Origin of the sequence: Alistipes ihumii AP11, from assembly GCF_025144665.1 — a bacterium.
Classification (GTDB): Bacteria; Bacteroidota; Bacteroidia; order Bacteroidales; family Rikenellaceae; genus Alistipes_A; species Alistipes_A ihumii.
This window is the reverse complement of record NZ_CP102294.1, coordinates 692,059-807,401: the sequence shown is the minus strand read 5'-3', so window position 1 is coordinate 807,401 and position 115,343 is coordinate 692,059. Positions and strand designations below refer to the sequence as shown.

The 115,343-nt window shown below is 59.4% G+C and carries 88 protein-coding genes, 1 tRNA gene and 2 pseudogenes (1 of these 91 running past the window's edge); 45 read left to right on the top strand and 46 right to left on the bottom strand.

Going from position 1 to position 115,343, the window contains the following annotated elements; all coding sequences use genetic code 11:
• Positions 1–97 precede the first annotated feature (97 nt).
• Positions 98–757 (top strand): recombinase family protein, encoded by a 660-nt coding sequence (locus NQ491_RS03245; RefSeq protein WP_019244758.1) that lies wholly within the window; start codon positions 98–100, stop codon positions 755–757.
• Between the two features lie 269 nt (positions 758–1,026).
• Here NQ491_RS03245 and NQ491_RS03240 read toward each other — a convergent pair whose 3' ends face one another.
• The 8 genes from NQ491_RS03240 to NQ491_RS03205 all read right to left on the bottom strand — a co-directional run bounded on the left by NQ491_RS03240 (position 1,027) and on the right by NQ491_RS03205 (position 9,212).
• Positions 1,027–1,860, bottom strand: coding sequence for a site-specific integrase (locus NQ491_RS03240; RefSeq protein WP_074431099.1), 834 nt, complete (start codon positions 1,858–1,860; stop codon positions 1,027–1,029).
• A 113-nt stretch (positions 1,861–1,973) separates the two neighbouring features.
• Positions 1,974–2,047 (bottom strand) — tRNA-Arg (locus NQ491_RS03235).
• A 696-nt stretch (positions 2,048–2,743) separates the two neighbouring features.
• Entirely contained in the window at positions 2,744–3,337 is a 594-nt protein-coding gene (gene ruvC, locus NQ491_RS03230; RefSeq protein WP_019244759.1) for a crossover junction endodeoxyribonuclease RuvC, read from the bottom strand.
• Between the two features lie 27 nt (positions 3,338–3,364).
• Positions 3,365–4,417 carry a UDP-3-O-(3-hydroxymyristoyl)glucosamine N-acyltransferase gene (gene lpxD, locus NQ491_RS03225; RefSeq protein WP_019244760.1) on the bottom strand — a complete coding sequence of 351 codons (1,053 nt, stop codon included), beginning with the start codon at positions 4,415–4,417 and terminating at the stop codon, positions 3,365–3,367.
• Between the two features lie 31 nt (positions 4,418–4,448).
• Complete coding sequence (gene coaD, locus NQ491_RS03220; RefSeq protein WP_019244761.1) at positions 4,449–4,919, bottom strand: pantetheine-phosphate adenylyltransferase; 471 nt, start codon at positions 4,917–4,919, stop codon at positions 4,449–4,451.
• A gap of 489 nt (positions 4,920–5,408) precedes the next feature.
• On the bottom strand, positions 5,409–6,290 hold the full coding sequence (locus NQ491_RS03215; protein WP_020424319.1) for a hypothetical protein: 882 nt from the start codon (positions 6,288–6,290) through the stop codon (positions 5,409–5,411).
• A 355-nt stretch (positions 6,291–6,645) separates the two neighbouring features.
• Positions 6,646–8,187, bottom strand: coding sequence for a glycine--tRNA ligase (locus tag NQ491_RS03210; protein ID WP_019244763.1), 1,542 nt, complete (start codon positions 8,185–8,187; stop codon positions 6,646–6,648).
• 32 nt (positions 8,188–8,219) lie between these two features.
• Complete coding sequence (locus tag NQ491_RS03205) at positions 8,220–9,212, bottom strand: glycoside hydrolase family 43 protein (protein ID WP_019244764.1); 993 nt, start codon at positions 9,210–9,212, stop codon at positions 8,220–8,222.
• A 149-nt stretch (positions 9,213–9,361) separates the two neighbouring features.
• Here NQ491_RS03205 and ruvX point away from each other — a divergent pair, with 149 nt between their 5' ends.
• Together ruvX and def are read left to right on the top strand one after the other, a co-directional pair.
• A complete protein-coding gene (ruvX, locus tag NQ491_RS03200) occupies positions 9,362–9,814 on the top strand; it encodes a Holliday junction resolvase RuvX (RefSeq protein ID WP_051012963.1) in 453 nt (150 codons plus the stop codon).
• A gap of 17 nt (positions 9,815–9,831) precedes the next feature.
• Complete coding sequence (gene def / locus NQ491_RS03195; protein ID WP_019244766.1) at positions 9,832–10,389, top strand: peptide deformylase; 558 nt, start codon at positions 9,832–9,834, stop codon at positions 10,387–10,389.
• 961 nt (positions 10,390–11,350) lie between these two features.
• Here def and NQ491_RS03190 read toward each other — a convergent pair.
• The 5 genes from NQ491_RS03190 to NQ491_RS03170 all read right to left on the bottom strand — a co-directional run bounded on the left by NQ491_RS03190 (position 11,351) and on the right by NQ491_RS03170 (position 18,468).
• Positions 11,351–13,189: a glycoside hydrolase family 2 protein gene (locus tag NQ491_RS03190; RefSeq protein WP_019244767.1), complete on the bottom strand. Its 1,839-nt coding sequence runs from the start codon at positions 13,187–13,189 to the stop codon at positions 11,351–11,353.
• A 94-nt stretch (positions 13,190–13,283) separates the two neighbouring features.
• Positions 13,284–13,901 carry a hypothetical protein gene (locus NQ491_RS03185; RefSeq protein ID WP_034282499.1) on the bottom strand — a complete coding sequence of 206 codons (618 nt, stop codon included), beginning with the start codon at positions 13,899–13,901 and terminating at the stop codon, positions 13,284–13,286.
• Positions 13,902–14,295: 394 nt separating this feature from the next.
• Positions 14,296–15,720, bottom strand: a complete 1,425-nt coding sequence (gene rpoN, locus NQ491_RS03180; RefSeq protein WP_019244769.1) for an RNA polymerase factor sigma-54 — start codon at positions 15,718–15,720, stop codon at positions 14,296–14,298.
• Between the two features lie 160 nt (positions 15,721–15,880).
• Positions 15,881–17,275: an asparagine--tRNA ligase gene (gene asnS / locus NQ491_RS03175; RefSeq protein WP_019244770.1), complete on the bottom strand. Its 1,395-nt coding sequence runs from the start codon at positions 17,273–17,275 to the stop codon at positions 15,881–15,883.
• Positions 17,276–17,538: 263 nt separating this feature from the next.
• The gene (locus NQ491_RS03170) at positions 17,539–18,468 is read right to left on the bottom strand and encodes a hypothetical protein (protein WP_147524904.1); all 930 of its coding nucleotides are present in this window, start codon (positions 18,466–18,468) and stop codon (positions 17,539–17,541) included.
• A gap of 346 nt (positions 18,469–18,814) precedes the next feature.
• Between NQ491_RS03170 and NQ491_RS03165 the strand changes: the two genes are divergently transcribed.
• From NQ491_RS03165 to rlmH, 5 genes and pseudogenes are all read left to right on the top strand, one after another.
• The gene (locus tag NQ491_RS03165) at positions 18,815–20,662 is read left to right on the top strand and encodes a DUF4954 family protein (RefSeq protein ID WP_019244773.1); all 1,848 of its coding nucleotides are present in this window, start codon (positions 18,815–18,817) and stop codon (positions 20,660–20,662) included.
• Between the two features lie 117 nt (positions 20,663–20,779).
• A pseudogene (locus NQ491_RS11280) lies at positions 20,780–20,881 on the top strand (GTPase); the annotation flags it as partial.
• A gap of 160 nt (positions 20,882–21,041) precedes the next feature.
• On the top strand, positions 21,042–22,346 hold the full coding sequence (gene der / locus NQ491_RS03160; RefSeq protein ID WP_019244774.1) for a ribosome biogenesis GTPase Der: 1,305 nt from the start codon (positions 21,042–21,044) through the stop codon (positions 22,344–22,346).
• Between the two features lie 116 nt (positions 22,347–22,462).
• Positions 22,463–24,064, top strand: coding sequence for a glycoside hydrolase family 2 (locus NQ491_RS03155; protein WP_019244775.1), 1,602 nt, complete (start codon positions 22,463–22,465; stop codon positions 24,062–24,064).
• The gene (gene rlmH, locus NQ491_RS03150; protein WP_019244776.1) at positions 24,061–24,534 is read left to right on the top strand and encodes a 23S rRNA (pseudouridine(1915)-N(3))-methyltransferase RlmH; all 474 of its coding nucleotides are present in this window, start codon (positions 24,061–24,063) and stop codon (positions 24,532–24,534) included. The genes NQ491_RS03155 and rlmH overlap by 4 nt, the downstream gene beginning before the upstream one ends.
• Before the next feature lie 498 nt (positions 24,535–25,032).
• Here rlmH and gltX read toward each other — a convergent pair whose 3' ends face one another.
• From gltX to ychF, 5 genes are all read right to left on the bottom strand, one after another.
• Positions 25,033–26,571, bottom strand: coding sequence for a glutamate--tRNA ligase (gltX, locus tag NQ491_RS03145; protein WP_026089483.1), 1,539 nt, complete (start codon positions 26,569–26,571; stop codon positions 25,033–25,035).
• A gap of 16 nt (positions 26,572–26,587) precedes the next feature.
• Entirely contained in the window at positions 26,588–27,319 is a 732-nt protein-coding gene (locus NQ491_RS03140) for an SIMPL domain-containing protein (protein ID WP_019244778.1), read from the bottom strand.
• 218 nt (positions 27,320–27,537) lie between these two features.
• On the bottom strand, positions 27,538–28,431 hold the full coding sequence (locus NQ491_RS03135) for a carbohydrate kinase family protein (RefSeq protein ID WP_019244779.1): 894 nt from the start codon (positions 28,429–28,431) through the stop codon (positions 27,538–27,540).
• 6 nt (positions 28,432–28,437) lie between these two features.
• A complete protein-coding gene (locus tag NQ491_RS03130; RefSeq protein WP_019244780.1) occupies positions 28,438–29,625 on the bottom strand; it encodes an MFS transporter in 1,188 nt (395 codons plus the stop codon).
• A gap of 38 nt (positions 29,626–29,663) precedes the next feature.
• Positions 29,664–30,761 carry a redox-regulated ATPase YchF gene (gene ychF / locus NQ491_RS03125; protein ID WP_019244781.1) on the bottom strand — a complete coding sequence of 366 codons (1,098 nt, stop codon included), beginning with the start codon at positions 30,759–30,761 and terminating at the stop codon, positions 29,664–29,666.
• 176 nt (positions 30,762–30,937) lie between these two features.
• On the opposite strand from ychF, the gene NQ491_RS03120 reads away from it, so the two are divergent.
• Together NQ491_RS03120 and NQ491_RS03115 are read left to right on the top strand one after the other, a co-directional pair.
• Entirely contained in the window at positions 30,938–31,564 is a 627-nt protein-coding gene (locus NQ491_RS03120) for a glycosyltransferase family 32 protein (protein WP_019244782.1), read from the top strand.
• Positions 31,565–31,644: 80 nt separating this feature from the next.
• On the top strand, positions 31,645–32,511 hold the full coding sequence (locus NQ491_RS03115; protein WP_081587376.1) for a glycosyltransferase: 867 nt from the start codon (positions 31,645–31,647) through the stop codon (positions 32,509–32,511).
• Positions 32,512–33,149: 638 nt separating this feature from the next.
• On the opposite strand, the gene NQ491_RS03110 is transcribed toward NQ491_RS03115, so the two are convergent.
• Both NQ491_RS03110 and NQ491_RS03105 read right to left on the bottom strand, forming a co-directional pair.
• Positions 33,150–35,489 (bottom strand): alpha-L-rhamnosidase-related protein, encoded by a 2,340-nt coding sequence (locus NQ491_RS03110; RefSeq protein ID WP_019244785.1) that lies wholly within the window; start codon positions 35,487–35,489, stop codon positions 33,150–33,152.
• Positions 35,490–35,570: 81 nt separating this feature from the next.
• Entirely contained in the window at positions 35,571–36,491 is a 921-nt protein-coding gene (locus NQ491_RS03105) for an NYN domain-containing protein (RefSeq protein WP_019244786.1), read from the bottom strand.
• Positions 36,492–36,856: 365 nt separating this feature from the next.
• Here NQ491_RS03105 and NQ491_RS03100 point away from each other — a divergent pair, with 365 nt between their 5' ends.
• The 6 genes from NQ491_RS03100 to NQ491_RS03075 are packed head-to-tail and all read left to right on the top strand — an operon-like array spanning position 36,857 to position 42,676.
• On the top strand, positions 36,857–37,852 hold the full coding sequence (locus NQ491_RS03100; RefSeq protein ID WP_019244787.1) for a hypothetical protein: 996 nt from the start codon (positions 36,857–36,859) through the stop codon (positions 37,850–37,852).
• A gap of 8 nt (positions 37,853–37,860) precedes the next feature.
• Positions 37,861–38,604: a 16S rRNA (cytidine(1402)-2'-O)-methyltransferase gene (gene rsmI / locus NQ491_RS03095; protein WP_019244788.1), complete on the top strand. Its 744-nt coding sequence runs from the start codon at positions 37,861–37,863 to the stop codon at positions 38,602–38,604.
• Positions 38,601–39,944 carry a TIGR00341 family protein gene (locus NQ491_RS03090; RefSeq protein WP_019244789.1) on the top strand — a complete coding sequence of 448 codons (1,344 nt, stop codon included), beginning with the start codon at positions 38,601–38,603 and terminating at the stop codon, positions 39,942–39,944. Before rsmI ends, NQ491_RS03090 begins: the two co-directional genes overlap by 4 nt.
• A 4-nt stretch (positions 39,945–39,948) precedes the next feature.
• Positions 39,949–40,734, top strand: coding sequence for an inositol monophosphatase family protein (locus NQ491_RS03085; RefSeq protein ID WP_019244790.1), 786 nt, complete (start codon positions 39,949–39,951; stop codon positions 40,732–40,734).
• Entirely contained in the window at positions 40,731–41,672 is a 942-nt protein-coding gene (locus NQ491_RS03080) for a lysophospholipid acyltransferase family protein (RefSeq protein ID WP_019244791.1), read from the top strand. The genes NQ491_RS03085 and NQ491_RS03080 overlap by 4 nt, the downstream gene beginning before the upstream one ends.
• Positions 41,669–42,676, top strand: a complete 1,008-nt coding sequence (locus NQ491_RS03075) for a glycosyltransferase family 2 protein (protein ID WP_019244792.1) — start codon at positions 41,669–41,671, stop codon at positions 42,674–42,676. Before NQ491_RS03080 ends, NQ491_RS03075 begins: the two co-directional genes overlap by 4 nt.
• Positions 42,677–43,125: 449 nt before the next feature.
• On the opposite strand, the gene NQ491_RS03070 is transcribed toward NQ491_RS03075, so the two are convergent.
• The 5 genes from NQ491_RS03070 to prmC form a co-directional block, all read right to left on the bottom strand.
• Entirely contained in the window at positions 43,126–43,518 is a 393-nt protein-coding gene (locus tag NQ491_RS03070) for a putative signal transducing protein (protein WP_019244793.1), read from the bottom strand.
• Between the two features lie 223 nt (positions 43,519–43,741).
• Positions 43,742–44,431, bottom strand: coding sequence for an HAD family hydrolase (locus NQ491_RS03065; protein WP_019244794.1), 690 nt, complete (start codon positions 44,429–44,431; stop codon positions 43,742–43,744).
• A gap of 370 nt (positions 44,432–44,801) precedes the next feature.
• Positions 44,802–46,712 carry a M23 family metallopeptidase gene (locus tag NQ491_RS03060; protein ID WP_157365648.1) on the bottom strand — a complete coding sequence of 637 codons (1,911 nt, stop codon included), beginning with the start codon at positions 46,710–46,712 and terminating at the stop codon, positions 44,802–44,804.
• 23 nt (positions 46,713–46,735) lie between these two features.
• Positions 46,736–47,221, bottom strand: a complete 486-nt coding sequence (locus NQ491_RS03055) for a regulatory protein RecX (RefSeq protein WP_019244796.1) — start codon at positions 47,219–47,221, stop codon at positions 46,736–46,738.
• A complete protein-coding gene (gene prmC / locus NQ491_RS03050; protein ID WP_019244797.1) occupies positions 47,212–48,051 on the bottom strand; it encodes a peptide chain release factor N(5)-glutamine methyltransferase in 840 nt (279 codons plus the stop codon). Before prmC ends, NQ491_RS03055 begins: the two co-directional genes overlap by 10 nt.
• A 413-nt stretch (positions 48,052–48,464) precedes the next feature.
• Here prmC and NQ491_RS03045 point away from each other — a divergent pair, with 413 nt between their 5' ends.
• A complete protein-coding gene (locus NQ491_RS03045; protein ID WP_259800695.1) occupies positions 48,465–51,245 on the top strand; it encodes a M16 family metallopeptidase in 2,781 nt (926 codons plus the stop codon).
• Between the two features lie 580 nt (positions 51,246–51,825).
• Here the strand turns inward: NQ491_RS03045 and NQ491_RS03040 are convergent.
• Entirely contained in the window at positions 51,826–53,985 is a 2,160-nt protein-coding gene (locus NQ491_RS03040) for a M3 family metallopeptidase (protein ID WP_232423175.1), read from the bottom strand.
• A 153-nt stretch (positions 53,986–54,138) separates the two neighbouring features.
• On the opposite strand from NQ491_RS03040, the gene NQ491_RS03035 reads away from it, so the two are divergent.
• The 3 genes from NQ491_RS03035 to NQ491_RS03025 all read left to right on the top strand — a co-directional run bounded on the left by NQ491_RS03035 (position 54,139) and on the right by NQ491_RS03025 (position 56,224).
• Positions 54,139–54,852 (top strand): 16S rRNA (uracil(1498)-N(3))-methyltransferase, encoded by a 714-nt coding sequence (locus tag NQ491_RS03035; RefSeq protein WP_019244800.1) that lies wholly within the window; start codon positions 54,139–54,141, stop codon positions 54,850–54,852.
• 305 nt (positions 54,853–55,157) lie between these two features.
• Positions 55,158–55,703, top strand: a complete 546-nt coding sequence (locus NQ491_RS03030) for a chromate transporter (protein WP_019244801.1) — start codon at positions 55,158–55,160, stop codon at positions 55,701–55,703.
• On the top strand, positions 55,700–56,224 hold the full coding sequence (locus tag NQ491_RS03025; protein WP_019244802.1) for a chromate transporter: 525 nt from the start codon (positions 55,700–55,702) through the stop codon (positions 56,222–56,224). Before NQ491_RS03030 ends, NQ491_RS03025 begins: the two co-directional genes overlap by 4 nt.
• Before the next feature lie 545 nt (positions 56,225–56,769).
• Here NQ491_RS03025 and NQ491_RS03020 read toward each other — a convergent pair.
• Positions 56,770–58,446: a S41 family peptidase gene (locus tag NQ491_RS03020; RefSeq protein ID WP_019244803.1), complete on the bottom strand. Its 1,677-nt coding sequence runs from the start codon at positions 58,444–58,446 to the stop codon at positions 56,770–56,772.
• A 55-nt stretch (positions 58,447–58,501) separates the two neighbouring features.
• Positions 58,502–59,491 (bottom strand): DUF3078 domain-containing protein, encoded by a 990-nt coding sequence (locus NQ491_RS03015; RefSeq protein ID WP_019244804.1) that lies wholly within the window; start codon positions 59,489–59,491, stop codon positions 58,502–58,504.
• A gap of 153 nt (positions 59,492–59,644) precedes the next feature.
• Between NQ491_RS03015 and nfo the strand changes: the two genes are divergently transcribed.
• The 4 genes from nfo (at position 59,645) to NQ491_RS02995 (ending at position 63,506) form a co-directional block, all read left to right on the top strand.
• Positions 59,645–60,493 (top strand): deoxyribonuclease IV, encoded by an 849-nt coding sequence (gene nfo, locus NQ491_RS03010; RefSeq protein WP_019244805.1) that lies wholly within the window; start codon positions 59,645–59,647, stop codon positions 60,491–60,493.
• Positions 60,494–60,879: 386 nt separating this feature from the next.
• The gene (locus NQ491_RS03005; RefSeq protein WP_034282515.1) at positions 60,880–62,565 is read left to right on the top strand and encodes an ArnT family glycosyltransferase; all 1,686 of its coding nucleotides are present in this window, start codon (positions 60,880–60,882) and stop codon (positions 62,563–62,565) included.
• A 6-nt stretch (positions 62,566–62,571) separates the two neighbouring features.
• The gene (locus NQ491_RS03000) at positions 62,572–62,946 is read left to right on the top strand and encodes a GtrA family protein (protein WP_019244807.1); all 375 of its coding nucleotides are present in this window, start codon (positions 62,572–62,574) and stop codon (positions 62,944–62,946) included.
• An 8-nt stretch (positions 62,947–62,954) separates the two neighbouring features.
• Positions 62,955–63,506: a sugar O-acetyltransferase gene (locus tag NQ491_RS02995; RefSeq protein ID WP_019244808.1), complete on the top strand. Its 552-nt coding sequence runs from the start codon at positions 62,955–62,957 to the stop codon at positions 63,504–63,506.
• A 200-nt stretch (positions 63,507–63,706) separates the two neighbouring features.
• On the opposite strand, the gene NQ491_RS02990 is transcribed toward NQ491_RS02995, so the two are convergent.
• Positions 63,707–64,960, bottom strand: coding sequence for an aminotransferase class I/II-fold pyridoxal phosphate-dependent enzyme (locus NQ491_RS02990; protein ID WP_026089486.1), 1,254 nt, complete (start codon positions 64,958–64,960; stop codon positions 63,707–63,709).
• A gap of 361 nt (positions 64,961–65,321) precedes the next feature.
• Between NQ491_RS02990 and NQ491_RS02985 the strand changes: the two genes are divergently transcribed.
• The 8 genes from NQ491_RS02985 (at position 65,322) to NQ491_RS02950 (ending at position 75,137) form a co-directional block, all read left to right on the top strand.
• Positions 65,322–66,200 (top strand): outer membrane protein assembly factor BamD, encoded by an 879-nt coding sequence (locus NQ491_RS02985; RefSeq protein ID WP_034282517.1) that lies wholly within the window; start codon positions 65,322–65,324, stop codon positions 66,198–66,200.
• On the top strand, positions 66,181–66,525 hold the full coding sequence (locus tag NQ491_RS02980; RefSeq protein WP_019244812.1) for a DNA-directed RNA polymerase subunit omega: 345 nt from the start codon (positions 66,181–66,183) through the stop codon (positions 66,523–66,525). The genes NQ491_RS02985 and NQ491_RS02980 overlap by 20 nt, the downstream gene beginning before the upstream one ends.
• Positions 66,526–66,543: 18 nt before the next feature.
• Positions 66,544–67,746: a bifunctional phosphopantothenoylcysteine decarboxylase/phosphopantothenate--cysteine ligase CoaBC gene (coaBC, locus tag NQ491_RS02975; RefSeq protein WP_019244813.1), complete on the top strand. Its 1,203-nt coding sequence runs from the start codon at positions 66,544–66,546 to the stop codon at positions 67,744–67,746.
• A 74-nt stretch (positions 67,747–67,820) separates the two neighbouring features.
• Positions 67,821–69,485 carry a DNA repair protein RecN gene (gene recN / locus NQ491_RS02970; RefSeq protein WP_019244814.1) on the top strand — a complete coding sequence of 555 codons (1,665 nt, stop codon included), beginning with the start codon at positions 67,821–67,823 and terminating at the stop codon, positions 69,483–69,485.
• A gap of 312 nt (positions 69,486–69,797) precedes the next feature.
• Positions 69,798–71,312 carry a 2-isopropylmalate synthase gene (locus NQ491_RS02965; RefSeq protein WP_019244816.1) on the top strand — a complete coding sequence of 505 codons (1,515 nt, stop codon included), beginning with the start codon at positions 69,798–69,800 and terminating at the stop codon, positions 71,310–71,312.
• A gap of 21 nt (positions 71,313–71,333) precedes the next feature.
• The gene (gene leuC, locus NQ491_RS02960; protein ID WP_019244817.1) at positions 71,334–72,737 is read left to right on the top strand and encodes a 3-isopropylmalate dehydratase large subunit; all 1,404 of its coding nucleotides are present in this window, start codon (positions 71,334–71,336) and stop codon (positions 72,735–72,737) included.
• Positions 72,738–72,768: 31 nt separating this feature from the next.
• Positions 72,769–73,362 carry a 3-isopropylmalate dehydratase small subunit gene (gene leuD, locus NQ491_RS02955; RefSeq protein WP_019244818.1) on the top strand — a complete coding sequence of 198 codons (594 nt, stop codon included), beginning with the start codon at positions 72,769–72,771 and terminating at the stop codon, positions 73,360–73,362.
• Positions 73,363–73,607: 245 nt separating this feature from the next.
• On the top strand, positions 73,608–75,137 hold the full coding sequence (locus NQ491_RS02950; RefSeq protein WP_019244819.1) for an alpha-isopropylmalate synthase regulatory domain-containing protein: 1,530 nt from the start codon (positions 73,608–73,610) through the stop codon (positions 75,135–75,137).
• A gap of 409 nt (positions 75,138–75,546) precedes the next feature.
• Here NQ491_RS02950 and NQ491_RS02945 read toward each other — a convergent pair whose 3' ends face one another.
• Both NQ491_RS02945 and thiL read right to left on the bottom strand, forming a co-directional pair.
• Positions 75,547–76,479 carry a hypothetical protein gene (locus NQ491_RS02945; protein WP_019244820.1) on the bottom strand — a complete coding sequence of 311 codons (933 nt, stop codon included), beginning with the start codon at positions 76,477–76,479 and terminating at the stop codon, positions 75,547–75,549.
• 34 nt (positions 76,480–76,513) lie between these two features.
• Positions 76,514–77,536, bottom strand: coding sequence for a thiamine-phosphate kinase (gene thiL, locus NQ491_RS02940; RefSeq protein WP_019244821.1), 1,023 nt, complete (start codon positions 77,534–77,536; stop codon positions 76,514–76,516).
• 114 nt (positions 77,537–77,650) lie between these two features.
• Between thiL and NQ491_RS02935 the strand changes: the two genes are divergently transcribed.
• Positions 77,651–78,259 (top strand): adenylate kinase, encoded by a 609-nt coding sequence (locus tag NQ491_RS02935; protein WP_019244822.1) that lies wholly within the window; start codon positions 77,651–77,653, stop codon positions 78,257–78,259.
• A gap of 240 nt (positions 78,260–78,499) precedes the next feature.
• Positions 78,500–80,314, top strand: a complete 1,815-nt coding sequence (locus NQ491_RS02930; RefSeq protein WP_019244823.1) for a BACON domain-containing protein — start codon at positions 78,500–78,502, stop codon at positions 80,312–80,314.
• A gap of 473 nt (positions 80,315–80,787) precedes the next feature.
• Here the strand turns inward: NQ491_RS02930 and fabG are convergent, their stop codons facing one another.
• Positions 80,788–81,534, bottom strand: coding sequence for a 3-oxoacyl-[acyl-carrier-protein] reductase (gene fabG, locus NQ491_RS02925; protein WP_019244824.1), 747 nt, complete (start codon positions 81,532–81,534; stop codon positions 80,788–80,790).
• A 256-nt stretch (positions 81,535–81,790) separates the two neighbouring features.
• Between fabG and glyA the strand changes: the two genes are divergently transcribed.
• Positions 81,791–83,071, top strand: coding sequence for a serine hydroxymethyltransferase (glyA, locus tag NQ491_RS02920; protein WP_019244825.1), 1,281 nt, complete (start codon positions 81,791–81,793; stop codon positions 83,069–83,071).
• A 112-nt stretch (positions 83,072–83,183) separates the two neighbouring features.
• Here glyA and NQ491_RS02915 read toward each other — a convergent pair.
• Positions 83,184–83,474 (bottom strand): annotated as a pseudogene (locus NQ491_RS02915) (flavin reductase); the annotation flags it as partial.
• Positions 83,475–83,777: 303 nt separating this feature from the next.
• Between NQ491_RS02915 and NQ491_RS02910 the strand changes: the two are divergent.
• A complete protein-coding gene (locus tag NQ491_RS02910; protein ID WP_026089487.1) occupies positions 83,778–84,806 on the top strand; it encodes a YeiH family protein in 1,029 nt (342 codons plus the stop codon).
• A 634-nt stretch (positions 84,807–85,440) separates the two neighbouring features.
• Here the strand turns inward: NQ491_RS02910 and NQ491_RS02905 are convergent.
• Both NQ491_RS02905 and NQ491_RS02900 read right to left on the bottom strand, forming a co-directional pair.
• The gene (locus NQ491_RS02905) at positions 85,441–87,831 is read right to left on the bottom strand and encodes an alpha-L-rhamnosidase-related protein (protein ID WP_019244827.1); all 2,391 of its coding nucleotides are present in this window, start codon (positions 87,829–87,831) and stop codon (positions 85,441–85,443) included.
• A complete protein-coding gene (locus NQ491_RS02900; protein ID WP_019244828.1) occupies positions 87,828–88,235 on the bottom strand; it encodes an MmcQ/YjbR family DNA-binding protein in 408 nt (135 codons plus the stop codon). Before NQ491_RS02900 ends, NQ491_RS02905 begins: the two co-directional genes overlap by 4 nt.
• 325 nt (positions 88,236–88,560) lie before the next feature.
• Here NQ491_RS02900 and NQ491_RS02895 point away from each other — a divergent pair, with 325 nt between their 5' ends.
• The gene (locus NQ491_RS02895; RefSeq protein ID WP_147524906.1) at positions 88,561–89,157 is read left to right on the top strand and encodes a hypothetical protein; all 597 of its coding nucleotides are present in this window, start codon (positions 88,561–88,563) and stop codon (positions 89,155–89,157) included.
• Between the two features lie 411 nt (positions 89,158–89,568).
• On the opposite strand, the gene NQ491_RS02890 is transcribed toward NQ491_RS02895, so the two are convergent.
• Complete coding sequence (locus NQ491_RS02890) at positions 89,569–89,883, bottom strand: hypothetical protein (protein ID WP_019244832.1); 315 nt, start codon at positions 89,881–89,883, stop codon at positions 89,569–89,571.
• Between the two features lie 529 nt (positions 89,884–90,412).
• Here NQ491_RS02890 and NQ491_RS02885 point away from each other — a divergent pair.
• A complete protein-coding gene (locus tag NQ491_RS02885; RefSeq protein WP_019244833.1) occupies positions 90,413–91,504 on the top strand; it encodes a mechanosensitive ion channel family protein in 1,092 nt (363 codons plus the stop codon).
• A gap of 580 nt (positions 91,505–92,084) precedes the next feature.
• On the opposite strand, the gene NQ491_RS02880 is transcribed toward NQ491_RS02885, so the two are convergent.
• From NQ491_RS02880 to NQ491_RS02835, 10 genes are all read right to left on the bottom strand, one after another.
• Complete coding sequence (locus tag NQ491_RS02880) at positions 92,085–93,374, bottom strand: metal-dependent hydrolase family protein (RefSeq protein ID WP_019244834.1); 1,290 nt, start codon at positions 93,372–93,374, stop codon at positions 92,085–92,087.
• A gap of 202 nt (positions 93,375–93,576) precedes the next feature.
• A complete protein-coding gene (locus NQ491_RS02875; protein ID WP_019244835.1) occupies positions 93,577–93,777 on the bottom strand; it encodes a cold-shock protein in 201 nt (66 codons plus the stop codon).
• Between the two features lie 226 nt (positions 93,778–94,003).
• Positions 94,004–94,744, bottom strand: a complete 741-nt coding sequence (locus NQ491_RS02870) for a lipoate--protein ligase family protein (RefSeq protein WP_147524908.1) — start codon at positions 94,742–94,744, stop codon at positions 94,004–94,006.
• Positions 94,745–94,749: 5 nt separating this feature from the next.
• Entirely contained in the window at positions 94,750–96,051 is a 1,302-nt protein-coding gene (locus tag NQ491_RS02865; RefSeq protein WP_019244838.1) for a class II aldolase/adducin family protein, read from the bottom strand.
• Positions 96,052–96,182: 131 nt separating this feature from the next.
• The gene (locus tag NQ491_RS02860) at positions 96,183–97,457 is read right to left on the bottom strand and encodes a zinc-binding dehydrogenase (RefSeq protein ID WP_019244839.1); all 1,275 of its coding nucleotides are present in this window, start codon (positions 97,455–97,457) and stop codon (positions 96,183–96,185) included.
• Positions 97,458–97,643: 186 nt separating this feature from the next.
• Positions 97,644–99,602, bottom strand: coding sequence for an SDR family NAD(P)-dependent oxidoreductase (locus tag NQ491_RS02855; protein ID WP_019244840.1), 1,959 nt, complete (start codon positions 99,600–99,602; stop codon positions 97,644–97,646).
• A 78-nt stretch (positions 99,603–99,680) separates the two neighbouring features.
• Positions 99,681–100,868: a hypothetical protein gene (locus tag NQ491_RS02850; protein ID WP_019244841.1), complete on the bottom strand. Its 1,188-nt coding sequence runs from the start codon at positions 100,866–100,868 to the stop codon at positions 99,681–99,683.
• A 105-nt stretch (positions 100,869–100,973) separates the two neighbouring features.
• Positions 100,974–103,454, bottom strand: coding sequence for an alpha-ketoacid dehydrogenase subunit alpha/beta (locus NQ491_RS02845; protein WP_019244842.1), 2,481 nt, complete (start codon positions 103,452–103,454; stop codon positions 100,974–100,976).
• 31 nt (positions 103,455–103,485) lie between these two features.
• Positions 103,486–104,850 carry a dihydrolipoyl dehydrogenase gene (lpdA, locus tag NQ491_RS02840; RefSeq protein ID WP_019244843.1) on the bottom strand — a complete coding sequence of 455 codons (1,365 nt, stop codon included), beginning with the start codon at positions 104,848–104,850 and terminating at the stop codon, positions 103,486–103,488.
• A gap of 121 nt (positions 104,851–104,971) precedes the next feature.
• A complete protein-coding gene (locus tag NQ491_RS02835) occupies positions 104,972–106,312 on the bottom strand; it encodes a dihydrolipoamide acetyltransferase family protein (RefSeq protein ID WP_026089489.1) in 1,341 nt (446 codons plus the stop codon).
• 301 nt (positions 106,313–106,613) lie between these two features.
• Between NQ491_RS02835 and NQ491_RS02830 the strand changes: the two genes are divergently transcribed.
• From NQ491_RS02830 to NQ491_RS02800, 7 genes are all read left to right on the top strand, one after another.
• The gene (locus tag NQ491_RS02830; RefSeq protein WP_019244845.1) at positions 106,614–107,321 is read left to right on the top strand and encodes a GntR family transcriptional regulator; all 708 of its coding nucleotides are present in this window, start codon (positions 106,614–106,616) and stop codon (positions 107,319–107,321) included.
• Between the two features lie 53 nt (positions 107,322–107,374).
• Positions 107,375–108,328, top strand: coding sequence for a KpsF/GutQ family sugar-phosphate isomerase (locus NQ491_RS02825; protein WP_019244846.1), 954 nt, complete (start codon positions 107,375–107,377; stop codon positions 108,326–108,328).
• A 565-nt stretch (positions 108,329–108,893) separates the two neighbouring features.
• Entirely contained in the window at positions 108,894–109,814 is a 921-nt protein-coding gene (locus NQ491_RS02820; protein WP_019244847.1) for an AraC family transcriptional regulator, read from the top strand.
• A gap of 161 nt (positions 109,815–109,975) precedes the next feature.
• Positions 109,976–111,379 carry an L-fucose/L-arabinose isomerase family protein gene (locus NQ491_RS02815; protein WP_019244848.1) on the top strand — a complete coding sequence of 468 codons (1,404 nt, stop codon included), beginning with the start codon at positions 109,976–109,978 and terminating at the stop codon, positions 111,377–111,379.
• A 345-nt stretch (positions 111,380–111,724) separates the two neighbouring features.
• Positions 111,725–114,064 carry an alpha-L-rhamnosidase-related protein gene (locus tag NQ491_RS02810; RefSeq protein ID WP_081587378.1) on the top strand — a complete coding sequence of 780 codons (2,340 nt, stop codon included), beginning with the start codon at positions 111,725–111,727 and terminating at the stop codon, positions 114,062–114,064.
• Positions 114,065–114,236: 172 nt separating this feature from the next.
• Positions 114,237–114,764 carry a YtfJ family protein gene (locus NQ491_RS02805; protein ID WP_019244850.1) on the top strand — a complete coding sequence of 176 codons (528 nt, stop codon included), beginning with the start codon at positions 114,237–114,239 and terminating at the stop codon, positions 114,762–114,764.
• Between the two features lie 96 nt (positions 114,765–114,860).
• On the top strand, positions 114,861–115,343 hold the beginning of the coding sequence (locus tag NQ491_RS02800) for a BamA/TamA family outer membrane protein (protein ID WP_026089490.1). The gene runs 786 nt beyond the window's last position; only the first 483 of its 1,269 coding nucleotides appear in the window; the start codon lies at positions 114,861–114,863; its stop codon lies off the right edge, out of view.

Here is a 115,343-nt window from a genome sequence, read left to right as displayed (position 1 = left end):
CGAAGCGGGAAAATCGCGGTTCGGTTTTTTCATCTTCCCGTACCGATTATTTTTTGCGAATGAAGGCAACGTCGCCTTCGCTTAATTTTTCAGAATAATGGTTATAGGATATCTCAGGGTTAGTACGGGCAAGCAGAATCTGGCTAACCAACAGAATGAAATCCGGCGTTTCGCCGACAGTAAGGATTTCGTAATCGACAGCTGGGTCACGGAGGTGGTCAGCGGCCGTAAGCGCGAGCGCGACCGCAAACTTGGCACTCTTCTCAAGCGGATGAAGCCGGGAGACACGCTGATCGTGACGGAAATTTCGCGGCTGAGCCGGACGCTGACGGACATCATGGCTATCATGGGCAAGTGTCTGGCCCGGGAGATCAATCTCTATACAACCAAGGAGGGGTATTCGTTCGACAATACCATCAACAGCAAAGTCCTTTGCTTCGCTTTCGGACTGGTGGCGGAAATCGAGCGCAATCTGATTTCCATGCGAACCAAGGAAGCCTTGGCCCTGCGCAAGGCGGAAGGAATGGTCCTCGGCCGTAAAAAGGGCAGCTTTACGAAACAGAAGGTGTTGATCGACAATCAGGAGGAGATCGTCCGCATGCTGGAGCAAGACAAATCGATCACCGACATATGCAAACGGTTCGGGCTCTCGCGGGATACGTTCGCTAAGTTCCGGAGGAAGTATCCTGCCGTACAAAGGGCGCTTTCGGATAAGGAAAAGCGACGAGTGCAGCAATTCAGGAAAAACAGATTGTGACCAGACAAGCCTGTGCTTACCCCGACCCCGTGTTCCATACCCGGGGTTTTTTGTCGCACGTTTACCGTTTTCCTATTCGGTTTCACGACTTGATGGCAAATTCGCATGGCAAAAATAGAAAGCACTCGCAAATTCTTTTGCCAGTGCTCGATTTTCCAGTGACTCCGATAGTATTTTTAAGCCGGTTTTATGGGTGAATTTATTATGTTTAACGATTTTACACACAGTGTAATACATTGTTCTTTCAGGTAATTTAAATTCAGGCACCATTAAAATAAGGAATCACGAATTCGGTCGCCCGCTAAATTGTTATACGTTAAATGCAACATGTCGGTCAAATTGATTCCGCAACTCAAATAGCTGAATAAGAATAAATCTTTTGCGAGTTGGAGAAACGGCTTCGGATATTTGGTCAACGTCCGAACATCTAAATCCGCCAAACGTTTCATATCGTCTTTGGATAGGGCCCGTTTAGCAGTCGTTTCCCTGAATTTGCTGACTTTGAATATTTCGAACGGATAGTTGTTCTTCTTAACCAGATTGTCCGCGACGGCTTGGTTATAGAGCGCACGCAACGAACGGAAACGAATGCCAATGGAATTGTCGGAATAATGCGCTTTCGTTCTCAGCCATGTTTCGAGTTTTTTCAAAAATTCCGTATCAATGTCGATGAAATAGAAGTCCAGTGAGCCGAAACAACGTATCATCGCTGTTTGCGAATGAACGAATGTCATGGCATTTCCGATACGATTTTCCTGACGCTGACGCTCGATATGTTCGGACAGATATTCACCTACGGCGACTTTGTTGGATGCCTTGTCTACGAGCGTATGTAACGTATAGTCCCGTTCGCTGGCTTTAAAGTCGACTATCTGATCTTCATACTCCCTGATTTTCTGTTCGACCAGTGCGATGATTTTCTCCCTGTTAGGACAATGGCGGCGCGGACGACCTTTCTTTGCATCCCAATATTGAGCGTTAAGGGATAAATGCAGACTGATGTACTTTAACTTGCGGTTTTTTGTCAGGCGGAGCATTAATGGATGTTCTCCGTTAGCGAGTGTCTTTGAGGTAAATAGCACTGCTGAAACTGATGTGTTCATGCCGATTTTCGGTTTAAACACTGGTTTAAACAAATGGGGTAATTCGTCCCGAAATCCACCCGCAACAACAATAAAAAACGGCCTGTCGTTTCCGACAAGCCGTTTGCAATCAGTGACTCCGACAGGATTCAAACCTGTAACCTCTTGATCCGTAGTCAAGTGCTCTATTCAGTTAAGCTACGGAGCCTTCCCTTATTGCGAGTGCAAAGATAAGTAAAAAATCGTTTCTTCCAAATAAAAACGGGCGGAATCGTGCAAAATAGTTCGATCGGGGCCAGGATTTCTGTCCGTCTCACGTTCTGTTGCCCCTGCAGTCGCGGAATATGGATGTTTTGAACCGAGTCATCGCACTGTTTTCATGCAAGAGGGAAAATGTCTTACGTTCCTTTTCCGATTCGTAAGCATAGATTTACGGTTTGCCAGAATGTCCATTGCGGATTCGGATGGCGTATTATGCGGTCTGGCCTCGGATTCGTCGCGTGCTATGTTCGAGAAGCCGGAATTCGTCCCGATGTCGGTCGTGGTATCTTTCGTCGCGGTACGCTCCGCCGGATGGGAAGCGTACTTCCCGGTCTGCCCCGTAGGCTTTACGGGAACGATCTTATTGGAATGTCGATCGGGGTGGCCGTCGGTTGCGGACGCCGTCCGCCGATGGGGAGGCATGGAAGCAGCGTACCTCTTCATGAACGACTCATTCCCCGACTTGCGGAAAACTGGCGATCGTTGCGCCGGGTCTCTTATATGGAGCTTGTGGGCTCTGTTGCGGCGGAACGGCCGAAGCTGCCGTGACCACCGCAATTCGTCGGCCGGCTGTTTTTCGCAGGATTGGCGTGCGGTCGGCGAGGGAAGTTTCCTTCACGATACGGTCCGAAAGCCTCGTTTCTTATTTACCCTTGATCCGGTCGGGGTGGGACGAAATGAACTCTGCCCAGCTCTTGCTGCCCGTGCGGCCTCCCCCGAGGGCCTTCTTGCGCGGCGACGGATCGATCCGGCCGATGACCGAGCACTGGAAATGGTGGCATACGGCGACGGCCAGCCCGTCCGTCGCGTCGAGATGCGACGGCAGTTCGGTCATATGGAGCATGCTTTTGAGCAGGGAAGCTACCTGTTCCTTCGAGGCCGACCCTCGTCCCGTGATCGCCTGCTTGACCCGGCGGGGCGCGTATTCCGAGACGGGCAGCCCCCGGCTCAGCGCGGCGGCCATAGCGACTCCCTGCGCCCGTCCGAGTTTGAGCATGCTCTGCACGTTCGCGCCGAAAAAGGGCGATTCGAGCGCCGCCTCGTCGGGCCGGTAGGTGTCGATCAGTTGACAGACGCGTTCGAATATGTGCTGCAGCTTACGATACGGATCGCCAATCCGGTGCAGGTCGATGTCGCCCAGTACGACCAAATGCAGCGTATTCCCCTCGCTTCGGACGATGCCGTAGCCCGTCCGGTTCGTGCCCGGGTCGATTCCCAGAATGACTTTGCCGTCCATCGGATGATTTCCTTATGCCGTCTCCGGCTACTGCTCCGCTTCGCCGAGCCGTTCGCGGAGCTTGGCCAGCTCCTTCTCCAGTTGGCGGACCTTGTAGCTCAGGTCGGGGAGGTTGCGGAAAACGGCATGCGAACGGTGGTACTTGATACCCGGCATGGCGGGGCTTCCCATGTAGGTTTCTCCTTCGGGAATGCTGTTCGATACGCCCGATTTCGAGGCGATCTTGACCCGGTCGCCGACGGTCAGATGCCCGGCGATGCCGACCTGCCCTCCGAACATGCAGTTCGCGCCGACCTTGGACGATCCGGCCACGCCGACCTGCGAGGCGGCGACGGTGTTTTCGCCTACGGTCACGTTATGGCCGATCTGAATCAGGTTGTCGAGCTTGACGCCCCGGCGGATGACCGTCGAACCCATTGTCGCCCGGTCGATGCAGGTGTTGGCGCCTATTTCGACATCGCTCTCGATGCGGACGTTGCCGATTTGCGGAATCTTGTGATACGCACCCTTGTCGTCCGGAGCGAAGCCGAATCCGTCGGCTCCGATCACCGATCCGGCGTGGATCGTCACGTTGTCGCCGATCTCGCACTGCTCGTAAATCTTGACGCCGGGGAACAACTGTACGTTATCGCCCAGACGGACGTTGTCGCCCACGTAGACATGAGGATATATCTGGCAGTTTTTCCCGAGGCGGACGTTCGCGCCGATCACCGCGAACTCGCCCACGTAGGTTTCGTCGCCCAGCGTGGCCGATGCATCGATCGCCGCGAGCGGGCTGACGCCCTTTTTCCGGGGCTTGTTCGCTACGTACAGTTCGAGCAGCTTCGCGAAGCACGAGTAGGCGTCGTCGACGCGGATCATCGTCGCCGCGACCGGAGCCGTAGGCTCGAACGAACGGTTGACGATCACGATCGTCGCTTTCGTATCGTAGATATAATGCTCGTATTTCGGGTTGGCCAGAAAAGCGAGCGCGCCTGCTTCTCCTTCTTCGATTTTTGCGAGTTTCGTGACGACGGCCTTCGGGTCGCCCGCGATCTCTCCGCCGAGGTAGCCGGCGATCAGTTCTGCGGTAAATTCCATATCGTTGGTTCGGTTGATTGTTCTGTTCGGCTTACAGGTAGTTTTTAATATCGATGTTTTCGGGCATCAGCGGGGTCGGATCGCCTCCGAAGGTGACCAGCTCGCGGATGACGCTCGACGAGATGGCGACGTACCTGGCCGGGGTGAACAGCAGCACGGTCTTGATCTCGGGAAAGAGCGTCTGATTGACCTGCATGATGTTTCGCTCGTACTCGAAATCGACCGTGTTGCGCAGGCCGCGCAGGATCGTGTCTATACCCAGCTGGCGGCATACCTTGCCGGTCAGCTCGTTGTAGATGACCACCTCGATGCGCGAGTCGTTTCGGTACAGGTCTCGGATCAGCCGGGCGCGGTTCTCGGGCGTCAGCAGGCCTCTCTTTTCGGTGTTGACGCCGACGGCGATGACGATCCGCTCGAACAGTTCGAGTCCCTGATCGACTACGATCTTGTGTCCCAGCGTGAAAGGATCGAACGATCCCGGAAACAGCGCGGTTCGGTTCATGACGTTCCTTTTGGTTTGCGTTTCGCTGAGGCGAAGGTATAAAAAACGCGGCAGATAAAAAACTCGGGCGTCCGAAAGACAGCTTCGTTCGCTGCGAAGAGCGTATATCGAGTCGGGTCCGGAGCTTGCATGATATTCGTTCGGTCGGATCAGTCGCTGCGCTTTCTTTTTTTTCTGGAAAAGGATGTCGGCCTTTCGCAGGACGACGGATCGGAGCTCGGGTGTCCGCGTGAAGGATTGCGGCCGAGCGATTCTCTGCGATTTAGCATTTCCCTACCGTGGCGGATGACTTCCCCTCTGCTGTAACCTGTTTCCGCATGCGCTGTCTCCCGAATCCCCCGTATATGACGGTTCCGTTCGACATTCCGAATGCGCTTGCGGATGGGGCCGGTGGAACCGATCCGCATAACGGGGGCGTGTTCTGCGATTCGCTTTCGGAACGGAGGGTAACGATGGTTTGCCGAATTGGAATATTTGCCGGCATTCGGTTTATTGTCTGACGCATCGGACAGGTAGGGCGTACCGGTTGGCCAATAATTCCACGATCGTGGTTCGGTCACGGAAAAGGTGGCCTTTCATCGCATAGCATGGAGTACCGGACCGGATGTATCCTTCTCCTTTCCAGTAATAACGGGCCATGCCCGTTCCGTATGTGCCGTACAGTACGCCTCCACCCGGCATGATCAGTTTGCCTTCTGCATATTTGTAAACGAATACGCCGTTCATCTCGCCGTAATTGTAATCGTATGGCTGACTAAAATCCACGGTGCCGCTCAGCGATTCGATCTCGTCTTTGGTCGGCAAACGCCATGTCCCGGCTGGATCCGCCAAGCCGCAGGGATCGCTGTCGTCATCGTAAGGCATATCCTTCCATTGAATCGTTACCTGGTCCGGGTTATACGCTATGTTTTGATACATCCATGCTTTCGGATCGTCGGACGGTAGTCCGTAAATGCTGTTGAACCGGAAAAACAGCCCGAAGTCGGTCGGCGATCCGATCGCGAACCGGCTATCCTTGAGCACGATGTTGCCGCGGGCCCACGTCGTCTGTCCGTCGGTATACATCGATCGTTGGACAACGCTCTGGCGGCAGTCGGTTCCGGAGACGAATATTTTCCACTCGCGATCATCGGTGCTCGTATTGGCCGGAACGGTAAACGAGACGACCGGGTCGTATTTCGATCCGGTCAATGTCGGGGAATCCCCTTCGCTTTTGAGTTCTGTGACGAAACGGTCCGGATCGCTCTCGCAAGCGACGACCAGATCGAACGTGTCGTAGGGAACGTTCCCTTCAGGGTGATGCCATTTGTACAGAGCGTATTCGCTCAGGTTCGTTTTGTCGTTGTGACAGCGGGAAAACAGAGTTTCCACGAACAGAAAAAGACATGCTGCGGAAAGATTAGGTTTTTCATAATAGTTGGAATTAGTTGGGATCGAAGAATCGGAGTGATAGTGTTTGCGTATCCGTGTCCTATTATCGAATATATGTGAATTTTAGGAATTTCATTGACGAAACCGTTTTTTCTGAATGGGGCTTTGATCGGCAATCCGAGAATCGTTCCGATTTCTTTCGTGATCCTTCGACGACCAACGCTCGGCAATGGAGTCGGGCGACGCCTTAATCGATCGGACTCGATCCCGAGGCCCGGTCGTTGTAATCGTTCATAACGAGCGGACCGTTCGACCAGACGGTCGAACGGTCCGCTCGGTTCATTTTCTCGTCTGCTTAGTTCAGCTTGGCGAACAGCTTGCGCAGGCTGACCTCCTCGCCGATCATCGCGGGCAGGTCGGCTATGGCCACGCGCTGCTGCTCCATCGAGTCGCGGTGGCGGACCGTGACGGTCCGGTCCTCGAGCGTCTGATGGTCGACCGTGATGCAGAACGGCGTGCCGATCGCGTCCTGACGGCGGTAGCGCTTGCCGATGCTGTCCTTTTCGTCGTACTGCACGTTGTGGTCGGCCTTCAGCGCGTGCATCAGCTCGCGGGCCACCTCGGGCAGTCCGTCCTTCTTGACCAGCGGCAGCACGGCGGCCTTGACGGGAGCCAAAGCCGGCGGGAAATGCATCACCAGCCGGGTGTCGCCGCCCTCGAGCGTCTGCTCCTCGTACGAAGCCGACAGTACCTGAAGCACCATGCGGTCGACGCCGATCGATGTCTCGACGACGTAGGGCACATAGCTTTCGCCCGTTTCGGTGTCGAAGTACTGTATCTTTTTGCCGGAGAACTTCTGGTGGTTGCCCAGATCGAAGTCCGTCCGCGAATGGATGCCCTCGACCTCCTTGAAGCCGAACGGGAACTCGTATTCGATGTCGGTCGCCGCATTGGCGTAGTGGGCCAGCTTGTCGTGGTCGTGGAAGCGGTAGTGCTCGTCGCCGAATCCGAGCGCGCGATGCCATTTCATGCGGGTCTGGCGCCAATGGTCGAACCAGCGCAGCTCGTCGCCCGGACGGACGAAGAACTGCATCTCCATCTGCTCGAACTCGCGCATGCGGAAGATGAACTGCCGCGCGACGATCTCGTTGCGGAACGCCTTGCCGATCTGCGCGATGCCGAACGGAATCTTCATCCGGCCGGTCTTCTGTACGTTCAGGAAGTTGACGAAAATGCCCTGAGCCGTTTCGGGGCGCAGGTAGATCGTATTGGCTCCTTCGCTGACCGAGCCGATCTTCGTCTCGAACATCAGGTTGAACTGGCGCACTTCGGTCCAGTTGCGCGTGCCCGAGATCGGGCAGACGATGCCGCTGTCGACGATGATCTGCCGCAGCTCGTCGAGGTCGTTGTCGTTGAGGGCCTTCACCATCCGCTCGTGCGCCTCGTCGCGCTTGGCCTTATGCTCGGCCACGCGGGGATTGGTCGCCAGAAACTTGGCCTCGTCGAACGAATCGCCGAACTTCTTGCGAGCCTTTTCGACCTCCTTGGCGATCTTTTCGTCCTGCTTGGCGATGAAGTCTTCGATCAGCACGTCCGCACGGTAGCGCTTCTTCGAGTCGCGGTTGTCAATCAGCGGGTCGTTGAACGCGCCCACATGGCCCGACGCTTCCCAGATGCGCGGGTGCATGAAGATCGCCGAGTCGATACCCACGATGTTGTCGTTGAGCTTCGTCATCGCGTCCCACCAGTAGCGCTTGATATTGTTCTTGAGCTCGACGCCCAGCTGTCCGTAGTCGTATACGGCGCTCAGGCCGTCGTAGATTTCGCTCGACGGGAATATGAACCCGTATTCCTTGCTGTGAGCGACCAGTTTCTTGAAGAGTTCTTCCTGTGTCATATCGTTCGGTTTGCTTTCGTTTTTTGCTCGTTTTACGGGAGCGCGTCCCCCGCGATCTCCAGTCCTCCGTCGGCCGTTTCGCGCAGCGGAAACAGCTTCGTCCGCTCATCGGGCGTCCGGTTGGGCTGGTGGATGCTCAGCAGCAGCCTGCCGTCGAACGTGCGCAGGATCATGCCGTGCCCTCCGTCGCGCCGAAAGATCGGCTGCGGAAATTGTTCCCACGGTCCGCCGATGTCGCCGCTCCGCGAGCGGGCCAGCCCGATGGCGTAGCCCTCGTCGGTGAACGACGACCAAAGCATCAGCAGCTCGCCCCGGCTGTTGCGCAGCAGGAACGGCCCGTCGGTGACGTACAGTTTTTCTCCGGGGACGTGCGAGCGGACCCATGGCGCCTCGGACGCCTTGAACAGCGTGACCGGCTTTCCCGCCGGGCCGCTCAGGTCTTTTTTGAGCCGGACGGCTTCGACCGTGCCGTTGCCGATCTGCGTCCACTCATGGCAGAAAACCATCCATGGCCGTCCTTGTCGGTCCACATGCAGCGTTCCGTCGAGCGAGTTCCAGTCTTCGGGCGTAACGCGCCCTTTGCTGTGCTCCCTGTAAGGTCCTCTCGGCGTGTCGGCCTCGAATATGGCTGTGCCGAGCAGGCTGTCGGCCTTGCCGCGTATCGTCGCGAACAGATAGTATTTGTCCCGATAGGCATGGCATTCGGCCGCCCAGAAATTGTTCCCGCCCCAGAAGCCTTCGTCCGGAACGAAAGCGGGGTAGGGGCCCGTCCACTCTTTCAGGTCGCGGCTCGCATAGCAGTAAAACCCTTTGGAACGGTACGAAACGTCGGCTTGGTTGGTCCCGAACAGGTAATACGTGCTGTCGCCTGCGACGGGCAGGATATACGGGTCGCGGATATGAATCCCGGCGAGCGGCACGGCCCGTTCCGCCGGCTGTTGGGCCGGTAGCTCTTGCACCGACAGAAAGGCGGCGGCAAAATACAGGGCGAGGCGATTCGATATTTTTTTGTTCGGACCGTTCATAAGCATATAAGGGTCGAAAATCGTTGCGGCGCCGGGAGGCGTTCGGCTCCGACGGCCATTGTCCGTCATGGCGTTCGCGCGACGCAGATGCAAAGATAGGTTTTTTTCTTAACTTTGCGTGCGAACGCCGGAAAGGCGGCGAGGAAATTATGGGGCGGATTCTGGCGATCGACTACGGGGCGAAGCGGACGGGACTGGCGGTGACCGACCCGTTGCGGATCATTGCCGGGGCGCTCGATACGGTGCCTACTGCCGCGCTGCTCGATTACGTGAAACGCTATGTGGTCGCCGAGGGCGTCGATCTGATCGTCGTGGGCATGCCCCGGCAGATGAGCGGGGCTCCGTCGGCGAGCTATTCGCAGATACGCCCGTTGGTCGAGCGTCTCCGGAAGGAGTTGCCCGGGGTGCGCGTCGAGCTGTTCGACGAGCGTTTCACCTCCGTGCTGGCCCAACGGGCCATTATCGAGGGCGGCGTGCCCAAGAGCCGCCGTCGCCATGACAAGGGCTTGGTCGACCGCGTCAGCGCGACGATCATCCTGCAGGGGTACATGGAGTCGGCCGAAAGGTTCCGGGCGGACGGCCCGGTATCAGGAAAAGAGTAAAAGGAAGATACGCGACTATGTTTTTACCGATTTATATCTACGGGTCGCCGGTTCTGCGCAACGAGTCGGTCGACATTACGAAGGATTATCCCGATTTGGATCGCTTTCTGGCGGATTTGTGGGAGACGATGTACGAGGCCGACGGGGTGGGGCTCGCCGCTCCGCAGGTCGGCCGCAACATCCGCGTGTTCGTTGTCGACGCGTCGGTCAATGCCGACGAGGACCCGCGTCTGGCCGGGTTTCGCAAGACCTTCATCAATGCCCGGATTTACGAGCGTTCCGGCGAGGAGGTGCTCTACGGCGAGGGTTGCCTGAGCCTGCCCCGCTTGAACGAGGACGTGAGCCGGCCGGAAAGGATACGCATCCGCTATGTGGACGAGCATTTTGTCGAACACGACGAGGAGTACGACGGCTTCGCGGCCCGGGTGATTCAGCACGAGTACGATCACCTGGACGGCAAGCTGTTCGTCGATCGTCTCTCTCCGTTGCGCAAGACGCTGATCAAGGGCAAGCTGGCCGCCATGGCCAAAGGCAAGTACAAGGCTGCCTACAAGACGAAGCTGGTTCGCAAGTAGCTCGTTTCCGGTCGTTTTATGATCTCTCTTTCGTGATCGTGCGTTTCCGTCGGAGGCGCGCTTCTTTCCGTTTGGCCAGGCTGTCGCTCGAAAGGTGTATTCCTGTTGGGGAAGTCCGGCGGTTTTCATGCCGGTTTCGGCCATGAAGGGGGCCCGGTCCGGATAGTCTTTCCCGGGGAAGATATTCGGAACCTCCGTGTATCGCTTCCGGTTTGCATGGCCGCTTATGCGTTCGGCCGATTCTTTCGTCTGGATAACATGTTGCCGGTGAAGTCGGAGGTTCGGCCCGTCTTCTTTGCCCCGGCCGGTTACGGGCGGCACGATTTTCACGATCCGGTCACCTCTCCGATACCCCGGGCGCGGGTTATGCTCCGCATTCCTTGTCCGCCCTCGATTTCATCGGCCGGCCGCATGGCGTGTGCGACGGAAACCCTGCATGTGGAGAAGTGTGGTATTCTGTGGAAATGTGTGGAGCGCGCAGTGTGGAAAACCAGCGGATGCTCAGCCTGTTTCTACGGCCTTCGTGTTTCGCGGACTCCCGAGCGGGCTGCGCGGGTTCGTCTTGCCCGAAAACAAAAAGGAGGGAGCCGTCGCGGCTGCCTCCTTCTGCGGGACTTGCATCCCTAAACTACTAACCCAAACTTAAATAAATGAAGAAACCTTGTTGCTTGTCCACTTTACTTTCTAAAGCGTATATTTCAAACTCTGTGCCAAATTTCGTGCGACTTGTTTCGCGTCGTCGCTTTCTGCTTTCGGAATACTTCAAATACCGTGCCGAAAATCCGATCTTCCGTTTTGCCGTTTCCGAAAACCGTGCATGGCGGAACGCCTTTCGATTGTGAGTACTGCAAAGTCCATGCCAAAAAACAAGCGGCGGAACGTCTTCCGTCCGCCGCTTATCGAATAAGACCGTCTTGTTTGTTATCTGGAACTCTCTTACGAAACGGGAGAGTGAGCCGTATTATTGTTTTCGTGCCGTTTTATCTTTGTGCTCCAGCGAGCGGCAGATCGCTTGGTTGATCTCGCGTACTTTGGTTTCGTCGATCTTGATCTTTTTCCGGTCGTAGGTCATCAGTCCGTTCACTTCGATTTCCACGTCGCTCGTCTGCGTGTAGACGCCGGCCGAGAATCCGCGCGGGATCATGTCGAGCAGCATGCCCGTGTAGCGGAGATAGGCTTCCGTCACTTCCGCCGGTGTCTTGAACTGGACGTATCCCCAGTTGCGGTCCGGTTCCCACAGATGCCCCTCGGCCGCCATGCCGATTCCTCCGTATTCGCCGAGCACAGTCGCGCGCTTCGCGTCGTAAAGATACATTTCGGGGTCCGGGTAGTGGTGCAGGTCGAGCATGTCGCCGCAGGGGTAGTGATTGCCTCCGCTGGCCGGATTCACCAGACGGGTCGGATCGTGCGTCTTGGTCCATTGCGCGATCTCTGCGGTTTCGAACTGGCCCCACGCCTCGTTGAACGGAACCCAAACGCCGATGCACGGATTTGAGTAGAGATAGTCCATGATTTCCTGCCATTCCTTGCGGAAGTCGGCTTCTGATTCCGGCGACCGCTGCCATTCGGCTCCGTCGAAATATTGTTCCATCTGCCATTGCGGTCCGCCCGTGCTGCTGGGCATGTCCTGCCAGACGATGATTCCGTGCCGGTCGCAGTGTGTGTACCAGCGGGCCGGCTCGACTTTGACGTGCTTGCGGATCATGTTGAATCCCCATTGCTTGGTCTTGATTACGTCGTATTCGAGCGCCTCGTCCGTCGGGGCCGTGTAAAGTCCGTCGGGCCACCAGCCCTGATCGAGCGGTCCGAACATGAACAGGTCGCGGTTATTGAGCTGCAGCCGGACGATGCCGTCCGCATCGCGGGCCGTCGAAAATTTGCGCATGGCCGCGTAGCTTTTCACCTCGTCGACCGTTTCCTTGCCGGATTTGAGCGTTACCCGCAGGTCGTACAGGAAAGGCGAGTCGGGACTCCACAGTTTCATATCGGCCGGCATGGCCGCTTCGGCCGCCACGCCCGGCAGGGCCACGGCGGTAGCGACCGTCCGCTCGCCGTCCATGACCGTCACTTCGATCCGGTCGTTCGGCTCCGCATCGGGCACGTCGGCTTCGATGCGCAGCGTGCGGCGGTCGATGTCGGGCGTCGTCCGCAGCCCGGCGATGTATCGTTGCGGAACCGGTTCGAGCCAGACCGTCTGCCAGATCCCGCTGACCGGCGTGTACCAGATTCCGCCGGGGGCGGACGTCTGCTTGCCGCGCGGCTGCTCACCCCGCTCGGTCGGGTCCCAGACCCGGACCTTCAGCGTGTTTTCCCCTTTCCTGTGCAGCGCGGCCGTTATGTCGAACGTGAACGGAGTGTAGCCGCCCGTGTGGCTGCCTACCTGCACGTCGTTGACCCAGACGTCGGCTTTCCAGTCTACGGCGCCGAAGTGGAGCAGTATCCGGTCGCCGCTCCAGTCGGTCGGGACGACGAACGTGCGGGCGTACCACAGCTCGTTTTCGGCTCCGAGCCGCTTGCCTACGCCCGACAGGCTCGACTCGACGGCGAACGGTACGAGAATTTGGCCGTCGTAGGCTCCGGCAGGCGTTCCGGCCGGGACGATCGAGTAATTCCACAGTCCGTTCAGATTTTTCCATCGCGCTCTTTCCGCCAGAGGGCGCGGGTATTCGTTCAGCGGGCAGGCCGGGTCGACCTTTTCGGCCCATGGCGTTTTGATCTTGTCCCCGGCCGGCTGCCATTGGGCGGAGCCGGACGAGCCCAGCAGCAGTGCGGCTGCGGCAAGCAACGATTTTTTATTCATATCGGCAGAGTTTGTTAGGTTCCAGTCAAAAATAACGAATAAGGCTTGAAAAACCAAGCATTTCGGACAGACCGACCGGGCAAAAGCGCCTGTGTCAGATCAGCAGCACGGTGGCCGCCGTGACGGCTACGCCTGCCGCCGCACCGGCCCCGACCTGAGCGAGACTGTGGCTGCCCAGTTGCAGGCGGGAGCTGCCGAGCGCGCCCGTCAGAACGGTCAGGACGATGAGCGCAGTCCGAAACTGCGCCAGTCCCGTGTAATTCATCACGATCATCATACCCAGCAGGCCGCCTGCCGCTGTCATGTGGAGACTGATTTTCCAGTAGAGGTTGACGACGAACGCGATCACTACGCAGCAGAGCGCCGCGATCAGAAACCGGTCGACCAGAAAAGCGACCGTCATTTGCCGAAACGACAGAATGCACAGCATATAGCAGACGGCTACGATACCCATCGGCAGCATGCGCTGTCTCTGATTTTGCAGCCTGAGGTCGGACAGACCGCCGAACAGTTTCAGTACGGCCAGCGAGAAGGCCGGAAGTATCAGCGTGTTGAGCAGGATGACCGCTGCGATGAACCAGCGGGCCTCGGCCGGCAGATTGGACATGACGGTCGGGCCGAACAGCAGGAGCAGCGCGGCGATCGTCGGAACGATCAGAGGGTGCAGAGCGTAGGATATCGCCCGGCTGAGGCGGTCGTATGGATTTTTCATGGACAAGCGTGTTTCAGGCGGCCTAAGTTAAGGAAAAAATCCGGATTGTCGCTCGGGTCTTTTATTTCGTCGTAGAGGGCGGCCTTTGCGCCTTACGATCCCGTTTCGTTGCGGCATACCTGCAAGAACCGGCCCGAAAGGTTCCGTCCTTCAGGCGCGTCGGTACGCGCGTTTACCGTAGGGTACGCTCTCGAGTCTCGGCTCTGCCCGGATCGGGATTCCGTAAATCGGGACCGTGTGTTGCAAAACTGCGTATGGCGAAAAAGGAGTGCGGATCGCGCCGTTCTGGGCCATGGTGAATTTCCGAGGGCGGGCCCCGGCCGATACGGAGCCGAGCCTCGGTCTGCTTCCGCGTGCTGTTCGCCCGCATGGCTCGCCGCGCGGACGGCGACCGCTATAGCTGCTTGCGGAGCCGAGCGACCGGAATGCCGAGCATTTCGCGGTACTTGGCCACCGTGCGCCGGGCGATGTGGTAGCCTTTGGCGTTGAGGATATCCATCAGCACCTCGTCCGTCAGCGGCTTGCGCTTGTCCTCCTTGTCGATGCACTCCGAGAGGAGGTTCTTGATCTCGTACGACGACACTTCCTCGCCGCTGTCGGTCTGCATCGCCTCCGAGAACAGCCGCTTGAGCGGTATGATTCCGAATTGCGTCTGCACGTACTTGCTGTTCACCACGCGCGAGATCGTCGATACGTCGAGATTCGTCGCGTCGGCGATGTCCTTGAGGATCATCGGGCGCAACTTCGACTGGTCGCCGTCGATGAAGTACTCGCGCTGATAGTCCAGTATGGCCTGCATCGTATGCATCAGCGTGTCGTGGCGCTGCTTGATCGCCGAAATGAACCATTTGGCCGAGTCGATCTTGTTCTTGACGAACTGGATCGCCTCGCGGTCGGCCTCGGTACTCTGCCCGCCCCGGGTGGCCATCTCGCGGATCATCTCGACGTAGCGCCGGTTGACTTTGATGTCGGGGATGTTCGACGAGTTGAGGCTCAGCTCGAAGATGCCGTTCTGATAGTCGAGCGTAAAGTCCGGTATGATATAGGGCTGGTTGTCGTTCTTCCCGTCGCTGTACAGGTTGCCGGGTTTGGGCGACAGGCGGACGATCTCCTCGATCGCGTCCCGGAACTCGTCCTCGCCGACGCTCAGCCGCGACATCAGCTTTTCGTAATGCTTCTTCGTGAACTCGTCGAAATAGTTGGTCAGTATTTTCATGGCCAGTTTCTGTGCCTCGCTGTGCTGGGGCATGGCATGCATCTGGAGCAGCAGGCATTCCTGCAGATTACGCGACCCGACGCCCGTGGGCTCCAGTTCGTGGATGACTTTCAGTACGCTTTCCAGCTCCTGCTCGGTCGTCTCGATTCCGAGGCTGAACGCGATATCGTCCGCGATCGAGCTCAGGCTGCGCCGCAGGTACCCGTCGTCGTCGATGCTGCCGATCAGGTATTGCCCGAGGGTCATCTCGCGCGGAGAGAGGTTCTTGAAGCCGAGCTGCTCGATCAGGTTCTCGTGGAACGACATTCCCTCGGTCAGGTAGACGGGGCGTTTCTGGTCGTCCTTCGAATAATTGTTGGCGTGATATTTGTACCGCGGCGTATCGTCCTCGGCGAAGTATTCCTCGACGGAAACCTCTTTGGTTTGCTGCTCGTCGTTTTCCTCGGTGGCTTCTTCCTCCAGTACGGGGTTTTCCTCGATCTCCTGCTTGACGCGCTGTTCGAGCTGAACGGCGGGCAACTCCAGCAGTTTGATCATCTGGATCTGCTGCGGCGATAGTTTCTGCAGCAGTTTCTGTACCTGGCGTTGGTTGATGTTAGACATATTTCATAGCGGTTAAATAAATTATGGTATGCTCGGTTCGTATAGGACAAAGATACGCATAATCTATTTGACAAAAGCCCCCGTGAAAGGGGACTTTGTGTCGTGATAAGTCGTAAGTGATAGCGATCTTTCGCCTGCGGATCGCACAATCGGACAACGCTTAGAATTCGGCGCTTTTCGGCGTGCGGGGGAACGGAATCACGTCGCGTATGTTGGCCATGCCCGTGACGAACAGCAGCAGCCGCTCGAATCCGAGCCCGAAGCCGCTGTGCGGCGCGCTGCCCCATCGTCTCGTGTCGAGGTACCACCAGATGTCCTTTTGCGGAATGCCCAGCTCGTCGACCCGGGCCCGCAGCTTGTCGAGATTCTCCTCGCGCTGCGAACCGCCGATGATCTCCCCGATCTTCGGGAACAGCACGTCCATGGCGCGTACCGTCTTGCCGTCTTCGTTCTGCTTCATGTAGAACGCCTTGATCTCTTTCGGGTAGTTGATCAGGATAACCGGCTTCTTGAAGTGGCGCTCGACCAGATAACGTTCGTGCTCGCTCTGCAGGTCGAGGCCCCAGCTGACCGGGAACTCGAACTTCTCGCCGCTTTTCTCGAGGATTTCGATCCCTTCGGTATAGTCCAGCCGCACGAAATCGTTCTCGACGACGAAACGAAGTCGCTCGAGCAATTCTCCGTCGTACATCTTGGCCAGAAACGCCAGATCGTCCGCGCAGTTTTCGAGCGCGTACCGGATCAGGTACTTGAGGAAGTCCTCGGCCAGCTCCATGTTGTCTTCCAGCTCATAGAACGCCATTTCGGGCTCGATCATCCAGAATTCGGCCAAATGTCGGGGCGTATTCGAGTTTTCGGCCCGGAACGTCGGCCCGAACGTGTAGATCTGCGACAGCGCCAGCGCGCCGAGCTCTCCCTCGAGCTGGCCCGACACGGTCAGGTTGCAGGGTTTGCCGAAGAAATCCTGCGCATAGTCTACCTCTCCTGCGTCGTTCTTCGGCACGTTGTTCAGGTCGAGCGTCGTGACCTGAAACATGGCGCCGGCGCCCTCGGCGTCGCTGCCCGTGATCAGCGGAGTGTGGAGATAGAAGAATCCCCTGTCGTTGAAATACTTGTGTATCGCGTAGGCCATGGCGTGGCGGATGCGCAGTACGGCTCCGAACGTGTTCGTGCGCGGGCGCAAGTAGGCGATCTCGCGCAGGAACTCGAGCGTATGTCCTTTTTTCTGCAACGGATAGGTTTCCGGGTCGGCGGTCCCGTACAGCTCGATGCGCTCGGCCTGTACCTCGACGGGCTGCCCCGAACCGAGCGACTCGACCAGACGGCCCTCGACCTTTATGCATGATCCGGTCGTAATCTTTTTGAGCAGGCTGTCGTCGAATCGGGCGACATCGGCCACGATCTGAATGTTGTGAATGATCGAACCGTCGTTGACGGCGATGAAGGCCACGTTCTTATTTCCCCGTTTGGTCCGTACCCATCCTTTGACGACCACGTCCGTTCCCGGCGCCGTCGATCGGAGCAACTCCGCGATTTTCGTTCTGCTGTCTGGCATATTTCGTCTTTTAGTAGTTTGCGCGTCATCCGTTTCCTGCATCGTGATAATGAGGCTTGCCTTTGTCACGGCACCGAAAGCGGTTCTGAACGCAAATATCGTAAATTTAATTCAAAAGTCGTCTTCCCGGGTTCCGAAAATGGCTGCCGACGGGCGGTCCGGCCGGGTATCGGTTTTCTTTTACTTGCCGGCGGTGCGACAACGAAAGCGCCCGAATCCGGTCGGTTCGGGCGCTTGGATAAAACTGGATAAGAAGCGGCGAATCAGTTGCTGCCGCCGTATTCGTCCGAATATTCCCCGATAGTGACTTTGGTCTTGGGGTTGCACAGTTTCGGGTTGTTCTCTCCGAGAAGCTCGATATCGATCGGGTACTGTCCCGCTACATCGCTCGCCAGATAGATCGTCAGCTTCCCTTGGGCGACGGGATTCCGGGTCGAGCATTCCGGATTATAATAGAAAGGAACGGTGGTCTTCGTGTTGATCCGTAACTCGTTCTTGTCGGAAGACGTGTACATTTCGTACATCGACTTGCCGTAGAGTATCTCTGTCGAAATCGTGTAGTGCGAGGCTTTGATCGCATCGTACGTCTGGTCGCCGGAGAGCTGTACGATCCGGTAGGTTCCGTTCCAGTCCGAGCTCAGGTTGCTGGCCGATTGCGTCGTGGCCATTCCGCTCATCGTGACGGCCCACTGGTTCGTGCTCGTCAGGCTGACTATATAGCTGGTGGAGGTCATGCTTACCGAGGCGCTTCCGTCGACTATTTTGTATTTCGTTTCGCTGGGGAACTCGATGTTCCAGCGGGCCCCCGGTTCGGTCAGCGTAGCGTATCCGTTCGTTTTGATTATCAGGTCGCCCATACGCGTATAGTCGTTTTTCATGTGAGGGGCCCGGCCGTTGTACTGAAGGGTATAGCGGCCGTCCGTCTCGTTGTAGCTGAGGATCGTTCCCGGAGCGAACAGCGTGTCCCTGACTCCCTGAGGGGCGGCCTCGTAGTCGCCGTTTCCCTCGACGATCAGCGTATTGAGCCGGAATGCGACGTCGAAAGGATCGAGCGAGAACACGCTTTGGTTCATCGTGTTGATGTAAAGGGAATAGTAGGGAAGCGTCGACGGGGCGCTGGTTCCTTCGTAGTCCTTCAGACAAGAGGAAAACAGGGCGGCGCACCCGGCCATCAGAAGCAATAGCTTTTTCATGTTTTGCGGTTTATTGTTCATTTGATTTTTGCGGTTTGTCATTCATTCGGTCGAAAGCTTGCGCGCGTTTCGCGACGCAAAAGGATAACGTATTCCTTATAGATGTTATTGCGGTCCGAAACGTTGCATCCGTAAAACCTCCCGTTGGCGGGCTTCGCGGCGTCTTTGCCGGGAGCCTCGCTTCCGAGGCGGAAACCGAAAGCAGACCTCTGCAAAGCTACGTACTAATTTGCTAATATTGAAATAATGGGGCATATTTGCCGGAAACGACGCTTGCCGATTCGGGAAAGAGGCTTTCGGTCCCTGTTTTGCGGAGTCGTTGCGGCCATGTCATTATCATGCGGGTATGAAGAAAAAGTATAGCAAGCTTTCCGAGTCTCAGAGGACGGCTTTGCAGGCTCAGGGGTGCACGTCCGACTCGTGGGACTCGATCGAGGTGGGGGACGGCTTCCGGACCGATTTCGTCCGGGACGCTCATTTCGGCGGAAAGGTCCGGCTCGGCGCCAACGGTACGCCGGTCGAGTTGCCGGGAGGCGTGGTCCGCCGCAGCGGCATATACCGTGCGGCGCTTCACGACTGTACGGTGGGCGACGGCGTGCTGATCGCCAACGTCGGACGCTATATGGCCCGGTATGACGTGGAAGACGGCGCGGTGATCGAGAACGTCGGGCAGATCATCTGCGACGGGCGTTCGTCGTTCGGGAACGGGGTCGAGGTCGCGACGATCAACGAAGCTGGGGGGCGCGAGGTCCCGATATACGACGGCTTGACGGCCCAGATCGCTTACGTGCTGGCCATGTACCGCCACCGGACTCGGACCGTCGAGCGGCTGCGCGGCCTGATCGCCCGGTACGCTGAGAGCCGGACGGCATCGCGCGGCGCGATCGGCCGGGGCAGCTCGGTGGTCAACACGCTGTCGCTGCTGAACGTCTCGGTCGGAGAGGGCGCTTCGATCGACGGAGCCGCGTCGCTCTGCAACGGAACGTTGAACAGCACGTTCGAGTCCCCCTCGAGGATCGGATCGGGCGTGACGGCGAGCGACTTCGTCATCGCTTGCTCGGCTACGGTCGATACCGGATCGATGCTGCGCCGCTGTTTCGTCGGCGAGGGCGTGGTGATCGAGAACGGATTCTCGGCCGAGAACTCGCTCTTTTTTGCGAACAGCCATCTCAATCACGGCGAGGCGTGCGCCGTTTTCGCCGGGCCGTATACCGTTTCGCATCATCGTTCGACGCTGCTGATCGCCGGATACTTCTCGTTTTTCAATGCCGGTAGCGGAGCCAACCAGAGCAATCACATGTACAAGTCGGGACCCGTACATCAGGGGGTTCACCTGCGGGGATGCAAGTTCGGCAGCGACGCCTATGTGCTGTTGCCCGCTTCGACCGGCGCGTTCACGATCGTGACCGGCCGTCACTACAATCATCACGATACCGAACGGATGCCATTTTCGTATCTGGTCGAGGAGGCCGGCGACTCGGTATTGCTGCCCGCCGTCAATATCCGCAGTTGCGGAACGGCCCGCGACATCGATAAATGGCCCCGGCGCGACCGCCGACGGGGAGTCGCGCACGACCTGATCCGTTACGATATGATGAATCCCTATACGGCCGGCCGGGTGCTCGACGCCATAGGCGAGTGCGAGGCGCTGATCGGGCGCCATCCTACCGCCGAAGCCGTTACGTGGAACCGGGTGAAGATCAAGACTCCCTCGCTCCGCAAGGGACTCGTGCTCTACCGGCAGGCCCTTCGCTCCTATCTGGCCGGACTGCTGGGCGAAGGGATGGCCGATGCCCGGCCGGATGCGTCGCTCCGGCAGTGGGTCGATCTGGCCGGCCTGATCGCGCCCCGCAGCCGTGTCGAGGCGCTGCTCGACCGGATAGACCGGGGCGAGATCGACGATCTGAACCGTCTGGAAGAGGCTTTCCGCGAGATCGACCGACGCTACGAGGCCGACGCGCGCCGTTGGGCGCTGTACGCCCTGTCCGTACTGCTCGGCAAGCCGGAAGAAAGCATCGGCTCGGACGATATCGGGGAGCTCGTCCGTCAGGGAGCCGACGACCGCCGTGCGCTGGAGGCGGCCGTCGGGCAGGATGCCTTGCGCGACCGGGCTCCCGTCATGGCTACCGGCTACGGCATCGATGCGCCCGAACAGCGCGAGGCCGATTTCTGTGCCGTCCGGGGCGAGCGGTAGCCGGTCGCAGGTGTTCGTTCCGACGGGGACGGCGTCGGGTTAGCGGATTCCGTTCGGGGCGTTTCCGTGCCGTTTTGCTTGGCCGGCTTGTGCGCGGCTTCCCTTGCGGAAAACCGTATGGGTCAATCTGAAGTCAGTATAAGATTGAGTATAGTAGCTATCGTGGGGCGCCCGAACGTTGGCAAGAGCACGCTGTTCGACCGCTTGGTCGGCATGCGCGCGTGGTTTCCATCATGCGGTTTCCGGACGCGCTGCGCGGGGTGCTCTCGGTTTTCGGAAAGCGTCGGCAGGGCGGCTGAGCGGACCGGTTTTTACAGAAAAATTACCTATCTTTGACCCATGCGGGGAACCGCAGGGGTCAATCTGAAGTCAATAGAAGATGAGTATAGTAGCTATCGTGGGCCGTCCGAACGTCGGCAAGAGCACGCTGTTCAACCGCTTGGTCGGCATGCGCAAGGCGATCGTGAACGATACGGCCGGTACGACGCGCGACCGCCATTACGGCAAGACCGACTGGAACGGCCGCGAGTTTTCGGTGATCGATACGGGCGGATACGCGCTGGGCGGAGAGGATATTTTCGAGGAGGAAATCCGCAAGCAGGTGGTGCTGGCCGTCGAGGAGGCCGACGTGATTCTGTTTTTGGTCGAAGTGTCGACCGGGATCACCGATCTGGACATGGCGGTGGCCGATCTGCTGCGCCGTACGTCGAAGAAAGTGATTCTCGTCGTCAACAAGGTGGACAACAATAACCTGGTGTACGGCTCGCACGAGTTCTATGCGCTCGGTCTGGGCGATCCCTACTGCATTTCGTCGATCAGCGGCAGCGGGACGGGGGATCTGATGGATGCCGTCGTAGCCGCGCTGCCGCCCGACACGGAGGCCGAGCAGACGGACGATCTGCCCAAGTTCGCGATCGTAGGCCGTCCGAACGTCGGCAAGTCCTCGCTGACGAACGCTTTGCTGGACCGCGAGCGCAACATCGTGACGCCGATCGCCGGGACGACGCGCGACTCGATCCTGACGCGCTACAACAAGTTCGGCATGGACTTCTATCTGATCGACACGGCCGGCTTGCGCAAGAAAACCAAAGTGACCGACGATCTGGAGTTCTATTCCGTGCTGCGCTCGATCCGTTCGATCGAGTCGTCCGACGTCTGCATCCTGATGATCGACGCGTCGGCCGGAGTGGAGGCTCAGGACATGAACATCTTCCGCCTGATCGAGCGGAACAAGAAAGGTTGCGTGATCGTCATCAACAAGTGGGACTTGGTCGAAAAGGGCAGCAACACGATGAAGGAGTATGCCGAGAGCATCCGTCGCCGCATCGCTCCGTTCGACGACGTGCCGATCGTCTTCACGTCGGTGCTGAACAAGCAGCGTATCCTGGACGTGCTGCAGACGGCCATGAACGTCTATTACGCCCGCATCCGCCGGATTCCGACTTCGGCGCTGAACGAGTATCTGCTGCCGATCATCGAGCAGACGCCTCCGCCGTCGACCAAGGGCAAGTACATCCGCATCAAGTATGTCACTCAACTGGCTTCCCCGACTCCGGCTTTCGCGTTCTTCGTCAATTTGCCGCAGTATATCAAGGAGGGATACCGTCGCTTTTTGGAGAACAAGATCCGCGAGCGGTGGGACTTCAAGGGAGTGCCGATTCAGATTTTCTTCCGCCAGAAGTAGCGCCCGCTCCCGGGGCTTGCGGCATTGCCGTTGTCGTGCTTTACGTCTCGGGAGCGGCGGACTGCGGAGAGCATAAATAGAAAAACAGAAACGCAAGGATTCCGATTCGCTATACCATGAAAAGAACCGTTTGCCTGTCCGTGCTGAGCCTGCTGGGGTTCGGTGCGCTCGGTGCCCAGAATGCGCCCGAAGGCTTTTGGACCGATCCGTCGGTCGCCTCGGAGGGCAAGGCCGACTCCCGGCCCGAATTCGTCAGCTATTCGACCCGCGAGCAGGCCGAGACCGGCGATCCCTCCCGGTCCCCCCATTACGTGTCCCTCGAGGGCAAGTGGCGGGTGCGCCATTCGACGATGGCCTCGGGAGGAGAGCGCGACTTCTATCTGCCCTCTTTCTCGGCCGCCCTGTGGCAGCAGACCGAGTTGCCGAACACGGCTCCCGTGGCGGGAGCCTCGCCGCTCGAAGGGCTCGTGCCGCCACAACTGCCTGCCGAGATTCCGCTGGTGCAGTACCGCGCCCAGATCGAGATTCCTTACCTGTGGCTCGACCGCGACCTGTTCCTGCATGTCGAGGGGGTGGGAGGGGGCTATTCGCTCTATGTGAACGGACGGCGGATCGGCTACGCGAACGACACCCGTACACCCGCCGAATTTCCGATTTCCCCGGCCGTGACAGACGGCGTGAATACGATTGCTATCGAGGTGTACGGCTTCTCGGCGGGCAACTGGATGGAAACGCTGATTCCGCAGACGGCCGCCGGCACGCTCGGCAAGATTTACCTTTACTCTCAGCCGAAGTTGCGGATCGAGGATTTCGTCGTCGAGACGAGTCCCGATTCGGCTCGGGTGCACGGCAATGTCGACTTCGCCGTGGTGATGTCGAACTCTTACCGCAGCGCCGAGAAAGTCACGCTCGGTTACGACATTTATTCGCCGGCCGGCAAGCTGCTGACGTACAACCTCGTCGAGCGGGAGATTCCCGGCGAGAGCACCGACACGATCCGTTGTCACGAACTTCTCTACCATGTGATGAAATCGGCCTGGACGCCCGACGCTCCGACGCTGTACGAACTGATGCTCTATACGCGCCGCGACGGGCGTATCATCGAGTATATCCCGTTGCGGTTCGGGTTCAAGGATGTGGAGCTGCGCGACGGGGAGCTGTGGATCAACGGCAGCAGGGCGTCGCTGGCGGCGGCCGACTACGATGCGGCCCCGGACGCCGCTGCGACCGAGCGGGAACTGAGGGCGCTGAAGAAAGGAGGATTCAACACGGTTTGCGTCAGCTATCCGCAGCCGGCTTGGTTCTACGGCCTGTGCGACCGCGTGGGCTGTTATGTGATCGATCAGGCCAACGTCAACGCCGGATACCGGACGGACGATCCGAATGTCGGCGGCTCGGTGGCTAATGCGCCGGATTTCCTGCCTCAGTTCATCGATCGGGTGTCCGCCATGCAGGGACGAAGCAAGAATCACACGTCGGTCGTCGCACTGTCGCTCGGCGGTCGTTGCGGCAACGGGTATAACCTCTACAAGGCTTACCAGTGGCTCAAGGCAGCCGATTCGCTGCATCTGGTCACCTACCGCGACGCGCAGGGGCAGTGGAACTCCGATTTCGATTTTCCTGCCACCCGTGACGGACGGACCTACCTGAACTCGGCCGCCGCTCAGAAGCAGCCGGCCGCCAAACCCAAGGGCAAAGCCTCCGCGCACCGCCGATGAAAGTCGATCTGATCGTCGTCGGCAAGACCGACCAGGCCGAAGTGCGCTCGCTCGTGGCGGCTTACCTGAAGCGCTTGAATTTCTATACGAAGGTGACGCTTACGGAACTGCCCGACCTGAAGAATACCCGGAGCCTGTCGGCCGAAAGCCAGAAGCGGCAGGAGGGCGAGGCGCTGTTGCGGCAGTTCGGCGAGGGCGACTATGTCGTGCTGCTCGACGAAAAAGGAGCCCAGCTGCGCTCGGTCGATTTCGCGCTGTGGCTGCAAAAGCGGATGAACAGCGGATTGCGCAGGCTCTGTTTCGTGATAGGCGGTCCTTACGGTTTCTCGCCGAAAGTGTACGAGCGGGCCGACGGTCGGTTGTCGCTTTCGGCTATGACCTTTTCCCATCAGATCGTGCGCGCCCTTTTCGCCGAGCAGCTTTACCGGGCCTTTACGATTATCCGCAACGAGCCCTATCATCACGAATAGTTCGCTGTCGTTTTGCAGAACCGGCTTTGTGCCCGACTGGAGCGCGTGATTTGTTTCCTGCGGGCCGGAAAGGCGTGCCGAATTACGATTGCCGGGCAGCGGATGTCCGGTCGAGCCGTTGAGCCGGGACGTCTCCGAAGAAAGACGCCGGCGGGACTGCTCCTCTCCCCCCCCTTTAAACGTTGCTGGTACCGTCGCCTTCCCCTTCGGACAAGGCGTTCTTGCCGGCATCTTTCCGGATGAAGAGCCATTTGTAAGGATTTTATGACCTCCCTCCTCGGTTTTTGGACGTACGGCATCCGATATTGTTCACGGTCCGGGTATCCCGAAGTTGCGGGGGGGAAGGCGGAATCGTCGCCGGGAAAGTTTTCGCTCCGGTTCTGCACGGAACGAGGAGAAGCCTTTCTTAGGCTTCTTCTCGTTCATGCTCTTGCCGCTTCAGCCGAGCTTTTACCGGTACGGCCGCCGGCCGTAGCCGTTCGATGGTTCGCGCTCGTGTCAACCGATCGCCTGTCGTCCCAACTTGTCGAGCGCCGCGTCGATACGCCGGAGCGTTTCCTCCTTGCCGATGATCTCGCAGATGTCGAAGATGCTCGGGCCGGAGCCGGCTCCGACGAGCGTCAGCCGCAGCGAGTTCATCACCTGTCCCATCGGATACTCTCGGGCCACGATCCAGTCGTGCACGATCCGCTCGGCGTTTTCCTTCGTGAAGTCGTCGATGCCGGCGATCACTTCCTTCAGCGCGGCGATCCGGGCCGGGTTCTCTCCTTTCCAGAATTTGGCAACGCCTTTCTCCTCGTACTCTTCGGGCGCTTTGAACAAGAACCACGACAGGTTCCACAGCTCCTGAGGGAACGTGGCGCGCTCCTTGATCAGCGCTACGGCCTTTTCGGCCCGATCCTTTCCCGCTTCGATTCCCTTTTCCTTCAGCACGGGCATCAGTATTCCGGCCAGTTCGGCATCGCTTTTCGCGTGCAGGTACTGTGCGTTGAACCAGCGGGCTTTTTCGGGGTTGAACCGGGCGCCGCTTTTGCTGACCCGTTCGAGCGAGAAAGCTCCGATCAGTTCGTCCATCGAGAAGATCTCCTGTTCCGTTCCGGGGTTCCAGCCCAGCAGCGCCAGCATGTTGACGAACGCTTCGGGAAAATAGCCGTCCTCGCGGTATCCGTGCGCCGTTTCGCCGTCGGGCGACACCCAGCGCAGCGGGAAGACCGGGAAGCCCATCTTGTCGCCGTCGCGCTTGCTGAGCTTGCCGCCTCCGGTCGGCTTGAGCAGCAACGGCAGGTGGGCGAACTCGGGCTGCGAGTCGCTCCAGCCGAAAGCCCGGTAGAGCAGGTAGTGCAGCGGCAGCGACGGCAGCCACTCTTCGCCCCGGATCACATGCGATATCTCCATCAGGTGATCGTCGACGATATTGGCCAGATGATACGTCGGAAGCGCGTCGGCCGACTTGTAGAGCACTTTGTCGTCCAGCATCGACGTGTTGACCGTCACGTCGCCCCGGATCAGGTCGTGCATATGCACCTGCTCGTTTTCGGGCATCATGAAGCGTACGACCCACGGTTCGCCGGCTTCCATTCTCCGGCGCACTTCCTCGGCCGGCAGCGCGAGCGACGTGGCCAGCCGGCCCCGTACCTCGTGGTTATAGGCAAACGTCTGGCCCCGCGATTCGGCCTCGGCCCGGATCGAGGCGAGCTCCTCCTGCGTGTCGAACGCATAGTAGGCGTGACCCGATTCGACGAGTTGCTGTGCGTATTTCAGATAGATTTCGCGGCGCTCGCTCTGCCGATACGGGGCGTGCGGTCCTCCTTCGGCGACCCCCTCGTCGATGCGTATCCCGCACCATGCGAGCGAGTCGAGGATATATTTCTCCGCTCCCGGCACGAACCGCTGCGAATCGGTGTCTTCGATGCGGAGGATGAAGTCTCCGCCGTGCTGGCGGGCGAACAGGTAGTTGTACAGCGCCGTACGGACGCCGCCCATGTGCAGCGGGCCCGTCGGACTGGGCGCGAATCGTACTCTGACTTTTCGTTCCATGTGAGTTCTTTTCCGTTTATTTCGTAATGTATTCCAGCCGCATCGTGATGCTGGCTTTTTTGTTCTTCGAGGCCGAATTATAGTTGCCGCCGGCCGACAGCGCCTCGTTCGAGTTGGCTCCGGTAATCTGGAATACGCCCATGCGGCCGTTCGCGAGCCGGCCGAGCGACGACGAGGCGTTGCGGGCGATGATCTCGGCCCGGGCACGCGCGTCGGCCGTCGCCTCTTCGATCAGCTCGAGCTTCAGGTCCGACAGCTTCGTGTAGAAATACTCCGGTTGTTCGGCGTCCATCCGGACCCCTTGGGCGATCAGCGACGAGATTTCGCGCGATACGCTTTCGACGGCCTCCACGTCGGTCGACTCGATGCGGAACTCCTGCCGCAGCTCATACCCCGTGAAGCGGTCGCCTACGTACCGGCCGTCCTGATAGACCGGCTCGGTCTGTCGGTTCACGTTGACGAACATGAACAGTACGGCACTGTCGGCGATTCCCCTGCTGCGAAGATATTCCTGCACCTTGCGCTTGTTGGCTTCCAATGCGGCATAACCGCTTTCGATCGCCGGAGCCTGCTCGACGATCCAGCCTTTCCATACGATCAGATCCGACGTGAACTGGCGCTCGCCCAGTCCGGTTACGACGATCCGGTTCTGCGAGCGGTATTTGTGCTTGTAGGCTCCGCCCAGGACGGCGGCCGTCAGAATAGCGCACAGACCGATGACGGCTGCGCTCCAGATGTTCTGTTTCATTTCTCGATCTTCTCTTTTTCGTTTTCCGGATGCCGTAGCGGAACCGCTTCCTCTCGCTTCCGGAGTTTGCTCCGATGCGGTTTCGATCGGTCCCCATACCGCCGGCGTTTCCGTTGGAGCTTCTCCTGCCGTCTCGGGTCCGGCGGACGTTGAGTGCTTGGCTTTCAAAAAACGTTCGACGAACGTCCGTTCTGCCGACCGTACAACGGCCGCTGTCTTTATTCCAATCGCTTTTTCAGCGATTCGGGCAGGACGGGCATCGCTCCGTGCTGAGTGCAGACATAAGCCGACACGTCGACGGCCAGTCTGTGGGCCTCGCGCATTGTCTTACCTCGCAGCAGAGCCGAGCAGAACCCGGCCGTGAACGAGTCGCCGGCGCCCACCGTGTCGGCGACCTCCACTTTCGGCGTCTCGCAGAACGAGGCTTCCCCGTGCTGCGGGAACACGTAGCTCCCGTTCGCTCCGAGCGTCAGGATCAGGTATCGGAGTCCGTACCGCGCGATCAGCGTCCGGCAGGTGTCCTGCAGATCGATGCCCGGATAGCCGAACAATCGGTTCACAATGACCAGCTCTTCGTCGTTTATCTTCAGTACGTTGCACTTATCGAGCGATCGTTCGATCACTTCCTTCGTATAAAAGTCCTGCCGGAGGTTGATATCGAATATCCGGTAGCGGTCGCCGTCGTCGGGCATCCGGTCGAGAAACCGGGCGATCGTCTCTCGAGAAACGGGGCTTCGTTGGGCGAGCGATCCGAAACAAACGGCCCGCGTCCGTTCGGCCAAGGCATCGAGCGCGTCGGTGTAGGGGATGTTGTCCCATGCCACGCCGGTGCGGATATCGTAGCGCGGTACGCCTCGCGCATCGAGTTCGACTTGCACGGTGCCGGTAGGAAAGTCTACTCGTTGCAACAGGTGAGTTACCCGTTTGCCGTCGAGCGTGCCGGCCGCTTCCTGTCCGAGCGCGTCGCCGCCGATAGCGCTCGCCACGCAGCTTGCCAGACCCAGTTGCGATACGTGATAGGCAAAGTTGGACGGCGCTCCGCCCAGTTTTTTCCCTTCGGGCAGGACGTCCCACAGGATTTCGCCTATGCCTACGATGAGCGGATCGTTCATAAGCCCTTATCGGTTGGTTCTGATTTTCTTGGTAAAGAACAGCAGGTACAGCACGCCGATCATCATCACGGCCAGCGCTCCGGCTTGCGATCCCAGCGAGTCGGCGGCCATACCCATCGGCAGTGCGAACACGGCGCCGCCGAACAGGCCCATGATCATCAGGCCCGATACTTCGTTCTTCTTATCGGGCATGTGCAGCAGCGCCTGCGAGAAGACGACCGAGAAAACGTTCGAGTTGCCGAGGCCGAACAGCGCGATGCAGATCGAGATCACCGTTTTGTCGTGCGTGAAGAAAAGCCCGGCGAGGGCGACGATCATCATCAGCACGCTGACCAGAAAGAACGGCCGGGCCGCGAAACGAGCCAGCAGGAATGCGCCGGCGAAGCTCCCGATCGTACGGAACAGAAAATAGATGCTCGTCGCGTAGGCGGCCTGCTCGATGCCGATGCCCAGACGCTCCTGCAATATCTTCGGAGCCGTCAGGTTCATGCCGACGTCGATACCCACGTGGCAAACGATTCCCAGAAAGGCGAGCAGCACGAATCCGTTGCCCAGCAGCGCGAGGCACTGCCGGAACGTGGAGGCTTCTCCCTTCTCGTCCTCCTCCTCGATCTTCGTTACGCCGAGCGACAGCACGGCCAGAATCGAGATACCCGTGAAGATCGGGTAGAGCAGTTTCCAATTTCCGAACTCGAGGGCGGCCCATCCGGCGATGATCGGAGCGACGAACGAGCCGATCGCCTTGACGAACTGCCCCAGCGTCAGAGCGCTGGCCAGCCGGTCGCCGTGCACGATATTCGACAGCAGCGGGTTCAGCGAGACCTGCATGATCGCGTTGCCGATGCCCAGCAGGCAGAACGACACGAGCATGATCGTGAACGACGCCGTATTGTGCGGCATCGGGATGGTAAGTACGGGCAGCAGCAATGCGAGCGCCGTGACCACCAGACTGATCAGTACCGTTTTGCGCCGGCCGATACGGTTCATCAGCAGGCCCGTCGGCACGGAAAAGATCAGAAACCACAGGAATACCATCAGCGGGAACAGTCCGGCCATGGTGTCCGACAGCCCGAAGTCTTTTTTGATGAAGTTCGTTCCGGTTCCCACCAGATCGACGAAGCTCATCGCGAAGAACGAGAGCATGATCGGGACCAGTTTCAGGTAGAGGTTGCCTGATTTGTTTGCAGTTGCCATGAGTTTACGGTTTTATAGTATTTCAGGTTGTTCTTTCGCTATACGTTGAACAGGAAGTGCATGATGTCGCCGTCCTGCACGACGTACTCCTTGCCCTCGACCGCGATCTTGCCGGCCTCGCGGCAGGCTTTCTCGGAGCCGAGCGCGACGTAGTCGCCGTACTTGATCACTTCGGCGCGGATGAACCCCCGCTCGAAGTCGGTATGGATGATGCCGGCGGCCTGAGGGGCCTTGGTCCCCTTGCGGTATGTCCATGCGCGGGTCTCGTCCGGTCCCGTCGTGAAATAGGTCTCCAGATCGAGCAGCTTGTATGCCGAGCGGATCAGCCGGCTGACGCCCGACTCGCTGAGTCCCGCCTCCTCCAGAAACATCTGCCGTTCCTCGTAGGTCTCCAGTTCGGCGATGTCGGCCTCGGTCGCCGCCGCTACGATCAGCAGTTCGGCATTCTCGTCGCGGATCGCCTCGCGGACGGCATCCACATGGGAGTTGCCTTTCGCCGCGCTCTTTTCGTCCACGTTGCAGACGTACAGCACCGGCTTGTCGGTCAGCAGATGCAAGTCGTGTACCGCTTTGCGGTCCTCCTTGTCGAGTTCGACGGTCCGGGCGCTTTTGCCCTGTTCGAGCGCCGCTTTGTAGCGCGAGAGGATGTCGAACAGCCGTTTGGCCGTCTTGTCGCCCGTGGCGGCCTGCTTGCTCACCTTGCCGATGCGGCTCTCGACCGTTTCGAGGTCCTTGAGCTGGAGTTCCGTATCGATGATCTCTTTGTCGCGCACCGGGTCGATCGTTCCGTCCACATGCGTGATGTTGTCGTTCTCGAAGCAGCGCAGCACGTGGATGATCGCGTCCGTCTCGCGGATGTTGGCCAGAAACTTGTTGCCCAGCCCCTCGCCTTTGGACGCGCCCTTGACCAGACCGGCTATATCGACGATCTCGATCGTCGTGGGGATGATTTTCTTCGGGTTGTCTATTTTCGCGAGGTTCACGATCCGCTCGTCGGGCACCGTGATGACCCCGACGTTGGGTTCTATCGTACAGAAAGGAAAATTCGCCGCCTGCGCCTTGGCGTTCGACAGACAGTTGAACAGCGTCGACTTGCCTACGTTGGGCAGGCCTACGATTCCGCATTGTAATGCCATTGTCCGGAGTGTTAGTGTCTTTTGGTAATGTGCGCAAATGTACGAAAAAATACCGACTAACACGGTCCGATTCCCCAAGATTTGTGACCTCGGGAAGACGACGGAGCGCCCTCCGGCCGGGCCGGCCGTTCCGCAAGAGCGGAAAATTGCTATATTTGTCGGATAAACGGCGACGTATGATACCGAAAATCATTCACTATTGCTGGTTCGGCCGGGGAAAGATGCCCGAACTGGCGGAGCATTGCCTGGCCTCGTGGCGGAAGTTTCTTCCCGACTACGAGCTCAAGCTCTGGAACGAGGACAGTTTCGACGTGAACCGGCTGCGGTTCACCCGTCAGGCATACGAGCGGCGCAAGTTCGCGTTCGTCACCGACTATGTCCGGCTGTATGCCCTGAAAAGTTTCGGCGGAATCTATATGGATACCGACGTGGAAGTGCTGCGCAGTCTGGACGATCTGCTGGGCCTGCCCGGCTTTACGGGATTCGAATCCAACTGTCTGCTGCCGACGGGACTGCTCGCCTCCAGGAAAGGGGCGCCTTGGCTCGATATGCTGATGAGCTATTATGACGGCAAGCCTTTCGTCCGCTGGTACGGCCGCCTGAACGATACCCCCAATACGCTGATCATCTCGAAAATTTTCCGTCGTCGGGGGATTCGGCTCGACAACACGTATCAGGTGTACGACGGGGAGCTGCATTTTTTCCCGAAAGACTATTTCTGTCCGAAAACCTACGAGACGGGGCAGCTCGAACTGACGGAAAATTCCTATTGCATCCATCACTTCGCCGGGTCGTGGAAATAATCCGGCGTCATGACGCCGGTCGTCGTGCCCGTCGTCCGACGAGCGGGCGACGAGCATTCGTCCGATGATAACCTTTTGTCATATGCTCTGTCGATCCGGATCGGAGCCGGCGGGCCGAACTGAATATCCGCCGGGGTGCGGGGATCGATCCCGAAATTTTCATTCACGACAATCGGGAAGGGGGTTGGGGACGGTGCGAAACCTACAACCATTATGCATCCCAGGCCAGGAGTGACTACCTGTGCTTTCTGCACGAGGACTTCTCGTTCAGGACCGCCTCGTGGGCCCGCACGATCGTCGATTTTTATCGGGCTACGCCGGGAGCGGGCGTGATCGGGTTCTTCGGGTATGCGCTCAAGACGCGGTCGCCTTCGCTAATGGGGGGATTGAGTCGCTATGAACGGGCCAGTCTCTACCAGCATATCGGCGAGCGTGTGGTCCGCTTGGAGAGCAGGGCCGGAGAGGCCGACTTCTCGCCGGTCGTTCAGGTGGACGGCCAGTGCCTGATCGTGCCCAAGGCGGTCTGGCGCGAACATCCTTTCGACGAGGAACTCTTTCGCGACTTCCATTTGTACGACGTCGATTTCTGCGTCCGCATAGCCCGTCGCTATGCCAATTATATCTGCCACAGCGTGTTCGGGGAACACGGGTCGGTCGGATCGTACGACGATGACCGGTACCGGAATGTCTTGCTGTTCCAGCGCAGATGGGACGGCTGCCTGCCGCTGACCGTCGTGCCGATGAGTCCGCGCGAGGTGCGGGAGACGGAAACTTTCGCGGCCTATAAGTTTTATAAAAGGGTTCTTTCCAAAGGGCGGAGCGCCTACGTGCCTTTCGCCTGGAGCATGTACCGGCGCTACCGGACGGGACGTACCGATTTGCGGCTGCTCCGGCATGCTTTGCACTATGCGCTGATCCTTTGCCGGCGGCGTTTGCGGCATGGGTAGGCTGCCTTCCGGCCTGCTTTTGTCGTTCCGACCGTTTCGACCGTTTCGACCGTTTTCAGAAGCTTTGCGGGCTTTCCCGATCGTTTTGCGGCGGATATGCCGGTATATGATGAGGATTCCCGATCGTTTCCGGTTGTTTCTTTCGATTTCTTTGGTTTTTCGGCGGTTCTTTCTTGGCGGCGATTCTCGGCCGATTCGGATGGACTTCGGCACAGGCAGGTTTTTATACTTTTCACATAGGATGCCCATGCGCTTTCGTACAGGGCGATTCGCTGGATGCATGGCGGAGCGTAACTGTCGGAACGGTTCCGGCAGGGCCCGCCGGTACTGGGGGATACCAGCGGTCTCGGTTCCCGGTGCCGTGCATATCGCAGCTTGCGGAGAAAGTGCTTTGCGCCGGTCGGGGCGGGCGCTCCGAGCCTGATGTGTCCGGAAAAACCGCTCGCCGTTGAAACGAAAAGCGCGGCAAGCCTTTCCTGAAAGCTTGCCGCGCTCGTATGGCAAGTGTCGTGCGCCGATTATTTTCATTCGCAGACTCGCCGTTTGTAATTTCCGGCGTCCCGGTTCGCGGTCGGAACATTTCCGGAATCCGTTCATCCCTGCATGGCCTCCGCCTGACGAATACGACCGGGCGGGTCCTATTGGACGGCGATCAGCCTGTACGATCCGCCCCGCACGTCGAAACTCAGGTGCTGGTCGCTGGGTTGCTTCGCGCTCAGACGGGCTACCTTGTTGCGGACGGCCCGTCCGTTTTTCCAGACGGTGACGCCGTTGATCTTGATCTCCCGGACGCCCTGTTTCGGAGCTCCGATCACGCCGCGCGACCCGGCGGGCAGCTCGGCGTCGAGCGCGAACAGGTAAGGCGTGTACTCGAATGACGAGACTACGCGCCCGACCGGTGTCAGAACCGATGTCCGGGCCGAGTCGAGTCCGGCCGGTATAGGCAGGATGCCGATCTTGGCGTAGGCCGTTTCCAGCGGGCGGATACCGCAGATATATTGCGAGGCGATCGTCAGCCCGCCTCCGCTCCATGCATGGTTGACCGAGCCGCCTCCGAAGCCTTCCGCTCCGATGCCCCAGCCCTCGAACAGCGTCGTGAAGCGGTCGTCCTCGACCATTTTCGAGAACCGGCGGTTATGCCGCGCGAGCCCTTCGGCTCCGTGACCCATTTGCAGCATGGCCTCGAGTACATATTTTTCCATGTAGGGACTGGCGTGTTCCTGCGTGCGGAAGACCTCCAGAATGGCCGGATACTTGTCCCGGTCGGCCAGTCCCGATACGACGGCCAGCGCATGGATGCGGTCGTCCGTGGCATCCTCGTATTGCGGGTCGCGGTACTCGCTGCCGGTCCAGAAGTGGGCGTTGAAAGCCTGCTTGAGCGCGCTCATCTGTTCGGCGTAACGTTTGGCGTCTTCTTTCTTGCCCAATATTTGCGCCGTATTGCGCATGCCTTTGAGCATCAGGTAGTACCAGCAGTTCTGGAGCGGAACGATGTCGATGTCGGTGCCCCAGTCACCCCAATTCCAGCCTCCCTCGCGCAGCAGCATGGTCCCTTTGTTCCCTTTTTTCCAAAGAGCTATGTAGCGTTGCACGGCCGGATAAACGTCGGCGAGCGTCTGCCGGTCGCCGGTGTACCAGTAGTAGTTCCACAGTCCGTAGAATCCGAGCGAGGCCATGACCTGTCCGGGCAACTCCTTGTCCCAGTTCGACGAGGGAACGGGGGCGTAGATCACGCCGTCGGTCTTCTGCCATCCTGCCAGGTCGTGCAGCCATTTGCGCGTCAGCAGCGCGGCCGACTCGGACAGCACGTAAAACGCTTCGCCCGATTCGTTGACGGCGTCGCCCGTCCATTGCGAGCGTTCGCGGTCGGGGCAGTCCATATAGGTGTCGCGCATCGTGAGGTAGAGCGTGCGGAGCGCTTTTTTCCAGAATTTGTTGTACAGCGGGTCCGAGCACTCGAATTCGCCGGTAAACTCCGTGTCGTAGCCCGTCTCACGGAACTTCAGCTCGACGGCTTCGGCCCCTTTGGGCAGCACGTAATAGATCTTGTGCCCGTTCGTCCAACCCAGGTTCTCGTAGCTTTGAAGACCTTCGCGGGCGATGTATTCGCAGCGCAGGTAGTTGTCGCCGCCGTTGTAGACGAGGTAGTTGTCCGACATGATCTTCACCGTGTCGCCGGCATGCGCCTTCAGCTTGATGTACGGTGTGATCTGAGCGTTATAGGGCAGCGTGCAGATGATCGAGTCGCCGCTGCGTCTCTGCGAGGCGTAGTCGCGCAACTCGCCGATCTTCCACAGCGGGATCGGGCGCTTGACCAGCTTGTTCCAAGGCCGGCATCCGGCCGGTCCGTTGTCGACCGCCCGGGTCATGTCGCGGTCGTCGAACGAAGGCATGTACCATGCGTCGTCGCTTTTGCGCCCGTCGTAGCGGATGTTCGACTCGGCCAGGCGGAAGTTGGGGTCCGGCTTGTCGCAGGTTCCGTAGGCGGCATTCGTCTCGCACTTCCAAGTCTCGTCGCTCAGAATGTCGAAATCGGCCGTCTGGCAGTCGAAGATCAGACCGGCCTTGCCGCTGTCGTTGTGCGAGAACGACGGCTTGCCGAAATACCACAGCAGCACGGCGATCGTGTTCTTCCCCTTGACCAGGTAAGGAGCCAGCTCCACCTCGTCGTAGTAGGTATCCTGCGGATTGGGGCCTCTTTTGAGACCTCCCTCGAATACGATCAGCCGGCCGTTCACCCAAAGCCAGTACTTGCTGTCCGCTCCGATGCGGGCGACGACCGAGGAGGGCAGGGCGGGCAGATCGGCCGTGTAGCGGTAGTTGAGCCATGTATTGGGTTGTTCGGGCGTCGTGCCCGAGCTGATCCAGCGGGCTTTCCATGGCCGCTCCGCGCGGTCGGGCAACGCTGCGACCGCACGGTCCGAGCTCCACAGCAGGGCGCTCAGGCAAAGGATCGTCAGAAAAGGTTTGAGTTTCATACGGCAATTAGGGTTTGGTAGTTCGTCGCTAATGAAAAATGATCCGGAAAGCGGTTCCCGGATCATTCTTCGTCGTATCGGTTAAAGGCCGGCTCCCTTTTTGGCTATCTTCTTGATCTCCGACGGGAGCAACTTGCGGACGTTCTTGGCGACGTCCTGCTTCTGTTGGTTCTGCTCGATCGTGAATTCGACCGGATCGCCTACGTTGAGGTCCGCGAACTCCCCGACGACGTCCTGATAGTGGAAAAACAGGTTGTTGTTCGGGTACTTGATGAAGCCGAAACCGTTCTTGAGGCTCAATATCTCGCTCGTTTCGAACGTCTGCTCGCGGGCTTGGCGCGACGGGTCGGGCGCGACGAACATTTCGCTGATCAGCGGGTTGTTCTGTTGTACGCCGTAGTTGATCACGTCGTGCATGGCGACCGGATAGGTGGCCAGCGAGAGCAATTCGTGCGAGGTCTTGGTGACCATCTTCACGCCGTCGTCGTTGACATACTCGAATTCCCAACTGAGCAGCATGATCCGCAGTCCCAACCCCGTGAGTTTCCGCATCAGCGGGGTGTAGTCGGTATCCGAGACGATCAGCACGACCGTGTCGATGCGGCCGGTCATCGCCAGTTCGTAGGCTTCCAGCGAAAGCCATACGTCGATTCCTCGCTCTTCCTTTTTCCCTTGCAGATTTCTCAGCGGCAGGTAGTGGGGCTGAATCCCTTCCGACATCAGGATATCGTCGAACACCCGGTCGTTGTACAGCTGGTTCCCCCGCTGGGCCGCCTCGGCCGCATTGAGCCGCCCTCTGAAATAGTGCGCTTGGGCGATCTGGCATTTCGAGGGCTCGATGCCTTCCTCCTCGGCCACGCGGTGGCGGATGAAATTATGCAGTCCGCCCAGACTCAGCCGCCTTTTTACCGGATGGATATAGTTGTAGTAGTTCGATGCGTGCAGCAGAAAATTTCCGTCGTAAAATACTCCGATTCTACATGATCCACAGGGTGAATTCATAGTATTGGATAAGTTGTTTTATTGTATAAGTTTACAAAAATTCCGGTCGTTCGCTGTGCGCCGGAACCGTCGATTTGTTTTCCAAAAGTATGCAATTCGGGTATAAAATGCAATTTTTTCTTGTGTTTTTTGTATCGAACGGTTGCTTTTTTGCTTTCCCGGGGCTTTCCGGCCGAAATTCGGGAACGGAGCGGGCCGAACGGGCCGTCTCCCGGAATTTGTATTAATCCCGTATAAATTCTAACTTTGAAAAAATTTTGTTCGTATATTTCGGCCGCTGGCGGATACGACGGGCGCGCGGCGAACGGGCGTCTCGCTTCGGCGGCGGTACGGAAACGGACTGATGGGAATTTGACGGAATATCTATGGATGTACAGAAACTGATCGACGACGTGGAGCGCCTTCGCGCCCTGATAAAAAGCTGGAGCGCGGCCGGACCGGCCGGAGCTCTCGAACGGGACTTGGTGCTGGAAAAGCTCAGGGGACTGTATGAAACGATTCTGCTTTCGGAACCGGTTCCCGCTTGCGGGGTCTCCGAGTCGCATGCCGCCGTGCAAGGAGAGGCTTCCGTTCCGACGGCCGGACGGCCGGGTCCGGACGCGCCGTCGGAGAGTGCGCAGGAGGAGCCTTCCTGCGACGTAGGGTTCGCTGCCGCCGGGGAAGGGCATGCGGAGAAGGAAATCCCTGCGGCAACGGCCGGTGACGTGCCGGAAGCGGTCGCCGAGATACCGGCCGGCGCTTGTGCCGAAACTGCGGAGGCGCCGCAGGACGGTTGCGCGACCGCTGCGGCCGAAGCGCTGCCGGACGGGGAGGATTCCGTCGAGCAAAAGCTGTTCGACGACGAGCCTGTCACTCGTCACCGGGTTGACAAACGGGTCATTCTGTCTCTGTACGGGGATGTTCCCGCCGCTTCGCCTTATCCCGTTTCGGCTTCTTATCGCAAACACGAGGAAGCGGCCGGTCTGCCGACTGTCTCCGAGCCGGAAGGGATTTCGTCTCATACGGCCGTGCCGGATGGCGGTACGAGCAAGAAAGTGCTCGGCGAGGTGCTTGCCGGCAGCGGAGCGACGGCTATGAACGAAGTGCTCGGCAAGCAGACCCTCCATGCGGACGTCGCATCGAAAATTCAGCAGGGGATACGCGGGGAGCTGCGCCAGCATATCGGCGTCAACGACCGTTTCATGCTGATCCGCAATTTGTTCGGAGGCGATGCCGCCGCCTATTCGGCGACGATCGAACGGCTCGACAGCTTTACCGACTTGGACGATGCGCTGCTTTACATGCAGGAAAATTTCGAGTGGGACCCCGACAGCGAGGGAGTGCAGCTGTTGGTCGATTTGCTCGAGCGCAAACTTAGCTGAGAGGAACCATGTCGAAGCTCTATGTGGTGCCCACGCCGATCGGCAACTTGGACGATATTACGCTGCGCGCCGTGAGGGTGCTTTCGGACGTGGACCTGATTCTGGCCGAGGATACGCGGACCACACAGGTGCTGCTCAGACATCTGGGGATCGAGAAGAGGATGTGGAGTCACCATAAGTTCAACGAGCATTCGGCCGTCGAGGCCGTTGCCCGTACCATCGAGTCGGGCGAGGCGGTCGCGTTGGTGTCGGATGCCGGCACGCCGGGTATTTCCGATCCCGGTTTTCTGCTCGTGAGAACTTGCCTCGAGCACGGGATCGAAATCGAGACGCTGCCGGGCGCTACGGCTTTCGTGCCGGCGCTTGTGGACAGCGGCTTCCCGTGCGATCGTTTTTGTTTCGAGGGTTTTCTGCCGGCCAAGAAAGGGCGGACGAAGCGCTTGCTGCAACTCGCCGACGAAGAGCGTACGATGATTTTCTACGAGTCGCCTTACCGTCTGACGAAGACGCTCGAGCAGTTCGCCGGGGTTTTCGGACCCGAACGTCCGGTTTCGGTGTCGCGCGAGCTGACCAAAAAGTTCGAGCAGACGGTGCGGGGTACGCTCGCCGAGGTGGCGGCCCATTTCGCCGCGCACGAGCCTAAAGGCGAAATCGTCGTCGTGCTCGGAGGACGTCCTCGCCGCGAGGCGGGTGCCGACGGACCGGCGGCGTCGGGGCGGGATTCCGCCGACATTAATTCCATGGGATTATGATGACCAGAAATAACGCTTCCGGATCTCCGTTCGACTCGCTGAGGCGTTTTCTCAGGGACCGTTTCGATCTGGGGGAGGACAGCGCCCTGCAGGACGAGGTGGTGGACAATATCTGTCGCGGGGTCGATTTTCGCGGCACGAATCTCTGGGTGCTGATATTTGCGACGTTCGTGGCTTCCTTGGGCCTGAATGTCAACTCGACGGCCGTCATCATCGGCGCGATGCTCATTTCGCCGCTGATGGGCCCGATCATGGGCATGGGACTGTCGGTCGGCATCAACGATTTCGACCTGCTGAAGCGTTCGGTGCGCAATTTCGGCTTCATGGTGCTCGTGAGCATTCTGACCTCGACGCTCTATTTCGTCGTTTCGCCGCTGAGCGGAGCGCAGAGCGAGTTGCTGGCGCGCACGGTTCCGACGACTTACGACGTGCTGATCGCTTTCTTCGGCGGACTGGCGGGTATCGTCGCCCAGTCGCGGCGAGACCGGACTTCGACCGTGATTCCCGGCGTGGCGATCGCAACGGCGCTGATGCCGCCGTTGTGTACGGCCGGTTACGGACTGGCCACGCTCCAGCTGAATTATTTTCTCGGCGCTTTCTATCTCTTTTTCATCAATACGGTCTTCATAGCGATCGCTACTTTCGTCGTCGTCCGCTTCCTGAAATATCGCAAGAAGGAGTTTCTCGACAAGGGCCGCGAGGCGCGTGTCCGCCGCTCGATGCTGCTGATCGTTCTGGTGACGATCGTGCCGAGCGTCGTGATCGGCTACCGTATCGTCAAACGCAGTTTTTTCGAAACGAATGCTCAGCGCTACGTGTCGAACGTGTTTCAGTTTCCGAAGGCCAAGGCGATCGATTTCCACACGCATTTCGATTCCGACAGCTCCTCGATCGAGGTGTTTATGATCGGCGAACCCGTCTCGAAGGAGGCGATCGAGAGCGCCCGACTGCAAATGGCCGGTTACGGCCTGTCGCAAGCGAAGCTGATCGTCCGGCAGAATGGCGAGGACGATCACGTCGATCTGGTCTCCCTGCAAAGCGGATACCGCGAGCTGATCGCCGAGAAGAACCGCCGCATCGGCGAGTTGGAGCGGAAGTTGTCCGCTTATGCGACCGATACGCTGCCCTCGGCCGACATCGCGCGCGAGATGCGCGCGCTGGTGCCTTCCCTGCGCGAGGTGTCGCTGTCGAAGACGATTCGTTACGGTTCTTCGGCCGATACGCTCGTATTGTGCGTGGTCCGTACCGACGGGCGGCTCCCGGCTGCCGAGCGCGCGAAGATCGAGACGTGGCTCCGTGCGAGGACCCGGACCGACAGTTTGAAACTTTATATCGAATAGAGCGATGGATTACAGAGCGGTTTGTCTGGATGTGTGCGAGCTGGCCCGCGAGGCGGGAGCCTATATCGCCCGGCAGCGCGAGCGTTTTACGTTTTCGGACGTGGAATTCAAAGGGGCCCAGAATCTGGTGTCGTATGTCGATAAGCAGACCGAACGGACGCTTGTCGAACGTCTGAAGGCCCTGGTTCCCGAGGCGGAGTTCGTAACCGAAGAGGGAACCGTCTCCGCCGCCGGTGGGGCGAGCCGTCTCAAATGGATCGTCGATCCGCTCGACGGGACGACCAATTTCGTGCACGGGCTTTCGCCCTATTGCGTCAGTATCGCGTTGACCGAAGAGGACGAGCCGGTCGTCGGAGTCGTATACGAGGTGACCCGCGACGAGATGTTCTATGCCTGGCGCGGCTCGTATGCCTATCTGAACGGTGAGCGGATCGTTGTCTCGCAGACCGACCGGCTGGAAAACTCGCTGATTGCCATAGGATTCGCCTACGGGGCGGTTTCAAAGACGGACGGCTTTATCGATAGTCTCATACGCTTTCAGAATACGACCAACGGCGTGCGCCGTCTGGGGTCGGCGGCTGCCGATCTGGCCTACGTGGCCTGCGGTCGCTTCGACGCTTTCTTCCATGAGGGCCTGTCGCCATGGGATGTCGCGGCGGGGGCCTTGGTCGCTATGCAGGCCGGGGCGCGGGTGACCGACTACGGCGGAGGGAACGGCTATTTGTACGGCCGGCGGATCATCGCGGCTACGCCGGCCGTGTACGACGAATTTCAAAAGCAGGTCAAATGACGTCGAGCGAGCGGATACAGTATCGGCTGCTGTGGGGGGTCAGTCGGGTGGCCGGGTGGCTTCCCCGCGGGCTGCTTTATCGCGGGTTCGCGCCGATGGTCTGCTGGGTGCTTCACCGGGTCGTCCGCTACCGGGTGAGCGTCGTGCGGACCAATCTGGCGAACGCTTTCCCCGAAAAGAGCAGGGAAGAGCTGCGCGACATCGAGCGCAGATTCTACCGGCATCTGTCCGAGGTGTTTATCGACACGATTCTGCTGGGCTCGATTTCCCGGCGGGAGATACTCGAGCGCATGGTTTACCGCGATGTGGAAAAGCAGGAAGAGCTGATGCGCGGCCGCAGCTGGATTTCGGCCATGTCGCACTTCGGAAGCTGGGAGCTGACGATCAATTACGTCTGTCATACCGACCACCGCGTGTTCGCCGTATACCGGCCGCTGCACAATGCCGTGGTGGATCGTTTCTATCACTCGGCCCGATCGCGCTTCGGGACCCAGCCGGTACCGATGAACGACATCTTCAAGGAGACGATCGCCGCCCGGCTCTCGGGCGGGAAGCCCGTAATCGTCGCGCTGATCGCCGACCAGACTCCTCCTTGGCACGAGATCAAGCATTGGTACCGTTTCCTCGAGCAGGACACTCCTTTCTTCTCGGGCATCGAGAAGATGGCCCTGAAATTGAAAATGCCCGTTTATTTCATGCACGTGCGCAAGGTGGCTCCCCGGCATTACGAAGCCGAGTTCAAACTCGTTTACGACGGAGTAGAGCCGGTGGCCGAGCATCAGATAACCGAACGTTATATCGCGTTGCTCGAGGCGATGATCCGCGAGTCGCCCGAGTTGTGGATGTGGTCGCATCGTCGCTGGAAGCACAAAAAGCCCGCGGATTACGACATGCGCCATTCCCGCGATACGGAAACGCATAATATCCCGGAAGCATGACCCGAGTAAAAATCGTCATACTGAACTGGAACGGGCGCGATTATCTGGAGCGCTTTCTTCCCTCCCTCGTTTCGCGCACGCCGGGCGCGGGGATCGTCGTGGCCGACAACGGCTCGACCGACGATTCGGTCCGTTTCCTCGAGCGTCGTTATCCTCAGGTCGAATTGTTGCGGCTCGACCGCAACTACGGCTATGCGGAGGGATACAACCGGGCGCTCGCCGGGCTGAACGCCGAGTATTTCGTACTGCTCAATTCCGATGTCGAAGTGACCGAGGGGTGGCTCGATCCGCTGGTCCGCACGCTCGACGGCGACGGGTCGGTCGCCGCCGTGTCTCCGAAAATCCGCTCGTTCGGCGAGCCGGACAAGTTCGAGTATGCCGGTGCGGCCGGCGGGTTCATCGATTTTCTGGGCTATCCTTTCTGTCGCGGCCGCATACTCGATTCGATCGAGTCCGACAAGGGACAGTACGACGATCCGCGCGAGGTGTTCTGGGCATCGGGCGCCTGCATGGCCGTCCGAGCCGACGTGTTTCGCTCGCTGGGAGGGTTCGACGGCGATTTCTTCGCCCACATGGAGGAGATCGATTTCTGCTGGAGGGCCCAGCTGGCCGGTTATGCGGTACGGGTCGAGCCCCGTAGTTGCGTGCTGCATGTCGGGGGCGGCACGCTGCCGAACAACAGTCCGCAGAAGATCTATCTGAACTTCCGCAACAATCTGTGCATGCTGTTCAAGAACCTCTCCCCGCTGTCGTTCTGGCCGGTGCTGTTCGCCCGGATGGCGCTCGACGGCGCGGCCGCTCTCGTTTTTCTGGTTCAGGGGCGTCCCGATTTTTTCAGACAGGTATTCCGCGCTCATATGGACTTCCACCGTCGCCGCGGCTCGCTTCATCGGAAGCGGCGCGCGATTCAGCGCGGCCGCGTGGCCAGCTCGCGCTGGATATTCCGCGGCAGCATCGTGTTGCGGCATGCGCTGGGCCGTCGTCGTTTCGGTCATATGATGTGACGGCCGGCGCACGGGGCGCCGCATCTCGCGGGCGTTCCTCTCCGTATTTCGTTTGCCGGAGCTTTTGCCGGAAGCGGTCGCTCGCCGCTTTGCGAACGGACTTCGGCTCCGGATACGATTACGTTACCTGCTCGCTCTCTTCGAAATGGAAGTTCTGAAACGGGGAATCCGTCGCGGAGCCGTCCGGAAGCGCGTCGGCGATTCTCCCGTTGCCGGACCGGCAACGCTTGGTCGGAAATGCAAGATAATCGGAATTTCGGATAAGACGATGTCGGGCCGGGGTCTCTGCCGGTTTTTCACAGCGTCCGGGTGCTTCTGGCCATGTGTCCGGAACGCAGCCACAAACCGGAACGTCTGATCGCAAGAAAAAGCCGAGCAGTCCTTCTGCGGATTGCCGTGCATTTCGGGCGTGAAGTTGAAACCGTTTTCCGTCGGACGAGCAGAGTGAGCTAATGGAACGGCGTTCCGCACCGGTTGCATCGGAAATACCGGCGGATGTTGCCTGCCGAGCCGTTTCCCAGTGCGCCGAGGCCGGCGAGCAGATAGGCGCCGAAACGTTTCAGACGGGTTTCTCCCACTTCCGAACGCACGTCCTGCGACCCGCATTCGGGACAGACTACCGGTCGCTCCGAGGCCGTTTCTTCGGCCAACAGGTCGCGGGCCCTCTCGTAGTCGTCGTCTGCTACGACGACCTGTACGGCCAGCGACGGAATAGCCCCGGCGAACGGCACGTAGTCGTTGGAGTTCTCGTTCAGGACGAAAGCTTGTATCCGTTCGCTTTCGAGTCTTTGCCTGACGACCTGAGCTTCGAACAGGTTGCCGCATTCCTTGACCGTTTTCATCGTGTAAGGTTTTTAAGGACGATTCGCGCGGCCCCGCGTTCCTTGATTCCGGCCGTTCCCGTTTCGTAAGGCATACGCCTGCCGTCCGTCCGTGACGGACCGGTTTTTCGGTTGTCGACCGCGCGTTTTTACTCTGTTTATCCGCAAGATAGTGAAAACAAGACAGACTTGCAAGCGGACTCGGCAGCATTTTCCGGTCGCGACGACGTTTTTCCGGAGGGAACTATGCTTTCGGATATTGAACGAACAGATTCCGGTCGAGTCGGTCGAAGCGGTCGATCACGACGTCCACGCCTTCGATCCGGCCTACCGTCCCGCGGTCCATGGTCGAGGCGACGGCGACGATCATGCCGGCGCCGGCTCTCCGTGCCGCTTCGATACCCGAACGGGCGTCCTCGGCCACGATGCACCGGGAAGGGGACAACCCGATCCGTTCGGCGGCCCGGAGGTAGATATCCGGCGCCGGCTTGCCTGAAAACGTGCCGTCGTCGTAGACGATTCGCCTCGGATCGAACCAGCGGTCCAACCCGAAATGCTCCCTGAAGAACCGTACATTGCGTATTTCCGAAGCCGTTGCGATCGTATGCGGGATGTCGTGCTCGCAGAGCCAGTCCAGCAGTTCGGCGGCTCCGGGAGCCAGACGGAAGCGCTCCTCGTCCTGCAGGCAGAGTTCGCGGTAGATCGTTTCCTTGCGTTCGATCAGTTCCCAGACCTGCTCTTGGGTCAGCGGTTTCCGGAGCAGGTATTCGAAGATCGAGCGCGACGAGCGTCCGTGTACCCGCTCGTACATTTCTTCGGAGGTAAAACCTTTTCCGCGTAGTTGTCGCGATACGGTATGCCATGCCTGCTCTTGCTTGTCGGAGTCGAAGAACAGCGTTCCGTTGAAGTCGAAAATGATTCCGTCGTATGCCATGACCTTTCGGTTTTTTATCGGTTTTCTCGGTCGGGATTCCTGTCGGCGGAAAGATTTCGCCTGTTTCCTGAAAGCGTAAGATCGTTTCCGTACCGCCGGCGTCGCGAAAGGCGGCGAACCCGATCCGTCGTCACGACCGGACCGTCGCGGAATATGGCCCGGAAGTTTCCCGGCGTTCGTTCCGGTCCGTATCCGGACCGCTTGGCAAGCGGCTTGACCGGATATTAGCCTGCCGGGCCGGTTCCGACTTCCCGTCCGCCGAGCCGGACGGCTTCGCCTCCGGCTCGGCGGAACCGGGAGTCGCCGCTGTTTCTTTTCGTCCGTTGCGACGAGGCGGACGTTTCCGCGGCATTTGCCTGCCGTCGCGCGGCTACCGCCTGTAGCTCTTTTTGTAGACGGCCCGGTTTCCCTTGTTGTCCGTCACGGTCAGCACCAGTTCGTGGGTCTTGCCCTTCTCCCAGCGCTTGTCGTCGAAATAGTGCGTCAGCGTCCCTGTTTTGGCGTCGAGCTCGAACAGGGCCCACTGGCCGTCGATCGTGGCCGAGTAGGAGCCGATGCCCGAGAAGTCGTCGCTTATTTTCACAGCGATCGTTTCCCGCGACCCGAAGTCGGCGTCGGCCTTGAAGGCGGGAGCTATGCGGGGCGGAACGGTGTCGACGGCTATGTAGAACGTTCCGAAAGAGCGGGTGTCGGTGCTCACCTTGCCCTCTTTCCACAAGCCGCCGGCCGAGCTGCGCCGTCCGTCGGCGCCTATCGAGCCGATCAGGGCCTTGCTTTGCAGATGCTCGGGCAGCTCCGATGCGTCGATGCTGACCCGGATGCTCTTGTGCAGCGGCACGTCCGGCGTGTGGACCGTATACAGCGGAGAGTATCCGTAGGCGGGTCGGGGTTTGGTTTGCATGCGCAGCAGAATCGATTCGTAGAGCGCTCCCCGGGGAATGGCGAACCAAAGACCCTCGCCTCCGTAGCGGTAGTCGCTGTTCCAGCGCACCGGGATGCCCGAGGGCCTGTCTTGTTCCTCGTCCGTTCCGTCCGCCGACGCGAGGCGGACGTCGAACGCGAGCGTCGAGCGGTTTTTGCAGTCGTCGCCGAGCGTGATTTCCATTCTGTGCGTGCGTCCCTCCTCGAATGAGAGCATGCCCCTGCGAGCGTCCTTGCCGTAGATCGGCAGCGGATTGTTGGGCAGGGCGCAAAGGCGGTACACTCCGTTGCGCGTGCCGCGCGATTCGGGGTAAAGCGCGACGGCGTACGAGTAGCGGCCCAACTCGAAGCCGATCCGGTCGACCGTCATCGAGAAGCAAGGTTCCCCGTCTTTCGACACTTCGGCCTCGTAAATGCCCATCGGGTTGCTCGTACCGTTCTTTTTCTCCTCGGCCTCGACGGCGAAGTATCCGTTCGCCGTGACGGGCAGGGGGACCGTATCGGGCAGCGCGTATCCGCCCGAGGCCGTCCGGCCGACGGGAAGGCTCAGCCGTACGGTGTGCAGGGGAATGCCCTGGACCGTATCGACGGATACGTAGTAAAGCTTCTTGACGACGGGCGGGATCGTGTCGGGCACTTTCAGGAATCCGCGCGCCAGTACGTTCAGCGGTCTCTGCGCCGCTCCTTCGCGCACTTCCAGATGCAGGTGCGGTCCTCCCGACGAACCCCGGTTGCCTGACAGCCCGATGCGCTCGCCGCGTTTGACCGGGAAACGCGTCTCGGGCGGGGCGAAGTCGAGGGCGAACGTTTTGCGGGCGTATTGCAGCTCATGGACGTAGGCTTCGATCGGCTCGGTGAAGCGCTCCAAGTGGCCGTATACCGTCATCCGTCCGTCGGGGTGCGTGATGTAGAGCGCCTTGCCGAATCCGCCCGGCGAGACGTTGATGCGCGAGACATAGCCGTCGTCCATGGCGAAGACGGGCTTGCCGATCACGCCCTGCGTCTTGATGTCGATCCCCGCGTGGAAATGGCCTCCGCGCAGTTCGCCGTAGTTGGCCGACAGCCGCAGCGGAATATTCAGCGGCGAAGCGTAGCCGATCGCCTGTCCGCTTGGCGCCGTCGCTTGTCCTGAAACGGCGGCCGGCTCGACTCTGCTCGCTTCGTTTGCCGCGCTTGCGGACGGGGCGGGCGAGGACTCGGAAAATTCGCTCGGTTTGTCTTCTCCGGTCCGTGCTTCCGAGCTCGTCCGTACCGTCCGCTCCGACGGAAGCGGTTCGTCCGTACCGCTCGAGGCGATCCATGCCGTGCAGAGAGCAGCGGCCGCAGCCAATGGCAGCAGAACAACAATTTTCCTTTTCATATGGCGTTTTTCCTTGTTGATCGTCATTTTTCCCTTTCGCGCATCAATCTGTCGATCGCGTCGCTCACTTCGTCGTAGTCGAATCCGAGGCCCGCGCCGTAGCGCAGCAGTTTGCCGCGCATCTGATAGTCGGAGACGGCACGGGTACCCTGCATCTTGCGCCGCAGCGACTCCTCGAGCTTCGTGCCCAGTTTTTGCGGGTCGGCTTGGGCGAGCGCCTCGTCGATCGTCTGCTCCGGAATCCGCTTGGCTTTCAGCGCGGCTCTGATCTTGCGGACGCCCCAGCGGCTCAGGTTCAGTTTTTCCCGGACGTATGCCTCGGCATAGCGTGCCTCGTCGATGAACCGTTCCCTGACGAGCCGGTCGATAATCGGCTGATGCTGCTCGGGGGCTACTCCCCACCGTGTCAGCGATCGCCGGACGTCCGAGATCGCCCGCTCGCTCTTGGCGCAGACGTTCATCAGGGCCCGCAGAGCCTGTTCGGGCGTTTTGGTCCGTTTCACTTCCATCGCGCGCTGACCGTTCTGGGCTTTCCGAAAAAGTCCTTCGACAGGACGATTTCGCGGTAGCCCTCGTTTTCGAGCAATTCGACGGTTTGAGTGCCGAACCGCTCGTTGATCTCGAAATAAACCGTCCCTCCGGGTGCGAACAGCCGCCGGCCGAGACCGGCGATTGCCCGGTAGAACAACAGCGGATCGTCGTCGGGCACGAACAGCGCCCGGTGCGGCTCGTATCGCAGCACGTTCGGGCTCATCTGCCTCTTCTCGGACTCCGTCACATAAGGTGGATTGCTGACGATCAGATCGAACTCTCCCTCGGGCGGGCCGGTCAGGATGTCGCGCCGCTCGAAGCGGACCGTCTGCCGGTGGCGCTCCGCATTTCGTCGGGCGATGCGCAGCGCCGTATCGGATATGTCGACGGCCGTCACCCGCGCATCCGGCAGCTCGGCCGCCAGCGTCACGGCTATGCAGCCGCTGCCCGTTCCGATGTCGAGAATACGCAGGCCGCTGTCGCTCCTGTGCCGCTCGACGATCGTCCGGACGAGCTCCTCGGTTTCGGGACGGGGGATCAGCACGCCCTCCTCGAGGGAAAACTTCCTGCCGCAAAAGCGGCAGAATCCGGCTATGTACTGGGCCGGGCGGTACGACCCGATCTCGAAAGCGAGGCGTTGCAGATCGTCGCGCAGCGGACAGGGCGCGTCGGGCTCGACGATCACGTCCGTGAATCGCAGCCCGAGCCGGTCCTCGCACACGAGCGCCGCGACGGCCCGCGCCTCCCTCGGCTCGTAAGCCGCCGCGGCCGCGCCGTACACCGTATCCCATATTTCGCGCCGGGTCATTTCGAATGGCTCTTTGACGACAAATATAAGCAAAGGCGGGAGCAATTGAGGAGAAAAAATTCGTTTTTCCGGAAAATTTCCGGGCCGAATCCTACGAATTATCCTCCAGTATGTAGCGAATGAAACTGGAAGCCGAAACTCCTTTTTCTTGCCGGTTTGCGCTGTGCCCGTCACCTCCGTGCCCGAGACCGGCCCGATTTCGCATGGAATTTTTTCGTGCCCGCCTTACTGCATTTGAAACGGTATTGCGCGATTTTTTGCCTGATTGTGCCGGATAATGGTTAACTTTGTCGAATTACGGATTGCATCCCTGTGGTCCGAAGTCAATAATTTTCAATGTATGAAGTCAATAACCGATAGAATCTATGAAAAAGCTTTCTTTGTTTCCGTTTCTCACCCTAACCGTTTTCGGCATGAGTAGTTGTGCGAGCGGAACAGACGACCGCGCTTCTCTCGAGTACGAGAAGTACCGGCTGCCCAACGGTCTCGAGGTCGTATTGCACCAGGATACCTCCGATCCGGTCGTTTCCGTGGCTATCCAGTACCATGTGGGCAGCAACCGCGAGAAACCGGGCAAGACGGGTTTCGCGCACTTTTTCGAGCATATGCTCTTCCAGCGTTCCGAGAACCTGCCGCGCAACGCCTTTTTCCAGAAAATAGACGCGCTCGGCGGCACTTTCAACGGCGGCACGAGCAACGACGGTACCGTCTATTTCGAGACCGTGCCGCGCGATGCGCTGGAGAAGGTGCTGTGGATGGAGTCCGACCGTATGGGCTATTTCATCAATACGGTGACCGAGGGCGGGCTCAAACGCGAGATCGACGTCGTGTCGAACGAAAAACGTCAGGGCGAGAACGTGCCTTACGGTCTGGCGTGGGATCTGACATTCAAGAACCTGTTTCCGCAGGGACATCCGTATAGCTGGACCGTGATCGGGGAAATTCCCGATCTGCGCAGCGCGACGGTCGATGACGTCAAGGAGTTTTACGACAAATATTACACGACCAGCAATGCGACGCTCGTCGTAGCGGGCGATTTCGACAAGGCAGAGGCCAAAAAACTGATCGAAAAGTATTTCGGCGAAATACCCGACCGAGGCAAGCCCGAGGCTCCGCAGGTGCAGAACGTGACGCTCGACTCGACGAAGAAGATTTCGTACGAAGATGTCTTCTGCAACGCGCCGATGCTGTTGCTTGCCTATCCCGGGGTCGAAACCTATAACGAAGACGGCTATGCGCTCGATTTTCTCACGAACCTGCTGGCCGGCGATAAGAAGTCGCCGCTGTACAAGGTGCTCGTCGAGGAGCGCAAGCTCGCGCCCGAGGTCGAGATGTTCAGCTATCAGCTGGAAGTGGCGGGACTGATCGTTTTCGATGCCAAAACCTTCCCCGGCGTGAAGCTCGACGACGTGCAGGCTGCGTTCGACGAGGCGCTCGCCCGCTTCGAAAAGGAGGGGATCGATCCGAAAGACCTCGAGCGTTACAAGAATCAGGAGGAAACGCGTACGTATAACCGGCTGACTTCTACCAACGGCAAGGCGATTTCCATGGCGCGCGACAACGTGTTCGGCGGCGCGCCCGACCGTTCGCTGCGGGAGTTGGACAAGTACCGCGAAGTGACTGTCGACGACGTGATGCGCGTGTACGAGAAGTACGTTAAGGGGCGTCCGTTCCTGTCGGTCAGCATCTATCCCGAGGGACAGTCCGCTTTGGCCGTGACCGGTTCCGTGCCGGCTCAGGTCGAGCAGGAGTCGATCGACGACCAGCAGATGAGCTCCGAGGGCGGACAGATCGTCGACGACCCGTACGAGAAGACTCCCTCGCAGATCGACCGCAGCGTCGAGCCCGCCCTGATGGCCAATACGCCCGAACTCAGCGTACCTGCTGTCTGGAGCTCGACTCTGTCCAACGGAATGCAAATCAAGGGAATCGAGTACGGCGAGCTGCCGCTGGTGAACTTCTCGATCGAGTTGAATCAGGGCATGCTACTCGATGCTCCCGGCAAGGTGGGCGTCGCTTATCTGACCGCGCAGATGCTGAACGAGGGAACGGCCTCGAAGACGCCCGAGCAGCTCGAGGAGGCGATCGGACAGCTCGGCGCCTCGATCCGGGTCGCATGCAGCCGCGAGTCGATGACGCTCAGCGGCCTTTGCCTGAAAAAGAATTTCGCCCGGGCGATGGAGCTGGTCGAGGAGATGCTGCTCCATCCGCGTTGGGACGAGCAGTCGTTCGCCGTAGTCAAGGAGCGGGCGATCGATAACGTCCGCCAGCGCGCGACCGAACCGGAGGCGATCGCTCAGAGCGTTTTCGACCAGGCGCTTTACGGCGCGGGCAGCGTCTTGTCCGAGAATCCGAGCGGCACGGAAGCGTCGCTTCAGTCGATCACGCTCGACGATCTGAAGGCTTTCTATGACGAGTGCTTCAGCCCGAAAGTCGCGCGCATGAGCTTCGTGGGAGGTTTCACTCAGTCCGAGGTGGAGAAGTCGCTCGCGTCGCTGACCGGGAACTGGCCGGCCAAGGACGTCCGTCAGCCCGAGATCGGCGAAGACGGCACGGAGCCTGCGGGCAAGGTTCTCTTCGTCGATTATCCCGGAGCGCGCCAGTCCTATGTGCTGATCGGTTCCAAGGCCATGCCGATGCGCAGTCCCGAGGCCTATCCGGCCGTAATCGTCAACGATAAGCTGGGTGCCTCCTCGGGCAGCCTGCTGTTCGAGATCCTGCGCTTGCAGCACGGCTATACCTACGGGGCGTATTCCCATTTCGTGCAGGGCAATTACTACAACAATTTCCAAGCTCTTTCGAGCGTTCAGGCGATCGTGACCGAAGAGTCGGTCGCTCTGTTCCGCGATATTCTTTCCTCGTACGGCGCGGATTACTCGCAGGAGTTTCTGGACCGGACCCGTCAGGCGCTGTTGCGCACGATGAACGGATCGTTCGAGACGCCGGCGGCCCAACTGGCTATGTTGCGCAAGATCGCCCTTTACGGCTTGGCTGACGATTACGTCAAGCGCAACGAGCAGACGCTTAAGGATATGACTCTCGACGAGGCCAAACAGGTGATCGGGCAGTATATCGATTTCGACCGGATGACGATCGTCATCGTGGGCGACGCCAAGACGCAATTGGCCGGCGTGCGCTCGCTCGGTCTGGGCGATCTGGTCGTGGTAGACAGCCAAGGAAGACCTGTGAAATAAGTGCCGGCCGATCCGACGTGTTCGTCGGAGAGCCGAGGAACGTCAAGATACGAAAGGGGAGGCGCGAGCCTCCCCTTTCGTATCTCCGTCTCCGTCTCCGTCTCCGTCGTCTTTCATGTGGCGGAGTCGTGCAAGGCAGCGCATGGTCCGGTATTCCGTTGCCCCGCGTTTTCGCTTCGGAAATTCGCCATGGCGCTGGAACGAACCGTCGGTCATTGCGGATGCCGTCGGATCGGCGGCTCGGCCGCGATTGCCGGACAGCGTCGGTTGCGACGGGTTTTCGGTGCGGCGTGCATTTCCTGTCCGCTGCTTGTCCGCCGTTATTCGGTTTGCCGTGCTGGGTAAGGTAGGTTCCCGGCTTGCCGGAACGGATGTCGGTATGCTGCCACGAGAAGCTGTTGCCTGTCTTGACTTGTTGCCGGGCGATCGGTTGCGACGAACTTTCGGCACGGCTGTATTTCCTGATTTTCTTGTTTGTCGTGTGACACGCGGTGATAAGGCCGGTCTCCGGCTTGCCGATGACACGCCGGAACGGACGACGGTGCGCCTTAGCGAAATAGGGCTCTTACTTGTCTTGGACTTATTGCCTCTTGCCGTCGGTCGTGTCGGCCGATACTTGGAGAATTACGGCCGTATCCCGCACGGCCGTCGTATCGGAAGGAGACGGGGCGGGGGCCAGTCCCCGTGCGACCAGCAGCGGCCGGATGTCGGGATCGCTTCCCCGGAAATTCCGGTACAGCGAGGCTCCCGGCTCGGCGGCGCCCCGCTCGAGAATGTTTCTCCGGTAGGAACGGGCCAGCTCGCGGCTGAATACGTCGCCGCTCTGCCGGAAAGCTTCGTAGGCGTCTTCATCGTACATCTGCGACCACAGATAGCTGTAGTAGCCCGCCGCATATCCGTCGCCGTTGAATATGTGGGCGAAGTAGGGATACCGGTAGCGCGGGGCGATCTGCGGCAGCAATCCCCGCTGTTCGTAGAGCGAGCGGCGCTCGAGTTCCGTCGGATCGAGCGTGTCCGACGCTCCGAGCGTATGAATGTCCATATCGAGTTGCGCTGCGGCGAGCAGTTCGGCGGTCATGAATCCCTGATTGAACAGCTTGCTGCGGACGATGCGCGCGATCATATTGGCAGGGAGCGTCTCGCCGGTAGCGTAGTGTTTGGCATAGGCGCGGAGCATTTCGGGCTCGGTGGCCCAGTTCTCCATGATCTGCGACGGCATTTCGACGAAGTCGAGCTCCATCGAGTTCATGCCCGTTCCTTTGTACCGGGTCTGGGCGAACAGGTTGTTCAGCGCATGTCCGAACTCGTGGAACAGCGTTTCGGTTTCGTCCAGGCTGAGCAGAGCCGGAGCGTTGCCTCGGGGAGGCGTGAAGTTGGCTACGACCGTCACGACCGGCGCAACGCGCTGTCCGTCGGCCGTGTACCGCTCGGGCCGGAATGCGTCGCACCATGCTCCGGCCTGCTTGCCCTCGCGCGGGTACAGGTCGAAGTAGAGGATGCCCAAATGCGCGTTGTCCTTGTCGAGAACCTCGTATGTCAGGCACTCCTTATGATAGACCGGGATCGACACGGGGCGGAAAGTCAGTCCCCAGAGCCGGTTGCTGAGCATGAAAACGCCTTGCTTGACATTGTCGAGCGACAGGTACGGCTTGAGGGCCTCTTCGTCGAGATCGTATTTCGATTGGCGAAGCCGTTCGGCGTAGTACCACCAGTCCCACGAGGCGAACGTGCTGTCGCCGGTTTCGGCCGCCTTGATCGCCTTCATTTCGGCGAGCTCCTCGCCGGCCAGTTTCAGCGTCGGTTCCCAGAGCCGGTCGAACATCTCGTATACTCGCTCGGGCGTCGCGGCCAGCGTACCGTCGAGCTTGAGCGCCGCGTAAGACGGATAGCCGAGCAGGGCGGCCTTCTCGGAGCGCAGCCTGACGATCCGCTCGACGATCCGCGTGTTGTCGTGGTCGCCGCCGTTGGCTCCCCGGTTCAAATAGCCCCGGTAGTGCCGCTCGCGCAGGTTGCGGTCTTTGGCGTAGGTCAGGAACGGAATCAGGCTGGGTTTGCCGAGCGTGAAGACGTATTTCCCCTTCATACCCCGGGCCTCGGCCTCGGCCGCCGCCGCATTGATCACGTCGTCGGGCAGGCCGGTCGTCTGCTTGAGGCTGTCGAGCACGAGCGCGAAGTCCTTGTTCTCTGCCAGCAGGTTATTGCCGAAGCGGATGCCGAGTGTCGTCAGTTCCGAGTTGATCTCGCGCAACCGTTTCTTGCTGCGGGGCGTAAGACCGGCTCCGGCGCGCACGAAGTTTTTGTACGTGAGTTCCGTCAGACGTTTCTGCTCGGGCGTGAGCGGCAGCGAGTCGAGCTTCTCGTAGACGGCCTCCACCCGTTCGAAAAGCTTTTCGTTCAGGTATATGTCGTCCCGATGGGCCGCTACCGCCGGCGATATTTCCAGATCGGCCTGCTGCATCGCCTCGTTGTTGTCGGCTGCGGCGACCAGCGAGAAGGTCGTGTAGACCCGGTCGAGCGTTTCCCCGCTCCGGTCGAGCGCCGCGATCGTATTTTCGAAATCCGGGGCCGCCGGGTTCGATGCGATCGAGTCGATTTCCTTTTGGTGACGGACAATGGCCTGCTCGACGGCCGGCTTGTAATGGCGTATTTCGATCTTGTCGAAAGGAGGAACCTCGTAGGGCGTGTCCCACGGGGCGAGCAGCGGATTGACCTCCGCCTGTTTGTTGCGGCAGCTTGACATGGCGGTTATCGATAAGAGAACGATGAGCGGAAACGAAAATTTTTTCATCGATGGCAAACGTTGTGAGTTCGTCGGTTGTTTTGTACTTTTGCCCGGAGAGTTCGGGACGCTATTGCAAAAGTAGCGATACCGATCCACAAAACGCCTATTTCTATGCAATTATTTTACGCCCCCGATCTGGACCCTGCTTCCGGGAGCTATCTGCTCGGCGAAGAGGAGTCGAAGCATGCCGTCCGCGTGTTGCGTCTGGGCCGGGGCGACAGCCTGTGGGTGACCGACGGCCGGGGCGCGATGTGCCGGGCCGAGATCGCCGACGATTCGCCGCGCGGCTGCCGGCTCGAGATACTCGGCTGCGAGCAGGGCTTCGGGCAACGCCCTTACTCGCTGCATCTGGCCGTCGCGCCGACGAAAAACGTCGACCGTTACGAGTGGTTCGCCGAGAAGGCGACCGAAATCGGCGTCGACCGGATCACGCCCGTGCTGACCGACCGCTGCGAGCGGCGGACGCTCCGGATAGACCGGATACTCCGTGTGGTGACCGGTGCGATGAAGCAGTCGCTGAAGGCTTATCTGCCCCGGGTCGATTCTCCGATGCCTTTGCGCGAGCTGCTGGAGCTCCCTTGCGCGGGTAGCCGGCTGATCGCCCATTGCGAGGAGAGCGGGAGCCGGACTCCGCTCGGGGAGGCTTTCGGCCCCCGGGAGCAGGTGCTGATCCTTATAGGGCCCGAGGGCGATTTTTCTTCCGATGAAATCCGCTCGGCGCTCGACAGCGGTTTCCGGGCCGTTTCGCTCGGCCGCAGCCGTCTTCGGACCGAAACGGCCGGCGTCGTGGCTGCGCACTCGGTCGCGTTCGTAAACGGCTGGTAGGAACTTTGCGGGACGCTCTTTAGCGGTGCGCGCCGTGCCGCAGGTGCCCGCAGTATCCGGTTGCGCAAGACCGGTGTTTCCGGACTCCTTCGGGGACCGGTGCAAGGCGGCGGACGCAATCGGAGGAAGAAGTCGCTCGCGGTTTCTGTTTCCGAATGCGTACGTATCCGTCATAGAGGAAACGGCGAAGCCGCGGATTTGGCGGAAGGGGCCCGACCGGCGCTTCCGTCCGTTTCCGGGAGAAAAGTCCGTGCGGAAACGGACGAAAGCGAGCGAGCGGGCGAATTACAGGAGAAAAAGACTTTATGCAGAAATCGTTGAATCTTTTCTGGTCGTTCTTCAAGGTCGGGGTATTTACCTTCGGCGGGGGATACGCCATGGTTCCGCTGATCGAAAAGGAAGTGGTCGATCGCCGGGCGTGGATCGATCGCGAGGAATTCCTCGACCTGTTGACGCTCGCCCAGACTTCGCCGGGGCCCTTGGCTCTCAATACGGCGGTTTTCGTCGGCTACAAGATCGATCGTTACCGGGGGGCGTTCAGCTCGGTGCTCGGTGTCGTCGTACCTTCGTTCGTCATCATATTGCTCGTGGCGCTGTTTTTCGTTTCGTTCGAGCACGAGCCGGTCGTCGAGGCCGTGTTCAAGGGCATGCGTCCGGCCGTGGTGGCGCTGATTTTGGCCCCGATCATTCATCTGTCCAAGGGGCTCGGGGCATGGCGTTTCGTACTGGCCTCTCTGGCGCTGGGCGCGACGTGGTATTTCGGATTCTCGCCCGTCTATCTGATTTTGGTCGGGGCCGTCGGAGGGCTGGGCTGGACGTTCTGTCTGAAAAGAAAGGGGCTGAAGCCATGATCTATCTGCAACTGTTCCTATCCTATCTGAAAATCGGCTTTTTCGGCTTCGGCGGGGGGTATGCGATGCTGTCGCTGATTCAGCACGAGGTGGTGATCGCCCACGGCTGGATCACGAACGAGGAGCTGACCGACATCATCGCCGTTTCGCAGATGACGCCCGGGCCGATCTCGATCAACAGCGCGACCTATATCGGCTACGTCGTGACCGGCAGCGTCTGGGGAGCGGTCGTAGCGACGGCGGCCGTCTGCCTGCCCGCCATGACGCTGATGATCGTACTGACGCGCTTTTACCTGGTCCTGCGGAACAATGCCTACATCCGCGGAGTCATGTACGGCATGAGGCCGATGATTCTGGCCATGATCGCACTGGCAGGCGCCGTGCTGTTCACTCCGGTCACCTTTATCGACTACAAGAGCTGGCTGATTTTCGGCGCGGTCTTTCTGGCTTCGCTGCGCAAGATCGATCCGATCCTGCTGATCGTGCTCTCGGGCGTAGCCGGTTATCTGATATACGGTTGAGAGATATCGACGGCCGAACGCCCGGAGAACGGTATTTCAGCCCCTGATAGCATATTTCGGTGCGCCGTTTACGTCCTGCCTCGCGACTTTCGGATTCCCCTCCCGGGCCGGTATGATAGGTTAAGTCCGCTATGACGCACCGGCATGCCGGTATAGATCTTCTCCCGTATAATACGGAAACGATCAGGTCGTGGTGAACAAAGGAACCGATCTATCAGCGACTTCCGCGACAGCATAGTCATGTAAGCGTCTTGAAATAAATGTGCATGAGGCTACGCACACCGTTCCGGTTTTTCGCGATCGCGTGCTTGCAGGAGCTCTTCCGACTTTTCGCCGTCTTAGCGACAGGGCATCGTTCCGGTCGGAAACGGTCCGTTTGTCCGGGTCGTCCGGGCGAGTCGATTGTAATGTCGAGGATACTTGCAATAAAAGTATGTCGGGTGTGACGTAAGCATGCGACGTCGCGTTGTTTCCCGCTGTGCGCACCGGTACACGCAGCGAAAAGAGAAGCCGGAGCCATTCGGCTCCGGCCTCGTGTCGTTGCGCTAAAGCGACGGCTCGGTCCGCGCGACCGTGTCCCGGACATGGAGCTCGTTGTCCGGCCGGGGAGCCGACAGCACCTCGAGCGCCTGTTTTACCACGTTGTCGATGCTTTGGATGTTGTGGTAAAAAGCATTGTCCTCCAGCGGCGTGTTGCGGCCTACGTAGGCTTTGATCTGGGCCAGCATGACCTCTTTCGAGCGTTCGATTTCGGCCGGTTTCGGTGCCACGCCCTGCCGGGCCGCATAGCGGACGAATTCGCCGAGCAGGTCCGGCTGCGAGCCGAAGAAGCGGTCCAGTTCCTCGAGCGTCCGGATTCCGTTCAGTTGCGCGCGGTGGCGATCCGTATAGTCGAGCGTGAAACGGTAGAGAATGTTGCGCCTGGCCACCTCTCTGAAATAAGGGGTCGTGTCCGAAGTGTCGGCCGGTACGAAAATGTCCGGCATGATGCCTCCTCCGCCGTAGACGACCTTGCCGCCTTCGGTCACGTATTTGAGGCTGTCGGCGAAATGGATGCTGTCGGCCGAAAAGAGCTCGTTATGCTCGTAGCGCGACAGCAGCTCGCGGTTGTAGCTTTCCGTTCCGTCGCTGTACGGTTTCTGGATCGACCGTCCCGTCGGCGTGTAGTAGCGTGCGACGGTCAGACGGACCGCCGAGCCGTCCGGGAACGGGATCTGACTTTGGACCAGTCCCTTGCCGTAGGAGCGGCGGCCGATGATCGTGCCCCGGTCGTTGTCCTGAAGCGCTCCGGCCAGAATCTCGCTCGACGAGGCGCTGTATTCGTCGATCAGCACGACCAGCTGTTCGTCGGTGAACTCTCCTTGCCCGTCGCTGTATTGGGTCTCCCTGTTTCCCGCGCGGTCCTGCGTGTAGACGATCATCTTGTCGGCGGGCAGGAACTCGTTCGAGATCGCGATGGCCTGTTCGAGCAGGCCGCCCGAGTTGCCCCGGATGTCGAGGATGAGCTTCTGCATGCCTTGTCCCTTGAGCTGTCCGATCGCTTCGCTCAGTTCTTTGTAGGCGTTGACCGAGAATTGATCGAACTTGATATAGCCGATATCCGGGCGGATCAGGTACGAAGCCGTGATGCTCTTGATTGGAATGGCGTCGCGCCGGACGGTGACCGGGGTCAGCCCGTCGATTCCGGAGCGTTGGATTCCGAGCCGGACTTCGCTGCCTCGAGGACCCCTGAGTCTTTTCACTACTTCGTTCTGGTCCATTCCGACTCCGGCGATCGTGCTGTCCTCGACCGTCACGATCCGGTCTCCTCCCTGTATGCCGGCTTTGGCGCTCGGTCCGCCGGCGATGACGTTCAGCACGACGACCGTGTCGGTCGCCATGTTGAACACGACGCCGATGCCGTCGAACTCTCCTTCGATCGTCTCGTTGGCCTGAGCGAGGTCCTTCGCGCTGAAATACATCGAGTGCGGGTCGAGATTTTCGAGAATCAGCGGGATGATTTCTTCCGTGAGCGAGTCCATCCGCACCGTGTCGACATATTGCGCGTCGATCAGGCGGAGCAGCATGTTGAGCTTGTCGGTCCCGGCTACGGAAAGCGCGGCCCTGCGTGCAGGTCGGTCCGCGCCGCTGCGTAGCAGAAAACTGCCGAGCAGCATCCCTGCTGCCAGCGAGCAGGCGATCACGGTCGGCAGCAGAATCGTGAATTTACTGTTTTTGTACATGTCGTTTTAGCGAAAGTTTCTTGTCGGGGCGCATGGGCAATTCCCGTACCCGAAGCTACTTGTTTTTGAACGTATAGGACAATCCGACCCCGATTTTGTAGGTCCATTGAAGCGAGCGGTTCCGAGGCGTCGCCTGAGGCTCGTTGTAGACCATGCGGCAGAAAAAACCGACGTTGAATATCTTGGCTGCAATGATGCTGAACGTATTTTGCCATTCGACGTAGTTGTTCTGCTCGTAGTTCGTCGAGACATAAAAGTAAGTGATGTAGCTCATCTTTCCTCCTGCGATCGGCTGGTTCAGGTCGATGCGCATCGTCGATCCGAGCGAGCTTTTCTGGTGCTTGCCGGCCGGCACGCCGTGGGCGCCCTGCCGCGAGAGCGAGTCGTCCAGAACGAATTGCATGTTGCCGCTCAGGGGATTGACCGTTACGATCAGCGGCACTTTCTTCAGCGCCCGGTACGTGAAGCCGACGCCGAGCGTCAGCGTGCCGGGCGACATGAAGTTGCTGACCAGTATTTTCTCGGTGACCGACTTGTATCCTTTCGACCATTGGCTTCGCAGGTTGGCGCTGGCGCTGTACGACCAGTTCTTCGAAATGGCCCATCCCGTGTTGAGGTTGAAAATGAAGTAGTCGAGATTCTTGAACGTCGTGCCCGAGATGACGTTCATGCCGTATTTCGAGTCGAACGAGTAGGTCATGTTCAGTTTGTCGCGGGTGTAGACGTGCGTATAGAGCAGCGAGGCGGTCGCGTCGAACGTGTTGTTTCCGCCCGGGGCCCAGTTGTCGAAGCCGGTTTGGTTCAGCGATAGCCCGACCGTGCAGGTGATCGTGTTCCGTTCCTTGCGCAAACGTTTTTTCTCGGCCCGGTAGCGCGCTTCGCTGAAGAACTGGTTGTTGACGGCCGACAGCTGCTTGATCGTGTCCCGAAAGTTTTTGACGTCCGCCTCTTTCGGTGTGACTTTTGAAATGGAGAACTGGGCTTCGGCTCGGCTCGAAGCCAGCAGAAGTCCCGCAAGCAACAGAAAAATTCTCAGGGGTTTCATAGTCTGCGCAGGGTTGAGTCTTGCGCAAAGATAGCAATTTTGACCCGGATTGAGCGGACCCTCTTTTTTTTGCTTCGGAAATCCGTATTTTTGCTCCGGTGCGTCCGCCTTTCCGGCGCGACGAGGAGACGGACGCGACAATAACATGGTACGATGAAATATTTTGGAGCGCATGTCAGTGCGGCAGGAGGGGTCGAAAACGCTCCGCTGAACGCCGAAAAGATCGGGGCGACGGCTTTCGCCCTGTTTACGAAGAATCAGCGGCAATGGTCGGCCGCGCCGCTCAAGCCGTCCTCGATCGGCGCGTTCGAGGCCAATTGCAGGGCGGGAGGATACGCTCCGGGCGTCGTCCTGCCTCACGACAGCTACCTGATCAACCTGGGCCATCCCAAGGACGAGGAGCTGAAGAAGTCGCGCGCTGCCTTCCTCGACGAGATGCGGCGTTGCGAGCAGCTGGGGCTCGACCGGCTGAACTTTCATCCGGGCAGCGATCTGGGCCTGATCGGCGCCGACCGATGTCTGCGGCTCGTGGCCGAGTCGATCGACTGGGCGCTCGAGCGGACCCGGGGCGTGACGGCCGTCGTGGAGAACACGGCCGGGCAGGGCTCCAATGTCGGATATTCGTTCGAGCAGCTGGCGACGATCCTCTCGCTGGTGAAGGATCAGAGCCGCGTGGGCGTCTGCATCGACACCTGCCATGCCTTTGCCGCCGGCTACGACCTGACGAGCGACGAGGCGTGCGAGAGGACCTTCGACGAGTTCGACCGCACGGTCGGATTCCGTTACCTGCGCGGTATGCACCTGAACGATTCGATGAAGCCGCTGGGCAGCCGGGTCGACCGTCACCGGAATCTGGGCGACGGTTTTCTGGGTATGACCGTTTTCCGCTTTATCGCCCGGGACAAGCGTTTCGACGACATTCCGCTGATTCTCGAGACGCCCGACGAAAGCCGTTGGCCGGCCGAGATCGAGCTTCTGAAAAGTTTTGAAAAGGAGGGATAGGATCGGCGTATGCCGGCCATTTCGGCTGTTGCGACGTGTTTCGGTTGCTCGGCATACCGTTTCCGGCGATTCGGGAAGGACAAGGCGTTCGGTCCTGTTTTCGGGGGGCGGCGTGTTTTCGGATTATGTCTGCGACGAAGCCGTTTCCCGTGGGCCGGGAGGCGAAAATTCCGGTTTTGCCGTGCCTCTGCCGGTGAAGACCGTTTGAAAAAGGTCGGCCGCGGTCCGTTTTTTCTCCGGCGGACCGGCCGTTTCCGGCACAGGCGCGGTGCGTGAGGCGGGAAGCTGCGGGCATGCGCGATTCGTTGCGGCTTTTTTCGTATCTTTGCAAGATAGATTCCGACCGAAACCTCCCCGCGCGGAAAGTCCGGGGTAACTCGACCGAAATGAGAAAACTGTTGCAATCGCGAAATCCCGACGTACGGCTGTGGCTGCTGTTGGGCCTGTGGTGGATCGCCAACCTGATTCAGGCCGGCTGCACCGAGCTGGCCAACGACGAGGCTTATTACCATATGTTCTCCCGGTCGCTGGCGTGGGGCTATTTCGATCATCCGCCGATGACGGCGCTGCTCGTACGCTTGGGAAGTTTTTGGGGCGGAGAGTTCGGCGTGCGGTTTTTCTTCACGCTGTTGCAGCCGCTCTACCTCTATCTGCTGTGGCGGATCGTCCGTCCCGATTCCGCGACGGTGCGCGACGCGGGGCTGTTCGTCCTGATCGCCGCTGCGATGCCGATCCTGCAGCTTTACGGCTTTCTGGCCGTGCCCGACGGTCCGCTGATGCTTTTTACCGCGCTGTTCCTGTGGTGCTACAAGCGCCTGACCGAGGACGACCGCTGGAGCCATGCCCTGTGGCTCGGCGTCGCTATGGCAGCGCTCGCGTACAGTAAGTATCACGGCGCGCTGGTCGTGCTGCTGACCGTGCTGTCGAACCTGCGCCTGCTGCGCAATCCGAAATTCTACGCCGCCTGCGTCGTGACGCTGCTGCTGATCCTTCCGCATCTGGGATGGCAGTCCGGGCACGACTGGGTTTCGTTCCGCTATCATCTGGCCGGACGCAACAAGGATTTTCAGTTTTCGTTCGTGACCGAGTACCTGCTCAATCTGCTGGCGATCTTCAATCCGCTGCTGTTTCCCGTTTTTGTCGCCGTCTGGTGGAAGACCCGAGCTGAAACGCCCGTGTTGCGGGCTCTCAACTTCATTTCGGCCGGGTTCGTCCTCTTTTTCCTGTCGACGACTCTGCGCGGGTACGTGCAGCCTCAATGGGAGATTCCCGTTGCGTTCGGCGTGATCGCGCTGCTGTTCCTCCATGCCCGTCGGGGCGGTCGTCCGCGCCGCTACGTCGTGCGGGTAGGGTGGGTGACCGTCGCGCTCGTCGCGCTGGTTCGCATCGAGATGATATTCAACCCGCTCGGCCTGCGTTTCGAGGTGTTCGACAACCGGACGTCCTACGGACGGATCGCGCAGGAGGCTGCGGGAGCTCCCGTGATATTCGACGGCCAGTATACGGCGGCGGCCAAATATGCCTTCTATACGGGCGGACAGGCGTATGCCCAGCCGTCGATCTATTACCGGACGAGCCAGTACGAGCTGCGCGACGACGACGACCGGATGGCCGGAGGTCCCGTGCTGATTCAGGTGTGGGACAGCGTGCCGGGCTCGCGCGACGTTCAGTTGCCGAACGGCCGGACGTTCCGCTATCTGCGCTGCGGACGGTTCGTTCCGGTGCGCCGCATCGCGGTCGAGACCGGTCCGCTGCCCTCCGAGGTCCGGCCGGGCGACACGCTTCGTCTGAGTCTGACGCTGCGCAATCCCTATCCTTACGACTACCGTTTCGACGGCGACTCGGTGAAGGTCGGCATCGTGTGGCGCAACCTGAGCGAGACGACCCGTCGCTACGATTTGCCCGAAGTGCAGGGCCTGCTTCCTGCCGGCGGGACGCTCCGCCGCGAGGCGCGTTTCGTCGTGCCCGAATTGCCGGAGCGCACGTGGCAGGTAGGCTTCACCGTGTCCAACCTTCCGGTGACGACTTGGTTCAACGGGCCGACGGAACGGATAAGAACGATTGCAAAATAACGAGATATGCTTATTCAATTCATCAAATTTTGCGTTGTCGGCGCTTCCGGCATGGCGGTCGATTTCGGCATTACCTTCCTCGGCAAGGAGAAGCTCCGCTTGAACAAGTATGTCGCCAACTCGCTGGGATTCATTTCGGCGGCCTCGACCAACTACGTGCTTAACCGGCTGTGGACTTTCCATAGCCGCGATCCGCAGGTGGCCCAGCAATACATGCAGTTTATCGGCATATCGGCTATCGGGCTGCTGATCAATAACCTGATTATCTATCTGCTCAACGACCGGGCCCGTGTCGGGTTCTATTTGTCGAAGCTGATCGCGATCGGCGTCGTGACGCTGTGGAACTTCTTTATGAACTATTTCTTTACGTTTACTTCTTGAGCGGACCGATGACCGAAAGGGAAAAGATGCTCCGGGGCGAGCAGTTCGAGACGCTCGACCCGCAACTGAGCGAGGATCGCCGCCGGGCGGCCGCGCTGCTGAGCCGGCTCAACGCGCTGTCGATGGATGCGCCCGGGTACCGCGAGGCGCTCGGCGAGCTGCTGCCTCATGCTTCGGACGAATGCCTGATTCGTCCGCCTTTTTACTGCGACTATGGTTACAGCCTGTTCATCGGACGTGGCGTTTTCATTAACTTCAACTGCGTGATGCTCGACGGTGAGCCGATCCGCATCGGCGACCATGTGCTGATCGGGCCTGCCGTGCAGATTTACACCTTCACCCACCCGATGGATTTCGAGCAGCGCCGCCGCCCGGTCGAAAGCTGTCGTCCGGTTGCGATCGGCGACGACTGCTGGATCGGCGGCGGGGCGATTCTCTGTCCGGGCGTCCGGATCGGGCCTCGCTCGGTCGTCGGCGCAGGCAGCGTCGTGGTGCGCGACGTCGAGCCGGACGTCGTCGTGGCCGGCAATCCGGCCCGTGTCGTCCGCCGGCTGAAATAACGGCCGGGAATGAATTTATATAGTTACCTTAATATAATAACCGGACCTCGGGTTTTCGACGATTCCGGTTTCTCGATATGAAGTCCCCTGCGCCGGAGGGGAATTTGTGACAGAGGGCTGATCGAATGCGTGTCCTGTGTTCGCTAACACGGGGCGCTTGCATAGCAGGCGCCCCGTGTCTCGTGTCGTCCGTACGGGACTTATTTCTCGCTCATGTCGGGCATGGGCTTTTTGTATTCGCCGGCGAGCAGCTTCTTGTGACATTTCTCGAAGCAGTCGAGCGTGTAGTTCACGTCGTCGAGCGTGTGCACGGCCGTCGGGATGATGCGGAGGATGATTTCTCCCTTGGGGATCACCGGGTAAACGACCACCGAGCAGAACAGGTTGTAAGTCTCGCGCAGGTCGACGACGATGTTGCAGGCTTCGTCCACGCCGCCCTTCATATAGACGGGCGTGACGGGCGACAGCGTGCCTCCGATGTCGAATCCGCGCTCGCGGAAGCCGCTTTGCAGCGCACGGACGATTTTCCACAGGTTTTCCTTGAACTCCGGATGCGTGCGGATCAGGTCGAGCCTCTTGAGCGCTCCTTTGACCATAGGCATCGGCAGCGCCTTGGCATAGGTCTGCGAGCGCATGTTGTAGCGAAGATAGTCGACGATGAACTTCTCGGACGATACGAACGCCCCGATGCCGGCCATCGACTTGGCGAACGTGTTGAACAGCACGTCCACGCCGTCGGTCACGCCGAAGTGTTCGGGCGTACCCGAGCCGCGTTTGCCCATCGTGCCGAAGCCGTGCGCGTCGTCGACCAGCAGGCGGAAGTTGAAGTCCTTTTTCATCGCGACGATCTCGTCGAGCTTGCCCAGATCGCCTTTCATGCCGAATACGCCCTCGGTGATGACGAGCACGCCGCCGCCGTTCTCCTCGGCCAGTTTCGTCGCATGGGCGAGCTGCTTGCGGCAGGCTTCCATGTCGTTGTGCGGATATACGAAGCGCTTGCCCGTGTGCAGCCGCAGCCCGTCGATGATGCAGGCATGCGCCTCCGAGTCGTAGACCACCACGTCGCGGCGCGTGAGCAGCGAGTCGATGATCGAGATCATTCCCTGATAGCCGTAGTTGAGCAGGAAGGCGTCGGGCTTGCCCACGAAAGCGGCCAGCTCGCGCTCGAGCTGCTCGTGCCACTTGGTCTGTCCGCTCATCATGCGGGCCCCCATCGGATAGGCCATGCCGAACTCGGCGGCCGCCTCGGCGTCGGCCTTGCGCACCTCCGGATGGTTGGCCAGGCCCAGGTAGTTGTTCAGGCTCCAGTTCAGCACCTCGCGGCCGCGGAAGATCATGTGCGGGCCGATTTCGCCCTCGAGCTTCGGGAAAGAGTAGTAGCCGTGGCTCAGCTTCTGGTATTGGCCGATCGGACCCCCGGCATTCTGTTTGAGTCGTTCGAAAATATCCACAATCGTATCCGTTTTAAATTGTATTTAAATTGAGTAATCGTTTCGGAAACAAACGTACAAAGCTAACTATTTTTTTCCGTATGCGCGTACAAAAACGGCTTTTTTTGTCATGGTCGCCCTGCGGAGAGGAGAGCCTTCGTGCGGATTGGCCGTCCGTTGCGGGCGGGCGGCGGAACGGGTGCGCGGCTCGCTCTCCGTGCCGGCTATGCCGGGGCGTCCGGGGCTGCGGATAATATCCGCCCGAAAACGCAATATATATTTTTTCAACTCGTTAAAAATACATAACTTTGCCGAAATTAGGCGACGAACCGTTCTCGGGACGGTTCGGAGTCGGTGTAGGCGCCTAATCCTTAATGAATTGAAGATGAGAATCGACGTAAACAAAGCTTTGGTCGTGCTGGCGGGCGTGACGGCCGCCTCGTGCAGCGGATACAGCAAGGTCCTCAAGAGCAACGACAGCAACCTGAAGTATCAGACGGCCATCGAATACACCGATAAGGGGAAGTACAACAAGGCGCTGACGCTTTTTCAGGACGTCGCTCACGTGTACGCTCAGTCGGCCCGCGCCGATACTTTGGCTTATTATACGGGACTCTGTTACTACAAAAGCGGGGACTTCGTTTCGAGCGCCGAGCTGTTCGACGGCTTCCGCCGCCGTTTCGGGCGCAGCCCGTTTCTGGAGGACGCGGAGTATATGTATGCCAAGGGTTTTTACTTTTCCTCGCCTAAGCCCGAGTACGACCAGACGGCCACGCATCAGGCTCTTCAGGCCATAACGGAATATCTGGACCGCTATCCGAACAGCGTGAAGAAGGACCAGCTGATCGAGAACATGATCGAGCTGAGGCAGAAACTCTACGACAAGGCTTTCATGAACGCCAAGGTGTACTACGATATAGGATACTACAATTCGGCCGTTACGGCGCTTCAGAACGCCATCGATATGTATCCCGAGAGCGGTCACCGCGAAGAGCTGGCCTATCTGATCGTCAGCGCCCACTGTCTCTATGCGCGCAACAGCGTCGCTTCGCTGCAGCGCCAGCGGTATCTCGATACGCAGAACGCCTATTACAATTTCGTCGACCAATATCCCGACAGCAAGTACAAGAAGGAGGTCGACAAGATGCTCGAGGAGGCCAAGAAGCACTTGGCCAAGTACGGCGACCTGCAGAACGGCTCGAACAGCGACAATACGAATCAATCAGATAATTCCGAAACGAAAGATGGAAATCAAGAAAAGTAGCATTCCGACGAACACAGTCACCCGGACGCTCACCGACATCGACGCGCCGACGGGCAACATTTACGAGTCCGTGGTCGTGATCGCCCGCCGCGCGAATCAGATCGCCAGCGAGATCAAGCAGGAATTGAACCGGAAGCTGGCCGATTTCTCGAGCGTCACCGATTCGCTCGAGGAGACGTTCGAAAACCGGGAGCAGATCGAGATATCGAAATACTACGAGCGGCTGCCGAAGCCTACGCTCGTGGCGACCGAGGAATTTCTGGAGGGAAAGGTCTATTTCCGCGAGAACAGACCGGAGCCTCAGCCCGAGACGATCGCCGAATAGTTTTTAACGGTCGCAGACATGCTCGGAGGCAAGAAAATAATCGTCGGCGTAACAGGCAGTATCGCAGCTTACAAGGCTGCGATACTCGTCAGGGAACTGATCCGCGAGGGCGCGGAAGTGCGCGTACTGATGACTCCGCTGGCCAAGCAGTTCATCACGCCGCTGACGCTCGCGACGTTGAGCCGCCACCCGATTCTCGTCGAGTTTTTCGATCCGGAGAGCGGACAGTGGAACAGCCATGTCTCGCTCGGCGAGTGGGCCGACGCGCTGGTCGTCGCTCCGGCTACGGCCAATACGATTGCGAAGATGGCTACCGGCGTGGCCGACAACCTGCTGCTGACCACTTATCTGTCGGCGCGTTGTCCCGTGTTCGTCGCCCCGGCGATGGACCTCGATATGTACGCTCATCCGACGACCCGCTATAACCTCGACAGCCTCAAAAGCTACGGATGCCGGATCATCGAACCGGCTTCGGGAGAATTGGCCAGCGGCCTTTCGGGCAAAGGACGGATGGAGGAGCCCGCCGCGATCGCGCGTGCGGTGTCGGACTATTTTGCCCGCCGGCGCTCGCTGCAGGGGCGGACCCTGCTCGTGACGGCCGGCCCGACGATCGAGCCGATCGACCCCGTTCGCTACATATCGAACCATTCGTCCGGCAAGATGGGCTATGCCTTGGCCGAGGAACTGCGCGACCGGGGAGCCGACGTGATTTTGGTGACCGGACGCACGGCATTGCCGATTCCCGACGGGATGCAGGCGCTGGAGGTTACGACGGCCGACGAGATGTACGCGGCCTCCCTGCATGTTTTCGAGCGTTGCGACGGAGCCGTAATGTGTGCGGCGGTGGCCGATTATACTCCGGTTTCGGTCGCCGACCGGAAGATCAAGAAGGAGAGCGAGGTGCGGAGCATCGAGCTGCGTCCTACGCGGGACATTGCCGCGGCGATCGGAGAGATCAAGGGGCCCCGTCTGCTGGTGGGCTTCGCGCTCGAGACCGATCACGGGCTCGAGCATGCCGAGGATAAGCTCGAGCGCAAGAATATGGATATGATCGTGCTCAACTCGCTGGACGATCCGGGCGCGGGCTTCGGCGTCGATACGAACCGCGTTACGATTCTGCACCGCGACGGGCGGCGGAACGCTTTCGGGCTCAAGAACAAGCGAGCGGTCGCTTCGGATATCGCGGACGAGATCGAGGCGTTCTGGAAAAAGGAGGAATAACCGAAAATTCGTAACTTTCGCTTTGCAGTTCGGACTTTTCCGGCGAGGAAGGGTCCGTTTAATTCATACGGGATATGCTGTGTCGTTTGACGGTCGAGAATTATGCGCTGATTGACCGGCTGGACATCGAGTTCGCCGCCGGGCTGAATATCATTACCGGCGAGACCGGAGCCGGCAAGTCGATCCTGCTCGGCGCGCTGGGGCTGGTGCTGGGAGCTCGCGCCGACGCGGCCGCGATCAAGGACTCGGGGCGCAACTGCGTCGTCGAGGCCGAGTTCGACGTCCGGGGTTACGGCTTGGAGCCGCTGTTCGGGTCGCTCGATGTGGACTATGACGAGCGGACCGTCGTGCGGCGGGTGATTACGCCCGCCGGCAAGAGCCGCGCTTACGTCAACGATCTTCCCGTCCAGCTGACGGCCTTGCGCGAGATCGGCGTCCGACTGATCGATATTCATTCGCAGCACCAGACGCTGCTGTTGGGCGACAGCCGTTTCCGGACCGGTTTGCTCGACAGCGTGGGAGAGGCCGGCGACAGGCTGGGGGAGTATCGCCGGATATACGGCGAGCTCCGCCGTTGCGAGAGCGAGTTGGAGACACTTCGGGTCCGGGCCGAGCAGAGCGGCCGCGACCGGGAGTACGTTTCCTTTCAGTTGAACGAGCTGCGTGAGGCGAAATTGTCGGAGAACGAGCAGCAGGAGCTGGAGGCCGGTCTGTCCGAGCTGTCGCATGCCTCGGAGATCCGCGATACGTTGCTTTTCGCCGCTTCCGAGCTGGAAGGGGCCGAGGATAGCCTGCTTTCGCGGCTCAAGAGCGTCGAAACGTCGGTCGGCCGCATAACCGAAGTCTATCCCCGGGCCGAGGAATTTTATGCCCGCTTGCACGCGGCGGCGCTCGATCTGAAGGATCTGGCTTCCGAGGCCGCTTCCGGCGCCGACCGGATCGATGCTGATCCCCGGCGACTCGAACAGGTAACTGCCCGTCTGGACCGCATCTATTCGCTCCAGCAGAAGCATCGAGTCGCTTCCGTTTCCGAACTGCTCGCATTGCAGGCCCGATACGAAGCGCAACTGGCGGATATCGAAGGCGGTGCCGAGGCGATTGCCCAAATGCGGCAGCAGGTCGAGCGGTTGCGTGCCGAGGCTGTCCGGATCGCGGGCGAGCTGACGGCGGTTCGTACGGCGGCCGCTCCGCGGATCGAAGAGCAGATAGCGGGGATGCTCGCCGAGCTCGGCATGGAGTCGGCCGTTCTGCGGATCGAGATCGCGCCGGCCGCGGAGTTGCGGCCCGACGGTGCGGATACGATACGCTTCCTGTTCACGGCCAACCGGCGGATGCCGCTCCAGCCGGTCGAGAAGGTGGCCTCCGGGGGCGAGATGTCTCGGCTGATGCTGAGTCTCAAGTCGCTCGTCGCCCGTTCGGGGCAGCTTCCTACGGTGATCTTCGACGAGATCGATACGGGCGTTTCCGGGTCGGTGGCTGACCGCATGGGCGAGATCATCGTTCGCCTTTCGTCCGGCTTGCAGGTAATCAATATCACGCATTTGCCTCAGGTGGCTGCCAAGGGGAGCGACCACTTTTTCGTATATAAGGAGGAGTCTGCCTCCGGCACGGCGACTCGTATCAGGAAGCTGGCGCCTTCCGAACGCGTCGAGCAGATCGCCCGCATGCTCAGCGGGACCGACGTGACCGAGGCGGCGCGCGAGCAGGCCCGCCTGCTGCTCGGCGACCGGGCCTGCTGACGGAGGTCCGGACGTTCCGGTATTTCGTCCCGGCTTCCGAGACGGGATTTCCTCGTATCGCGTGACGGAATGTCGGGACGTCGGGTGATTTTTTGCAATGCTGGTGGATCGGCCGTGCGTTTTTTTCGCTTTTTGCGGTCGGATTTTTCCGATGGCAAACCGGGGTTTCCGCGCGGCCGGGAAGCGGTTCGGCGATTCATTTTGATTTTAGGTGTCGTATTTATATATTTGCAATTCGAGATAAAATTTAACAATCGGGCTAATTTTGTAACAATGCGATTTTGGAACGTTGTTAAATAGGGAGGAGAAGTCATGAGCGAGAAATTGTACATTTTCGACACGACGCTGCGCGACGGGGAACAGGTTCCCGGCTGTCAGCTCAATACGATCGAAAAAATGGAGGTGGCCCGGGCGCTCGAAGCGCTGGGCGTGGATATCATCGAGGCCGGCTTTCCCGTGTCGAGTCCCGGCGATTTCAATTCGGTCCGGGAAATATCGAAGGCCGTTTCCCGGCCGACGATCTGCGCGCTGACGCGGGCCGTGCAGAACGACATCGACGTGGCGGCCGACGCGCTGGCTCTGGCCAAGCACAAACGGATACATACGGGCATCGGCGTATCGCACTCGCACATCTACTATAAGCTCAATTCCACTCCGGAGCAGATCATCGAGCGGGCCGTAGCGGCCGTCAGGCATGCGAAGAAGTATGTCGAGGACGTCGAGTTCTATGCCGAAGACGCCGGGCGTGCCGACAACGAGTACCTCGCGCGCGTGATCGAGGCCGTGATCGGGGCCGGGGCGACGGTCGTCAACATCCCCGATACGACGGGCTATTGCCTGCCGCAGGAGTACGCCCGCAAGATCAGGTATCTTGTCGAGCATGTGCCCAACATCCACCGCGCGATCATTTCGACCCATTGCCATAACGATCTGGGCATGGCGACGGCCAACACGCTCGAAGGCGTGATCAGCGGAGCCCGTCAGGTCGAGGTGACGATCAACGGCATCGGCGAGCGGGCCGGCAACACGGCGCTCGAGGAGGTCGTGATGGCGTTGCGCTGTCACAAGCACTTGGGCATCGATACGAGCATCGACTCGAAATTGCTGACTTCGACGAGCCGCATGGTCGCCAGCATGATGAACATGCCCGTTCAGGCCAACAAGGCGATCGTCGGCCGCAATGCGTTCGCCCACTCGTCGGGCATTCATCAGGACGGCGTGCTCAAGAACCGCGAGAGCTACGAGATCATCGATCCGGTCGATGTGGGACTCGACGAGTCGGTCATCGCGCTTACGGCCCGCAGCGGTCGCGCGGCGCTGAGCCATCGTCTCGATCTGCTCGGTTTCAAGCTCGAGCAGACCGAGCTGGACGAGGTGTACGCCAAGTTTCTCGATCTGGCCGATAAGAAGAAGGATATCCGCGACGACGACCTGCTCTATCTGGTCGGCGCGACGACGGGCGAGAAGATAACCAAGCGGATCAAGCTGAAATACTTGCAGATACTGACCGGTACGCTGATTCCGACCGCGACGGTCATTCTGAAGATCGGCGGCAGCGAACGTACGGCGACCTGCACCGGGAACGGACCGGTCGATGCGGCCGTCAAGGCGATCAAGACGCTGATCAACGAGACGGTGCAGATCACCGAGTTCCTGATTCAGGCGATGAACAAGGGCAGCGACGACGTGGGGCGCGTACACGTGCAGGTGCGTTGCGGACAGATGCTCGTCCACGGCTTTTCGGCCAATACCGATGTCGTGAAGGCGGCCGTCGAGGCGTTCGTCGATGCGCTGAATCTGCTCAATGCGACGGAGAAGGCAGAATAAGAACACTTAAATACCGAACAGATGGGAAAGACTCTTTTTGACAAGGTATGGGACGCTCATACGGTCCGTCAGCTGGACGGGGGCCGGAGCGTGCTGTATATCGACCGCCACTATATCCACGAGGTGACCTCGCCCGTGGCCTTTCTGGGTTTGCGTAACCGGGGAATCAAGGTAGCCCGTCCCGACCGGACGACCGGTACGCCCGACCATAACGTGCCGACCGTCGATCAGGACAAACCGGTTGCCGAAGAGCAGAGCCGGATGCAGCTCGAATCGTTCGGTCGCAACTGCGAGGCGAACGGAGTCGAGTATTTCAAACTCGGCAGTCCGCGTCACGGGGTCGTGCATATCGTGGGCCCCGAGCTGGGCATTACGCAGCCGGGTATGACGATCGTCTGCGGCGACAGCCATACGTCGACGCACGGGGCTTTCGGCGCCGTCGCATTCGGCATCGGTACGTCGGAGGTAGAGATGGTTTTCGCCTCGCAGTGTATCCTGCAGCCCAAACCCAAGACGATGCGCATTACCGTCGACGGACGGCGCGGCCCGGGCGTGACGGCCAAGGACATCATCCTGTACGTCATATCCCGGATTTCCGCTTCGGGCGGCACGGGCCATTTCATCGAGTTCGCCGGCGAGGCGATCCGGGCCTTGTCGATGGAGGAGCGGATGACCGTCTGCAACATGAGCATCGAGTGCGGAGCCCGCGGCGGCATCATCGCTCCGGACCAGACTACGTTCGACTACGTTCGGGGGCGCGAGCGTGCGCCGAAGGGCGCCGATTTCGACCGGGCCGTCGAACGCTGGAAAGAGCTTTATTCCGATCCCGACGCCCGTTTCGATACGGAGTACCGCTTCGATGCCGCCGATATCGAGCCGATGATTACCTACGGCACGAATCCGGGCATGGGCGTCGGCATCACCGGAACGATTCCCTCCGACGAGGGTCTGAGCGGCAGCGACCGCGTGAGCTTCTCCAAAGCGCTCGCCTACATGGATTTCCGTAGCGGCGAGCCGATGCTCGGCAAGCGGGTCGACTATGTTTTCTTGGGCAGCTGCACGAACGGACGCATCGAGGATTTCCGCCAGTTCGCCCATGCCGTCAAGGGTCGCCGCAAAGCGCCCCATGTGACCGCATGGCTCGTTCCCGGCTCGAAAGGGGTCGAGGCGCAGGCCCGTGCCGAGGGGTTGGACAAGATACTGGCCGAGGCGGGTTTCGAACTCCGTCAGCCCGGCTGCTCGGCCTGTCTGGCAATGAACGCCGACAAGATTCCCGCCGGGATGTACAGCGTTTCGACGTCGAACCGCAACTTCGAGGGGCGTCAGGGGCCCGGCGCGCGTACGATGCTGGCCGGACCGCTGGTAGCTGCCGCCGCCGCCGTGACCGGATGCGTTTCCGATCCGCGCGAGGTGTTCGGTCTCTAACCGATTCGTTGAACTTAAAGCGATATTTGTCATGTCTATTCCGAAATTTACCCGTCTGACGACGACGGCCTGCCCGTTGAACATAGAGAACATCGATACCGACCAGATCATTCCCGCCCGCTTCCTGAAAGCCGTCGAGCGGAAGGGATTCGGCGACAACCTGTTCCGCGACTGGCGCTTCGACAAGGCCGGCGCGCGCGTGGACGGTTTTCCGCTGAACGATTCGCGCTACGGGGGCGAGATTTTGGTCGCCGCGAAGAACTTCGGTTGCGGCTCGTCGCGCGAGCACGCGGCCTGGGCCATTTTCGACTACGGCTTCCGCGTGGTCGTGTCGAGTTTTTTCGCCGACATATTCAAGAACAATGCGCTGAACAACGGCCTGCTGCCGGTTCAGCTCAGCGAGCCTTTCTTGGAAAAGATCTTCGCTGCGATCGCGGCCGATCCGCAGGCTCGTTTCGAGGTCGATCTGCCGAATCAGACGTTCACGATTCTCTCCACCGGCGAGCAGGCGTCTTTCGACATCGACGGCTATAAGAAGGAGTGTCTGCTGAACGGCTACGACGACGTGGATTATCTGCTCAGCATCCGCGACGACATCACCCGCTACGAGCAGGCGCATGCGTAGTTTGTCCTTCGGTCGTCCGTCGTTCTGCGAAAGTCCGCAGAACGGCAGGCGGTGAAAAATGGTCTTCGGGGGGCTGCCGCTCCGTGCGTGATCGGGCGGGCAGTCCGGGGGCGGAGTGAAAGGCCGGCCGGGACGAGTGCCGGCGATTCGGAACGCTCGGCCGAGGACCCTACCCCTTGTCGTCCGGTGGGACGGGGACTCGGAACGGATTTCCGGACGGATTTTGAAAAAGAGATTGATTGTCTATGGTGGATCGCATCGAAATACTGGATACGACCTTGCGCGACGGCGAGCAGACTTCGGGAGTGTCGTTTACCGTGCGTGAGAAGCTGAGCATCGCGCGTCTGTTGCTCGACGAACTGCATGTCGACCGGATCGAGGTAGCCTCGGCCCGGGTTTCCGACGGAGAGTTCGAGTCGGTGCGGCGTATCGCCCGCTGGGCCGAGGAACGCGGTTTTCTCGACCGGGTGGAGGTTTTGGGTTTCGTCGACGGCGGAGTTTCGCTGCGGTGGATCGCCGATGCCGGATGCCGCGTGATGAATCTGCTTGCCAAAGGTTCGTTGCGCCATTGCGAGTTGCAGTTGCGCAAGACGCCCGAACAGCACGTAGCCGATATTTGCGAGGCGATCGAGGCTGCCTCGGCCGAGGGTATCGCGGTCAATCTCTATCTGGAGGACTGGTCGAACGGCATGCGCTTTTCCAAGGATTACGTTTACGGGATGATCGACGCGCTGCGCGATCGGCCGATCGCGCGTTTCATGATCCCCGATACGCTCGGCGTGCTCGCTCCCGACGAGTGCTATGCGTTCTGCCGCGAGATGGTCGAGCGTTATCCGGAACTGCATTTCGACTTCCATGCCCACAACGATTACGATCTGGCCGTGGCGAATGTCATGGCCGCTGTCAAGGCGGGCGTACGGGGAATCCATACGACCGTCAACGGGCTGGGGGAGCGGGCCGGCAACGCGCCCCTGTCGAGCGTTGCGGCTGTGCTGAACGACCATCTGAAGGTGCGTAACGCGATCGTCGAGAAGAACATCAACCATGTGAGCCGGTTGGTCGAGACCTATACCGGTATCCATATCCCGGCCAACGAGCCGGTCGTCGGCGAAAATGTCTTCACGCAGTGCGCGGGCATTCATGCCGACGGCGACAACAAAAGCCACCTCTATTACAACGATCTGCTGCCCGAACGTTTCGGCCGTGTCCGCGAGTATGCGCTGGGAAAAACCTCGGGCAAGGCCAATATCAAGAAGAATCTGGAAACGCTCGGCATCGATCTCGACGACGAGGCGATGCGCAAGGTGACCGAGCGGATCATCGAGCTGGGCGACAAGAAGCAGGCCGTCACGTCGGAGGACCTGCCCTACATCATCGCCGACGTACTGAAACAGGACGTTTACGAGACGCAAGTACACATTCTCAATTACAACCTGTCGCTGTCGCAGGGCCTCCGGCCCGTGGCCACGCTCAAGATCCGGATCAACGACGAGGAGTACGAGCAGACCTCGTCGGGCGACGGCCAGTACGACGCCTTTATGCGCGCGCTTCGCAAGATATACAAGGAGCAGCTCCGGCGCGAGTTCCCGATGCTGGTCAACTATACGGTCTCGATTCCTCCCGGCGGCCGGACCGACGCTTTCGTCCAGACCTACATTACCTGGGAATACCGGGGCGAGACGTTCAAGACGCGCGGGCTGGATGCCGACCAGACCGAGGCGGCGATCAAGGCCACGCTCAAGATGCTCAACAAACTGGAAAATATGCAGGCGTAAATACCTGCTTCCCGGACATGCGCGTGTATTCCCGTTTGCGACTCCGGAAGGTGCCGGCGCGTCCGTTCGTACCTACTGCGGGGAGAGGGGCCGTTCCCTGAATTCGTTTCTGTTTGGCGGCGTTCCCGTATCGTTACGCTGAAGTCAACGGACAATGCGGTTCGGCTTCGTGTCGCTTGTAGCCGATGGTGGCAGCCGGCTCGTACTCAATGAAACTCGCGTGTGGCGGATCGTAACAAACGGTCTGCGGCCGGGCGGCTCCGAGGACGGGCCGAAGTAGGCGAAAGTCGCCGCTTGCGCTCCGAAACGGACTTCGTCCGGTTTTCGTAAATTTTATTTCGAACGGGAACGGCGCGATTTCCGGGGAATGAAAAGCGGGAAAAAGTTACTCGTTGCGGAACGTTTCCTGCTATTGCGCGACCAGTTCTCTCGGGTCGAACATACCGATTTCCGAGCGGTCGATCAGCCGCATTTTCAACTCTTCCATATCCGGGAGACCTTCGGCCGCCGAGCGGATTCTGTCGCCGAACCGGGCCGCGCTTTCCGCCGAGTCGCGTTCCCGGTTGTAGACGATCAGCAGCACGGGCGCGGCCCGTCTGCCCGTAAGGCCCCGGTAGCGGCAGAGGCACGTATTCATTTGTCGAACGATGTCGAGAACGTATTTCCCGCTCAGCCCGTTTCTGAAATACTTGATCTCGATTATTTTGTCGCTCCGGAGCCCGTTGTCGCGGGAAAGCAGCAGCATATCCAAGTGCAGCCGGTCGCCTATCTCCGTCTGCGGTTTTATCTCGTATTCTTTCCTGTCCGACAGCCGTTTCTCGAACGATTCGATAACCGCCCGCTCGACGTCGTAGTATTCGCTGATGTATCTTGCCCGCTCTCCGGCTTGTACCGGGCCGGAAGGCTTGTCCGGTTTTTTCGCTCCCGAGGGTTTCTGCCGGGTGATTTCGTCCACCTCGCGGGCGATCTTCTCTTTCGTTTCCTCAGGCGAAAGCGCCCGTATCTGCAAGTCGAGCCGTTTGACTTCCAGATCGAACTTGGCGTCGGCCTGCCGTTGCCGCCGGCTCCATTTGTACAGTCCCGCAGCGACCGACAGGGTCCCGGTCGCGAACATGGCGAGCGACAGGTACGGAACGTAGTTCTGCACGCGGAGCAGCAGCTGTTGTTTCGTGCGTATGATCTGCCGTACTTCCGGCTCGAAGCGGGCCATGTCGGACTGCGGGACGCAGAGCCCGAAATCCTCTTTCAGGTAAAAGTACGGAATCAGTACGGCGAACCCGATCAGAATGACTCCGACCGAGACGAAGAATTTGTACAGATCGCCGTATTCGATTTTTTGCATCGTTTCGTCCTTGGAGGCGTTTTCTGCCGCGCGGCTATTTCCAGCCCGGCGCCTTCAGCGCGATTTCCGAGCCGTCGGGCGTGACGAGCATGGCGCCGGTTCCTGCGGCCGTGACGTGCCCGATCACGTCGACGCCCAGCGCGAAGATTTCCTGCTGTTTCGATAGCGGCACCGTGAACAGCAGCTCGTAGTCCTGACCTCCGTTGAGCGCCGCGACGACCGGATCGGCGTGCAGTTCTTCGGCCATATCGTGCGTCTGTCGGGCGATCGGCAGGCGGTCGAGGTAGATGCGCGCTCCGCAACCCGAACTTTTGCACAGGTGCAGCGTTTCGGACGCCAGGCCGTCCGTGATGTCGATCATCGAGGTCGGCACGATGCCCGCTTCGGCCAGCCGTTCGATTATGTCGGTACGGGCTTCGGGCTTCAGTTGCCGCCCGAGAATGTACTCGTGTCCCTCGAACTTCGGTTTCGGATCGGGTTGTCCGCCGCATGCCCTCTTTTCCCGCTCGAGCAGATGGAGTCCCATGTAGGCGGCGCCCAGATCTCCGCTCAGGCAGATCAGGTCGTTCGGCTTCGCTCCGCTGCGGTAGGCGATCCGGTCCTTGGCGACGTCGCCCGCTGCCGTCACGCCGATTGCGAGTCCGTTGACCGAGGCTGTCGTGTCTCCGCCTGCCAGATCGGTCCGGTAACGGTCGCAGGCCGCTCGTATCCCGTCATACAGCCGATCGATCATTTCGACCGAGAAGCGGGCCGGGATGCCGAGCGCCAGTTCGATCTGCCGCGGCGTTCCGTTCATGGCGAGGATATCGGAAATTCCCGCGACGACCGCCTTGTAGCCCAGATGCTGCAGCGGATAGTATGTCAGGTCGAAATGTACGCCCTCGAGCAGCAGTTCGGTCGAGAGCAGCACGTAGCGGTCGCCCGCGTCGATTACGGCCGTATCGTCGCCGCAGCCTTTGACCGTCGAGGCGTTTTGCGGCTCGACGCGCGAGCAGATTCGTTCGATGAGTCCGAATTTTCCGATTTCGGCGATTTCGGTTCGTTTTTTTCCTTCCATAAGTTATTCGGGTTGCTGTCGCAGATTTACAAAGATAGTTTATCTTTTGCGCAGGTGAAAAATTATATTAATTTTGTCAACGTTTGTTCCATATCAAGCTAAATTTCGATTCCGATGCTGAATATCGTGCTGTTCGGTCCTCCGGGGGCCGGCAAAGGGACGCAGGCCGCCCGACTGATCGAGAAATACGGGTTTCACCACATATCGACCGGCGAGGTGATCCGCGAGGAAATTCGTCAGGGGTCGCCTCTCGGCCTCAGCGTGAAGGGCTTTATCGACAAGGGGCAGCTGGCTCCCGACGCTTTGGTGATCGACCTGATCGCCGACTATGTGTCGAAGCATAAGGAGAGCAAAGGAAACATTTTCGACGGTTTTCCGCGCACGACGCCGCAGGCCGAGGCTTTCGACAAGATTATGGAACAGCACGGCACGCCGGTCAATCTGATGCTGGCGCTCGAGGTTTCCGACGACGAGCTGATCGATCGTCTGCTCAAGCGGGGCAAGGAGAGCGGACGTGCCGACGACAGTTGCGAGTCGGTGATCCGGAACCGGATCGATGTTTATAAGGCTCAGACGGCCGTCGTCGCCGATCATTATCGCCGGCAGGGCAAATTCCGTGCGATTCGGGGAATCGGCAGCATAGAGGAGATATTCCGTTCCATCTGCTGCCAGATCGATCCGCTGCTTGAAAAGCCGGATGCGGCGTCTGTCCGTGTCGGGTAGTTGTCTTTTGATTTTTGATGCGGTTATTCAAAACCGTGTTCGGGCGTGTTCCTTGAAAATATGCGAACGACGGTTATGATGTAACCGTGATTTGCGTATTGTCTGCAAAAACTGTCGGTCGACAGCCCGTTTATATTATCCGTGCTTAATATTTCGTGGTATTTTCTCGTGGAAATTTCATACTTTAGCGCATCGAATGCCGGAGCGAATTGTTCGGCAGTTAAAACTATTGGTTCGACTATGAAAAAGCATTTACTGTTCTTTTGGGCCCTGACGGTCCTTTTGATGCCGGGCGTTCAGTCCTGCGACGATTCGTCGGAAGGAGGGAGTGCTCCCGCCGAGTTGACGGTGACTCCTAATCCTTTGACGGTCGGTGCGGACGGCGGCCCCCAGGAGCTATCCTGCCTCGTTGAAAACCCGAACGGCGGGAGCGTCCGAGCTTCGTCGAGCGGGGCGACATGGATTCATTCGTTCGATTGTTCGACAGAGGGCAAAATTTTTTTCTATGTCGATGCCAATCCCGATTACGATCTTCGCACGGGAGAAGTGATCGTGACCTATGAGGATGCCGAGAGCGTCCGACTCGTCGTGGAGCAGCAGGGAGCCGAGCCCCCGATCGGCATTCGCATCGAGGAACTGACCACGACTTCGGCTCGGGTAACCTGGGAGCCCGACGATGCTTCGATGACGTACATTTTGGGTGTTGCCGAAAAGAGCGTGATCGATTCTTATGCGAGCGGTCGCGAGATGATGGAGCACGATCTCGAAGGATTCAAAGCCGATGCCGACTCATGGGGCATGAGCCTGAGCGAATATCTCGAGTTCGGTGTCTTATATACCGGCAAGCAGGTATTTCCGAAAGACGGATTCAAACCCGGAACCGAGTATTGCGCCTATGCGTACGGTATGGATGCGAACGGCGAGTTTACGACGGGGCTGGTCAAGGAAATTTTCGAGACGGTGGCTATGACCGACTGTTCCTTTACGATTGAACCGCGGGATGTGACCAAGAACAGCGTGTTGTTGGAGGTGACGCCCGAGCGCAACGATGTTTCCTATTACGTCGCCTATGTCGAGCGAAAAGCCTTTGAAAACGATTTCCATGGCAGCGACAGCGAACTGATGCAGGCGACCGTCGCCCAGATCAGGTCCAACATGGCATTGACGGGCGCCACATGGTCCGACTTCGTTCATTTGGGGGCCAAGTCGTTCCCTGTGGCCTCGCTTCTTTCCGGTACCGACTATTATGCGTTCGCTTTCGGCCTCGACCGTGGGGCGATCACGACCGACATTTCCAAGAAGCCCTTCCGAACAGCGGCAGCCGAGCTGACCGACGACTGCACGTTCGATATCCGCTTCGTCGAGATCGGAGCCTCGACCGTCGATGTGGAGATCGTGCCGTCGAATTCCTCGACGCGCTATTATGCGACTTTCATGGAGTCCTCTATCCTCGAAACGCACACGCCGGACGAAGTGGCTGCTATGAAAATCAGTGAGGAGGAAGGCTGGCAGACCGATTGGGTCAACGATCCCCGGATTCATTCGGGGACGCAGACGCTCAACTCGAATTCCGATCTGGGCATCGCTCCGTTCAAACCTCAGCACGACTATACGGTGTTCGTGTTCGGTGTGAGTGCCGAGGGCGAACGCACGACGCAGGTCGCAACGAAGAACGTAACCACCGCGGAATTCCAGAAGTCCGACATGACCATCCAAATTCAGGTGGGCGAACGGACCGACAGATCGTGCGTGTTGAGTTTCACGCCTTCTGTCGACGACGAATTGTATTATATCGGAGTGGTGCCTTATGAGTTGCGCGGCTACTATACGACCGACGAGGAGTTTATGCAGGCCGTCGTCTATACGTTGGGCGACTATATCGAGATGTATTGCGTTCGAGGCAAGATGGACGGGCTTTACTGCCAGAGCGACCTGCTGGGCGATGAGCTGAAGCCCGGAACCCGGTATTTGGCCATCGCTTTCGGCTATATGAGCGGCGTTACGACGGGATTGTTCTCGGAGGAGTTCACGACGATGGACGCCGTTCAGCAATAACCGGTATGGTTCGGTGTAAAATAAGCAGGGGACGGTCGAAAGACCGTCCCTTCATTTTTGAGTGTTCATACTTTGGACGAAATATCGGAACACGGAAGAACTTCTTGGATATGTGCCGGAAATCAGTCGTTCATGGTTATCGGCGTTGCCTGCTTCGTGCGGAAAGCCGGTAGAGTGAGTCTGTTCGCTTCGTGCGGAACGGACGGTCGGGCCCGGCTGTCCCGCTTGTGCGCATCGCTTCGGTGCGGCGGAGGGGATCGGGTCGGCTTCCCGTTTTTCGGCCGGATCGGTTCATAGCATGTCGATGCATTGTTCAAAAGCAGCCCGAATTGTTCATAGCTTCCGTCTTTTTGTTGAATATTCCGGCCTTGTTTGTCTATTGTGTGTTCATAACTTTCCCCTCGCAGCTTTTCGGAACGAGAAAAGCCTGTCCGCAGGACAGGCTTTCGAGAGAATGGATCGGGAATTTCGTGTCAGGTGTTCATCGCGCCGCACACGTGGATTACCTGGCCGCTAACATAGGACGACAGATCCGAAGCGAGGAACAGGGCGACCTTGGCGACGTCGTCGGGCGTACCTCCGCGCCGCAGCGGAATCTGCTTGGCCCATTGTTCCTTGATCTCGTCCGACAGCGCGTTGGTCATGTCGGTGATAATGAAGCCCGGGGCGATCGCGTTGGCGCGGATTCCTCGCGGACCGAGCTCCTTGGCGATCGACTTGGCCAGACCGATCAGTCCGGCTTTCGATGCCGAGTAGTTGCACTGTCCCGCATTGCCCGATACGCCGACGACCGAAGCCATGTTGATGATGCTTCCGCTTTTCTGCTTCATCATCACGGGCGTGACGGCATGGATGAAGTTGAACGCCGACTTCAGGTTCACGTTGATGACCATGTCCCACTGCTGCTCGCTCATGCGCATCATCAGTCCGTCGCGCGTGATGCCGGCATTGTTGACCAGTACGTCGATCCGGCCGAAATCCTTGACGATCTGGGCTACCACGGCGGCCGTGTCCTCGAAATCGGCCGCGTTCGACGCGTATCCCTTAGCCTGAACGCCGAGGGCCTGCAGCTCCTTTTCGGTGTTCTGAAAGTTCTCGTCGACTTTCAGATCGGTGAAAACGACCGAGGCGCCTTCCTCCGCGAAACGCAGCGCGATCGCCTTGCCGATGCCGCGGGCGGCTCCGGTTACGACGGCGACTTTTCCTTCAAGTAGTTTCATCTGCTTGTATTTAAGTTAATGTATGGCTCTTTGTTTTCCGCTCCGAAGCGGGGCGCCATCGCTCCGTCTCCGGGCTGTCGTTGCGCTCCGCGTTTCCGGGACCGTCGCCGGCTTCGGAAATCCGGAGGCGAAGAGCTTCGCAAAGGTAACAATTTATTTCGGCATCGGGAACCGCCCGCTGTGTTTTGTCGCTCTTTTTTACTACCTTTGAGCGTCCGTTTTACCGATCGGCACAACGTTTAAAACCCGTAAGATAATGACAAAGGATACCAAACTATTCGATCTGATCGAGAGCGAAAAGCGGCGGCAGATGCAAGGCATCGAGCTGATCGCCTCCGAGAATTTTGTAAGCGAACAGGTCATGCAGGCCATGGGCTCGGTGCTGACCAACAAATATGCGGAAGGATATCCCGGAGCGCGTTATTACGGCGGCTGCGAGGTCGTCGATCGGGTCGAGCAGCTGGCTATCGACCGCCTGTGCGAGCTCTACGGAGCCAAGTATGCCAACGTGCAGCCTCATTCAGGCGCTCAGGCCAATATGGCCGTATTTTTCACGGTGCTCAAGCCCGGCGATACGTTCATGGGGCTCGATTTGTCGCACGGCGGCCATCTGTCGCACGGCTCGCCGGTCAATACGTCCGGCATTCTCTATCATGCCGTGGGGTATAAGCTCGACGAGCGTACCGGTCGGATCGACTACGATGCGATGGAAAAGCTCGCATTGGAACACAAACCCAAGATGATTATCGGCGGAGCTTCGGCTTACAGCCGCGAGTGGGACTACAAGCGCATGCGCGAGATCGCCGACCGCGTCGGCGCGCTGCTGATGGTCGATATGGCCCATACGGCCGGCCTGATCGCCGCCGGACTGCTCGACAATCCGGTCAAGTATGCGCATATCGTCACCTCGACCACGCACAAGACGTTGCGCGGGCCGCGCGGGGGCGTGATTCTGATGGGCGAGGATTTCGACAATCCGTGGGGCGTCAAGACGCCGAAGGGCGAGATCAAGAAAATGTCCGCCATGCTCAACTCGGCGGTTTTCCCCGGCATTCAGGGCGGGCCGCTGGAGCATGTGATCGCGGCCAAGGCCGTCGCGTTCGGCGAGGCGCTCGATCCTTCGTACAAGGAGTACCAGAAGCAGGTGCGCAAGAACGCTCAGGCGATGGCCGAGGCGTTTGCCGCGCGCGGCTATAAGATCGTTTCGGGCGGTACCGACAATCACCTGATGCTGATCGATCTGCGGACGAAGTTCCCCGATCTGACGGGCAAGCAGGCCGAAAAAGCCCTCGTGCAGGCCGATATCACGACGAACAAGAACATGGTTCCGTTCGACAGCCGCTCGCCGTTCCAGACGTCGGGCATCCGTGTCGGTACGCCGGCCATTACGACCCGGGGACTGAAAGAGGACCGGATGGAGACGATCGTATCGCTGATCGACCGCGTGCTCTCGGATATCGATAACGAAACGGAAATCGCTGCCGTCCGCAAGGAGGTGAACGATCTGATGGCGAATTATCCGCTGTTCGCTTGGTAAGAGCTTCCGAAAAACGTATAAGTCGTCGCCGTGTCTCGTTGAAGGGCACGGCGACGATGTTTGAGAGTGTAGGGTTTTTCTGGCGGCGGACTGTCGGATTGTGTGTCCGGCAGGCCAACGCTTCCGACTTGTCGACCGTCGCACCGCTTACGCTCCCTACATGGTCGACTTTCGGCAGCATGTCACGGCTCACGAGATTGACGAAAAGTCTTTTCGCCTTCTTTATGCCTTGATTGGTGTGATGACTCTTGCTTAGGCTGACCGGTATCCGGTCATGGCCGATAACTTCCGTGTGTCCCGCTGCGAGTTGATTCGCTTTTCTTTCGATCTCCGCCCCGGCAACCGTCGTCGGTTCGGGATAGAGCGCCAACGGATTCCCGAGATTTTTCTTGTTCGTTTCCATTGTATCGGGTTGAACGGTGTTTTCCTTGACAGTCGTGCGTGTTCAGACATATCGGTGGCGTGGGGCGGGCAGGTCTTGCATGGGACTGGCCATGACTGGCCCGTCTATGATCGTGGGGCGAGCGGTTGTGTCGCGGGGCGATTCGCCGGTGTCGCCGGTCGCATGACGACCGTCCGATAACTTTCGGTTATGGCGTATAAGAATTTGGTCGTTCGGAGTTTGCTCCGAATGTCGTTTCTTTGTCCCCGGTTCATTGACGTAAAAACGTTCCGGATGATGAAAATGAGTGAAGAAAGGGGCAATATGCTGCACGGCGTTCTGTTGATCGCTCTGTTCTCCTGCGCAGCGTTCTATATCGGCGATTTCCCTTGGGTCAAAAGCCTTTCGTTCAGCCCGATGATCGTGGGCATCGTGCTGGGCATGCTCTATGCGAACAGTCTGCGCAACCGGTTGCCGGCTACGTGGGTTCCCGGCATTCTGTTCTGCTCGAAGCGCGTTTTGCGGCTGGGTATCGTTCTGTACGGTTTCCGGCTGACTTTTCAGGACGTGCTGGCCGTGGGCGCTCCGGCCCTGCTGATCGATGCGGTCGTCGTGACCGTCACGATTTGCGGAGGGGTCCTGTTGGGACGGCTGCTGAAGATGGATCGGGGCATTGCGCTGCTCACGTCGGTCGGTAGCGGTATCTGCGGAGCCGCCGCCGTGCTCGGCGCCGAGTCGACGATCCGCGCCAGACCCTATAAAACGGCCGTAGCCGTTTCGACGGTCGTGATCTTCGGGACGATCTCGATGTTTCTCTATCCGGTTCTCTATCGTCACGGTATCGTTTCGCTGACTCCGGAGCAGATGGGCATTTACACCGGAGCCACGCTGCACGAGGTCGCTCATGTGGTGGGGGCGGGAAACGCGATGAACGGGGAGATATCCGATGCGGCGATCATCGTCAAAATGATCCGCGTGATGATGCTGGTGCCCGTGCTGCTGACGATAAGCTATTCTGTTTCGGTTGTGAGAGCCCGGCGGCGTCGGCTTGCGGACAGGCGGTCCTGCGGCGGCGTGACTCGGCGGATCGCCGTGCCGTGGTTCGCGCTCGGGTTTCTGGCGGTGATAGGCTTCAATTCGTTCGGCCTGTTAGGGGAGGCGACCGTGTCGTTCATCCATTCGCTGGACACTTTTTTGCTGACGATGGCCATGACCGCTCTGGGAGCCGAGACCAGTATCGAAAAGTTCAAAAAGGCGGGTGCCAAGCCTTTCGTGCTCTCGTTGCTTCTGTTCGTGTGGCTTGTGGGGGGAGGTTGGCTGCTGGTCAAATACATGGCTCCCGCATTGATGTAGGGGCGAGCGATTCTCGTGTTAGCCGGGCGTAAACCGGGAGGCTCGGCAATTCTTCTGGCATTCCGTCGCCGTCCGTAACAGTTTTTTTCGGAGACCTCGACCGACGGTGAGTCGCTTCGATCCGGCATGGCGCTTCCCCCGGAACGTCCGGTCTTGCTCCGGCGGGCCGGTTCTTGTGCGACTGTTCTCGCTCTCCCGCTGTTCTTACTCTCCCTATTCTCCCCGTCCCCGCTCTCTTCATTTTCGCATGGGAGCGTTATTTGTAAGAGCGAGGAACGCTATCATGTTGGGATAGGCCATGTATCGGTCTCGCAGCGTTCCGGTACGTGTTGTCTTGCCGCGCGTCGGCACATGCCGGACTCCGTCGGGCTGCGGATATTCAGAAGGCCAGTGTCCTCGTTGGCATGAGAAGCGTTTGGAAAAGGCATTGCCGGTCGGTACCTGCGGCTGGTTGTCGGATGCGGTGTTTTCGGGCTGCTATGCCTGCCTGAGAGGGAAATCCTTACGCGTTTGTCGGGTATCGGTGTAAGGTGCGATGCCTGAACCGAGTTGATCGATGGCCCATTAAACTGTTCAGAGATGACGAAGGTCGCGGATTTTCCGCGACCTTCGTCGGATTCGTATGCGTACGGTTTTATCGAACGGTCAATTGCTGGAATCCTCCGTGAAGCGGCCTGCGTTCCCCGTTCCATATCAATTCTCCCTCGACTCCCTCGGGCAGCGTGATTTCGGCCGACAGAGAACCTTTTTTGCCGACTCGGTATTTTACCGCGATGTCGCCGCGAGGGTGGGGCATCGTGCCCGAAACCTCCTTCAGCTTGCCGAGCGAGGGCTCGATGAGGATGCGCGAGAATCCCGGTCCGTCGCTGTTGATACCGAGGATCGTGCGGAAAAATTCGATGTTCGGGCTCGAGCCCCAAGCATGGCAATCCGAGCGCGACGGTTCGGGCTGTTCGGCCCAGGTCGAGAGGCCCAGTGCCATCTGGTCTTCCCACACCTGCATGTTGTCTAACAGTCGGTCGCCCAGCCCGGCTTTTTTCAGCGCTTGGTTCAGATAGTAGCGGAAATAGATCGTCGTCTGCGTCAGCGTGGTGTCCGCCAGCGTGCGTTCCATGACGGCGCGCGCCTCGTCGCCTTCGACCGCTTCGTTCAGGATCGCCAGCACGTTGACATGCTGCGAATAGTTGCGCCGGTCGCGCGTGTCGGAGAACAGGCCGCGTTCGGCATCCCAATATTTCTCCTTGATCGTCCGCTTGATCGACGAGGCCGTTTCGCGGTAGCGTTTCCCGTACGAGGGTATGCCGAAAGCCTCCTCCATGTCGGCGGCCGCTTCGAGTCCCATGACAAACAGCAGGTCTTGGAACGCGGAATTGCCGTCCTTCTCGCGGAAAGGCTCTCCCGCCTCGAAATTCGATGCCCAGTCGCCGAAAAACCAGTGCGGCACGAATGCGAGCGAGAAATCCTCTTTCAGAAAGCCTTCGTACCACGACAACACTCCCCGGTATGCCGGCAGAAGCGTTTTCAGGTATTCCTCCTCGCCCCGGTAGCGCCAATAGTCGTGTCCCATGCATATCCAATAGAGCGAGAACGACGAGATGAACTGGTGAATGCCCGACGGGTAGCGGCTCATCGTGATGCCGTCCGATACGATCGACTGGCGGCCCTGTTCGATGGCATTGCGCGCCATGTACCGGTCGCGCGTATTGTAGAGCGTAATGAGCGCCTGAATCCGCGTGTCGCCGAAATATTGCAACTGTTCGTAGTAGGGACAGTCCATGTAGGTCTCGTTCGCGCACAGGCGCGCCGTCCGCCAGCCGATGTCGAGCATGCGGTTCAGCTGCGGATGTCCCGGTGCGTCGAACGTTGATGCGCGCTCGAACGGATAGGCCGTGAACGTGCCGTACACGTCGCCGATTTCGAGCGGCTCGTCTTTCGTCTCGATCGTCAGCTGCACGTAACGCCACGTCCGCCACCAAAGCGACGTGAACAGCCGGTCGCTGCCGCCGTCGGGCAGAATGATGTCCTCGTATCCGACGAATTTCTTGCCTTCGATCTCGTCCCGGTTTCCTTTCGACAGCGGGGCGGTGTCCATATAGAGCGCTTCGGCGTATGCGACGGTGATCTGCGAGCCCCGTCCGCCGCTGAACAGCAGCGACAGATAGGCCGTAGTGAGCGAGTCGTTGTCGAGCAGGATGCGGGCTTTCGTGCGGGCCGGAACGGTGATCGAAGCGGCCGAGCGCGGAAAGGCGTCGGGAATCCGGGCGTTTTCCGATTGGCGCACGCGCGAGAAACGGTCCTCGGCGTACTCCATAGGCGGAATCGGAGTCGGGACGAGCAGCCGGCCCGGATAGTCTCGGGCGCCCTTGGCCGCGCCTTCCATGCCGACGCGGGCCGCCGCCCAGGCGGAGTCGTCGTAGTCCGGTTGCTGCCAGCCCCATGGGTAGCGCGACGCGTCGATCCGCTCGCCGGGTCCGGCGGCGAAGTATCCGTAGACTCCGGTCGTGTGGGGGGCATAGGCGTCGTTACGCAGGCATTTCCAGCTGCCGTCCGTATTGGCGCCCTGCTCGTCGGGGCCGTTGCCCTGAACGATCAGTCCGGTCTGATTGAAGCTGATCTGCGCGATCGGCTTCCATTCGACGAAGTTCCACACTTCGGCGGCCAGCGTATTGTCGCCTTGCCGTAGCCAGGGCGACAGGTCGACCGTCTCGTAGTTCCAGTTGTAGATGTCGCCTCGGGCGGGACCCAGACTGACCAGATGTCCGTTGACGTAGAGCTTGTAGCGGTTGTCGGCCGATACGTGCACGACGTATCGTTCCGGTTTCGACGGCAGATTCAGCGTCTTGCGGAAGAGATAGACGCCATAGGCGTTCAGCGGTTCTCCGGGGACGGAGATCCACCGTGCGTCCCATCGTCCTTCGGTCCAGCGGGGGGCGATGTCGCTTTGGCGGTAGCCTTCGAGGTGGATCTGGGCGCCGGCTGTCGCGGCCGCCAGCAGAGCGAGCGTAAGCAGAAACAGTTTTTTCATCGGTTCGGGTTCATTGGTTTCTCGGGTTCGTTTTCCTCGGCGCATGCGTCCAGCGCTTCGAGTAGCGGTCCGCGCACGGTTTTGGGCAGGCTTCCGGCCACCAGACGATACGAATCGACGACCCATTCGCGGATCAGTTTTTCCGGCAGGTCGCCGTCGATGCGTACCGTATTCCAGTGGCGTTTGTTCATGTGCCAGCCCGGCGTCACCTCGGCGTACCGCTCCCGGAGCGCGATCGCATGATCGGGATCGCACTTGACGTTGACGGCGCGGCCGTCGGTCATATCGGCGAGCAGGAACATTTTGCCCGCTACCTTGTAGACCAGCGTCGTCTCGTCGAAAGGGGTCGTTTCCTCGCTCTGAGGCAGAGACAGGCAGAGTTCGCGTACGTCGAGTATATCCATATGGACGCATTTATCGGACGTTCGGATAGTTCCCGCCCCTCGCTTTGCCGTTCGCGGTAAACCGTATGGGCCGGGCCGGATAGGTCCGAAAACAAAAATAGAAATAAAAACGGGATTTTGAAACGCGGCTTTGCTTCATTTCATTCGCTCCGTAATCGGTTCGGTCCTCTGCCGTATCGTTTCGGGGCCGGTTGCGCGAGTTGTCCGCGACACGACCGCTTGCGAAGACCGTGTGCGGTTTTTGCAGGCTTTCCCTCCGTAAATTCGCGAGCGAGAAAGAAATACGCAATTACCCGTAGAGTTTAATAACCTAATTCAAAAAGCAATGAAAAAAATTATCTTAGCTCTGTCAGCCATCGCGCTGGTTGTTTCTTGTTCCCAGTCACGGAAGTGGACCGACAAGGAGAGGGACGAGGTCCGCAAAGTCGTGCGCGACCGCCATGACCGTTCGGCTATCCGCCACATGGAGGCGAAAAATTACACGAATCTCGAGGAATGCGTCGTGACGACGATCGAGGAGACGTATCCCGACTACAATCGCTTCGACAAACTGACCGGCAAGACCGATACGGTGGACGCCGTGATCGTCGACTGCCTCGGATTCACGATCGGTCCCAACTACGAGAATCTTCCGCTGCTGTTCCCCTACGACCAGTTGCAGCAGGCCGGTATTCTTCCCGCCGGTTTGTCGAACGATCAGGTCAAATCGTTCTACGGTTGTCTGACCGGCAAGATCAAGGAGTTGTACCGTACGCCCGATCTGTTCACCATCGCGCTGTTCGACGAGCCCGGAGTTCCGACCGAGGTAGCCGATGCGATGCAACAGTGCGCGTCGATGGTCGTCTCGCCGGCCGATCAGGCTAAGGCCGATGCCAAAGCCAAGGCCGATGCCAATAGCGCGCCTGCTCAGAACGGCAAGTAGTTGGAACGGTATCGAAAGATCGGAAACGAGGCTGCAGGTTCTGCCTGCAGCTTTTTTCTGTTCGGCGATCCGGATAGAAACGGTCCGGAGCAGACGATCGGAGAGCGTTCGGGCGCTTTCCCGAGACTCGTGGGGGAGGGCGGAAGTAAAGGCACGGACTCCGATCTTACATTCTGAGGCGACGCCAATCGACCGTGCAGGGTAAGTCGAAGCCCGTGCTGTGCACAAGCTTCAACTGTCTATTTTCCTGCTCTATCGGGTGAATGGCGTCTTTCAGAATTGGAATAAACAGTTCGAGCTTAAATCTCGCGTATGTCTATATTCGGTTATCTCATCCGTTCATATCGTGCAAAGGTAATCAAAACGATTTTTCGCACAAAGAGCAACGGCGAATATCGACAACATAAGATATCAGGGAACGCCTGCGGCCGGATTGCGGAGATCCGGGGTATGCAGGCGCTCTATCCGGCAGCGGTCGTATCCGTGCAGATAGCAGAAGTCCCTGATCTCGTCTCCTTTCGCTTTGCGCACGTAACGATATTCGTCCGGAAGGTATTCTTCGTAGCGGAGGCCGCACGGCCGATGCTGGACCGCCTCGAGTTTGATTTTCCCTCGGTCCATGCAGTCGAACAGGCCGTACAGGCCGTATTCGGGCTCGTCTTTTCTGGATTCGGTGAACAGATACACCGTACCCGGCTCGAAATGGAATCGGCTCACTCTCCGCATGGCTCGTCGGAATGGACTGTTTCGCGGACGGCCTCGTCCTGACCGAGCGGTGAGGTGTCGATCTTCCGGGCCCGCAGAAAGGTCTTGTAGGTGATGCCGAATCGCGGTTCGACGTGGCGACGGTATACCGCGCTTAGGTTTCGGTCCTGTCTTCCTGGTTCGTAATGCCGGGAAACGATTCGTTGTATTTCCCGCGCTCGTTTCAAGTACGATGTCCGATGTTTCATAGGTTTTGATTTTAAACGGTTAGTAAATTTATTACGAACGGATGCCTGAATTTCGGAACTCCGGTGCTTTTCGAGAAATAGTTATGTCAAAAAAGCCATAGTTTCTTGGGCTTTGCGACTATGCCGGGACCGGATACGGAAATCCTCGGCCTGTTTTCGGTTCATGTTTCTTTAGGGGACTCTTTCGTCCGGGGCACGCGGCGGCTTTTGTACGATGTTTGCAGGGAAAGTCTCCGCCTCTTCCGTGCAAGGATTTCCGTCTCGCTGCGAGACGCCGGGGCGGACATCAAAACAATTATGATATGGATTCCGTGAACATCTACGCACAAAACGAGACGGCTCGGATCGTCGTCGGCTTTCTGATTTTCGCGGTCGCGGTCACGGCGGTCGTCATACTGTACCGCTATGTTACGCGCAAGTTGGCCCGGCGGGCCCGCCGAACCCAAGGTCTGTTCGACGATTTCGTCATCGACGTGCTTCGTATGCCTTTCCTGTTGCTGCTGATCTGGATCATGTTCCGGATATTCAGTCAGACCGTGTTTTACGACACCCGATATTTCGGCGCAATGAATCATGCGATCGAGATTCTCGTGATCGTTACGATCGGATGGATTCTGATCAAGCTGACGCGCATATTGTTTTACGTGCTGGAGAAAAAGCTCGATGCGAAGGCCGACAAGGATATGCAGGTACGCGGGAGCCTGACGAAAATGAAGATTTTCGAGCGGATGATCGCCGGACTGATCGTAGTCGTGGTCGTAGCCGTCTGCCTGATGACGTTCGACAAGATCCGGGCGGTGGGCGTCAGTTTGCTTACGTCCGCCGGAATCGCCGGAATTATCGTGGGCTTTGCCGCTCAGAAGAGTCTCGGCATGATACTGGCCGGTATCCAGCTGGCTATCACGCAACCCATACGCTTGGACGACAGCGTGATCGTCGAGGGCGAAATGGGCGTGATCGAGGAGATCAAGCTGACATACGTGGTCGTGCGCCTGTGGGATCAGCGCCGGCTCATTCTGCCCGTGACCTATTTCCTTGAGAAGCCGTTTCAGAATTGGACGATCAATTCGGCCCAGCTGCTCGGCACCGTCTACTTGTATCTCGACTACGGCATGCCGCTGGAAGCCCTGCGCAGGGAGACCGAAAGGATATTGAGAGATCACCCGAAATGGGACGGACGCGCCTCGAACGTGCAGGTGACCGACATGAAAGAACGTTACATGGAGGTGCGGGTGCTGTTCAGCAGCAGCGATTCGGGCTCGCGGTGGGACCTTTCGGTCGATGTTCGGGAAAAACTTTTGAAATTTCTTCAAGACAACTATCCGGACTGTTTCGTCAGGACGAGGATCATGGATGTGGGACCGGCGGCCAAGGACGGTTCTGCCGGTGCATGATCTTTCCGTTCGGTTTGGCGGATCGCCCTGACGGGTGCGGGGTCCGGGTTCTGTTCCGTATGGGCGGCGGTTCTGCTTTCCGGCCACCGGCCGTTTCCTTTTTGAACGCGCTCGGGGCTTGAGCCGGATCGGATTATGGACCGGTATGCTTTGCGGGGAATACTCCCCGTTCGCTCGGTCTTATCTCACTGGGAAAATAGTCGAGGCGATCCGGTTGCCGGATTCTCCGACGAATTTTGCGCGATCTCTGTATGACGGTTGAAACGCCCGGCTCCGGTTTGTCGGCCCGGGAATGCCGCCGTATGGACCGGTCTCCGGTCTGGCTGATGACAGCGTGCCGGTCTGCCGGAACGATTCCGAGTGCAAATACTTGTCGAAGCGGGTACGGAACCCCGTGCGGATACTTGGACCCGCTCGGTCCGGCCGACGGTGTTTCCGGGTGCAGTCGCTTGTCGCACGGTCGGCCTTGCATTTGTCCGATCGCTTCGGGACTTCGTCGGCTTGAGACCGGCGTGCCGGGAACCGCTCGGTCCGTTTGTCTTTTCTCCGTTCGGGGGAGCCTCTCGCGGGTCCGGCGCCCTCAGACGCCCTGTCGCTTGCATATCGTTCCGTCCTTGACGATCAGCAGAAAGTTTTTCTCCGGTTCGGTCAGCAGTTCGATATTCTCCAGCGGATTGCCGTCGACGAGCAACAGATCGGCCAAGGCGTCCGTCTCGATCGTCCCGAGCGGGCCCGGATAGGGATTCCTGCGGCCCGACAGGGCGAGCAGCTCCGCGTTGTCGCGGGTTACCATTTTCAATATCTCGTAGTTCGAGAACCAGCGGGCCAGCTTGGCGATTCCTCGGTTCTGGTCCTTGGCTTTGGCCGGGTTGAACAGCAGGTCGGTTCCCCACGCGAGCCTGACGCCGTACTTTTTTGCGAGCTTGTACGTATTGTCCGTGCCGGCGACGATCATCTCGTGCTTGCGCTGTTGTTCTTCGCTCGGGTAGGTGTTGTCGTCGGCCGTGAACGGCTGCATGCTGAGCCATACGCCGTTGTCGGCGATCATTTTCATCGTTTCTTCGTCGATCAGGTGTCCGTGCTCGATGCTTTTCACTCCGGCCCGGATCGCCTGCCTGATTCCCTCGGGGACGTAAACGTGCACCATGACGTATGTGCCGGCGTTTTCGGCCGCATGGACCGCCGTCCGTATCTCTTCCTCGAAGAACTGGACGTCCTCGAGCCGGTCGTACAGCGAGGCGGCGCCGCCTCCTACCATCAGCTTGATCTGGCTGGCGCCCAGTCTCAGGTTGTTTCTTGCGGCGACGGCGACGGCGTCCGGACCGTCGGCGATCGTCGCCGCTCCGATCATTTCGGTGTGGGTCGGATCGCAGCACTCGAACGGCCGGGGAATGTCATAGACGGCCCGGAAGTCGCCGTGACCGCCCGTCTGCGAAATCATCGAGCCGCTGGGGAATATCCGGGGGCCGGCGACGATTCCCTCGTCGATCGCGCGCTTCAGGCCGAAGACCGGTCCTCCGGCGTCCCGGATCGTGGTGAAGCCCCGCAGCAGTGTTCGTTCGGCTTCGCGTCCGGCCTTCAGTTGCGTGTAGGACTCGTCGGCCGTCATCAGGTCCATCGTCGTGTTCGGGGCGAGAAAGGCATGCCAATGCGCGTCGATCAGTCCCGGCATCAGGAATTTTCCTTGACCGTCGATCACCTCGGCCGGCCGGTCCCGATCAGAACCGATCGGTTCTGTCGAGACCGTTCGAATCCGGTTGCCGTCGATCCGGACGCTTCCCCGGACGGTGCTTTCTTCTTTGCCGTTGAATATGACGACGTTGTTCAGTATGATGCTCTTCGTTTCCCGAGCGGTTCGTTGCGGAGTCATGGCTGTCGGTCGTTTTACGCTATTCCTTACAGCATATCGTGTGCCATGTGTCGGACGAAAAGAGGGGAAAGGCGTCTTGCCGCATATCGCTCGGACGCTGACCGCAAGAGGTCCGGGCGATAAAAAAAGCCGCAGAGGGAATCTGCGGCTTTTTTCGGATGAAAAATAGAAAAAATCAGTATCTTTTTATAAATACAGAATCTTATCCTATTACGGAAACGTTCACGGCCTGCTCGCCCTTCTTGCCTTCGCTCACTTCGAACTCGACGTTCTGGCCTTCTTCCAAACCGCGGAACCCTTCCTTGTTAATACCCGTGTAGTGTACGAAAATGTCACTACCTGCCTCGGTCGTGATAAAGCCATAACCTTTGGCCGAATCAAACCACTTTACTGTACCTTTCATAAAAGTTGAATTAGAATAACATTGCAAAGAAAATCAAAAAGTCCGGAAATCCAATAGAAAAAGAGTTTTTATTTTCATAAAACCGTCGGTCTCCGCTCCCTTGTCCTCACGGACGGATGCGATCTTTCCCGCCGGCTGTTCCATATGGGAAATATGGGAGTCCGAATCCTTCGGCGATTTCCGCTCGGATCGTCCTGCCCGGCTTTATTCCGTTTGGGATTTCCTGTTATCTTTCCGCTTCGGAGACGGGCGGCTGCAGGCTTCCCGATGCCGGCCCGGACAACTCGTTCGCTCTTCTTTTGAGCGCGGCTTCCGTTTCCGGCTCCGGTTCCAGCCGAAGCGCCGTGCCGTAATAGTTTTCAAAAAATCCGGTCAGTCTGCCGAGGAAGTGTTCCGTCGTTTCCTGCTCTCCGGTCAGCGTGGCCAGATTCATGACCGGACTCGGAACCGACGCGACTTTCCGACCGCGCTTCGAGACGTCTCCGCGAAGCGCTCTGTCCAGCGCGCCGAGGTCCGTTCGGTGCAGCAGCGTGCCGTGGAAAAGTATCCGCGTGCGTGCGACATGCGAGGCGGTCCCCGAGATTTTGTAGCCGCCGACAAGCAGCTCCTTGCGTTCTCCCGAGACGGCCTCGACGCCGAGCGGTCGCAGCGCATCGATGATCGGCGTGGCGAAATCGCGGTCCAGAACGGGCCTTTCGTCCTTGTCTACGATAAAAGCGTAATTGATGTTTCCGTAGTCATGGTAGACGGTTCCGCCTCCCGAAAGGCGCCGGACTATCTCGATGCCGTGCCGCAGACAGTAATCGGTGTCTACCTCCGCTTCGATCCGCTGGTTGCGTCCGACGATGACCGACGGCCGGTTGATATAGAAGAGCAGAACGTCCCCTAAGGGACGTTCTGTCAACAGATGCTCCTCCAACAGCCCGTTCAGGACAGGGGAGTCCGATATGCTTCTTACGAGCCGCACGGCCACTATTTGACGTGGAATGCGACGCGAAGGTCTTCGACTTCCTTGTCGTTGATCGGTTTCAGCTCGCCGATCGGAGCCGCCATGATCAGCGACTTGGCGCTGAACTCGGCTACCTCCAGACGGTCGAAGGTCTGCAACAGCCCGTCGCCGGTGATCAGCACCGAGTCGTTGGCCAGCAGTACGGCCGGAACGCTCTTCAGCGTGTCGGAAATCTTCTTGTTATCCTCGTACTGCACGCCGAACGGAATGATCGGGGTGTCTTTGAGGAAAATCCAGCTTTCGGGGATCGTGCGCACGTTGAACTTGACGCCCGACGTGCAGAAGCCCATCAGGTGCGGAGGCTGCGTGATGATGATCGAGTTGATCTCAGGATGGCTTTGGTAGATCTCCTGATGCAGGGCGACCGAGCGGCTCGGAATCTTGCCGGCCTCGACCATGCCGTTCTTAACCTGCACGATGTTGCCCGGCTCGATATCCCAGCGCGGAACGCCCGGAGGCGTAATCAGGAAGTCGTTACCCCGCCAGCGCACCGAAACCGTACCGTAAGAACTGATCATCAGGCCCTGATCGCAGGCGCGACGCACCATTTTCACGATCAGGCTGCGGATCGCCCGCTCGTCCGACGGATAGGTGACGCCCATGAAGTGCGGATAATCCGTAGGAAGCGACTTTTCGTGCTGCTCGATCTGGTCGTCGGTCAGATACGTGGGCTCGCCCAGCGTCTTGGCGTTGATGACCGTGCGGGCGCAGAACTCGAGCGTCTCGAAGCGCTGGTACGCGTCCATCAGGTCCTCGCCGCACAGCACGACGCCGTGATTCTCCATGATGACGGCTTTGTAGTCGGGGTGATTCTTGAACTCGGCGGCGATTTTCTGACCGAGGCCCTGACTGCCCGGAACATCGTACGGCGCGAAACCGATCTTCCCGCAAACGCGCTTGGCTTGCGGAATGATGTTCGTATTGGGTATCTGGTGCGTGATGCTGAACGATACGAGTGCGGGCGGATGCGCGTGGATGACGGCGGTCATTTTCGGACGCATCTCGTAGATGGCCTTGTGGAAAGGAAATTCCGAAGACGGCTTGTGCGGACCGATGATCGTTCCGTCCGGCTTCACGCAGATGATGTCTTTCGGGGTCAGCGATCCCTTGTCGATACCGCCCGGCGTGATCCAGATGTCACCGTTCTCGTCTTTGATCGAGATGTTGCCTCCCGAAGTGGTAGTCAATCCGCTCCGGTAGATGCGACTGATGACGACCGTGATCTGGTCGGCAGGATGCATCAGCTTGGTGTCTAACTGTTTCATAACCTAATTCATTGTTCTTTCGGCCCCTCGGCCGAAAAGTTGTTTATTTTAACTAACCTAATCGTGTATCCTTTCCCTTGGGTTTCGGTCCGGCGGCACGCGTGCCGCCGGACCGTTGCCTTACTCTTGATCTACAGCTTGTCGGCATGGGCCAGCAGATAGGCCTCCGCCTCGGTATTCCATAGCCCCTTGTGCTGCTGGCAGAGCTTGTGCAGCTCGGCGTAGACCGGACTTTCCTTGCCTTTGGCCTCGAACTCGGCGATCGGGGTCAGCGGCATGTCGATATGCGTGTATATCAGTTTCTTGCCTCCCGGTATGCTCGGCAAATTCAGCGTCGTGTCGATTACGGCGTTGATACCGCCTACGTGCGTGACCAGACCGGCCGGATCGAGCCCTTCGTTCATCATGGCGAGGGCTTCCTTCATGTCGTCCGTGTTGCCGCCGCTGGTTCCTACGACGTGGGTGTAAGCATAGTGCACGTTATAGAAATTGAACGGAGCCTTGAAGTCGGTCTTGGCCGGACCGGCGAAGAAGTTCAGACAGCCGTCGAACGACAGAATCGCGTCGGCCTGCTCGACGACTGCGGCTACCGGCGCGAATACGAACACGTCGTTGTAGCCCTTCCCGTCGGTCAGCGCTTTCAGGCCCTCGACCGGATCGGCCATGCTGCCCGTGTTCACGTATTTCAGCTCGATGCCGTTCTTGGCCGCTTCCTCGGGCGAATAAAGCGAGGCGGCGCGGTCCAGCCGCGTCTGGTCGATGTCGGTCACGACCATCAGCTTCGGCTTGCGGTCGGTGCGGTGAATCGCATAGTTGATCGCGGCGAGACCCATCGGGCCGACGCCGGCCAGAATGGCCATGTTACCGCCCTGCTTGATCTCCATGTCGTGCTTGTACGATCCGGGCGTGATATGATAGTTGGCGTGCATCGCGCCGATCACGCACGACAGGGGCTCCGACAGCGAGGCGGGGTAGTAACCCTCGCCGGTGAACGGTAGCAGGCATCCCTGCTCCATCACTTCGTTCGGAATCACGACGTAGGTCGCGTCGCCGCCGATGAATCGGTACGAGTAGCCCGGCGCGCTCAGCACGCCGACGGGGCCTTTCTCGTAGTTGAGCGCGGGTTGGATCGAGAATTTGTCGCCCGCCTTGAAGCGGCCGCTCCACTTGCTGCCCACCTCGACCAGCTCGCCCGCGAACTCGTGTCCGATGATAACGGGATTCTGGGCGATGTCGCGCGGAACCCGCTTGTGGATATCGGCCTCGTGCGAGGCTTTGTACGACGACATGCAGATGCTGTCGCAAACCACCTTGGCCAGTATCTCGTCGTCCTTTATTTTCGGCAGCTCGAACTCCTCCAGCCGGAGGTCGTTCTTACCGTAGAGTCTTACAGCTTTCGTTTTCATGTGTTTTTGGTTTTAAGAGTTTTGCAGCAAGGCTTCACATGAAACATCCGAATTTTCCCGCAAAGATATGCATTATATTCGTTCCGTGCGAATTTTTGCTGCGATATGTGTCGGAATCGCGTTATCGAATCGTTAAGCATTCGCCCCGGCTTCTCTCCGTGCCGGAAGCCGGGGCGGATACCCGGTTTAGCTCAGCATCACCTGCCCGCCGGTCACCGGCACGGCCTGACCCGTTTCGCAGGTCTGCTCGATCAGGTACAGCACGGCCTTGGTGACGTCTTCCGGGCCGGTTCCCTTGCGCATCGGCACTTGGTCCATGTAGTACTTTCGGACATCTTCGACCGTTTTGGCTCCCGGGACCTTTCCTGCGTGCAGATATTGCAGGAACAAGCCGTTCTCGGGGTTCGACCACAGCGGCCCCTCGTAGAAATTGCCCGGGCAGACCGCGTTGACCTTGATGCGGAACGGCGCCAATTCCAGCGCGAACGACTGCGTGAGACCCACGCCGCCGAACTTGCCGCCGGCGTAGGCGAAGTTGGCTTTCGAGCCGCGCAAGCCCGATTTGGAGTTGATCTGAATGATATCGCCGTAGTTGTCCTCGGCATACTTGTTCTGGAGCTTCATCACGCGCGATGCGGCCTGAGCGCAGTAGAAGTAGGCGTTGTAGTTGATTTTCGTGACGAACTCGAAGTTTTCCGGAGTCATTTCCTCCAACCCGCCTGCGCGCAGCACGCCCGCGTTGCTGACGAACACGTCCAGTCCGCCGAAGCGGCAAACCGTCTCGTGGATCAGGTTGCGCAGGCTCTCCGTGTCGGCTACGTTCGTCTTAACGAAGATGGCGCGGTTGCTCCGGGCCATGCCGTTGAGTCGCTCGGCCGTCGCCGCTCCGACCGTCTCGTTCAGGTCTGCCACGACGATATTGGCTCCCTGCTGGATCAGGCAGCGGGCGATGCCCTCGCCGAAGCCCTGAGCGGCTCCGGTCACGATGATCGTCTTGTTCTCGACGCGTCCCGATGCGCCGCCCGCGCTGACCTTGCGGCGATAATTTTCCACTTCCCAGTTGTCGATGAAGTCGATCTGGCGCTGGGTCATCGGGTGCTCGCCTCCGAACGACTGGGCGATCGCGGCGATCTTCATCATGTCCTCGTACACGTCCAGAATAATGTCGCAGCCTGCGGCGTTGTCGCCGACCGCCACCAAGCCGATACCCTTGATGAGCAGCACCTTCGGCGTATAGCCGTTCGCTGCGACGTATTGCTCGATCTGTGTTTGGGCCTGCTCGAGCAGCGCTTGCTTATCGGCGGCGGCGAGATAGATGTATTTCGACTTGCAGTAGACGATCGCGTCGGGCGAGAAGGGCGCCGCAACTTTCGCATATTCGCTTTCGGACGAGGCATAACGCTCGATCAGCGCGTTGTTGCGGACGCGGAGCGTCTTGATTCCTTGCTTGCTGAGCATCATGCGGATAGCCGGGAGCACTTCCTGCACGCAGTCGCATACCGGCTTGTCGCCTTCGGGCAGCGATACGCCGGCCGCCTTCTCGATCGTCGAGAGCACGCGGTCGTAAATGGCTTCGACCTCGGCCGTCGTGTCGGCGCCGACGAAGATGCCGTGATTCTGCAGCAGCAGAATGGCGGGTTCCTTGCCGAATTTGGCCTTGTAGGCTTTGATCCGGTCGTCCACTTCCTTGAACAGCACGTATCCCGGATCGGTATACGGGATATATACGGCCTCGTCGCCGAACAGGCGGGCCGTTTCGGCCTCGGCGTTCTGTCCGCACATCAGGCCGTTGACCATCGTCGGATGCAGATGGACGATGAACGCGGCGCTCAGCGCGTTGTGCATCGAGGTCTCGACCGACGGGCGGCGGTCCTTCGTGATGCATGCGGCCGCCAGGTCGTTCTTGACTTCCTCCTCGCGCGCGGCCGTATCCGCCGGGTAGGTTTTTTCCGGGATGACGTTCAGTTTCTTGCGGTCCAGCACGGCGAAGCCGTCTTCGGTGATCGTCGCCAGCGCGCATCCGCTGGCCTTGACCCACAGCTTGTCGGCATTCTTGTACGAGGTGTTGCCGCCTCCCGCGATCACGTAGCGGCTGTCGCGGCCGTACTTGCGCGATATTTCGATCAGTTGTTCTATCTCTTTCATTTTCTTTTCGGTTGTTAATGATTGCGTTTCGCTTCGGCAGGATGACCCTGCCGGGCTTCGTTCACGCGACGGCCGGTCTTACCGGATGGCCGCCTTGATTACGCTGTCGCCGTGCTTGATGTATTCGTCGCGCTTGTCGATGTCGGCCTTACCCCGGCTGTCGACGTAGCCCTGCATGCCGCTGGCTACGATGTCCTGATGGGCCGCCACGACGCACGCGCCGCAGTAGTTGATGTACTTGAGCCGCTCGGTCAGGGGAGCTCCGCCCCGGGCGAAAAGCTCGATCGGCTCCATCGCGGGCGTATTGTGCTCCGAACCGAACGTGACGACGAACCCGTTGTCGTGCAGGTAGCCTGCGTATTTTTCGAGCACCTCCACGCTGTTGCGCGTCGTGATGAACTCGACCGAGAAAATGCCGCGCTCGCGGAGCGTCTCGGCCGTTTTCACGACGTCCTGCTCGAAGTCGGTGAAGCCGCCCTTCGCGTCGTCGGCCAGAAACGGATAGGTCGGGATACCTCCCGCCGCCAGAATGATCTTGCGGACGGTCTCCATAGGCAGGAACGCCTTGGGGTCCTCGGGCACGAAGGCCGCGCCTCCCGCCTTGAGCAGGTTGCCCCGGATCTCGTTCTCGACGGCCGCGTGGTCGGCTACGTCCGATTTGAGCGGCTTGCCGCCGAAAATCTTCTCGAAGAAGGCGGCGATCGCTTTCGGCTCGTTTTTGAGGTGCTCGTATGCGGCCAGACGCAACGCCTTGGCCAAGTGACGCTCGCGGATCGATCCTTTGGTCAGCGTCCGCTCGATTTCCTTGAAGTCGAGCTCGAATCCTGCATCGTACGAACGAAGTACGTCGTTCAGCTTGCCGCACATCGTTTCGACCTGAGCGTTCGACTCGGCACGCACCGCGGCCAGCTGCGAGGCGTACGGCTCGGCCAGTTCGACCGGATAGGCGAGGCCCTTGCCGCTGAGGTAGGTGCGGCCCGGATTGTTCGGGTCGTTGACCCGTACGCCGGCGGCCTGATCCTGTTGCTGGAGGCTGATGAACTCGATGTTGAACAACGGGAACAGCTTCCGGCTGCGGCATCCGTCGTTCCACTCCTTGTAGCCGTCCATCGAATAGAAGTCGTTGACGCCGACGACGCGGACGTTTTCGGCCACGGCCCTGTCGAGCGCGTCGGTCAGCTTGTCGAACGCGCTGAACGAGTAGGGCGTATGCAGATGGGCGTTGACATTGACCGCCTCGATCTTGTTTCTTTTCGTTGAATCCATAGGTTCGTTTTTCGGTTGAATGGTAGAAAGTGACAAAAGGCCACACGGACATTTGTTGAATATCTATGCGACCTTTTGTCTGAAGATGAAGCCCGTTACAGGTCCTTAGATACCCTCCTTGGCGCGTCGGATCTGTTCGGCCTCGGTGAAGTTGCGCGTCGGAACGTGCCCGGGCAGCGGAACGATCTTCTCGTGGATGATGTCGATGAAGCTGTCCACCTGCGGGAAGAAAGCGTATTCCAGCTCATAGGCCGGCGTGATCCAGTCGCGCGAACCGAGTACGACGGCCGGTGCGTCCAGATAGTCGAACGCCAGCTCGTTGACGTTGCGTGCCAGATCGTTCAGGAACGATCCGCGGGCCGTCGCGTCGCCGGCGATCACGATGCGGCCGGTCTTCTTGACCGAAGCGAGCACCTTCTCGTAGTTGAACGGAACGAGCGAACGGGCGTCGATCACTTCGGCGCTCATGCCGTATTTCTCCTCGAGCACTTTGGCCGCCTCGAGCGCGCGGTAGAGCGTGGCGCCGATCGTCAGGATCGTGATGTCCTTGCCCTCGCGCTTGATGTCGGGCTCGCCGAGCGGAATCTCGTAGTAGCCTTCCGGCACGCCGCCTTCGTGGAACTGCTCTCCCACGTCGTAGATACGCTGGCTCTCGAAGAAGATCACCGGGTCGGTTCCTTGCAGCGCGGCGTTCATCAGACCCTTCGCGTCATACGGAGTAACCGGGAACACGACCTTCAGGCCGGGAATGTGAGCCGCGAGCGAGGTCCAGTCCTGCGAGTGCTGAGCGCCGTATTTCGATCCGACCGAAACGCGGACTACGACCGGCATTTTCAGAATGTTGCCGCTCATGGCCTGCCACTTGGGCAGCTGGTTGAACACCTCGTCGCCGCAGCAGCCGAGGAAGTCGCAGTACATGATCTCGGGAATCACGCGACCGCCGCACATGGCGTATCCGATCGCCGTGCCGATGATGGCCGCTTCGGCGATCGGGGCATTGAACAGGCGGTGGTACGGCAGCGCCTCGGTCAGGCCGCGGTAGACGGCGAACGCGCCGCCCCAGTCGCGGTTCTCCTCGCCGTAGGCGATCAGCGAGGCATCCTTGTAGAAGCGGTCGATGATCGCCTCGAAGATACCGTCGCGCAGCTGGAACTGCTTCATCTTCGAGAACGGCTTGCCGTCCTTGTCGAACGCGAAGCGCTCTTTCTTGGCGATCTGCTGCACGCGGGGATTCTCGCTCATCGGATGGTTCACGTCGGGCTTGGCGTCCGACAGCGAGTCGATCGACTGGTTCGAGAACATCATCGTGCCCAGCAGTTCGGGCTCCTTGTGCAGGTCCATGCGCGGCGACAGCTCGTCGTCGATGGCCAGCTTGAAGGTCTCGAACATGATATCCTTGATTTCCTTGGTCATGGCGTCCAGATCGGCCTGCGTAGCCACGCCGGCGGCGATCAGCTCCTTGCCGAATGCTACGATGCAGTCCTGAGCCTCCCATGCCTCGATTTCCTCTTTCGTGCGGTACGACGAGGCGTCGGAGGGCGAGTGGCCGCTATAACGGTAGGTCAGCACGTCGATCAGCACGGGGCCGTCCTTTTCCTTCTCGAGGATCGCTTTCTTGCGGCGGTAGCAGTCGATTACGGCCAGCGGATTGTAGCCGTCGACGCGCTCGGCGTGCATCTGGGCCGGGTTGACGCCGGCACCGATACGGGCCGCGAAGTCGAAGCCCATCGTCTCGCCGCGAGTCTGTCCGCCCATGCCGTACTGATTGTCCATGATGTTGATGATTACCGGCAGGCCGCCTTTCATCTCGTCCGACCACAGTTGCTTGAACTGATCCATCGCGGCGAAGGTCATGCCTTCCCACACCGGACCGCGGGCCATCGACGCGTCGCCCAGGTTGGCTACGACGATGCCCGGCTTGCGGTTCACTTTCTTATAGAGGGCTGCGCCCACGGCGATGCTGCCGCTGCCGCCCACGATCGCGTTGTTCGGATAGATGCCGAACGGCGTGAAGAACGTGTGCATACTGCCGCCCAGACCCTTGTTGAATCCGGTCGTGCGGGCGAATACCTCGGCCAGCGCCCCGTAGAGCAGGAAGCGGATACCCAGCTCTTTGGTCGTGCCGCCCTTGAACGCCTTCTTGGCGACGTTTACGGTGGCGCCGTCCCAAAACTCGTTCATGATCTTCTCGAGGCTCTTGTCGTCCAGCAGCTCGATCGCGCGCAGACCCTTGGCGAGAATTTCGCCGTGGCTGCGGTGCGATCCGAAAATGAAGTCGTTGATGTCGAGCATGTAGGCCATGCCGACGGCTGCGGCTTCCTGACCGGCCGACAGGTGGGCGGGGCCCGGGTTGTTGTACTCGACGCCGTTGTATCCTCCGGTCGTCTTGACGAGCTGCAGCATCGTCTCGAACTCGCGGATCACGACCATGTCGCGGTAGATCCGCTTCAGGTCGTCCTTGGTGAAATGCTTGGCCTTGAGCTCGTCCTTGACCGTCTTGTTGTACTGATTGACGGGAATCGGCGTGAACGTGATCTCGCCCGGTTTCCGCATTTGCGTAGGATCGATATATTGCGACTTAGGCATAATACGTAAGTTTTAAAGGTTATTTTTCTGGTTACTCGTTGAATGAAAAGACGGTTTCTTTGAAAATCTCGGAAACGGTCGGGTGGGGGAACACCACCTCCTGCATCTCCTTGAGCGTCATTTCCTGCTCGATGGCCATGCAGGCGCCGTAAATGATTTCGCTGCACGGATTGCCGAGCATGTGCACGCCCAGCACCTCGCCGTACTTCGCGCCGACGATCACCTTGCACAGGCCTGCGCCGCCTTCGTTCTCGGCGACGAAGCGACCCGCGTAGGCCATCGGCAGCTTGGCGATCTTGTATTCGATTCCCTCGGCCTTGGCCTGCTCTTCAGTCAGACCGACGCCGGCCACCTCGGGATTCGTGTAGACTACGCCCGGAATCGCGTTGTAGCGCATCCGGTCCGCGCGGCCCGTCAGGTTGTTGACGACGACCTCGCCCTCGCGGCTGGCCGTGTGGGCCAGCATCGAGAACCCGGTGATATCTCCTGCGGCGAAGACGTTCGGAGCGTTCGTGCGCATCTTGTCGTCGACCTTGACGGCTCCCCGGTTCATCTCGATGCCGAGGTTTTCCAGACCGAGTCCTGCCGTTACGGCGCGGCGGCCGACGCTCATCAGGATCTTGTCGCCTTTGGCCGACAGCGTCTGCCCGTCCTTGTCGACATAGACTACCTCGTTGCCGCGGATTTCGGTCACCTTGCAGTTGAGGTTGAACTTGATACCCTTCTTGGCATAGATGTCCTGCAGCATGGCGCTGATTTCGCCGTCCAGTCCGCCGAGAATCTTCGGCAGCATCTCGACGACGGTCACTTCGGTGCCGAGACTGTTGAAGAAGCTGGCGAACTCCATGCCGATCACACCTCCGCCGATGATTACCAGTGATTTGGGTTGCTCCTTCAGATCGAGGATTTCGCGGTTCGTCACGATGATATCGCCGGCCTCCTTAACGCCCGGAATGGGCGGCACGAATGCCTCCGATCCCGTGCAGAGCAGCAGGTTCACCGCATAGAACGTTTCGCCCGCGCATTCGATCTCGATGCCGTTCTGCGAACGTCCTTTGACTTTCGCCTCGCCCCGCACGACGCGTACCTTGTTGGCTTTCATGGCCGAGCCGACGCCTCCGACGAGCTTCTTGACTACCTTATTCTTGCGCTCGACGATCTTGCCGAAATCGAACGTCGCTCCCGGCGCGCTCACTCCGTACTTGTCGCCGTGCTTGGCGTAGTCGTAGACTTTCGCGCTGTAAAGCAGCGTCTTGGTCGGGATGCAGCCTTCGTTGAGGCATACGCCGCCCAGTTCGCGTTTCTCGAACAGCACGACGTTCAGCCCTTTGGCTCCGGCGCGTTCCGCAGCCACGTAGCCTCCGGGACCTCCGCCGATAATTGCTAAATCGATCATTTTTATTTCAGATTAGAAGTTTTTCGCTTTATATGCCCGTCCGCCGAGGGATTCCCGCGATGCGGGTTCCGCGGAGCGTGGCATGGAATTCAAAATCCGCGAAGCGTCGCACCGTTTCGGCTTAAAGCTCGAAGTCGAGGTTTTCGATCTCCGTGGCGATCTGCTTTACGAAACGGGTCGCCTCGCCGCCGTCCAGCGCGCGGTGGTCGTACGTGAGACTCAGACCCATATAAGGAACGAAACCGTAGACGCCTCCGCCCAAATTCTTAGGCCGCGGCACGATCGTGTTGACACCCAGAATGGCTACCTGAGGCAGGTTGATCACCGGCGTGAAGACCTCGACCCCGTAGTTGCCCAAATTCGATACGGTGAACGAGGCGGCCTCCGACGACAGCAGGTCCGGATCGATCGATCCTTTCTTGCAGGCGTTGGCCACTTCCTTGAGCTGGTTCGAGAGGCCCTGAATCGACAGGTCGTCGGCGTTCTTGACCACCGGAACCATCAGGCCGCGTTCGGTATCGACGGCCAGTCCGAGGTGCACTTTCGAGAAGTTGCGGGTGCTGTCGCCCAAGAAGTGAGCGTTGACCTGCGGGAATTTCTTCAGCGCCTTGATGACGGCCAGGCAGACCATGTCGTTCAGCGTGATATTGGTCGGGTAACCGTTTTCCATCGCTTTCTTGACCTTCTCGCGCAGCGCCAGCACGCGGCGGGCGTCGGCGCCGAGGTGGTGCGTCAGCTGGGCCGAGTTCTGCAGCGAAGCGTGCATTGCCTTGGCGATCAGCTTGCGCATGTTCGAGAGCGGCTTGATCTCGCTGTCCGACGAATAGACGTGGTTCTTCAGCGCGCCAACGTCGGCACCCTTGGCCATGCCGGCCAAACCGCTTCCGGCCTCGGGCAGCGGAGCGCCCGTTTCCTTCATGATAGCTTTGGCCAGCGGGGTCGTTTTCGGCGCGGCTTCCAGCGCGGCCTTCACGTCCCGCTCGATCACGCGGCCGTGAGGACCCGATCCGGCCAAAGCCGATGCGTTGACGGCTTCCTTGGCCGCGAGCATCTTGGCGCGGGGCGAAACGGGCGACGAAGCGCCGGTCGGAGCGGCGGTCGTCTCGGCATGAGCCGCAGGCGCTGCTGCCGGAGCCGCTGCAGGTGCTGCCGCCGGAGCGGGCGCGGGTGTCTCGGCCGGCGCAGCCGTCTCGCCGCCCGGGCGGAACTCGGCCGTCGACTCGCCTTCGTTGCCGATTACCATGACGTTCGTCAGTACGGGAATTTCGTCCCCGTTGTCGAAAAATACGTCCAGTACCGTGCCGGCCACTTGGGCGGCTTCTTCGAACGAGGCTTTGTCCGTCTCGTAGGAGAACAGAATGTCGCCTACCGCGACGGAGTCGCCTTTTTTCTTCTTGAATTCGGTCAGGATGCAGCTCTCTACGGACTGACCCTGTTTCGGCATGATGACTACTGTTGCCATAAGTTGTTCGATTAGTATTTTGTAAAGTTAGTTTTGTGCTTTTACCCTGCAAAGATACAACAATAAGTCATATATACAAGTGATTTCATTATTTTTTTCTAAATGCTGTCGGTTAGCGTGTTAGCTCCGGTGGTGTTGTGTTACAAGTTGGCAGCTTGTATGTACAAATTTCTTTCTGCGAAATTTGCACGGACGGAATTATTTTCCTAATTTTGAACGAGGGAAACGCATTAAGATATTTAGTGGTAATCCTTTTCGCGCGGCGGGAAAGACGTCGCCCGCGGAACAAAACGGCAATTTTATGGGCAATTTGCCTCAATATAAACAGGTATACGAAGCGCTGCGCCGGGAAATTTCGTCCGGCGAGTTTTCGGCGGGCGATCTGTTGCCTTCCGAGCACGAGCTGTGCGCCCGGTTCTCCGTCGCGCGGCCGACCGTCCGAAAGGCGCTCGACCAGCTCGTTTCGGACGGGTTCATATTCAAACATCAGGGGAAAGGCAGCATTGTCAAAGGCGCTCCCAAGGGGATCGGCATCTTGTCGATTTCCGGTACGAGCGCGGCCGTCGGCAGCCCGAACTTCTCGACGCACATCATTCTGAAACCCGAACTGCGGACGTGGACCGAGGCTTTCTCGTTTCCTGTGGAAGAGTGGGAGCGGCGTGCGGGATGCATCTATTTCGAGCGGCTGCGGCTGCTCGACGGAGTGCCGGTATTTTTCGACATCACGATGCTGCCCAATATCGGGCTGCCGCGTTTTCTGAACTACGATCTCGAGAACCGCTCGCTGTTCGACTCGCTTCGCTCCCAATATCAGATCACCGTGACCGGAGGCACGCAGCAGCTGTTCGCCATACGGGCCGACAAGCGCCTGCAGGAATATCTGGGCGTACGTGCGGGGCATCCGATTCTGCAGCTCAACCGCAAGATCGAGACATCCCGGCCCGGGTTTCACATATACAGTCAGGTCTTTTGCGCGACGCAGGGCTACGGGCTGATCGGTACCTTCTAAATTATTTTCGTAGCTTTGCGCTTTCCGTTTCCGAACTTAAAAACGAAGAAGATATGAGTCAGATTAGACAATGCGCCGTCGATACGATTCACGCCGAGGCGGATGCGGTCAGCCGGCTGGCTACCCTGCTGACGGACGATTTCGAGGGCGCTGTCCGCGCGATTCTGGCCTGTACGGGCAAGGTCGTGGTGACCGGCATGGGCAAATCGGGCCTGATCGGTAAGAAGATAGCCGCTACGCTGGCCAGTACCGGAACGCCTGCCTTTTTTCTGCATCCGGGCGAAGCCTATCACGGCGATCTGGGTATGATCTCCCGCAACGACATCGTGCTGGCGATGGCCAACTCGGGTCAGACCGACGAGATTCTGCGGCTGATTCCGTTCATGCAGCGCAACGGCAACCGGATCATCGCGATGACGGGCAATCCCGAGTCGACGCTGGCCAAGAACGCGCACTATCATTTGAACGTCAACGTCACGCGAGAGGCCTGCCCGATGAATCTGGCTCCTACCTCTTCGACGACGGCTATGCTCGTGATGGGCGACGCGCTGGCCATCGCGCTGATCCGCGAGCGGAACTTCCGGCCCGAGGACTATGCCGTATTCCATCCGGGCGGCAGCCTGGGACGCCGCTTGCTGACCCGGGTACGAGACGTGATGCGCAAGGACATTCCGTGCGTGGAGCCGACCGCAACGCTCGGCGATGTGATTATCCGCATCAGCGACGCGCGGCTCGGGATTGCCGCGATCGTCGAACAGGGGCGTCTGACGGGCGTTATCACCGATGGCGATGTGCGTCGCGCGATGACCAAGTACAAGGAAAATTTTTTCAATATCGAAGCCCGGCAGATCATGTCGCGCAGTCCGAAGACCGTTTCGCCCGACGCCCGGATCACGGAGGCCGAGGAGATGATGCGCACCCACAAGATTCATTCGATCGTCGTGACCGACGAGAGCGGAGGGCCGGTCGGCGTCGTGGAGTTCTTCAACGTGTCGGTGCTCGGTTGACTCCTGCCGGCGCGGCCGAGCGGGGGGACTTTTCGGGAGGGCGGCAAAAGTTGCGGTCCTTCGTCGCATGAGGATTTGGATTTGTGGATATTGGCGTTGCCGGCGTTGTGCTCGCAGAACGAAGGCCGGTGGCAAATCCGTCGACATGCCGTTTCGCGGATGACCTTGGATCGGGCCGTCCCCCTCTGTCGTAGTCCTTCCGAACTTTCCTGAAGTTCGTCTGTCTGTCGTCCGTATCGAATCGTCGGCAGAAAACGACGGAGAGTTCCTTTCGCCGTTTTTGTCGGAACGGACGTTTCTTCGTTATGGCGGTCGGTTTTGCAGGGCACGGATCGTCCGCGTTCCATGTCGGAATTTACGCCGGACGGGCGCATGTCGCCCCACTGCCGATGTGGGAGAGCTCGGGGCGGAAATATGCGGAAAAATACCTATCTTTGGTCATCGGAGCACAGCGCCGAGGCGGGCCTGCGCGGACGCGCCCCGGCACGGGAAGCCGGTCCGGCTATCGGGCGAGTCGGTAGGACCGCCGGGGGCTTATGGGGCGAAGGTTCACTTTCTTACGATCATGGACAAATCGGACCATAGCGAGTTCAAATACCTGGTGGCTAACGAGAGCGATCACCGATGGGGCATTACCGCCACGTCGGTGGGCTTTCAGCGGGTGGACCCCGACGAGGCCTATCCGTCTCCGATTCATCCGCGCGGCTACTATTTCGACGTTGTTTCCGGGCGCGTGCTCGACGAGTACCAGTTGATCTATGTCGTCGACGGCGAGGGGACGCTCCGCACGGAAAGCGGCAGCTACCGGCTGACGGCCGGTACGATGTTCCTGATCTTTCCCGGCGGCTGGCATACTTACCGTCCCAGTCCCGAAACGGGATGGAGCGCCTACTGGATCGGATTCCGGGGACGGGTGATCGACGACCGCGTGGGCGGCGGCTTTTTCAGCGGAAAGTCGCCGGTGTTCCGGATCGGACTTTCTCCGCTGGCCGTCGATGTCTACCGCGAGGCGCTGGCCGTAGCCGGCAGGGAAGACCCCTGCTACCAGCAGGTGCTTTGCGGGGCGGTGTCTCTGCTGATGGGGCTGGCGCTGAACCGCAGCCGCAGGGAGAAGCCTTCCGACGGGGTCGTGCGCGACAAGATCGCCCGGGCCAAACTGATGATGATCGACAATTTGTCCGAGCCGCTTTCCGCTCAGCAGATCGCCCGGCGCCTGAATGTCAGTTATTCGTGGTTCCGTTCGGCTTTCAAGCGCCTGACGGGCATGGCTCCGGCCCAGTATCTGATCGAACTGAAGCTTTACCGGGCCATGGAGTTGCTTTCGGAAAACCGGATGACGGTCAAGGAGATCGCCTATGCGCTCGATTTCAATTCGTCCCGCTATTTTTCCAGCTTTTTCAAAAAAAGGACGGGCCGCAGCCCGCTCGAATACCGCGCTTGGATTCGCCGCAATGTGCCCGAAACGGACGGGCCGAAGCGCGCATGAGGCAAAATTCGTAACCTGCCGGTCAATTTTAGTACGTGCCGGAAGTTTCCCATTGTTTATCTTTGTAAATAAGAGACGCCCGTTCCCGGAAAGCGTAGACCTTTTGCGGCGGCTTGCGGCAGACGGACAAGGGTGCTCCGGAATTAAAAAATGACGAAACGATGAAGATAGGACTTTTCGGAATAGGACTGAACACTTATTGGACCCAGTTCGAGGGCCTGCTGGCTCGTTTGGAGGGGTACCGCCGCCGGATAGCCGATCGGCTCGCCGAAACGGGAGCCGAGGTTGTCGACGCCGGGATGGTCGACGAGCCGGCCAAAGCCGAGGCGGCGGCGAAGCTGCTGCGCGAGAACGGTGCGGAACTGGTCTTCCTCTACATATCGACGTATGCGCTTTCGTCGACCGTACTGCCCGTCGTACAGCGGTTGGGCGTTCCGGTCGTCATGCTGAATCTGCAGCCCGAGCCGGCTATCGACTACGACCGACTCAACGCGATGGGCGACCGGGGACGGATGACCGGCGAGTGGCTCGCCCACTGCCAGGCCTGCTCGGTGCCCGAGGTGGCCTGCGTGTTCAACCGGCTCGGACTGCGTTACGATATCGTCACGGGCTATTTGGCGGAGGATGCGGTCTGGAAACGGATCGGGGCGTGGGTCGATGCCGCCCGGGCGGCATCGGAGCTGCGGCGCAACCGCATGGGCGTGCTCGGCCACTATTACTGCGGCATGCTCGACGTGTACACCGACTTGACGCGCCTCTCGGGCGTGTTCGGCACTCATTTCGAGCTGCTCGAAATGTGCGAGCTGAAGACATTGCGCGACGAGGCGACGTCGCAGCAGGTCGCCGCGAAGATCGACGAGTTCTATGAAACGTTCGACGTGGCTTCCGACTGCGAACGTTCCGAGATCGAGCGGGCCGCGCGGACGTCGGTGGCGCTCGACGGGCTGGTCGCCCGGCACGCTCTCGGATCGATGGCTTATTATTACGAAGGGACGGGCGATTACGAGAACATCGTCACATCGGTGATCGCCGGCAATACGCTGCTTACCGGGCGGGGAGTTCCCGTAGCCGGCGAGTGCGAGGTCAAGAACGCTCATGCGATGAAGATCATGGCGCTGCTCGGCGGAGGCGGCTCTTTCTCCGAACCCTATGCGATGGATTTCGACGACGACGTCGTGCTGTGGGGACATGACGGGCCTGCTCATTTCGCGATGGCCGAGGGCCGCGTGGGTCTGGTTCCGCTGCCGGTCTATCACGGCAAGCCGGGCAAGGGACTGTCGATCCAGATGAGCGTCCGGCGGGGGCCCGTGACGCTGTTGTCGGTCGTCGAGGGCCGCGACGGCGTATTCCTGCTTGCGGCCGAGGGCGAGTCGGTCGAAGGCAAGACGCTTCAGATCGGCAATACGAACAGCCGCTATCGCTTTCCGATCGGCGCGCGCGCCTTTATGGACGGTTGGGCCAAGGCCGGTCCGTCGCATCATTGCGCGATCGGCACGGGACATCTTTCGGACCGGATCGAAAAACTGGCCTTTCTGCTCGGCATACCGTTCATAAAGGTCTGTTGACGCGGCGGGCTCGCCGGGCTCCATGCGGCATGGCGGCGATTCCGGTCGCTCTTTGGGCGGTCTTGCCGGCGAATGCGCCCGTGCGGCCGATCCGGAGGGACCGTCCGGGCGGGGCCGGCGGACTCGGAGCGATGACGTTTCGGGGCGGGAAGGCATACGGTGCGGCTCACGCTCCGGCGTGCGCGTTTTCCGGTCGCAGGGGTTCGGAAAGCTTTGCGCCCGATGACCGGACTATATGGCGGCCGCGTGGCCGATTCGCCGATCCGCTTCCGTCCTTCGGGGTGGCGGGCGAGCCGGTTGCAGACGCTTCGAGATAGTTTGCAAAACTACTAACGTGATACTGCTATGACTTTTCTTAACATGATCCGTCGGGCCGGGGTGTGGGCCTTTCTGTTGTTTGTGGGGACTGCCGGGCCGGTTCGGGCCGGTATTCATGACCGGCTGATGTGGACCGATTCGGCCGTTGCCGCCCCTGACCGGCATGTCGCTTTCCGGGGAACTTTCTCGCTCGATGCCGACACGACGGTCGATCTGCAATTGAGCGGGGCTTCGTGGTATGTCGTGTGGCTCGACGGCGCGTACTATACCGAGGGCCCCGACCGCTATGCGGCGAAGTATCCCGAGTACCAGACGCGTCGTGTCCGCTTGGCGGCCGGCGAGCATACGCTGGCCGTGCAGGTGCAGCACGAGGGCGTGGCGACCCGCATCCTGCGCGAGATTCAGCCGTTTTTGTACGTGCGCGCTTCGGTCGGCGACCGTGAGGTGCCCGTGCGCTGGCGCTGCCTTCCGCTCGAGGGCTACGCTTCGCAGGTCCGCAGGGTCAATCCTCAGCTGGGCTGGGTCGAGTGGGTCGATACGCGCCGGTTGCCGGAAGGTTGGCAGCAGGCGTCTTTCGACGATTCGTCGTGGGCGGAGCCTGTCTCCGTCCGTCGTCCGCTCGGGGAGTTCGCTCCGTCGCGGATCGCGCCCGTGCGCAGTCTCGACGTGACGCCCCGCCTGATCGGGAAGGGCGTTCTCGCCGAAGTGTTCGGCTACCCGGGCGACAATCCCGGGGCGAGTTTCTTCCTGCGCGATCTGGACGACAGCCGCTATCCGGCTCAGGGCGTTTGGCGGCGTTACGATTTGGGGCGCGTCCGGCTCTCGAGACCCTGCTTGCGGATGGACTTGCCCGAGGGAACGGTCGTCGAGATCGCGTTTTCGGAGTTTCTCAGCGGCGGACGGGTGGCCCCGTGGATCACGCTGTCGGCGGGCGACTCGTACAACCTGTGCCGTTTCGTGGCGCGAGGCGGCGAGCAGGCATTTTTCCCGCTCGTGCCTAAGGGCGGCCGTTTCGTCGAGGTGCATGTGATCGCGCCGCCCGACAGCGTGCGCTTTTTGGAGGAACGCTTCGTCGAGCGGAGCTATTACGATCGCCCGGAGGGCCGCTTCGCTTGCGGGGACACGTTGCTCGAGCGGATATGGAATACGGGAATCGAGACATACAAGGCTTGCAGCGAGGACGCTTTGATCGACAATCCGACGCGCGAGCGGGGCCAGTGGCTCGGCGATGTGGGCATCGTCGGCATGGAGATCGGGGCCGCCGGCTTTTCGGACATCGCGATCGTGAGACGCGGGCTCGTCCAGTCGGCCCAGTGCGCCGACAGCGCGGGGCTCGTGGCCGGGTTGTGTCCCGGCGGCGAGTCGTACATGGCCTCTTATGCGCTGCAATGGGTTCCGGCTTGCCTCAGTTACGTGCGGTTGACGGGCGATCGTACGCTGCTCGGCGAGTTGTACGAGGCTGCCGAGCGTAACGTGGCGGCGTTCGACCGCTACATGACCGACGAAGGTATCTCGGGCGAATGTCCGTACTGGAACTTCATCGACTGGGGCTACGTTCCGAACGACGGACCGTGCGACATGGCGCTGAATCTGCACTACATGATCGCCGTGCAGTCTATGACACGCTGGTCGTCCGAGCTGCGGCTCGACGACCGGGAAGCCTACTATCGCGAGAAGGCGGACCGCTTCCGCCGGATTCTCGACCGCTACTACGCCGCCTGCGGCTTCGACTGGGACAAGGTGGGGTATCACCGGACCGTGCTCGGGTTACGCGCCGGACTGGTTCCCGACGACCGCCGGGAGGAAGCCGTCGCGTTCATTAAGCGGCATATTCTGCGCTGCTTTCCGAACGATCCGACCGCTCCCCGGCTGAGCGATCCGGCTGCCAACAATCCCCGGCTGATCACGCCCTATTTCGCCCATTACGCGTTTCCCGTGCTTTTCGAGAGCGGCGAGGCCGATTTCGTACTCGACCAGTATCGCGCGTGCTGGGGCTGGGCGCTGGGCGAAGGCCGCACGACTTGGGTCGAGGTGTTCGATACGCGCTGGACGCACTGTCATCAATGGGCGGGCGCGCCGACTTGGCAACTGACCCGCTACGTGCTGGGACTTCATCCCCGGTTCGACAGACGGACGAACTCTTTCGACCTGAAGCTGCTGCCCGGCTCGCTCGGACAGGCCGAAGGCGACGTTCCGCTCCCGTCGGGAGAACGGATCGCCGTTCGCTGGCAGGCGGAGGGCGACCGCATCCGCTATACGGTAAACGCTCCTTCCGAGGCGATCGAGATCGTGACGGAGCGGGGAGAACGGATCCGCGTGAAACCGTTCGCCACGCGGACGGTCTGCCTGAAGGCTTCGCAGAAATAGAGTGTAATATTCCTGTTTCATTCTCGTTTCATGGAACCGGATAGGCTCGGTTTTTGCCTGTTTTTCCGCTTTTCGGGTGAAACCGACTACAAAAAGCGTGTTACGAACCAACGAAACGATTCTTTTTCACCCCTTTCGTTGGTAACTTTGTCCGGTTTAAAACGTGTAATTCATGAAACAGTTGAATGTCGTTTGGGCGGTGATCTTGGCGCTGGCTTTCTCGGCGTCCGTTCGCTGCGAGGCGGCCGGTCCGGCTAAAAAGAAAGTCTCCGCCGTCAAGATTTACGACGCCAGCAACGAGCCGGCCGAAATGCCGTATTTCGGCAAGAAGCACCTGCTGATCTTTTACGTCGATCCCGATCATGCCAATCAGAACAAAGAGTTCCGCGAGAATCTGGAGAAAAATCAGATCGACAGTCCGAACATCTACGGTTTCGGCATCGTGAACCTGAAGGACGCCCCGATGCTTCCGAACTCGATCGTACGCGCGATGATCCGCAAGAAAGTGAAACAGACCGGCGCGGCGATCTATACCGATCCCGACCGGATTCTGAGCAAGGCATGGGATCTGGGCGATTGCAACGACCAGTTCGTGCTGCTGTTCGTGACCAAGGACGGCGAGGTCGAGTTCATGAGCAAGGGCGAAATGGCCCAGCAGCAGATCGACGAGTTCTATCGGGTGATCGACAAATACCGGTAGTTTGGTCGGGGAGCGATATTTCGCTACTTTTGCATCTGTTCTCCTTCGGAGGCGAAGCCGCCGAGGCAAGGTGCCCGGCATTAATCTGCCGCATGTATGATAAACGCAAGAAACCTTCTGTCCGCTATCCTGCTCTTGGCCGTGACCGGTTTGCCGGTTTACGGCCGGTCTTCGTCTTCGGTATCGGCGGCCGCTGCCGACACGACGATCGGCTATTCGTCCGATACCGTATTCAAGGCGTCCGGCGATACGGTCGTCAAACACCGCTATCTGACCCGGATCAAAAAGACGGGCGATACGGTCGTTCGCAGAAACAATTTCTTCCGTCGCTTCTACCATTATTTTGAAAGCGCGAACGAGGACAAGACGCTGACCAAGAAGTTCGATTTCAGCATTATCGGCGGACCGCACTACTCGTCCGACACGAAGCTGGGACTCGGTTTGGTGGCAGCCGGACTGTACCGGACCGGCAAGGGGGACACGCTGACCCCGCCGTCGAACGTGTCGCTGTTCGGCGACATTACGACGACCGGGTTCTATCTGCTCGGCGTGCGAGGCAATACGTTGTTCGAACAGTCG

Bases quoted from the DNA above. Each gene is read 5' to 3' on its own strand.
- NQ491_RS03245 (WP_019244758.1), top strand. From the start codon at position 98: ATGGTTATAGGATATCTCAGGGTTAGTACGGGCAAGCAGAATCTGGCT.
- NQ491_RS03240 (WP_074431099.1), bottom strand. From the start codon at position 1,860: ATGAACACATCAGTTTCAGCAGTGCTATTTACCTCAAAGACACTCGCT.
- ruvC (WP_019244759.1), bottom strand. From the start codon at position 3,337: ATGGACGGCAAAGTCATTCTGGGAATCGACCCGGGCACGAACCGGACG.
- lpxD (WP_019244760.1), bottom strand. From the start codon at position 4,417: ATGGAATTTACCGCAGAACTGATCGCCGGCTACCTCGGCGGAGAGATC.
- coaD (WP_019244761.1), bottom strand. From the start codon at position 4,919: ATGAACCGAACCGCGCTGTTTCCGGGATCGTTCGATCCTTTCACGCTG.
- NQ491_RS03210 (WP_019244763.1), bottom strand. From the start codon at position 8,187: ATGACACAGGAAGAACTCTTCAAGAAACTGGTCGCTCACAGCAAGGAA.
- NQ491_RS03205 (WP_019244764.1), bottom strand. From the start codon at position 9,212: ATGAACGGTCCGAACAAAAAAATATCGAATCGCCTCGCCCTGTATTTT.
- ruvX (WP_051012963.1), top strand. From the start codon at position 9,362: ATGGGGCGGATTCTGGCGATCGACTACGGGGCGAAGCGGACGGGACTG.
- def (WP_019244766.1), top strand. From the start codon at position 9,832: ATGTTTTTACCGATTTATATCTACGGGTCGCCGGTTCTGCGCAACGAG.
- NQ491_RS03190 (WP_019244767.1), bottom strand. From the start codon at position 13,189: ATGAATAAAAAATCGTTGCTTGCCGCAGCCGCACTGCTGCTGGGCTCG.
- NQ491_RS03185 (WP_034282499.1), bottom strand. From the start codon at position 13,901: ATGAAAAATCCATACGACCGCCTCAGCCGGGCGATATCCTACGCTCTG.
- rpoN (WP_019244769.1), bottom strand. From the start codon at position 15,720: ATGTCTAACATCAACCAACGCCAGGTACAGAAACTGCTGCAGAAACTA.
- asnS (WP_019244770.1), bottom strand. From the start codon at position 17,275: ATGCCAGACAGCAGAACGAAAATCGCGGAGTTGCTCCGATCGACGGCG.
- NQ491_RS03170 (WP_147524904.1), bottom strand. From the start codon at position 18,468: ATGAAAAAGCTATTGCTTCTGATGGCCGGGTGCGCCGCCCTGTTTTCC.
- NQ491_RS03165 (WP_019244773.1), top strand. From the start codon at position 18,815: ATGAAGAAAAAGTATAGCAAGCTTTCCGAGTCTCAGAGGACGGCTTTG.
- der (WP_019244774.1), top strand. From the start codon at position 21,042: ATGAGTATAGTAGCTATCGTGGGCCGTCCGAACGTCGGCAAGAGCACG.
- NQ491_RS03155 (WP_019244775.1), top strand. From the start codon at position 22,463: ATGAAAAGAACCGTTTGCCTGTCCGTGCTGAGCCTGCTGGGGTTCGGT.
- rlmH (WP_019244776.1), top strand. From the start codon at position 24,061: ATGAAAGTCGATCTGATCGTCGTCGGCAAGACCGACCAGGCCGAAGTG.
- gltX (WP_026089483.1), bottom strand. From the start codon at position 26,571: ATGGAACGAAAAGTCAGAGTACGATTCGCGCCCAGTCCGACGGGCCCG.
- NQ491_RS03140 (WP_019244778.1), bottom strand. From the start codon at position 27,319: ATGAAACAGAACATCTGGAGCGCAGCCGTCATCGGTCTGTGCGCTATT.
- NQ491_RS03135 (WP_019244779.1), bottom strand. From the start codon at position 28,431: ATGAACGATCCGCTCATCGTAGGCATAGGCGAAATCCTGTGGGACGTC.
- NQ491_RS03130 (WP_019244780.1), bottom strand. From the start codon at position 29,625: ATGGCAACTGCAAACAAATCAGGCAACCTCTACCTGAAACTGGTCCCG.
- ychF (WP_019244781.1), bottom strand. From the start codon at position 30,761: ATGGCATTACAATGCGGAATCGTAGGCCTGCCCAACGTAGGCAAGTCG.
- NQ491_RS03120 (WP_019244782.1), top strand. From the start codon at position 30,938: ATGATACCGAAAATCATTCACTATTGCTGGTTCGGCCGGGGAAAGATG.
- NQ491_RS03110 (WP_019244785.1), bottom strand. From the start codon at position 35,489: ATGAAACTCAAACCTTTTCTGACGATCCTTTGCCTGAGCGCCCTGCTG.
- NQ491_RS03105 (WP_019244786.1), bottom strand. From the start codon at position 36,491: ATGAATTCACCCTGTGGATCATGTAGAATCGGAGTATTTTACGACGGA.
- NQ491_RS03100 (WP_019244787.1), top strand. From the start codon at position 36,857: ATGGATGTACAGAAACTGATCGACGACGTGGAGCGCCTTCGCGCCCTG.
- rsmI (WP_019244788.1), top strand. From the start codon at position 37,861: ATGTCGAAGCTCTATGTGGTGCCCACGCCGATCGGCAACTTGGACGAT.
- NQ491_RS03090 (WP_019244789.1), top strand. From the start codon at position 38,601: ATGATGACCAGAAATAACGCTTCCGGATCTCCGTTCGACTCGCTGAGG.
- NQ491_RS03085 (WP_019244790.1), top strand. From the start codon at position 39,949: ATGGATTACAGAGCGGTTTGTCTGGATGTGTGCGAGCTGGCCCGCGAG.
- NQ491_RS03080 (WP_019244791.1), top strand. From the start codon at position 40,731: ATGACGTCGAGCGAGCGGATACAGTATCGGCTGCTGTGGGGGGTCAGT.
- NQ491_RS03075 (WP_019244792.1), top strand. From the start codon at position 41,669: ATGACCCGAGTAAAAATCGTCATACTGAACTGGAACGGGCGCGATTAT.
- NQ491_RS03070 (WP_019244793.1), bottom strand. From the start codon at position 43,518: ATGAAAACGGTCAAGGAATGCGGCAACCTGTTCGAAGCTCAGGTCGTC.
- NQ491_RS03065 (WP_019244794.1), bottom strand. From the start codon at position 44,431: ATGGCATACGACGGAATCATTTTCGACTTCAACGGAACGCTGTTCTTC.
- NQ491_RS03060 (WP_157365648.1), bottom strand. From the start codon at position 46,712: ATGAAAAGGAAAATTGTTGTTCTGCTGCCATTGGCTGCGGCCGCTGCT.
- NQ491_RS03055 (WP_019244796.1), bottom strand. From the start codon at position 47,221: ATGGAAGTGAAACGGACCAAAACGCCCGAACAGGCTCTGCGGGCCCTG.
- prmC (WP_019244797.1), bottom strand. From the start codon at position 48,051: ATGACCCGGCGCGAAATATGGGATACGGTGTACGGCGCGGCCGCGGCG.
- NQ491_RS03045 (WP_259800695.1), top strand. From the start codon at position 48,465: ATGAGTAGTTGTGCGAGCGGAACAGACGACCGCGCTTCTCTCGAGTAC.
- NQ491_RS03040 (WP_232423175.1), bottom strand. From the start codon at position 53,985: ATGTCAAGCTGCCGCAACAAACAGGCGGAGGTCAATCCGCTGCTCGCC.
- NQ491_RS03035 (WP_019244800.1), top strand. From the start codon at position 54,139: ATGCAATTATTTTACGCCCCCGATCTGGACCCTGCTTCCGGGAGCTAT.
- NQ491_RS03030 (WP_019244801.1), top strand. From the start codon at position 55,158: ATGCAGAAATCGTTGAATCTTTTCTGGTCGTTCTTCAAGGTCGGGGTA.
- NQ491_RS03025 (WP_019244802.1), top strand. From the start codon at position 55,700: ATGATCTATCTGCAACTGTTCCTATCCTATCTGAAAATCGGCTTTTTC.
- NQ491_RS03020 (WP_019244803.1), bottom strand. From the start codon at position 58,446: ATGTACAAAAACAGTAAATTCACGATTCTGCTGCCGACCGTGATCGCC.
- NQ491_RS03015 (WP_019244804.1), bottom strand. From the start codon at position 59,491: ATGAAACCCCTGAGAATTTTTCTGTTGCTTGCGGGACTTCTGCTGGCT.
- nfo (WP_019244805.1), top strand. From the start codon at position 59,645: ATGAAATATTTTGGAGCGCATGTCAGTGCGGCAGGAGGGGTCGAAAAC.
- NQ491_RS03005 (WP_034282515.1), top strand. From the start codon at position 60,880: ATGAGAAAACTGTTGCAATCGCGAAATCCCGACGTACGGCTGTGGCTG.
- NQ491_RS03000 (WP_019244807.1), top strand. From the start codon at position 62,572: ATGCTTATTCAATTCATCAAATTTTGCGTTGTCGGCGCTTCCGGCATG.
- NQ491_RS02995 (WP_019244808.1), top strand. From the start codon at position 62,955: ATGACCGAAAGGGAAAAGATGCTCCGGGGCGAGCAGTTCGAGACGCTC.
- NQ491_RS02985 (WP_034282517.1), top strand. From the start codon at position 65,322: ATGAGAATCGACGTAAACAAAGCTTTGGTCGTGCTGGCGGGCGTGACG.
- NQ491_RS02980 (WP_019244812.1), top strand. From the start codon at position 66,181: ATGGAAATCAAGAAAAGTAGCATTCCGACGAACACAGTCACCCGGACG.
- coaBC (WP_019244813.1), top strand. From the start codon at position 66,544: ATGCTCGGAGGCAAGAAAATAATCGTCGGCGTAACAGGCAGTATCGCA.
- recN (WP_019244814.1), top strand. From the start codon at position 67,821: ATGCTGTGTCGTTTGACGGTCGAGAATTATGCGCTGATTGACCGGCTG.
- NQ491_RS02965 (WP_019244816.1), top strand. From the start codon at position 69,798: ATGAGCGAGAAATTGTACATTTTCGACACGACGCTGCGCGACGGGGAA.
- leuC (WP_019244817.1), top strand. From the start codon at position 71,334: ATGGGAAAGACTCTTTTTGACAAGGTATGGGACGCTCATACGGTCCGT.
- leuD (WP_019244818.1), top strand. From the start codon at position 72,769: ATGTCTATTCCGAAATTTACCCGTCTGACGACGACGGCCTGCCCGTTG.
- NQ491_RS02950 (WP_019244819.1), top strand. From the start codon at position 73,608: ATGGTGGATCGCATCGAAATACTGGATACGACCTTGCGCGACGGCGAG.
- NQ491_RS02945 (WP_019244820.1), bottom strand. From the start codon at position 76,479: ATGCAAAAAATCGAATACGGCGATCTGTACAAATTCTTCGTCTCGGTC.
- thiL (WP_019244821.1), bottom strand. From the start codon at position 77,536: ATGGAAGGAAAAAAACGAACCGAAATCGCCGAAATCGGAAAATTCGGA.
- NQ491_RS02935 (WP_019244822.1), top strand. From the start codon at position 77,651: ATGCTGAATATCGTGCTGTTCGGTCCTCCGGGGGCCGGCAAAGGGACG.
- NQ491_RS02930 (WP_019244823.1), top strand. From the start codon at position 78,500: ATGAAAAAGCATTTACTGTTCTTTTGGGCCCTGACGGTCCTTTTGATG.
- fabG (WP_019244824.1), bottom strand. From the start codon at position 81,534: ATGAAACTACTTGAAGGAAAAGTCGCCGTCGTAACCGGAGCCGCCCGC.
- glyA (WP_019244825.1), top strand. From the start codon at position 81,791: ATGACAAAGGATACCAAACTATTCGATCTGATCGAGAGCGAAAAGCGG.
- NQ491_RS02910 (WP_026089487.1), top strand. From the start codon at position 83,778: ATGCTGCACGGCGTTCTGTTGATCGCTCTGTTCTCCTGCGCAGCGTTC.
- NQ491_RS02905 (WP_019244827.1), bottom strand. From the start codon at position 87,831: ATGAAAAAACTGTTTCTGCTTACGCTCGCTCTGCTGGCGGCCGCGACA.
- NQ491_RS02900 (WP_019244828.1), bottom strand. From the start codon at position 88,235: ATGGATATACTCGACGTACGCGAACTCTGCCTGTCTCTGCCTCAGAGC.
- NQ491_RS02895 (WP_147524906.1), top strand. From the start codon at position 88,561: ATGAAAAAAATTATCTTAGCTCTGTCAGCCATCGCGCTGGTTGTTTCT.
- NQ491_RS02890 (WP_019244832.1), bottom strand. From the start codon at position 89,883: ATGCGGAGAGTGAGCCGATTCCATTTCGAGCCGGGTACGGTGTATCTG.
- NQ491_RS02885 (WP_019244833.1), top strand. From the start codon at position 90,413: ATGGATTCCGTGAACATCTACGCACAAAACGAGACGGCTCGGATCGTC.
- NQ491_RS02880 (WP_019244834.1), bottom strand. From the start codon at position 93,374: ATGACTCCGCAACGAACCGCTCGGGAAACGAAGAGCATCATACTGAAC.
- NQ491_RS02875 (WP_019244835.1), bottom strand. From the start codon at position 93,777: ATGAAAGGTACAGTAAAGTGGTTTGATTCGGCCAAAGGTTATGGCTTT.
- NQ491_RS02865 (WP_019244838.1), bottom strand. From the start codon at position 96,051: ATGAAACAGTTAGACACCAAGCTGATGCATCCTGCCGACCAGATCACG.
- NQ491_RS02860 (WP_019244839.1), bottom strand. From the start codon at position 97,457: ATGAAAACGAAAGCTGTAAGACTCTACGGTAAGAACGACCTCCGGCTG.
- NQ491_RS02855 (WP_019244840.1), bottom strand. From the start codon at position 99,602: ATGAAAGAGATAGAACAACTGATCGAAATATCGCGCAAGTACGGCCGC.
- NQ491_RS02850 (WP_019244841.1), bottom strand. From the start codon at position 100,868: ATGGATTCAACGAAAAGAAACAAGATCGAGGCGGTCAATGTCAACGCC.
- NQ491_RS02845 (WP_019244842.1), bottom strand. From the start codon at position 103,454: ATGCCTAAGTCGCAATATATCGATCCTACGCAAATGCGGAAACCGGGC.
- lpdA (WP_019244843.1), bottom strand. From the start codon at position 104,850: ATGATCGATTTAGCAATTATCGGCGGAGGTCCCGGAGGCTACGTGGCT.
- NQ491_RS02835 (WP_026089489.1), bottom strand. From the start codon at position 106,312: ATGGCAACAGTAGTCATCATGCCGAAACAGGGTCAGTCCGTAGAGAGC.
- NQ491_RS02830 (WP_019244845.1), top strand. From the start codon at position 106,614: ATGGGCAATTTGCCTCAATATAAACAGGTATACGAAGCGCTGCGCCGG.
- NQ491_RS02825 (WP_019244846.1), top strand. From the start codon at position 107,375: ATGAGTCAGATTAGACAATGCGCCGTCGATACGATTCACGCCGAGGCG.
- NQ491_RS02820 (WP_019244847.1), top strand. From the start codon at position 108,894: ATGGACAAATCGGACCATAGCGAGTTCAAATACCTGGTGGCTAACGAG.
- NQ491_RS02815 (WP_019244848.1), top strand. From the start codon at position 109,976: ATGAAGATAGGACTTTTCGGAATAGGACTGAACACTTATTGGACCCAG.
- NQ491_RS02810 (WP_081587378.1), top strand. From the start codon at position 111,725: ATGACTTTTCTTAACATGATCCGTCGGGCCGGGGTGTGGGCCTTTCTG.
- NQ491_RS02805 (WP_019244850.1), top strand. From the start codon at position 114,237: ATGAAACAGTTGAATGTCGTTTGGGCGGTGATCTTGGCGCTGGCTTTC.